Genomic DNA, 87578 nt, shown 5'->3' with positions numbered 1-87578 from the left:
TTATTTCACATCGCTGTTTTGTCTGAGGTAGGATATACCCTAAAAAGTAATTGAGTTATGAATCTTACAAAGTAATGTTTGTTAGATTTTGATTTCAAAAGATAAAATAGGATTCAGGTTTTCATATCCTGATCGGAATGCCTTAAATGAATAAAAAAAGCCTCTCTGAGCGTGATATATGCTCTAAGTTTATTAATCCTGCACTAGAGGTAGCTGGTTGGGATTTGCAGTGGCAAGTGAGAGAGGAATTTCCCATTACAAACGGACGGATCATTGTTCGTGGGAAGTTGCATACCAGAGCAAAGAATAAACGTGCAGACTATGTTTTGTTTTATAAATCTAATATCCCTATAGCTGTGATCGAAGCAAAGGACAATAGTCATTCTGTTGGCGATGGAATGCAACAAGCCCTTCAGTATGCAGATTTGTTACAAGTTCCATTTGTTTTTAGTTCTAATGGAGATTCTTTTTTATTTCATAACAAACTTGTGAGTGAGGGAAACATTGAAACAGAATTGGGTTTGGATCAATTTCCAAATCCAGAATCACTTTGGAAAATGTGGAAAGAGGCGCAAGGACTTGACTCAACGCAGGAAGAGCTTGTCACTCAAGATTATCATAGTGATGGATCAAATAAATCACCCAGATACTATCAAATTTTAGCAATTAACAAAACGATCGAAGCCATTGCTAAAGGGCAAAAGCGTCTGCTACTTGTTATGGCGACTGGGACTGGAAAAACATACACAGCATTCCAAATCATTTGGAGGTTATGGAAATCCAAGACAAAAAAACGAATCTTGTTTTTGGCTGATCGAAATATTTTGGTAGATCAAACAATGACAAACGATTTTAAGCCGTTTGGATCTGCAATGACCAAAATTCAAAAGAGACAAGCGAACAAATCGTACGAAATTTATCTTTCTTTGTATCAAGCAGTCACTGGCACGGAAGAAGAACAAAATATCTATAAACAATTTTCGCCAGATTTTTTTGATTTGATCGTAGTGGATGAATGTCATAGGGGAAGTGCAGCCGAAGATTCTAATTGGCGTGCTATACTTGAATACTTTTCTTCTGCGACTCAAATTGGACTAACCGCAACACCCAAAGAAACAAAGGATGTTTCTAATATCCATTATTTTGGGGAACCAGTGTATACATATTCGCTAAGACAAGGGATTGAAGACGGGTTTCTTGCGCCTTACAAAGTGATTCGGATTGACTTAGATAAGGATTTATCTGGCTGGCGACCTGAAAAGGGAATGCGAGATAAGTATGGAAATGAAATTGAAGATAAAGTTTATAAACAAAGTGATTTTGATAAAAAAGTTATCTTAGACAAACGAACGGAACTTGTTGCTTCGAAAGTCAGTGAATTTTTGAAGCAGAACGATCGTTTTCATAAGACCATTGTATTCTGTGAAAATATAGATCATGCGGAAAGAATGAGGCAAGCACTGGTCAATGAAAACAGCGATTTGGCTAGTCAAAATAGTAAGTATGTGATGAGGATTACAGGGGATAGTGAAGAAGGTAAAGAAGAGCTGGATAATTTTATCTTCCCTGAATCCAAATACCCAGTGATTGCAACGACATCCAAACTCATGACAACAGGTGTGGATGCGCAAACATGCAAACTGATAGTCCTCGACCAACAAATCCAATCGATGACGGAATTCAAACAAATCATTGGTCGCGGAACACGCATTAACGAAGATTTTGATAAGTACTATTTCACCATTATGGATTTTAAACGGGCAACGGAGTTGTTTGCGGATCCTGATTTTGATGGAGACCCCGTGCAGATTTATGAACCAAAGGAAGGAGAGTCAGTAACACCTCCGGAATCTTTGGATGAGGAAATGGATGGAGATGTTGGTTCATCCAACGGTGTCACTGGATTCGGCGAAAATGAATCTGAATTTGATCCCTCCTTACGCTTCGATGGAAGAGAATTTCAGGAAGGGGATTTGCCTCGAAATCGTGTATTGAAATACTATGTGGATAGTGTGGAAGTTCGTGTAGCTTCGGAGCGAGTGCAATACTTTGATGCCAATGGAAAACTGGTGACTGAGTCTTTGAAAGACTACACCAGAAAAACTGTGACCAAAGAATTTTCCACACTTGATGAGTTCCGAAAGCATTGGAATGCTACAGAAAGAAAACAAGCGATCTTAGAAGAACTAGCAAACCAAGGAGTCTTTTTAGAAGCTCTTGCGGAAGATGTGGGAAAGGATGTGGATCCCTTTGATTTGATCTGCCACGTAGTCTGGGACAAACGTCCTTTGACAAGACGGGAACGGGCCGACAGAGTCAAAAAAACGAATTACTTTGAGAAGTATGGGGAAGCAGCACGAAAGGTTTTGGATGCGCTTCTTGAAAAATACGCAGACTCAGGTGTGGTTCAAATTGAAGAAACACAAATCCTTACTATCAATCCATTTCCTGAATTTGGAACACCGATGGAGATCATCCAAGAATTTGGTGGGATTGAAAAATACAACGAAGCCATTACTGGTTTGGAAAATGCACTGTACCGTGAGATAGCTTAAGCTAAGGTTGAACAAAACAATATGGCAATTGGAACACTAATCAAGTCGATTCAAGATATTATGCGGAAAGACGTGGGTGTTGATGGAGATGCCCAACGAATCAGCCAGATGGTATGGCTTCTCTTTTTGAAAATCTTTGATGATAAAGAACAAGAGTGGAAACTCACACTCAAAGATTATAAATCCCCGCTTGCCTCTCGGTTTCAGTGGAGTAGCTGGGCGTCCAATTCGGAAGGGATGACTGGTGAAGAGTTGATTGATTTTGTGAATAATGATCTTTTCCCTGCGTTGAAGAAACTCGCAACCCAAGCTGGTGTGAGTGCCCAAGGTAGAGTCGTTGGTAGTGTTTTTGAAGATGCTTACAACTATATGAAATCTGGCACCTTACTTCGCCAGGTGATCAACACGATCGAAGAAGATTTGGATTTCAATAGTTCTGCCGACAGACATTTGTTTAATGATATTTATGAGAAGATCCTGGCTGATTTACAATCGGCAGGGAATGCAGGGGAATACTATACACCTCGTGCAGTAACTCAGTTTATGGTGGACATCATTGATCCGAAACTGGGAGAAAGCATTTTGGATCCCGCTTGTGGAACTGGTGGGTTTCTCACCACATCCATAGAACATCTGAAGAAGCAGATCAAAACTGCAAAAGACAAACAGATTTTGCAAACAACCATCCATGGTGTGGAGAAAAAACCTCTTCCTCATATGCTTGCTCTCACCAATATGATGTTACATGGAATCGATGTTCCGACCAATATCCGCCATGACAATACCCTTAGTCGTCCGCTGAAGGATTATGGTCCCAAAGATCGAGTGGATATTATCATCACAAATCCTCCATTTGGTGGAATGGAAGAAGATGGAATCGAAAACAATTTTCCCAAAAAATACCAAACGAGGGAAACTGCCGATCTCTTTATGGCCCTCATCATGCACCTTTTGAAACATGATACGGGTCGGGCGGCTGTGGTGCTTCCCGATGGATTTTTATTTGGAGAGGGAACTAAAACAAATCTCAAACGAGAGTTACTCGAAGAATTCAATTTACATACAATTGTTCGTCTTCCCAAAGGTGTGTTTAGCCCGTATACGGGTATCAATACCAACATTCTCTTTTTGGAAAAGGGAGGACCTACCAAACAAGTTTGGTTTTTTGAACATCCCTATCCACCAGGTTATAAATCCTATTCCCGTTCCAAACCTTTGACCATTGGAGAGTTTGATCTCGAAAAAAAATGGTGGAACAAACGGAAGGAAACCGAATTTGCCTGGAAGGTAAGTGTCAAAGACATTGCCTCTCGCAATTACAATTTGGATTTTAAAAATCCACATGTTGTGGATGTGGTGCACCGAGATCCAGAGGAGCTTGCCCGCGAATACGAAGACGTTTCGAAAGAGCTAAACCAAGTAAGAGACAAACTCAAACAAGAACTGATGAAAGCTTTGACTCGTTAGGAATAGATAGAAAATAAAGAAGCCCAGCTAAGCACTCAGAAGGATACCCTTCGACGACATGGAGTCGGAGTTCATGCAAAGACAGGCTCTACTCTAATGAGCCATGATACTTAAAAATGAGTCAATTGATTTTTAAGTAAGTTGTTTTCTTAGACCGTAGAAGGAGAAATTAAAGTAAATGTATTTTATGTATATAGATGAATCTGGGGATCCTGGAAAAGAAATTGCAGAAGTAGGGGAAGCAAGAAAAGGTTCACCGCATTACATCGTATCTGGCATCATAATTCCAATGACTGAGTGGCGGACCTATCTTAATACATTTGTTAATCTACGTCGAGCAATCAAACAGCAGTATGAAATTCCTGTTCGCTTGGAAGTGAAAGGTTCCGAGTTTATCAATCCTAGAGATAATTTTTTTTAAAGAAATTGAATCGGAGCAAACGAATTCAAATCTATCAATCTATTTTGACAGATATTACATCGCAAATGAATCAGGCAAAAATTTTGAATGTTGCATATCGAAAGGAAAATCGATCATTTGGTCTGGATGAGGATATTCAAGAAGATTGTTGGAAATTCTTAATCACTCGCTTTAATACATTTTTAGAGAAAAAAGGAAATGAGTATGGGATTCTTTTTTCTGATGAAACGAATGAGCCAAAATTAAGAGGACTTGTTCGAAAGATGCGAATCTATAATCCTGTTCCAAGTTTGTATTCTAGCAAACCCCGAATGGCTAACATAAATCAAATTCTGGAAGATCCTGTGATTCGGAAATCAGAACACTCGTATTTTGTGCAGATTGCCGACTTGATTGCACATGCATTGTATCGTAATTTATATCCGAAGGGAAGTTACAAGAAATATAACGTGGATCGTCTTTTTGATATTTTGGATCCAATTCTATTAAAGGAAGCTAGTAAAAAAGATGCCCGAGGCATTGTATATGTATGATTTCAAAAATTGCACCCGCTACAAGCGGGCGACTTTGTTGCGGCCAGAACATCCTTTTGGAAGGAGCCCGGTCGCATCCATCAGTCTACTTATCGTCTACCTATCCGTCAACCTGAAACTTCTATGCCAAACTCCCTAAATCCACTCCTCCAAACCCATTTTGACACCGCCCTCGAACACCCGAATGGAATCAAAAAACTCAGAGAACTGATCCTAACCCTTGCCATGCAGGGAAAACTGGTTTCCCAAGATCCAAACGACCAGCTAGCGAGTGAACTCCTAAAAGAGATCCAAGTGGAGAAGGCGCGTCTCTTGGCAGAAGGAAAGATCAAAAAGAGTGAAGCACTGCCTGCAGTAAAGGAAGAGGAGAAGCCGTTTGTGATTCCGAAAGGATGGGAGTGGGTAAGACTTGGGGAGGTTGGAGAGATGCAAACAGGAACTACTCCCGAAACTAAAGACCAATCGAATTATGGAAAATTTATACCTTTTATTGGGCCTGGAGATATTAAAAATTATAAAATTGAATATAATGAAAATGGTTTATCGGAAAAAGGATTAGAAAAAGCAAGATTAATCAAAGCGAATTCAATAATGATAGTGTGTATTGGTGGTAGTATAGGCAAAGTAGCATTAAATGATAGAGATGTGAGTTGCAATCAACAGATCAATACTGTGACTCCATATAATTCAATCTTTTATCATTATATTTTTTATTCAGTAGATTCTCCTTATTTCCAGAAAACAATCTTACAAAATGCAGGCGGATCGGCTACTCCTATTATCAATAAATTAAAACTATCAAAGATCCCTATCCCCCTTCCTCCTCCCGCAGAACAAAAACGGATCGTAGAAAAGATCGATGAGCTTATGGCGTTATGCGATGAACTCGAACGACTCAAAAAATCAAAAGAGACCAAACGAAAAGACCTGCACCAATCTATCATCACACAGATGTTAGAAGCTGATTCGCAGGAAAGTTTCCAAAAATACTTTCAATTTCTCACAACTCATTTTCACGAACTCTACTCTGTCAAAGAGAATGTCAAAGAACTGAGAAAGGCAATTTTGCAACTCGCGGTGATGGGGAAACTCGTAGAACAGGATCCAAGCGACCAGCCTGCGAGTGAATTACTCAAAGAGATCCAAGCGGAGAAGGCGCGATTGGTGGAAGAGGGGAAGGTAAAGAAGAGTGAGGCTTTGCAACCTATCAAAGAGGAGGAGAAGCCGTTTGTGATTCCTAAGGGATGGGAGTGGGTGCGGTTAGGGGAGGTTCTCCAGAAGTTTGGTGCTGGAAGTACTCCTTTAGGTGGAAAATCTGTTTATACCACTGATGGTATAATGTTTTTAAGATCTCAAAATGTTTGGAATGATGGTTTATATTTGGATGACGTTGCACGGATTTCAAAATCAATTCATGAAAAAATGAAAGGAACCAAAGTAATCGGAAATGATATTCTTTTGAATATTACTGGAGCATCAATTGGACGTTCGACAATTTTTCCTTTGAATTTTGAGGAGGCAAATGTTTCACAGCACGTAGCAATATTAAGAACATTTACTCCTAGTATAGTCACATATTTGCATAAATTGATAATATCAGACTTTTTTCAAAATTTAGTTTTTAAAGAGCAGGTTGGTGTATCCCGTGAAGGATTAAGTATGACAAAGCTGTCAAAATTTCCTCTCCCCCTTCCTCCTCTTGCCGAACAAAAACGGATTGTGGAAAAGGTGGACGAGTTTTTGGCGTTATGCGATGAGCTGGAAGAAAGGATCGGGAAGGCGGAGGAGAAAAGAGGAGAGATTTTGAAGGGGATGGTGAATGATACGTATTCAAGGAATTGCATTTGATAGAATGAAAAATTTCTGCACTTTTTGCAAACAAGCTGAGTCGCAATCACGAGACCACTGTCCATCCAAAATACTATTAGACGAGCCATTCCCAACGGATCTATCAGTAGTTCCCTCCTGCATAAAATGTAATGGTAGTTTCTCTAAAGATGAGGAATATGTTGCCTGTGCAGTTGAATTTTTAAAATCTTTTCACTATGATTACGATTGGATTATGAACGAAAGAGTAACCAACATTCTTTCAATGAAATCTGATTTGAAGAATCAATTGGAGAGGACATATGGAAACAATAGTAGAATATTTAAAGAGCTATTTATAGATGATCGTTTCGAAAATGTATTGATCAAGAATGCTCTTGGCCATATAAGATTCGAACTTGGTCTTTATGTGGAGCAAATTCCCAAAGAATTGAAAATGAACTTCCTCCCAAGAATGGATGACACTTTTAAAAACCAATTCGAATCTTTTGTGGGCGAACCTGACTTATTTCCAGAGGTTGGGAGTAGATTACTGATTAGGCTATTTGAAAGGCAAAATTTGGATGAAAGAGGATGGATAGTTGTCCAAAATGGAGTTTATCGATTCCAATTACAACAATCTGTCGATAGTATAAAAGTTAAGATCGTAATGAAAGAATTTCTTGCCGCAGAAATTCATTTTGACTGCGAATTATAGCAAGATATGCAGCAGAGGATTTGAGGAATTAATGGAAAAAATCAGTTTTAGAACGAAGGCCCGAGTCGTTGATCTTCTTGGTCGCGAGCAAATTGCTGATGCATCTTCAGCAATCACTGAAATATTCAAAAATTCAGTAGATGCACAGGCAAGCAATATCGTTGCACATTATCATACTAAAGAAAGTATTCTCGAATTCTCAGACAATGGCTTAGGAATGCGAGCTTCGGATCTTAGAGATAAATGGCTAGTTCTTGCAACTGATTCTCGGCATAGTAAACCGGATAGTGAGTACCTTAAATATGCCTCAAACGAGCAAAGGAAGAATATCGACAAATTTTCTCCGTTTGGAGAAAAAGGGATCGGTCGTTTGGCGGTCGCATCACTGGGCTCAGCAGTTTTAGTTTGGACACGTTGGGGAAAAGGAAAAGATCTTCAAAGAACCATGGCATTGGTGTTTTGGGATCTATTTAAATTTTCACAATTCAATCTAGATGAAATATACATTCCTTTTATAACGTTAGGTGCTAATGATAAGCCGTATGATGCGGCATTACTTTTAAATGAATTCTTTATTGATTGGTTAGATGAAAATAAAAAGCAGATTAATAAAAATTCAAAATCCTATAATTCCATTAGTGAAATTGAAAAATTATCAAAAATTGTTTTTAACTCTAGCTTGAAATCTGTTAATTTCCCAATTGATTCGATGGGAACTAGTTTCTATATTTTCGATACTAAGGATGAGGTTGCTGAAATTTTCAGAGAAAGAAGAGAAATTAAAGGCGAAGAGTCGAGTGCATCGGAAGGAATGAAAACTTTCTTTGGCTTCAACAATCATTTTTCGGGAGAAAAACCTCGAATCGAAATAAAACCATATATTGATAACAAGGAAGCATTTAATGCTGCTGATGCATTCTGGATAGAGGAAGATTTCAAAGAAGCTGATTACGAAATAGATTTGACAATTGACAAGAATGGTTTTGCGAAAGGGACTTTTAGAAGGTTTAATGAAATTTATAAATATGAATATCAAACAAAAGATCTACCCGCCAGAAGCGATTACCCTGGCACTTTAGATTTAAAAGTTGGGTATGTTTTAGGAAAAGTTGATGAAACATCACTTTCGAGTGATAGACATAAATACTTTAGCGATAAATTGGCGGAAATAGGCGCGTTATACGTTTACCGCGATGGAATTCGAGTAATGCCTTATGGTAGAGATGACCAAGATTTCTTAGAGTTTGAGTATCGTAGAAACTTAAGAAGTGGAACGTATGTATTTTCTCATAGACGTATGTTTGGTTATGTTGGAATTACATCCAATAATAATCCTGGCTTAAAAGATAAAGCTGGAAGGGAAGGCTTTATAAAAGATAAATATTATAGAGGATTTAAGCATATCTTAACTGAAATTTTTAAAGATATTGCACTAACTTATCTTGCTACTAAACCCAAGGAGGAATATGCGGCAGAACAAAAAAAGAAAGATAGACCATTCGACTTAGAAGCCAAAGAAATAACGAAAGAGTTCTTACAAAGGTATAAAGAATCAAAGAAAAATTTAGAAAAAATAAAGAAGAAATTTACACTTGAAATAGAATCTTTGAAAGTCAATCTTTCTGATTTAAAATCTGGGAATATTGAAAAGATTTCTGAGTATATGGAAAAATTAACTCGGATTCGGGAGCGGTTTGAATCAGATTCAGAGGAATTGATAGAAGACATTCCTAATTTAGCACAACCCAATGGAAAGAATCTCGCTTCTTGGGATAGCTATCTGTCTGATAAACAACTTTTCGAAACTAAGACAAATAAGCAACTCGTTGAATTCAGTAAACAACTTGACTCTGCTTTGAAAAAGTTTTCTGACAAGTATTTATACTTACAAAAGTTAGATTCTAGGCTGAAAAAACAGGAGGAGCGATTATTTCTCAACCTAGAAGTCAAGAAATCCGAATTGTTAAGTTGTTTAGATGAAATTCAATCGAAAAGAATACCAAGTTGGCTTAAAAAGCATAAATCAGACATTGAACGTATCGTTCGCAATCCACTTGGAGATAACCCTGCTTTAACAGTTGTAAATGGTGAAGTGGAAGATCTTGAAAAATTTGAGAGAGCACTATCTGACCAAACGAAACTTGCCAAAGTCACAATCGAACCTTACTGGGATAGTATTCTTCGTGACATTAAAAGAATGTCTGCGGCAAAGAGTATGGAGTCTGCCATCGGTGATCTTCATCGAGAGCTAGAAGGTTTACAAGAGCGCGAATTAATCTATGTAGAACTCGCACAATTGGGTCTGATTGTGGAAGGAATTGATCATGAATATAGGGTTTTATTTAAGCAGGCAAAGGAAGATTTCAAAACTCTAAACAAGAGTTTTAATCAGAATACTTTTAAAGATTTAGAGTCCGTTTTTGAATCAATAAATGAAAAGATCGAATCCTTATCGCCATTGTATAGAGCAGGAAAAAGAAGGTATGAGACTGTAACAGGATCTGAAATTTTTTTATTTTTAAAAGAGAGATTTAAAGATGAATTTGAAGTCGGTTTGATTCAAGTTTCTAAATCCGTGTTAAACCTTGTGTGGAAAAATACAAACAGATCGGTACTTTATGCTTCACTCATAAATATTATAAATAATGCGAAATATTGGATCGATAAGTCACCATCTAATCCAGAAATCCGGTTTACAATTGATCCCAAGGGATTGGTTGTATCTGACTCAGGTCCTGGCATTGCAGAAAGAGATAAGGAAAGAATCTTTGAAGCATATTTTTCACGTAAACCAACTGGAAGAGGACTTGGGCTTTACCTTTCAAGAACTGCTTTAAAGTTCCATGGAATGGACTTAGTCTTATCTGAAATTAAAATGAAGAACGCCCTAGACGGGGCTAATTTTCTAATAATGATGCCTAAACAAGATGAGGAAGGTTAATGAAAATGACTGGATTAGGAACAATTGAAGAAATTAAGCAAGGAATTGCCAAAGAGTATTTTAAGAATGTCGTTGTGATTGATGATGATTGTTACGATGAATCTTCTTGGAAGAACGGAGAGATTAAGATAAATAAATTATATGCAAATTTTTATAAGGAATGCATCGAGTCTGATATCAACTGTCATTTGCAGTATTTCCCAAAAGAAAAAGCCAAAGAAGGAAAATCGATTAAGGAGGATGAGAAAGAAAAATATACACAGCTTGCAGTGAATCATGCATTGAATGGCGAAGTAATCATTCTTGATTGGCATTTAGGGTTAGAGGAAAAATATGAAATATCTATTGAAATTTTACGAAAAATTTCTGAGGATAAAAAGTTAAAATTTATTTTATTTTATTCTCAATTTACTCCAGAATTACTAGGAATTTTAGAATCAGAATTAGAATTTAAATCATTAGATTCGGAAGTTGAAAATCAGCTATCCGAAGAAGATAAATTTGAATCTGTAGTCGAAGTTAGTGAAAGCAATAGTAAACATTTTAAAAAAATATTTCGAAAAGAAAATATTTTTTTATGTGTAGTTCAAAAAGAAGACACTATTGTAGAAAATGGAAAAGCTTTGTTTGATATTGCTTATAACTTAATGTCCGAATCCTTTCCTGACTTACTCCATTGGGCAGGATTTGAATTATCAAATTATATAACAAAAAATATATCTAATTTAGTATCTAAAATACCAAATGGGACAGATTCAGCAATCATTCTACAATCATTTTTTACTGCAATGCCTAATGAGATGAGTGATTGGGTTTCTAAAATTTATTTAGATCATTTTAATATGCATTTAGAATCGTCCCCCTTGAAAATAGTTTCAGATGAGATACTGACACCATTAATTCCAAAAGCGTTAACTAAATTAGAAGGTGAAAAAGATAATAAGTATGAAGATAAATTAAAAAAAATATTTAAAGAAAACTCGCAAGATTTAAAATTAGAATCAGAAGGTGAATTCAATTTAGATTCACAAAATAATTTTTCTTATCTTCAGGAATGCTATCTCAAGACAGAGAATTTAATCGATTATTTGAGAAGAGGGACAGTCTTACTTGATAATAAAGAGAATCAATTCCTTTTATGTATTGTTCAAGATTGTGATCTTTATAGAATAAACAAAGATGATAAGTTATATTTTATTTGCGGAAATAAAGTTGAAAAAATAAAAAAAACAAACAAGGGTTATTATGTTCAAACTTTTGTTGATAAAAATATAATAGTTGAGTGGTCTACATTAACTATTCGCGAAATCCAAATATCCAATGACTTAAGTGGATTTCCAAGTCTTGATATAGAACAAATTAAGGATTTCACTTATGTTGGTCGACTGAAAGAAGTTTTTGTGGATAGAATCCTCCAAAGAACGTGGGCTAAACAAAATAGAGTGGGAGTAAATATACCCGAATATACAAGACGTCTAAGAGATGAGAAATGAAAGATAAATCATTCAAGGCAATAGATTTCTTTTGTGGTGCTGGAGGAATGACATCAGGTTTTCGTAAGGCTGGAGTTGAAGTACTAGCCGGTATAGATATTGATCATCAATGCAAAGAGACTTATGAGTTCAATCATCCTAATTCTAAATTTATTGAAGCAGATATTAAAAAACTGAAATATTCTGAATTGGAGAAATTCGTTTCCATTCGAAAAATGGATGACCAAATGATCTTTATCGGTTGCAGTCCATGTCAGTACTTCTCTACTATCAAAACCAACAAATCAAAATCAATTGAATCCAAAAATTTATTGAACGATTTTCAAAGATTTGTTAAACACTACCTTCCTGGATTTGTAGTTATAGAAAATGTTCCAGGAATTGTTACATCTCCTGAAAGCCCATTAAAAGATTTTGTAAATTTTTTAAAAAAGAAAAATTATAAAGTTTCAATGGATATTCTTCGTCTAGAAAAGTTCGGTATTCCTCAGACTAGAAGACGTTTTTTGTTGGTTGCTTCTCGAGTTGATTACAATATATCTTTACCTACAGAAAATGTTAATACTATTAATACAGTCAGAGAATTTATTCATCCAAAAAAGGGATTCCCGATTCTAAAAGCAGGGTATAGAGATGAGTCACCAAATTTGCATACAGTGGCTGGATTATCGGAAGTAAACCTGAAAAGATTGTCTAAAACTATCAAAAACGGAGGAGATCGAATGTCATATGTCAACGACGTAAAACTTGCTGTCCCATGTCAGTATAAAAAGCCTAAAACATTCCATGACACTTACGGAAGAATGCGTTGGGATTCTCCTGCTCCTACAATAACTACAAAATTCTTTAGCATATCAAACGGAAGGTTCGCTCATCCCACTCAAAATAGAGCTTTATCCTTACGTGAAGGTGCCAGATTGCAAACTTTTGATTTATCTTATAGATTTATAGGGAGTAGTATTGGATGCATTGCAAGGCAGATTGGCAATGCTGTCCCGCCTTTATTTGCGATGCAAATTGCAAAACAAATAATGAATAAAGATTAAATTTCATTATACGCTTCTATACGAAAAGCTTTTCAAGTTTCAAATATTTAAATCCTCCGCGTTAGGGATCGACCGAGCGCCTCGTCGAGGGAGAGCCCGACCCTAATTCAATACTATTCAACAATTCAATTAAATTGGGAACGCCCAAGTCATTAAAATCAATTCAAAGGACTGGGTTGGTCGAACCATTCGCAGCGACCCATAGGGAGCGAGAATGCGAGTTTGGCGGAGCGTTAGCCTAGCCAAAACTCGTCTGGCCCGAAGGGACACTGTGCATCTGTTGTCACACCAGTGGCATGGCAGAGTAGCTACGTTCGGTCGGGATAACCGCTGAAAGCATATAAGTGGGAAGCCCACCTGAAGATAAGATCTCCCTGAAGAGTCCAGGCAGACGACCTGGTTGATAGGTCACAGGTGTAAGTTCAGTAATGGATTCAGCCAAGTGATACTAATCGCTCGATCGGCTTGACCATATTACAATATACACGATTGCGATCGTGTATGTCATTGAAAGTGTTGTTTGTTTTACTTTGTTCTGTTTGGCGGTCTGTGCCGAACGACTTGATTGCTAGAGCTCGAAGCTCACGCAATCGGTCGGGTGCTCGCAGTCGCGGCAGTGCCGCTTGGTGCTCCGCAGGCTTTCCCTCTTGGGAAAAACAAAACCTTTGTCGTATACAAATGTTGGGGAAAGCTCTGAATGAAAGTTCAGGGCTTTTTTTATGCCCGGGGAGTGATACCGATATTCCAGAGCTTAACCAAGTCAGAATGCATTTCTGACGGTGGCGGAGCAAGGATTGCGGAGCTCGCGAATCGTGACATGGATGTCACGTGAGCAGGAGTCGGGAAGGCATTCTGCATTAATCTTTGTAGATAAATAGAAAGTAATTACACTGAAACTAAGAATGCAATTGGTTCTTAGTTTCTTATTTTTGCTTTTGGAATTTATTTATTTCTAATATTCATTCGATATGGACTCACACTTGAACTTGGCCTAACTGCCGAACATCGCTATTCATTTGAATTCACTAGACCAGATCCAAAGGCGAATAAGTAGCCCATCCCTTTTAATTATTAATTTGTGAATTCGTTTGATTGGGAGCGCCAATTGGTACAACATGAACGCTCATGAGAAACACAGCGGACATATAAAGAATTGGATTTGGGTTGGACATCATAAGTATTGTTAAACGTTGTTGTGAAGTTAACATACCATACTCTTGTGATTCCAGGTGCATTGGTAGTAGATGTCTAATAGTATCCTCCAGTAAATGAGACTGTATTTGGGAAGTTTGTTTGGTCTATTTTTGGCCCAACGGCTTTCGTGTAATCATGTAAGCTGATCAGTTCATTTCGATTGGATAGTCTCCATATTTTTACGGCTAAAGATAATCCACTATAATAAGATATAGCCCCAACTCAATTGATGTTAGTGGCAGTAGCTATACAACTCGCATCATTGTTTTGCCCATAGGAACATTTTTGCCAAGTAAGACCTGTTGTATTATGGATAGTGACGGAAGTTTTGCTCGCATCGTTGGTACTCAGGAGCTCTCGCATTGTTGGAAACCGCCATGAAGTATAACCAGAATATCCTTTTCCCGAATTAGCAGAGTTATGTGATAAACAAGAAGTAGTTGAAGTTGATAAACCTCCCGTTGTCACACCTGGACTATTGATTGTACAAGTTGGCCCCGATAATCCTTCGGAACATGTTTTCTATATAATACCTGTACTTTGGTCAAACGTTGTGTAATCATTCGGGAAGTTTTGATCTACTTTTGGTTCTGAATAATTGATAGTGAGACCTGAACCAATAGATGCATCATCACCAACATTGAATTTTCATTTTGGAGATAAAATTTGAATTTTTCATGAATTTGGTCTCCCGTATAAAAATCGTTTCAATCAATTTTTTCAGTATTCCTTTTTATTGCTAAAACGGAAAACTTCCGATCATTTGCGATACAGGAATATTATTTCAGGCTTTCAAAAAACAATAAATTATTGACTTAAATTGGAGAAAGGTGGTGAAGTTAGCTATGTTTTCAATGTAAGGATTGTGAATCCCTTTGATAAACTTTCCGCCAGAAAATAGAAATATTCCGCAAACAATCGTTAATGTAGAATTTGAGTCAGTTAATTTTGGAATCTCCTCCAATGGAACCGTGAACTTAGTCCTAATTTTCAGTGAAGTTTCTTGCTTTTCTTGGGAGTTCTACAATTTCATTTGGATCTATGTTTTGCTTGAAGTAGAATAGGGATCTTCTTTGAATTGAAGAGAATAGACGTAACAGTTTGTTTCAGGTCATTTTTTTGGATTTCCTTCCAATGACAAATATGAATGTAAGGGATTTGTTTAATTGATATGAAGTTAAGTAATGAAGTTTTTAAATTTTTATCGGAACTTAAAAACAATAATCAGAGAGATTGGTTTTTAGAGAATAAGCCAAGATTTGACGAAATTCAAAAAGAATTATTGTCCTTCACTGGTGCCTTGTTATCAGGGATTGAAAAATTTGATAGTTCTGTGAAAGGTATAGATCCAAAGTCTTGTATCTTTCGAATCTATAAAGATGTTCGATTTTCCAAGGATAAAAGTCCATATAAAACACACTTTGGGATTTTTATGAAAGGCGGGAATCGAAAAATTGATGGAACTGGGTATTACCTTCATATAGAGCCAGATGGTTCTTTGTTAGGTGGAGGTTGTTACCAACCAGATGCACAATCATTATATAAAATCCGGGATCAAATTGCTAATGATTCTAAAAGTTTTCTAAAAATTATAAATGATCCAAAATTTTATGATACTTTTGGAAAAGAATTTTATGCAGAGAAAGTGAAAACGGTTCCAAGAGGGTTTGCCAAAGACCATCCTATGATCGAAATCCTCAAGTATAAGGGGTTTGCAGTGGCAAAACACTTAAAGAACGGAGATTTAACTTCTAAATTGAGTAGTGAGGACCTTTTAAAATTGTTTCGCTTCGTTTATCCACTGAATCAATTTTTGGACCAAGCGATGAATCGAAAATAAGGGATCAATGTGCTCATTTTTAATTGTGAGGCACAATGATCCATGGATCTTTTGCAAAGAATTTCCGTGAGTGAAATGATTGATTACTTTGATGGTTTACAAGCTAAATACAATACAAAGATAATCACCAATAAAGAGTCAAAAACCAACGCAGGACTTGATTTTGCTAAATAAGCTTGTCCATAAACTAAATTTAAGAGTATAAAGATACTTTTGCTAATCGAAGCAACAACTAGAACTAAATTACGATTTGGTTCATGATAAGCTCCATAGACTAACATTCCACCTACGATCACAATGAGTGCTCCCCAATTGCGTACGATGATGTTTGCTAAGTTTCCATCCATTGTTTCTCCGAAAGTCAAGGTTAGACCCAGATTCGGATGTAATGCAGATAAAATCATTGAACATGTGATGAGTCCAGAGACTAACATGATCCATTTTATATTTGAAGAAATTATTTTCATTAGAAATACCCCGAGCCAAAGAGAGCATATTCATTTTTTTTAGCGAGAATATTTTTTGTGAATCCTAAGAAGATTTTTCTTTAAAATGAACTTTGGAATTTTTCGTTCTCGAATGGATAAAAAAAAGGTAATGATCTTAATTCCGCCAACATAAAGTTAGATTGATCTGCGAATTCACATTGATTGAATTGCTCGCTTTGATTGTCTTTTATCGGCTTGATTTTTTGTAATTTTTTAGATATTGAACAATTTCATTGGTATTGGGATCATCATAGTACTGATTGATAAAATCGAAAATTGATTGTCCTTCTTTATCTTTGGAATGAATGTCTGCGCCTTTTTTTAATAGGAGCTTGACTAAGGCTAAATTTTGAGATCTTTTTTCGATGAGTAAACGAAGGATGGATCTACCAGAACTGTCCTTGGCATTGACATCCGCTTTTTTGCTAATCATATAAGAAACAATTTCTAGATTTGGATTTTCGATCATTGTTAAATACATGAGAGCTGAGTAGTGGTTTTTATCCAACGCATTGATGTTGACACCTTGCTCTACAAAAAGTCGGACGCATTTAAAATTGTTGGGGTTAACATTTGCAGTGAGAGTTAGGGTTGTAGGCCCACTTCCATCAAAATTTGGGTTTAATCCATAATCTAACATAAGTTTGATCAAATCATATTGATTGTTTTTGATGGCAGGATGGACTATATGACGTCCATGAAGATTGAAAACATTCACATTCGCTTTCTTCTGAATTAAAAATCTGGCGATATTTATACGGTTTTTATCGAGAGCATAGAATAACGCAGTTTCCCCATTTTTGTCTTTTGTCTCTAAGTTTGCACCGGAAGAAACAATTCTTTTAACCTGATCTAGATCAGATTGTATGACTGCTTTGTGTAATTCAGGTAAACTTTGGAATTCACGGAAATTGTCGATTTGGTTCTCAAAACTATGGTAACCTTTCTTAACTGCATCAATCACGAGAATAGGGGAGAGGATGATATAATGATACCATTCTAATTTGACCATATCTTTGCTTTGGCTAAATATTGAATTGGGAATGATACAGAAGAGTAGTATTCCAATTCGAATTTTTTTAAATGGAAACAGTTTTGAAACCAACCGAATTTTAGAACTGATCCAAATGCGCTTGTGGATTAAATAAATTCACTATTGATGTTTTTATTCTCGAAAGAATTTTTCCCAAGAAAGTTCCAACTAAAAACAACCCTATGCTGAAGAATACATTTCTCAATGGCTCATACCACAATTCATAAAAGGAATTGATAATCGCATAATCAGGTTGGTTTTCAGAAAGATAGAGAGGAACTCTTTGTCCGATCTGGTAGTGATTGCCGACCTCACCTAGAATTTGTCCATGAATTTCATAAGTTTCTCCATTTACTTGGTATTTGATGATTGGTCTTAGGATGTAGTGAGTTGTCCCATAACGTTTGTTACCAGTTTGCGTGGAGTAATCGGTTTCCTTATAAGATGATACAACTTTACCAGAAATTTTGGTTCCAGATTGAATGGTGATGATTTTACCTAAACTCGCATAAACCGAAGTAAAGAAGAGGTAGAGAGCTAATAACTGTAATATGCGCGACAGGATTTTAATTTTCATACAGGAGACTCATCAAAATGGAAACAATTGCCACTTTCAATCAAAAAAACAAGTTTGATCGCACAAAAATACTTGAGACAATTTGCGAAAGATTATAGGATTTCGAATGTGCCCATAGTCATTTTATTTTTCTTTATTTTTTCTTGTTCTGAACCTTTGCCGGAAAATCGGTATCTACCTGAATCCTTACCTTCTGAAGAATCGATCAAAGAAACACTTTCATCTGAGATTCATTTGAATCAATTAAATGAGAGATCAAAATCACTTGGAATTACCTTACAAGAATGGAAGGAAAATGAGAAAAAACTTGTTTCCGAGATGGACATCAATCATTACTGGGGAACAGAGAAAAAACAATTACGAAGTTCGATACAGGATACAGATGCAATTGATCGAATGCGAGAAATGATTCGCATTCGAATTGTTTGGAGTCGTATTTTTCAAAAATCGAATATAAGCATAAAACAAAAACCATTTGACCAATCAAAGGCGAGTTTACTTGCAAAAATAAATAGTAAGTTCTCACCTCAATTTGGCCAACCCAATTCGAAATGGGTGATCATCGAATGGAGCGATTATTTATGTGGCTTTTGTAAGGAAACCTTTCCCCATACAAAAAAACTTTTATCGAAATACAAAAATCAAATTCATTATATCCATAAAGATTTCCCACTGGACGGTGATTCAAACCAAAGTTTAGCACCACTCATTGTGTCACGTTGTTTGTGGGAAAGAGATCCAGCTCATTTTACAGATCATATGCAAAACCTATATGCCCATGCGAAAACAATGATCAAATCAGAAGATCCCATACTTAACCAATCGAGTGTTTGGTCTGAATGTGATTCCCAAAGAGAAACTCAAAAATACCTAGACCTAGTCAAAAAGGACTGGGAAGAAGCAAAAAAACTTGGAGTCACTTCAATCCCTACATTTTGGGTCAATGGGAAATGGATTGTTGGTGCATTAAAACAAGATACTTGGGAAAGAGTATTAAAAGATACGAGTCCATAAAAAATTTCTTGCCTTTTTTCCGTACAATGGGTTCTTTTAAATCCACATTTTCAAAGGACCAATAATGAAACTCAAATCCAGTCTATTTTTTGTTTTGATTTTAATGGTAACATTCGCTGCCAATTGTGGGAAAAAACTCCATTTTTCAATGGTTACGTCTACATCGATGGAGAATGGCCTCCCCTTCTTGGTGTTAGACGGCAAGGAATGGAAGGCTGAGCCTGGAGCAGAATTTGTTAAATTACATTTTTATGCAGACAACGCATTCCCATTAACTAAAGTATCCATCGAGTCTTGTAATGGTCAATTTAAAGACCGAGTCGCTGCTTATGTAAACTTTGATGAAGTATATGCAAGTACGGATATCGAAAAATCAAACTCAGAAGTTATTTTTGATCCAGTTGTGCAAGCGAGATCGGTAACTTTGAATTTTCAAAGAAATCAAAATATTTGTTTAAAAGCTGTCAAATTTTACGATGATGCCAAAAAAGCATATCGAACTTATACACCAGAGATTGTATCTGGAACAGTAACTGCATCTGAGACTGCATCACCTGAGCCAACTTATTCTGTTATGAATCTTTTTGATTCTAAATATGAGAATGGGTATGCATCTGTTAAAGGCGGCGTTGGAGTATCATTTAACTTTGATTTTGCGGATACAAAAAAGATTTCTGTCATTAAAATTTGGAATGGTTACCAAAGGTCTGATGTTCACTGTATTAAAAATGGAAGAGTTAAAGCATTTTTATTAACTGGTGATGATGGTTATTCTGCTAAAATCAATGTAGAAGATACAATGGGTAGCCAAGAAATCCAACTTCCTTCAACCTTTAAGGGTAAAAAACTAACAATGAAGGTGGAAGAGATTTATCCTGGATTAACAGAGAAAGGGATTGTGTTATCAGAACTTCGATTTGGTCATGATGGCGATTGGTTTGCCATGGATACTCTTCCAAAATCCAAAGACACTGCTGCAAAGAATTTTGATTCATTTTCAAAATCATCACTTCGTATGGTCTTAAATCGAGGTTTAACAGGTAGAGAAGTATATGCTATTTCAGGTGATGAAGCGGTCGTAGACCAACCTGAAGGAGCAGAAAATCAAGTGGCTATGGAAGAGAACATGGATCCTCCTACTTCCTCTGATTGGACAATTCGATTGCGTTCGGATGGGACATTCTTTTTAGAAGGTTCAACAGCGAGGACTAATTACGATGCTGGAGAAGAAAGTTCAAATCGGTTTTATGGATTAGGAAATTATGAAGTAAAAGAGATGAATCCTGGAAAAATCCAACTTCGTATCTTTGGATTTCTAAGAAAACAAACGTTTACAAACTTTTTGGATTATGGTGGTGGCGATTGTAATGGATGTGGAAGGGATTGTAACTTAGTGAAAAATCCAGATCCAAATAATACGGAGAAAATTTTTCAAGAATTTGTTACCTTACAAGTGAAAGGAAAACAGTTTTATCTGATCAATTCTAAAAAAACTGATAATCTAGATTTCTCAACCTTGGAATTAAATTTAGAATAGTAAGGGATTCTGTTTTATCGGTATGAAACAACAAATTATCTTTTGTATTGTATTCAGTGTGGTGCTTTTGTTCAACTCCTGTGAAGAAAAAGTAGTTCCAACGAATCACGAACACAATCAAGTTGTTGTTACAAATCCTACCCCATCTAACAAAGTAAAAATTGATGTTAGGTGGGTATACACTTCATTACCTTTAGAAATGGAAATTAGAGAACCGGGAGGAGCACAAACTTTAGCGCTTTGGACAACAGGTACTATCCAAGATGGAAAACGTGCTCCTTTTGGAGACTTGATACCGAATGGGCAATTAGTCTTAAAACCTGGTTCTAAAAAACAATTTTTATTGGTGATGAAAAATCCTACAGATAAACCAGCCTATTTTTTCGCAGCACCCCATTCCGCGATGCCCGTCGAACATAGTTTTGGTTTTAAATTCAAATGTTTATGTGTGAACCATGCTTTTTCTGTACTACCTAAAGAAACTTGGTATCGTGTTGTTGAAATTCGACTTGCTCCTGACTTTTTAGGAGATACATTAGTGTTGACTCATAACTTGATTGGTATCACGAAAGAAAGAATGTTACAATTTGAGAAAGGTGCAAGTAAATCTCTTCCTAGTGAGATGGATTGATTTTTAAAACAAACTTGGTTGGTTCGGCAAATTTTTACGATCCCATATTTTATCACATTTTTTCCAATAAGTAAAAAAGGAAGGATAGTATCCAGAAACTTCAGGAAAAATCCAGTCTCTTTCTTCTTCTTTGCCAATATATTCTTTGTTAGTTGGGTGTTCTTTCCAGTAAATTTCAGGTCGAGCTGAATTTAATTGGTGTAATAGGTCTTCCCATTCACCCCAAAAAAATTGGATTTTTGGTATATTCTTTGCGAGAGCGAATATAAAGTCCATAGTTTTGGGGGACGATGGATACTTTCTAAAAAAATGAGGGCGTAAAATAAATATCCGATTTGCCTGAATGTTTTTTTTCCAATTTGGATCTATATTATAAAAATCATATAATAACACTGGTAAGGAAAGGTCCAGATCTAAAGAAAAATTGGGATTGGAGTTAGAATAGATTCGATCATCTGGATTTGCATTCGAAATTTTTGATTCAATCCATTTTTCAGTTCCTTGGTAAACATTCGTTAAATCCCAGTCAAACAAATCCTCTAATTCCTTTGGAAGAAAATTAAATTCTAAAATTTTTTCATAACTTCGATCTAAAAATGTGCCATGATCATTCGTTTTTAGGTATTTGTTAATGTTTTCTTGGTTGGCAATATATTTTTTAGAACTAAAGGAACCAGATACCCACTGCCAGCTACAAGTGTTACTTGCTGCATCAGCATCTAACAAATGATAATACATCCATTCCGAAGGTTTTTTCCAGTAGGCACCACCAATATTACAAACTAGGGAAGCAATGTACATTCTTACATGATTGTGAAGATAACCAGTTTCGTAAAAATCGAGTAACTCTCGGTTTATCCCTGAGATCCCTGTTTGGACATGACCATTCAAAATTGATTTTGGAATTTTGTAATGTCTGATTCCAGGTTGCGGTTGTTTCAAATCTTGGAATAAAAGTTCGCCCTTATTTCGCCAAACTTGCTGAAAATAATCACGCCAGGTTAATTCTTGAACAAATTTTGTAATTTGGTAAGGTTTATATCCTCGGGAAGACACATGTTCGAAGATCTGTTTGGTGGAAATATAACCTCTCGCAATATAAGGTGATAATAATGAAACTGCTCCATCAATATAGTTTCTTGAACTAACATACTTGATTGGATCAATAGATTGGATTCTTTTTTGGATGGAGATTGGATCTGTTGGAAACGAAACTTTCAATTGGATTATGGATTCCCAAATTTCTATTAGAGATATGAATGTTGATTAGACAGAACTAACAAATTACCTTACTTAATTTATTGACAAAAAAGAAAAAAAATCCAAGATCAACTTTTGCAAGTTCTGTTTCCTTTGCAAAAAAACATCGGAATACAAAAGGGAATCAAATGAAAACGATGAAGATAATTAGCATTGTAATTGGAATACTTGTCTTTATAGGTATTTCCATTTATGCATACATGGGTGGATTTAAAACGATTGAAGTGAAACACCAATCCTTCGGGCCAGTAGAGGTGTTCATTTACACTCATAAAGGTCCCTACCAAAACCTAAATCAGAGTTGGGAAAAATTCCAAAAGGAATGGGAATCAATTGGTATTACTGAATGTAATAGTTTGGCAATTTATTTGGATCCTCCAGACACTCCACCTGAAAACTTAAGATCAATTTTGGGATGCCGTATGTTGGGTCTTGCGGAAAACCAAATCAAATCAATTCAATCTAAATTTGTTACCTTCCAAATTCCACAGTCTGATTGTCTAACATCTACATTTCCGTTTAAGAATGTATTCTCTTACTTCCTTGCACCTACAAAAGTATATCCGAAGTTTCAAGAGATACTGGCAAATGAATCTGGGAAAACATCAGTCGCAATTGAAGTGTATGGTGGTTCTGCAAAATTTGTAGATCATATAGAGTTTTATATGCCTTTAGGTATCAGTCGTGATGTATTTTTACCATTGGAAAAACTTTTCGAATCAAAATAATAGAAGATTCTAAAACCTTAAGTCACCATTTGATTTGTAACTAAAGGTTTTGATACAACATAGGACTGTTTATCTATTCTCCTTGTCCTAAGGAATATCCAGGTACTCCATCAAATTCATACAGATTTTCTGTTTTGATATAATCATATCCCTTTGATTCGAGTAAGGTTAGTACGGCTGTAATATCTTTGTGTTGGATTTTCCCACCGTTAGGTGAGATAAATCGGCATCGGAAATGATCTGTTAAAAACGTTTCCTTTTGTCCTTTTGGATATACTTTTACTCCTCTGTTTGTAATCATTTTTAAGTGTAAGAAGTTTTCGGTGATAACCTCAATATTTTTACCTAAAACATTTGGATCACGATCATTCGGTATATCTAAAAAAATATCAACGCCAACTAATTCTTTTTTTTCATTCTGAGTTGGTAAACTGAGCGTAAAAGATTTAGGTTTAACAAGTTCACTTGCCGAAAGTACCTCCGGGTTTTTTCCAAGTCGATCAATGATTGCGTCTGTATACTCTTTAGTTCCAACAAGTGTTGTATTCTTTTGATTTTGAAATACATCAGCAGTTCGATAACCATCCTCAATGGTTTTTAAAACAGCATTCCTAATGAGTTTTGCTTTTTCTGTTTTGCCTAGATGTGTTAACATCATCACAGTTGCTTTAATCACGGCTGTTGGATTAGCAATGTTTTTACCAGCGATATCGGGAGCACTTCCATGGACAGCTTCGAACATTGAAACAAAGTCACCGATGTTTGCAGATCCGCACATACCAACAGAACCTGTGACCTCTGCCGCTATATCAGAAAGGATATCACCGTACAAATTTGGAGCAAGGATCACGTCAAATTTTTGAGGTCGATTGGCGAGTAATGCTGCACCAATATCAATGATCATACTTTCCGCTTCAATTTCAGGGTATTCTTTCGCAATTGTTTGGAAGATATTGGCAAACAATCCATCTGTAATTTTCATGATGTTGTCTTTTACCATACAAGTGATCTTTTTTCTTCCATTAGATCTTGCGAATTCAAATGCATAACGCACAATTTTCTCAGTCCCTGGAACAGTAATTAGTTTCAAACATTGAGTAACCTCACGTGTTTGGCGGTGTTCAATTCCTGCATACGTATCTTCTTCATTTTCTCGAATGATGACGATATCGGTATTGGGATGATTCGTTGCAATGAAAGGATCATATGTTTTTGCAGGTCTAACATTCGCATATAACCCCAATGTTTTACGAATGGTAACATTTAAACTTTTGTATCCTTTCCCTCTGGGAGTGGTGATCGGACCTTTTAATATGGTTGGGTATTTTCGAATTGTATCCCAAGCATTTTCAGCAATCCCAGAGAGGATACCAGATAAATAAACTGAAGAGCCAGCATCTACCTTTTCAAACTGTAATCCAGATTTAGCTTCATTTAAAATGCGGATCGTTTGTTGGATGATCTCAGGTCCTATTCCATCTCCTTCTATCAGAGTGACAATAGCTTCCTCGTTCTCTTCTGATAGGTTTGAATTTGATTGTTTAATGGTTGTAGGCATATTTCGCTCCCGATATGCAATATAATACGTGAATTGCATTTCGTATATTAGACAACAGTAGAATCGAAAGTTGCTAAAAAATATTTTTTTTTGGAAAATTAATTTAGGAACAAAAAGTTACATAATCCATTTTGAATGTGACTTAGCAAGGATAGCGGTGAGGCTAAGTGGTAACTTTTTCCAGAAGATTCTCGCTTGATGTCCTTTCGCATAGAATTAATATAATCCTGTTGTCTCGTCGATTTTTGAAGTCCAACGGAAATGATTGAATCATTTTGGAAAATCGATTGCGAGCATAACCTAGGTGGTCTTTATGCCAAAGATTGTAGATCATAATTTGTATCGAATAGAGTTACTTTCTAAATCCCTACCAATCTTTGTCTCCAAAGGGGTAGCCTCTGTTTCGATGAGAGAACTTGCTAAAGAACTAGGAGTTTCAACTGGTACCTTATATCATTATTTCCCAACAAAAGAAGCTTTGTTTTCTTCAATGGTAAAACATCTAGTGATGACAGATGCAGAAGCAATCCAAAAGTTATCAGAAGAAACAACGAGTATCATTGACATCATGAATTTTGTTTCAGGAAAAGAAGGACATTTTTTGAATTTGATGTTACTCGCAGTTGATATCAAAAGACAACATTCAGAATCTAAAGAACTGGTACAATTATTAGAAGATTCTTTTGTTGCTTATGAAAGTGCACTCAATCGATTTTTTCCAAAAGAAACAGAAGGGAAGGGTGGTAAAGCCTTCTTTGCTTTTTTTGTTGGAGTTCTATTCTTAAAATCCAAGGGAGATGAACACACTCCTTGGATTGATTTGTTTGAAGGATTAAGGTATGTAGGTGATTTACTCACTTGGGATTCCAAACAATCGTAAATCATTTTAATGTTTTTTTCTAAATTATCCTTTTGATTGCAAGGGTGATTGATTGCGATTGGAGTTTACAAACTCTGAGATTCCACTTGTACGATTGGCGATTTTTACAAGTTCCAATTCTTCTTGGCTTGCAAACTTTTGGTCCCATTCCTTAACTTTTGGAATCATCAGATAATGCCATAAAGGTGGTATGAGTGCAATCACAATTGTTGTCAAATACCCACTGATCATCATAGGTGCATTAGGATATGGTTTTAAATCTTGGTAAGGAACTTCTCCTTGCGCGTGGTGGTGAGAATGTCGCGTTAGATTAAACATCGTCCAGGAACTAATTCGTTTGTTTGTATTCCAAGAGTGCCTTGGTTGTACTGGTTCTTCTGGCAATCGAACCATTCCATAATGTTCCATGTAATTTACAATTTCCAGAAGACTTTTTCCAAATAATCCAGAAACGATATAAAAGAACATTCCTGGCATTCCGCCAAGAGAATACGCTAACACAACCAAACTAACGCTCATCAGATGTCCTCTTAGGAAAGCATTATGGTAGGATAACGTTGGTACATTTTTACGTTTCAAACGTTTTAATTCAATATTCCAAGCACTGAGATTACCTTTGATGGTCGAAACAAGGATATGGTAATACACATTCCTTCCGCGAGGAGCTGTGGCTGGATCTTCTGTCGTGGAAACATAACGATGGTGCCCATAGACATGTTCAATTGAAAAGATAGTATCAAAACTAAAAGCCAATAACCAACGACCAATGAACATAGAAATGGGATCCCATGTGCGATGGGTTAATTCATGTGCTGTAATGGTTCCTACGAGTCCAATCATCAATCCAGTGAAAATGATCGCATACACATGGACGAGGGGAGATGTATTCAATTTAGCAAAATTAAAATCGTATCCAATTATTTGTGTTAACCAAGATCCAAAACCAAAAGTATCAATGGGACTCACGGTCCAAATGGAACAAAAAAAGATAAGGCATAAAATTGGTAATGCCATCCAAAGTTGAAACGTAAGAATTTGAGGATTTGTATAATTTGGAGTATGTTTGTCATCTCCTGAAATTGCATCTCCAAAAATGTAAAATAAGAGTAAGGAAAAAAATCCAATCGTAGTATAGTATCCTCCCATAAGGATACTCACGACAGATGAGAGTCCTACAATATGAAACAAAAAGAATTTTAGATAATCAAACAATCCAGCTTTGCGTTTAGAATTTTTGTCATCTATGTTCAAACTAAGACTATGATCAATGGTTGTAAATCGATCGGCAAAGATTGACTCTTTTTGAATTCCCAATTTGAATAATTCACTTGTTGCAGAATCAACCATTGGTGGGGGTCCACATAAATAAACTTCAGTCGTTTTTGTTAGGTGGTCTTTGATTTTTGATGTGACAAGACCTCTTTCCCCTTTCCAAGAATTACCTTTTGGTTCTTCAGAAAGGATTGGAACAAAGGTAAATTTCCCTTTCCAAACTTTTTGAATTTTTTTGATTTCTCTTATCTTGTATAAATCTTCTTTTTTGCGTGCACCGAAAAGTAAGGTGAGTGGCCTTTTTGTGCCTTTCAAAATCCCTTCCTCTAACATAGCAAGTATTGGTGCAAGTCCACTACCTCCAACAACCATAAGTATTGGTTTTTTGGAATCTCTTAGATAAAAATTGCCAAATGGACCTTTGAGTTTTGCTTTTTTCCCCAATAAATTCTCATTCCATATATAATTTGATAATTTTCCATTGGGAACTTTACGTACTATGAACTTAACAATTCGTTTCTGATTTGGTGCATTTGCGATGGAGTAATTTCTTTCGACGTCCATCCCTTCGATTGATAGCGAAACATATTGGCCTGCTTGGAAAATCAGTTTTGTATCCAATTGGATGGAGATTTCGCAGATATCCTCAGTTAAAACATTTTGTTGGATAACTGTTCCTGAATAAGTGGTTTTGTTTTCAACTTGGATACTAACATCAGTTTGTGGAATGCTTTGGCAAGCAAGGACGTAACCTTTATTCAATTCTTCATCAGTCAATAAATACCCAGTTTCGGTAAGTTCCTTTACCTTCCCATCCACAAGTTGACACTTACAAGTTGCACAGCCTCCAACACGACAACTATGTGGGAAATCAATCCCTTGCCGTAGTGCCGCACTGAGAATATTTTCATTCCGAAAAGCTTCAATTGTAGTTCCATTGATTGTTACGTGTTTGGTACCAGAGGAGGATCCATGGATCTCCTTATTTTTTTGTTTGCCCATTTGATTTAAGAGAAACATACCCAACTCCTTTCTCTGTGGTGTAGGCCAAATCCCCATTATGACAGTTGGGGGAAGAGCACATTTTATATCGCACGTTCGTTATAAATAAAATAAGACATTTGTGTCAAACATTTAATTCCAGATTTTTACAGAGAATCCTGATCGTTTTTCAATTGGGATTCCCTGACACATTGTTTTGCGGGGAATCTTGTTTGAACCAATGGAGGCTTTCTTGACCACCTCCCATGAACTATCGAATCATCGCATGGCAATTAAATCTGTTTGCCATCAACTTTTCAGTGGGCAGTCCAAAACTGTTCGAACCAGTAGAGTGGGGGCAAAAAACTTTTGTTAAATGAAAAAAAGTTAAATAGGGTTGCTATTAATTTCAACTAGAATTAACTTGGTAACAGATTCAAAATATTATCGTTTTTTTAACCACTAAGTAGTCCTCACTTTTTTGCATTCTGATCTCTTTCATTAGTTTTCCCCTGCATTTTCGTTGTGTTTTTACCTAATTTCCTTTCAGGAAAGTTGTTTCTAATCCATTAAAATTTCAGAGTCAAATAAAACTTAATAAGGACATCACATGTCAACAAATATCTATGTAGGTAACCTCTCTTACGAAATGACGGAATCAAAACTTAACGAACTTTTTTCAGTTCATGGTTCTGTTTCTTCTGCTAAAATCATCACTGACCAGTACACTGGCGGATCAAAAGGTTTTGGTTTTATCGAAATGAAGGATCGTAATGAAGCTGACAAAGCTATCAGCGATTTAAACGGAAAAAATATTCTCAATCGTGAAATGAAAGTGAATATTGCAAAACCAAAAACTAACAACTGGAACTAATTCTAGTTTAACGGAAGGGAACAAGTTTATAGTTGATATTCTATTATATAGAAAAATTTTTATAGATTTGTTCCTTTTAGATTTCTCCTGATTCCCAGTTTCTAAATCCTCCACCATATCGTGTAACACTAAGTTCGCGAGCTTGCAAAAAATTCAACGCATTCACAGACAATAAACACAAAGGTCCTCGGCAGTATACAATCAGCTCTTTGTTTTTGGGAAATTTATATGTTTCCAATTCATTGTAAGGAATGTTTACAGCTTCTGGTATATGTCCTTTTTTATACTCTTCTTTAGAGCGGACATCAATCAGGAGGATTCCTCCTTTTTTCATTTTCTTTTGCAATTCAGAGGTTGATAACTCAGTGTTTCTGCCTTTTGATTTTAGATTTGAATGGTCATCTTGGGCAGTGCTGTAGATTGCAAATTTTTCCAATGCTAAGAATAGTTCCTTCATTGGACCTGATTCCCAACGATACAGTATCCTTTTTCCATCCCGTCTTGTGATGACTAGATTTGCTTTTTTTAGCGCTTGTAGGTGTTGGGACGTGTTTGCAACCGGGATACCGGATTCTTCAGAAAGAATTTCTACCGATTTTTCCCCTTCTGCCAGAAGCTGAAGCAAAATTAATCGTGATTCATTCCCGAGCATACTCGCGATTTCGCTCATACGGGGAATGGTTTCCAAACTTCTCATACCAATCTTAAAAAATCAATCAATCCCATTCTGGCAAGAGTTTTTAGAATATCTTAAAAAACTATAGACGTTCTATCATTCAATAAATACATTGAATGATAGAACGATTTATTGATAGGAGGTTGTCATGGATCACCTGATAGGAATAACAATTCAGACAATTTTGATTGGGGTTGGTGCTACGATGGCGATGGATCTATGGAGGTTTTTTTTACAAAAGACATTTCAGGTAAACTCATTGGATCTTGGACTTTTGGGTAGATGGGTAGGACATTGTGTAAAAGGTAAATTCTTTCATTCACCAATTGTGAAATCTGCGGTAATTCCGGGAGAGATAATCATTGGTTGGTTTTCACATTATGCGATAGGAATTTTTTTTGCTAGTTTGTTGCCCATCATCTGGGGAGTGAATTGGTTAGAAAATCCTTCCTTGAAAGAACCAGTTCTTTTGGGTCTCTTGACCATTCTTGCACCTTGGTTTTTGATGCAACCTGCTATGGGTATTGGCATCGCGGCATCAAAAACGCCAAAACCATTTCAAGTTAGAATTCGAAATATTGCCATCCATACTGTTTATGGACTTGGTTTATACGGAACAGCACTTCTAACACATGTTTATTTGCGTTAAAAAATTTAAGGAATGTATATGAAATATATTATTATCATCGCGTCCATAGTTCTCTTTGGTTTTTTCTCTGTAGGAATTCCAATTGCAACACTTCCAGGATTTATCAGAAATACATTAGGATATAGTGATGTTTGGCTTGGAATTATACTTGGAACTCAATCAATAGTGACATTACTGTTTCGTCACCATTCAGGTTCCATCTCGGATTTAAAAGGGCCCAAAGTCGCAGTCACAAGGGGATTGTTCTTTGCAGTAATCTCAGGTATTGTAAGTTTAGGTCCTCTTTTGATACCTGGTGATATGGGACTCATAACACTTTTTATTGGTAGAATCATCTTAGGTTACTCAGAAAGTTTATTAATCACTGGTGCTCTTTCTTGGGGAGTCGGTTTGGTTGGTCCAGCTAACGCAGGTCGTGTGATGGCTTGGAGTGGTATGGCGATGTATGGTGCGATTGCAATTTCTGCTCCTATGGGATATCTAATGGTACAACAATTAGGTTTCCAGGGTGGAGTTATGTTAGCGATTCTTTTTCCTATAATTGCTGGACTCATTTCCATTTCTGTGCCTGCCATCCCTCCCGCAAGTAAGGTACGAATTCCATTTTACCAAGTAATTCCTAAAGTATGGAAACATGGTTTTGGATTACTTTTTTCTGCCGTATCTTTTGCTGGGATTGCTGGATTTAGTACCTTACTCTTCAAAGAAAGAGGATGGGAAAACGCACAATGGGTGATGGCGATATTTGGAACTGCTTATGTTCTATCTCGTATTTTTTTTGCTGGAACTGTGGATAAATATGGTGGGAAAAAAATCGCTCTCATCTTTTCATTTGTCGCAATGATAGGACAAATATTATTATGGCAGGCGAATCACTCTTATATAGCGTTTATAGGTGCTGTCTTGACAGGATTTGGTTACTCACTTGTTTTCCCTGCATTCGGTGTTGAAGCAGTTAAAAATATGGAACCACAATTTCGGGGAGTCGCATTAGGTGCTTATGTTGCATTTTTCGATCTTGCCTTAGGAGTGACTGGGCCACTTGCAGGATTTGTTGCCGATCATTTTGGTTATGCGGCAGTGTTTGCATTTGGTATGATTGCTTGTATTTTTTCTTTTTCCATTGCCTTGAGTTTGAAGGAAACAAAGAATTAGTCATTCGCAATTGTCTATCTTAGCTGAAATGATAGTTTCAATTTTAAAATTGTTTCGGCTAAGGTTTGTATTTTTTACGATACTCCGAAGGAGTGAGTTGAGTTAGTTCCTTAAACACTCGTATAAATGAATTTTTAGAATTAAAACCGACAGCAAATCCAATTCTTAAAATCGTATCATCTGAATTTTTTAAAGCATCTTTTGCATGTTCAATTCTTTTTTCTTGGATGATTTCGATCAAACTTTTACCAAAGTATCTGTTGCATACTTGAGATGTAGAATGAGTAGAGATTCCAAGGTTACTGGCAATAAGGGTAAGATTTAAATCACCATCGAACAAAAACTCTTTGTCTTCAAGTATGTTCTCTAATTGTTTCCCAAGTTCCATCATTTGAATTTCTGGTAGATATGACTTTTGGTATTTGACTTCTTCAGATTGGTGATTTGGAAGATCATGAGATTCTTTTTTATCTAAGTATACTCTATGCCAAGCAAACCCAAGGATCCAAATGGAAAACCCTAGATTCGAAATCGATTCAGAAGTTTTGCCTGGTAAAATGATGCAAAACAAAATACAGAAACAAAGCCATATGAGTAACAGTAGAAGGTAATTTTCAAATATTTTGCCTTCCCAATAGAGATCTTTTGCAAATTGTCCCATTTCGAGTCTAAACCGAATGTATGTTCTTAAGAAAACGACGAATGAAAAAAATAATATAAATATCTGAAACAAATTGGTCTCACTGAATATTTCATTCGATTGCATCTTGGTAAGAGATAAAAATTTGTCTTCTCCGCTTAATAAGAAAAAAGGAGCTTCATATACTAAAAATAGTAAAGGAACGACTAAAGTGAATCCTTCCCAGTAAATACTTTCCTTTGGAATCACAAAATACCTAGTTATGATAAATGAAAAAAGTGGAGCGATACAAAATCCGAAAAAATAACCCAATTTGATCAAATGAGGAAATTCATTTAGATTTCCTGAAAAATAAATCAGGTTGCAGGCCATGGTGAGAGAAAGAAAAAAAAAGAAAAAAGATAAATACAAACTGTATTGTCTTTTATGTTTCCCTTGGAAAAAAAAATACAATCCCAAAAACAATGACTGGATGAACCCTGCACTTAATAAAATAGATCCGATCATTGATTGCTTGATTCTATCATAATACGTTACATTTGGATAGACGGATTTTTTTAAAAAATAGGAGTTCCACCCAATGGGGTGAGACGACAAAGTCTCCACATTCGCTTACAATCAAAGAGAAATGTTTCGAATCTTCAAAATAGAACTTTTGGTTTCACAAAGTTTGTTTATTCTTTTCACTGATACTATCTTAGGGAATGCAAAGTTCTCCAATGAAAAATTTTCTATACATTTTTTTCGCGCTCCTTCCATCGGTGGAGAATATAGAAAAGGCGAATATTCTGTTCATTTCGGTTATTATGAAACCAATTTTGATCCAGGAATCACAACTGTGTTTTGTAAAATAGGGATTGGTTACTGGTTTTTACCAATGCATCTTGGGTCTGATCGTAATTGCTGCAGAAGGTTCTGCAACAGAGCTCAACCCAACACCAGGCATTAGTTTTTCAGAATTTTTTTTTGAGGTAAACAATGAAAAATGAAACAATAAAATGGAATCCGTATATTGGACTGGTATTAATCATGATACCCATTCTGATTCAAATTCCTTACACACTTTTAATTATGAATTTTCAATATCCTGATATATTGAGACAACCAACTGACTCTATTTTGTCAGAATTCCATAAAGGTAGTTCTTCCTTGGTATGGACATGGTGGTTTTTTGGAATTTCAGGGCTCCCACTTTTTTTTGCGTATTTACATTTGTATCAGAATACAAAAGTATATAGCCCATTGTTATCTTTAACGGCCGTTATTTTTGGTGTCGCTTCGTTGTTTTTCCAATTGATTGGTCTTTTACGTTGGGTATTTGTTGTACCAATCCTATCAAATTTATATTTTGACCCAAACTCTTCAGAAATTATGAAAGAAGTCGTTCTCATCAATTTCCAAACAATCCACCATCTATTTGGGGTTTTAATTGGTGAGCACTTAGGCCAACTGTTTATAATTTTATGGATGTTGCTTCTATCAATTGTTCTTCGTAAAAACCAAATATTCCCCAAATGGATCTCCAATTTCGGGATGGTATCTGCCTTTATATATTTACTTGCTCAATTTGAATTATTTTCACTTGTCATCTCAGATGTGAAGGAAATCCCCTTCGCAGGGTTAGTCGGAAGTTTGTGTTGGTTGGTTTGGATGATGGCACTAGGAATACAAATATTGAAGCAAAAACCAAACGTTGTTGCTTAAGCTGAATTGTTGATTGATAGCACCAAATGTGGGTTAACCTATTTGGTGTTTCAATGACATCGATGGCCAACTTTCACTCTGTATTTCCCTGATAAATAACACTCAACGAGTTCTCTGTCGCTTGTGGAAAGTGTCTGGTTGAAATAAATAATATCGCCTATATGACCATTAAGATAATCCCCATTGAACGGATAAATTCCCGAATTCCATAAGAACCTACCGATACTTAAGTCATAAACTCCACACGTAAATCCCGCACTTGGTATAGATAAGGAGGCAACGGGAGTCCCAAATTTATAAATACTACCCGTAGTTCCATTAAAATCTAAGGACATAAGGATATTTTCTGAAGGTATGTTATATGCACCCGTTGATATTAATTTTGGATTATTGAGTTGGAGATCGAAAAAACTTAAGAGATTGTTAGTTGTAATGTCCGGTAAATAGAGTAGTTTTTCACCATTGTGGAAAATTCCATCACTACCTATCATTCCATTATCGTTGTACATCGCAAAGATTGTATTGGAAGTGGATAATAGATCAGGAACGCAGGATGTAGACAAAAAATTGGCAGAAGCATCATTAAAACGAATGGCAGGTACTCCATTCATTCCTGTCGCATTGTACACTGGCTGTGCAGGGGCTGAGCCTTGGTAGACGTGGAAATTGTTTCCACTTCGATCATTCCATGCGGAAACACAATTGACACTGCCAAGGCAACCACCTGGACCAATACTAGCACTTTCAGGTAATAAGAAAAATTTTAAACTACTACTAGCAACCGTTTGGTTCCAGGAACTAACTTGTGTTGGATAAGGTCCTGAAATTGCACGGATTTCTGCAACAGATAAGGTCCTATCATAAATTCGAATATCATCAAGATCCCCTGAAAAAAACCCAGTTGTAGTGATTAATTTTCCTATTTCTAAATTTGCGCTCGTACCTGTAGACCAACCACTTTGTGTTTCAGAATGTCTTAAGGTACCGTTTTCATATAGAGAAACGTTTTTTGTTCCACCATCAAAAACGCCACAAAGATGTATCCATTGGTTAACAAAATCTTCGTGTAATATTTTTGCATCCGCAGACCATCCAAACATTCCCACTTCAGGAGGATCAATGACAAGACCATTTCCTGTATTTGGAACTGGTGTTCCATAACTGATGATATATTGTCCAATACCAGAAGAAGTATTAAACCAAGCGCAGATGGTACGACTTACAATACCTGTGGGTAATCCATTTGGATTTGGTTTTTGGAAGTAGGAGGCTCCATTAAAATAATACGCTGAATTGGGTATGCCAAAACGATCTGAAGTCAATGCAGCCCCATAATTGTTAAGGTCATTTTTGAAGTTTCCGTAATCTTTTCCATTTCCATTCAATGGAAAATAGGAAATCAAACCTGATGGAACTTGTACTGCTAAAGTTTGTATGGAATCATCGTCTAACGCGCCATTGAAAAAATTGACATTAGAAATTTTTCCTCTAAAAAAATTACCAGTCCCAGCATCTCCAATTTTAAACGTAGCCGTCGCAGTAGGTTGGATCGGGTTTGTTGAAAAGACAATCCCTGCGGATATTCCATTGATGTAAATTTGCCAATTATTTGATAACCGACGTACTGCGACATGTGCCCATCGATTGAGTGGCAATTTCATTGCAGTGGGTGGCCCTAAAGTGCCAGATAAATCGATTCTCAAACTTCCCGTAATATCCAACATGAGACCGTACCCATTGCTGAGGCCGAGTCCATTGTACAGAATGAATTGATTTACATCATTTGCGGAAGAATGTACCCAAGCGGAGAAAGTGATATTATCTGTGTTTTGGGTCAATGGTCCTGATGATACAATGTAATCAGATGTTCCATTCAACTCATATGCACCATTGGAAAGTCCATTTTCATCTGAAGTGAAAGTAGGAGAACCAATCAATGAACCGTGATTAGTTCCGATCGAATCGTTAGCATTCCCATCGAATGAATATTGTATTAATTCAGCAGGTTCTAAAAAACGAATGGCGTGGTTGCCTTGGTCGGCTATGTAAACTTTTTGACCGTCAGTTGCAATGTATCCAGGAAAATTAAGTAGGCCATTCCCAGTCGCATTATCAGAATAACCTGAGCTACTTCCTACCAGTGTTGTTACTTTACTGTTACTCAAGTTTATATGACGAATTCTATGTCCGAGCCATTCAGATAAAAACAAATTAGTTCCGTCAGTTGTGATTCCATGTGGGTCGTTAAATTGAGCGGAAGTCCCAAATCCATCGGTGGATGCTTGTACTCCATCACCCGCTAATGTATCTACTGCATTCGTACCAGTGAGAGCGATCCTTCTAATTTTATAACCACCGCCCACTCCAACATCAGTTACGTAAAGATAACTTCCTAAACCTACAATGGCAATTGGGGATACAAACCTTGCATTTGTACCAACTGGATTGTTCGCAAAATTACAAGAACCTGCACCTCCAGCAATTGTTCCCACAGAAGATGACACAGGGTCTACGGTACGAATTGTACAGTTTCCTCTGTCTACTATATAAAAAATTCCATTATGTAAAGTAATCCAGGTTGGATTGGCAAAAGAAGCTAATATTCCAGAGGTATTGTCTGATGCCCCCGTTACACCGGAACCTGCAAAAGTTGAAACATTCGATGTTGCCAAGTTCACAATTCGTATGCGATTTCCATTCAATTCTAAAACGAATAAATTATTTCCATTCGTTGTGATCCCAACAATTCCATTAAATTGAGCTGCAGTTCCGATTCCGTCTAAACAATTCGTTGTAACCGTGCCTGGACAAGTTGTCCCTCCGCCAGTATTTCCTCCTGCAAGAATGGTGGTAACACCTGAGGATTTATCAATTTTCCGAATCACTCCATTACCTGTGTCGGCAACATAAATGAAACTGGCATCACTTGTTAACATACTTGGATTCGTGAATCTAGCAGTCGTTGGAGTTGCGGTAGCTACCGCCACACCAGAAGCAGCACCCGAACCTCCATTGTTAGTGGGGAATGATCCAACAAACGTTCTGATGTAGGTCTTTCTGTTGATTAAATTTGTTCCAAGGTCAATGCCTGTAGAAGAAAACAAATTTCCACCAACAATGTAACCATTCACACAAGTGATAAAAATTGTTACGTTTGCTGCAGCAATGGAACCAAAAGTTAATAATGGATTATCAAACGTACAAACCGTTCCCGCAGGTTGTGAAGTAATGGTGACCGCGTAGTTAGACCCAGTTGGTTGTAAAGTAGTAAATTTAGTAAGACCATTGGAGGATATTGTAAGTGATTCCGCTGCATTGTTTTGAATAGAAATGGAACCACTGATCCCTGAAACGTTGACTCCAACTTCGTAAAAACCAACACCAATTCCACAAGTAACGCTAACATTTGTTATTGGAGAATTTTGGGCAACCCCTTGCGCATTTGTTATGGAACATGTGATCCCAACTCCGTTTGTCGTTAAACCTACATCATAACTTTGTCCAGAGTTTAATCGAGTAGGGAATGTAAAATTTCCATCCGCGGAAATAGTGATAGAATCGTTTCCATTGGTGAGAGTAACTGAAGTTCCAGACCTTAATCCTGAAACGGCTCCTCCTAAACTTTGACCTGAACCAGTGAAAATACGGAGGAAAGCCAAGTAGTCCAATGGGCTTCTTGACAACTCTGGAAATGAACAGGTCACTAGAGAAAAAAGAAACGGTAATACAATAATACGTCTCAATTGGTTTCTCATGATCTTTAAAAGTATCCCTTGCCTTCTGAAATAATCAAGAAATTATCAGATTTTATTTTGTTTTGGAAATTCAAGTATAAAGAGACTCCCTTGCTTCAGTCCTGATTCTACTCTTATATTTCCATTTTGTAACCTCATTAATTCATTACAGAGCTTTAAGCCGATCCCAAATCCCTTTTCTCCTAAAGTCCCTGGAGAGGACATAGGATCAGTGAAGATTCGTGATTTTTGTTCAGTAGAAATACCTATGCCATAATCTCGGAAAGTTATTGTAGATAGATCTGATGTCTCCGAAAAACTAACTTCAATTTTTCCATTTGGATGACTGAATTTGATCGCGTTTGCAATCAGATTCCGAATAATTTCATTTAGAATTGATTTGTCCGCATATACTTTTGCCGAATCGGAAACAGTAATTTCAAGTTGTATGGATTTTTTCTGAAGATCCAAAGCAAATGTTTCTATAACTTGGTTTATTGATTTTAGAACATTATTTTCAGTTAAATCCAAATTGATTTTTCCCTTGTCTATTTGAAATCTATTTAAGTTTAATAAATGTTCTACGGTAGACATAGCGTTTTCCAAGATGACAAATATTTGCTTTGATATATGATCTTTTTCTTCCTTTGGCGTGTCTTCATCGTAAGTAAATGTAAGAGCTGAGTAAACAGTGCTCAAAGGTGATCGTAAATCATGTGCCACAAGTGAAATAAATTTATCTTTCCATTGGTTTGCTTCTTCAGCAATCTGTTTTGCCTCTCTATATTCTTTTGTTCGTGCCACAACCTCTTGTTCTAGGGATTCATTTAATTTTGTAAGTTCATTTTTTAAAGTTTCATTTTTGATGAATGTTTTTGTGAAATAAGAAGCAAGGATAAGTGATTGGAATAAAACAGTAGATAAGTAAGAATATTTTAAAATCAATGTATATTGGAAAAATCCATATAAATTTAAAGTATCATTAATCGCACTAAACAATAAAAATACTTGGATGATTAATAAACTGAGAGCTAATTCTTCTTTTTTAATAGTAGATTTGATTAAACAAAGTATGGAGTAAAGTAATCCTGCGATTGTAAAAAAGATTCCAAATAGTGTAGTTTGAGAGCCAAGTTCCGTTGGTAAAAGAATCACTGCAATGTACAATCCAAAACAAATGGAAGAAAAAATCTGAATAAACTTTTTGTTAAATTGATTTGGGTATAATTGCGCTAAAAAAGAAAGGTAAAATGGCATCGCCAAATAAAAGATAAGTGATAAGGAAAAGGCAATTCGATAAGGAACATTGGGAATCAAATGATACAGGATGTCTCCATTTAATGAAATGGAATGAAGGGCAGTGATGAAGCTGAATAACCCAAAAAATAAAATCAACGACCGATTCCTTCTGAAAAAGAATAAAAGGAAATGATAAAATGCCATAAAAAACAAGGCACCTGTTAATAAGGAATCGTATGTAATCTCTTTGATGTATTCATTTTGTATGTCGCGATATTTCCCTATTTTTGGTGGATACCAAAACGATCCATCGTCATGATAAAAATTGGAAATGTGGACAGTTAAATTTATAATTTTTTTTCCATAAGGAAGAACAATGATACCTGAACTTCTGGTCGGTATCATTGCCTCTTTAGTTTTTCCCACTTTTCCTGATGAAAGTGATAGATTCTCATTAACAAATACTTCAATCGCAGCTCCACCAGTTTGCAAAAAACGAATCGCAAATGGTTCTTCATTTGAAGTATCGGGTAAAAATATTTTAACTTGGTAGGTGGCAAATCCTGTCCCTGAATGGATTTCTTTCCATCGTTTACCAATCTTCAAAAATATTGGGTTAAGCTCAGTAATATTGTCTTGGATTGGAAAAACCGAAGGATTTTCGTTAATGGATACAGTTGGTGTGATTAATTCTCCCCAAAAAAAATCCCAATCCCCAGATAATGGTAAACTAGTGTGATTACTGAAGTTAACGTTAGTTAAATCAATTATGCCCTTTTCAACTTCAGGTAAATCAATTTGTCTTTCACTTTCATGACATGAAATCAAAAAAGAAAAACATAAAAGTAAAATTCCAATTTTCAAATGCATTTTGGTCTAGAAAAGATTTCTCTAGACCATTTTTGCTTTAGTTCTTTCCTTTCAAAGGAATATTTATATCTACTTTTATGGAAGTTGGACTAATCCTTTTTTGTTTTTCCATAACATATACTTTTCTAAGATAATTTTCCCAATATTGTAAAACATATTTGGTACCATCAATTCAAATTGTCTGGGTTTAAATAAGTGGTTTGTTAGAATCCAAACTTCTTTTTTCCCAGCATCCATGATACAAATACCAGGGATTTTACCGAAAGGCATAGATTTAAATTTTCCATTTCCGAGGATATCATTCTTAATGTTCTCTGAGACAATTTTTCCCATTACATCAGATGGGAAACCTGTCTTTGGTACACCGAATGGTGCTGCACATTTTTTAAATGGTGCAATTACTTCAACAGCAAGGCCAGCTGCATAAACATTTTTAAATTTGATATGTTGGTAACCTTCATTTGTGACTACGAATCCTTTTTCATCAACTAGTTCAGGAGAATTTTTCATAACATCTGCTCCTAAAAATGGAGGTATCATCATTGACATTTTGTATGGTAACTCCGTTGAATCACCTAACGTAATTTTTTCTTTTTCAATTTTTTGAATCGTAGCATTGGTAACCCATTTGATTCCATATAATTTCATAAATATTTCTAACATTTTTTGACCACCGACAATACCACCAATGCCAAAATGTCCTAAAAATGGTTCAGGTGTTACCCAAGTGATTTCAACTTGATTGCGAACTCCTCTTTTCCTAAGGTATTTATCTAAATTGAATAAATATTCATATGCAGCTCCCATACAACTGGCCCCTTGGGTGGCAGCGACAACTACAGGACCTGGATTCTTTACAATTTCTTCGAACGCATGTGCTGATTTTTCTGCAAGTTCAGGAGTGACGATACATTGTATCATATTTTCTTTTGGATTTAAATTTGGCAAAATATCGAAGTTAAGTGATGCACCCGTTGCTACAACTAAATAGTCATATGTGATTTCACCATGATTTTCGGTGAGAACCACATTTCGATCGGGGATCACTTTTGTGCCGCGATCATTAATAAATTTTACACCCTTCTTTGCTAACATAGGTTCAACAGGAAACGTAATGTCTTTTACCTTTCGGATTCCGAATGGAACCCAAATGAGAGAAGGCACATATAAAAAATTGATTGCGGGTGAAATGACAATCACTTCGACAGAGTCGCCGAGTTTTCTTTTTGTTGAGATAGCTGCAGTTACACCTGCAAAATTACTTCCTAAAACTACGATCTTTTTCATATCCAATCCTCTTGCATATAGAATACAGGGTACGCTATATGACTCAAAATTCGAATGAAATATAAGATTTAATTTTATTTTTAACTTATTTTGTTTTTATATACTAATAATTAGACTCATTATAATTTTGGCAAACTGATGCGGTGGTATCCGCTAAATGGCTCGTAACCTCGATCTGTTATATTCCCACCAATGAATAAATAATTTCCATATTGTTTTTGATGAAATGTAACACCTGTTTGTGATATACTCCAAGGAGTCACTAGGTTCGTATTTAAATTGATAAATGCTGTTCCTTGCGCTGTTGTTGTATTGATAGAGGAAAACCCTCCATGTAAAACCATTAATCCATCTATTGTGATAAACATATTGTAAAAGGCACCTCCATTTAATTGGAAACGGTTGGTCTCAAAAATCCCAGTGTCTTTTTGAAAACTTGCTAAATTTTGATTGGATGACCCACCAACAGTCGTAAAAGTACCACCAACATATATTTTTCCATTATAAGAAGCAAATCCTGAGACATCGGCATTTGGGAACGTCGTTGGAATATTGATTGCCGTCCCATCAATTTTATTTACGGCTCGAATATAAGTTGAGCTAGAACCACCTGCATTCGTAAAAAGACCACCTAACAAAATAGAGTCATTTAAATCAAACAAGGCACTTACTTGGTTATTTGCGTTTGGATTCCAACTAGTAAGCGTAAAACTATCAAGCGAAAATGCAGCAACATTATTTCTTGTTGATCCATTTACATTCGTAAAAGTACCACCAAAATAAAAATTAGACTCATCCGAAATTAAATTTGTGACACTACCTGAGTTTACATTTGGATTAAAGGATAATAGCTCATAGGTAGGTAATCTAAATGCAGCTAATCGTGGTCTACTTTGTCCGCTAATAGATGTAAACGATCCACCTAAAAAGAGAAGATTCCGTTTGATATGGAGGACACTCACTTCGTTGTCGATAGAGGGAGCCCAATTAGAAGGTAAACCAGTATCTAAATATACAGAAGCGATATTCGATCGGTTTACATAATTCACTGTACTTACAGCTCCAGGAATCATGATCTTGCTCCCATCTAACGAAAATGCAGCGGCCGCTGAAGGATAAGCGAATTGGTTGAAGAAATTTGGATTCCACTCTCGCATTATGTTTGTAGTTGAATCAATACTTGCAGCATAATTTCTAGTTTCACCCAGAACTGAGGTGAAGGAACCAAACAAATAAATTTGACCATTGTTTTCGATCACTTGGTTTACATTTCCATTCACTCCATAATTAAGTCCTAGTTCCGTTCCAGTATTGGAATCGACAACAGCGAAGTTACTCCTTGCTGTACTTCCATTTACAGTTGTAAAAGATCCTCCTACATATATTTTGGAACCAGAAGTAGCAATGCTATCAACAATCCCGTTAAAATTTGGATTCCATGCTAACAATGTTCCGTTTAAATCTAATGCGAATGCAGAGTTTCTAGGAGATGTAAACGCTCCTCCAACAATGAGTGCCGGGGCACCTGAAATCGTACCAATTGCTAATGCACGTATTGTACTATTTTGAGTTGTAGAAGCTACCCAAGAATCTAAAGTAGAGGTGAGTAAATCGATTCTTGCTATACGGTCTCGTGCAAAACCATTCACTGTTGAAAATTGGCCTGCTAGGTAAAGTTTCTGATTGTATACCAAGAGTTTTTCTAAAGCAAAATCAACATCGATCGCCATTGGATCAAGAGCACCAGTAAATCGATTGAGGGCGACTAAATTGTTACGAAAATTGCCATCCCACGATGAAATGACTCCTCCTATATACAGTTTGTCACCAAAAATTGCCATTGAATATATATTAGGTTGTGTAACTGGATTTGGACGAAAATTGAAATCCAATTTACAGTTTGGTAACATGTGTACGACGTTTTGAAATTGAACACCTCTGGCATATGTGAAATTTCCAGCAATATAATACCCTCCGCTTCCGTCAGATACAACTGCCTTCGCAACATCATTCAATTTTAAGAAAGGACATTCAACATTCGAAATGATTTTTCCCGTGTTTGTATCCAAATAGTATGCGGATCCTACATTGGGTCCAAGAGCAGTGAACGATCCACCTAGTATGAGTTCATTGCCGTAAATTTCCATGGAATTGACAGTGGCACTCCCACCAAAAACCCCCCAATAATCAACATCATATGGTAAAAATGCAGGCAAACAAGAAGGAGATGTGTCGGAAGTAACGAAGCGAATGATGCTCCCTAACAAAAAGGATTTTGATTTAGGATCACATCCATTTGAAAGTTCAGCAGGTTTACAAAAAAAGAATATAGTCAAAGTCAAAATTAAAAATTGAATACGCATGAGACAAATTTTGAGAATCAGTCAATTTATTTCTACTTTAAATTCAATTTTTGAAAATCTGTAAGGAAACTTCATGAGGGATTTTTCTAATCTTGTATAAAAATTAAAATATACCAACAAAGTTTGTGTTAAAATGGTTTTCAATAGGTTTGAGATATGGGAAGTTTCCCCTATGATGAACCTTTTCAAAAAAGCGAATTTCAAAATCCTTGTATTTTCTATCGTTATATGCTCGGTTTTTATGTCTTGTGCTTGGCACGGAATTCCTCTCGAAAAACGAAAACACATTCCAATTTCTCCACCAAATGGGTGTGATAGTAATACAGAAATTAGAACCTATCGCGTGTTATTTTTGTTGCCTATTTTTGAACACAATCTAAACAAAGAAAATGAAATTAATCCTTCCGAAATTTTTGTAGTTGAATCTAATTCTTTTGCCAAACCTTGGGATATTGTTTTTACTACTTTGGGATTTTTGGTTTCATTCAATTCCTCAACCGATAGACTAGTGGTTTGCCCCAAAAAGGCAGTTTTAGAGGCAATGCAATCTCAGGGTAACAATCCTGATACTCCGTCCAAATTATCATTTTGGCATTCAAGTGGAAGTCCCAATCCAATCCACTCCATTCAATTCCCACCTGACGACCATACGTTAAGTGAAGAATCCAAAGAAATTTTAATTTCATTTACGAGAGAAGTTCTTAAATCGGAACTCAGTTTTAAAATAGTTTTGGTTGGAAAATCACATACATCTGGAGATATCGCTTACCAAACGAGGTTAGTAAAACGTAGATTTGATGAAATCCGACAGATATTAATCAAAGAATCGATTGATGAAAATAGAATTCAATCGGTGATGGCTGATGGAAACATTAGAAATCCGAGTATGGAAAAACAAGCGGAAACTCAATCAACAATTTCAATTTATTTGGTAAAGGATTGATTTTGAATTTATATATTGATTATATGATACGATGCATTTAGATGTTGAGTATCATTATTCCAATTGATATAGATTCGAATATTTATTATAAGGAGTCTATACAAAACTTTCTAAAACGAAATGATGTAGAGATTATTCTTGTTAAACAGGAAGAGGCATATACCAGAGCGGAGCGTTTGAATTTAGGGTTCCATCGTTCTCATGGGCATATGATTTTGTTCCATCATCCAAGAAGTTTGTTAACAAATGATGCCATTGAATTTTTGATTCAAGAAAGTGAAAAAAAAGAGAAATCCATTGTATGGGGTGGTTTCACACACCAATTTGATCGACGTCATATTTTGTTACAGTGGATTTCATGGTATTCCAATGTAATACGCATTCGATGGAAAGGGATCGTATATTTGGATCATTGTATTTTTTTCTCTCGTGAACTTTGGACATCTGATCTTCCAGTCCAATATTTATTCGAAGATACAGAATTAAGTATAAAATTTAAGCAAATCAGAAAACCAATTTTACTTCCGTATGTCAGTTTAACCTCTTCCCATCGATTTTTAAAGCATGGAATTGTCAGGCAGATGGTGATTAATTTTCTTTTGAAAATTGGTTATAAATTACGACTACCTTCCTCCTTATTGTTTGCCATATACCAGAAGTAGTCGCAATCTTTATTTCAATCCAATGTTAATGCTTTCATTATAGGTGAAAGTGTCCATTTGCTTCAGGTTGGTATTTTACATCCGTAATTTGGAATTGTTGAATACCGTGAGGAACATTCCATTGGATGATATCTCCGACTTTATATCCTAAACACGCAGTCGCAAGTGGTGCCAAAATTGAAATTTTCCTTTCGGCAGAATTAGATTCTTCAGGAAAAACCAATTGGAATTCATCAAAATCTAATTCATTTACGTTTCTAATTTCGATAATTGAATTCATAGTAACAACATTCGCTGGAATTTTTGTTGAATCTACTTTTTGTGCTCTTTCAATTTCTCCTAACAAATCTTCCAAATTCGCATTTGTTTTGTTACGTTTTGAATATTCGGAAATCATATTCTTTAACCGAATATAATCAAAATTTGTGATCGAAAGTTTCTTTTGGGTTTTCATAACCATTCTCCTCGTTTTGTGCAAAAAAACTTTCAGTTTAAATAACGATTCCTTTCTGTCAATAGGTTCCCTGAGTTAAAATGCATTCAATTAAACAAATCGAAAAACAATTCAAATCAGAAAGATTTGTTGTCAGTAAATAGAATTAATTTTTTTTGCAAAGAAACCGTCTACGAACCTCATTTAGACTAAAAAATTTGCTAGACATGATTTCTGTATTTCATAATGTTGCTATAGCAACAAATGGAAAATGAATTCGAATTAGAGAACTCATATGCTTACCTAATTTATCGCACTGTCCGTGCTTTAAGAAAACAGTTTATGAGGCTTGCAATGGAGCAGGGACTTGAATTATTCCCTGAACAGTGGTTTGTTTTAGTCAAAATCATCAAACAACCTGGATGTAGCCAATCTGATTTGGGTAGGGATTTTGATGATCGACCATCTATGGCAAGAGCGCTTCGAAACATGGAAAAAAAAGCTTGGATCAAAATTGTCCCAGATCCTGACGACAAAAGGAAACATAAAGTGTTTCCAACTAAAAAAGGGATCGAACTTTATACTCGCTTGGTCCCCGAAATTGAAAAGGAAAGAAGCAGAATGTTCAAAAAATTGACAAAACAAGACTTTCATAACTTCAAACGAATCATTGATGAAATTTATGATCAATCAGCGAGTTAAATTTTTTTTGGTATAAATGTTGCTATAGCAACATAATTGGCAATCGAAGGATACGGATTTTTATTTCAGGGGGATATATGAATACAAATCAAAATGAGAAAACAAAAGAAAGTCTGGAGAAGGTGTTTAAAACTTTCATCAGTAATATCGATGCAAGGGATGTTTCTTCCTTAGAAAATACATTTCATGACCAATTTACTGACCATGTAAGTGTGAGTGGGATGGAGGATCTTTTAGTATCTAACAAGGAAAAATACCTTCAATCTTTAAAAGATGGGAAGATGGGTGGTTTAGAAAGGAAGGTTCAAATCAATTCGATTGACCTTGTGGATAATTTTGGTGTTGTGAAAGCGAATTTGCAAAGTACGGTGATGAACTTTCGCACCCAATATTCATTTCTTTGGAACCAAGGGGATTGGAAAGTCATTCATGCTTTAGTATCTGCTGAAAAAATTTAAGACTTTTTTCCTTTAGTGTTAAAAATTGAAATTAACGAATCAAACTTTAAATCTTTATGACTAATAATTTTGGTTCGTTAATTCAATTCATTAATGAAATTGAGAATTGTTTTATCTCTTTCTTTAATTTCATCAAATAGAATGCCATAATGATTGGAATTAATTTCAATTCCTTTTGCGTTAGGGATCCTTCTTATCATTTCATCAAATGATTCTTTTGGTAACAAATCATCATTAGGAAATAAATTCATCTTGGTAGCTCTCATGATGAGAGTAGGTGTGTGAATGCTTTCGAAATCCAATCTTTTATTGAGTATCATTCTTTTGCCCATTTCAATTGGATGCGATAAAAATTGTAAAATTACATTTTTTAAATCAATGGCACCTCCCATCTCTTTTAGTTCTTCTAACATGACATATTTTGGCATATGACAAAGATAACCATTTTGAATTGGGTGTAATTCCTTCCCAAAGTAATCTTCGATTTTTTGAGTCCACTTTGGTACTAAAGGAGAATTTTTTAACAAATTAAAATATTCGCTTTGACTTCGATAAACAACATCCAGGCGATCAAAGGATTGTTTTAGCACCTTTAAGATTTGGATTCTTTTTTTGACTGTTAAAAGTCCACCACCATCTATGAGTATCATACCACTTATTTTTTCAGGGAATAGGAGTGCATAACGAAGTGCGATCATACATCCAAAAGAATGCCCTAATAGGATAAATTCTTTCAAATTGTAATGTTGGACCAATTGATTTAAGTCTTCAATATGATTCATAAAACCATACCCTATTTTTGGTTTACCCGAATGACCTCTACCTTTTAAATCATAGGAGATAACTTTATGTCCTGCTTTTGACAGTAAGTTTGCGAAGGATTCCATGGAATGTAGATTTCCAGACAAACCATGCAAACAAATGACAGTTCGTTTTTTCCCTGGCCAAACTCCGACATGGATGGAAGAATCATTCACGAGGAAATCTTCTTCCCGAATTCTCTTGTGTTTTTTGGGACTAACCTTTTGGTTTGTATTTTTTTTTGTCATATTCAATTTGGATAAAATCTGATTCTGTTTAATAGAATTTCGTGAGTCAAATTTCATTTCAATGTTTTAATTCTCCTAATTTTGATTCCAAATTTATAGAATGGAAGATTTGTCATCAATTTGTAACAGTTGTCGTAATATTCGAATTTTAGAAATGGAGACCTTGTAAAAAGGTGAATTAGCGATACAAAATAGATTTGGTTTTCCAATTCATTTGATTTGATTCGAGGCAAAAAATTAATGTTACGTGGTATAAAAAGATTAAATCGTTATGAAAACAGAATCCTAAAGATTGCAAAGTTAGGTGGTAAACTTGTTAGATTAAAACAATATGGCTTTTCTTCTAAAACGGAAGAAGGATTTAGATTCCCCATTTATGTATTAGAAATAGGAAAATCGAAAGCTATTAAAAGTAATGTTTCAGGCCTTATTGCAGGTGTTCATGGATTAGAAACAATTGGGATTCGTGTTTTATTAGATTTTTTAGATGATCTTTTTGCCCGCAAAAATTCTGTTTTGTATCAGGAAATCAAAAATGGTGAAGTTGGCATTGTCTGCATTCCGGTACTAAATCCGGGTGGAGTTGCTTTAAAAAGACGTTCGAATCCAAAGGGCGTAGATTTGATGCGAAACTCTGGGGTAGAAGCGGTAAAAGCGCCATTTTTTTTTGGAGGGCATAAGTATTCAAATTTTTTTCCGTATTATCGCGGTAAGGTGTTGCAAGTAGAGTCAAGAGTTTTAGATCGATATTTTAAAGAATATTTCCTTCATGCTGAAAATCAATTAATCCCAGTTGTAGATATTCATTCTGGATTCGGCACTGTGGATCATGTTTGGTGGCCATATGCAAGTACACATGAGCCATGTGCTGATGAAGATTTATTTCAGAAAATTGGTTCAAATTTTACAAATCATTTAAATCATTTCCTATATCGATTTGGACCACAAAGTGAAACTTACACAACCCATGGTGATCTTTGGGATAGATTGTATGATAAATTCCAATCAAATATAAAAGAGACACAACCTCCCATTTCTAAGCATTTTCTCCCCCTAACATTGGAAATTGGGACATGGTCGGATATTAATTTAGATCCATTGAAAATTTTCCGAAAAAGAGGAATCTTTAATCCTTCACGCGAATTGAAACAGAAATCAATCGTTAGCCATCGAAAATTTTTATCCGATGTTATACGACTTGCAAAAATGAATCCTTCGGACATATACTAGATAAAATTATGTTTCGATTTTTGTAATTATTCACTTTACCTTTTTTGATTTTCTGGTAAATTTACCCATCTAAGGAAATTAATTTCTTAAATTAAATCTAATGTACCAACTAAGTGAAGTTCTAAATCTGATTTTCGATAGCATTGGTATTTTAATTATTGCAAGACTTTTGTTCCTTCAGCTGATTCCAAAATATAATTTTTTATTCACAGCATTTCTTTTGATATGGTTTAGTAATGTTTTTACAGTTCTCGAAGGATATTATTTTCACGATTTTTTTAATATTTTAGAACATTCATTTTATTTTTTATCATCCGTTTGTTTTATCTTAAGCTTAAAACGAGAAATATTGGTTAACCAACATTGAAATGAATCTAATTGTTTTGTTAAATATTTTATCGCTATTATTTTGTTTGGTGGCATTTTTCTTAATTGTAATTCATATCATTAAAAGACCTTCCTTCCGAGGAGAAGGGTCTTTTTTGATGTTACTTGCTTTGATTCCTTGTTATGTAAACATTTCTAATATTTTTGAACATGGTTTGTTTATTGATTATTTTGATGAATACGAAGGTTTTTTTAAAGATTTGTATGCAATGATTCTTTTGATTTTTCTATATGTTAGTTCCATCAAAAAAGAACAAAAAACTAGAGTCGCACAGGAACACCAGATTAAGTCTGACCTAAAATTAAAATCAAAACTTCTAACCGAAATACACCATAGAGTGAATAATAATCTACAAATTATATCTGGGCTTATGGCCTTACAAATAGAATCTGAAAAAGATGAAAAGTTGACGGCATCTCTTAATTTGATTCAAAATCGAATTCAGGCTATTGCATCAGTTCATAAGATTATTTATGGCTCACCAAATTTGCTTTTTGTGAATTTGAATCAAATATTTTCTTTAATCATAAGTAACTTAAAAATTACCTATTTGAAAGTTGATGTAAATATAGAATTACGAGAACTAGTGGAAGAAGGATTAGAGATGGATCTAGATCGTGCAATTCCGATTGGGTTAATCTTAAATGAATTGGTTTCTAATTGTTTTCGTCATGCTTTTAAAAAGGAACAGAAAGGAATCATTGAAGTTAGTTTAGGAATACTAGGAGAAGAGTTTGTTTTAGTCATTCGAGATAATGGAATAGGAATGAATATTGAATCCGAGGATAAAGGAATAGGGTTGATGTTAGTCAGAAATTTAGTAAAACAATTACAAGGAACTATTTTGATTGGAACAGAAAATGGATTAACATTTGAAATTAGATTTCCTAAGACAAATTTGAATCCCGTAAAAATCTAAGTAAATTTATAGATATAAGATTTCTTCTAATTTCGTCACTTTGTAATTTGCTTCCTTTTGGAAAGGAAACAATCCAGTCGGATCAATGTAGATAGTTTCAACATTTGCTCTTTTTCCAGCTTCCAAATCAAATACATAATCACCGATCATTATCGTTTCTTCTGGTTTTGCATTCCATTGTTTCATCAAATACAAAATTCCATCTGGATTTGGTTTGGGAATTGCACGGTCTCTGCAAATAATATTCTGTTCTGTGAAAAAACTCAATATCCCTGCTGCACTTAATGTTTCTAAAGAATTTACAAAACTATTACGCGTTAATATGCCTAATGTTTTTGTTTGTGAGTGAATTGTTTTTAAAAAATTAAAACAACCATGTGATGCCTTTGCCAATTTCGCAATTTTGAATTCAATTTCATCTAATTCTATACGTTTTTGCTTTTTTATGTTAGGTGGAAGCATCGAAAGGGATGTCAATATGTCAATATCTGCTGGGATACCAAGTTCTTGTTTGATTGCTAAAAAATCATGTTGGGCAATGGTTAATGTGCCGTCCATATCAAAAATCCAAAACTGTTTCTTCTGGTGAAGTTTCATCTATGATACAATTCAAAGTCTTTTTTTGTGTTAATATTTTGCATAAAAATTTCTTCTTCTAAGGGTAAATTAATAAAGACTGAAGTTTTTTCTAAAGCTAATATTTTTTTTTGTAAAGAAAATTCAATCTTTGGATTATGATAGTATGATTGAATCCATTCCTCTAAAGTTGATTCGTTATAAATTGCACATAATGGTTCAATTCCATTTTTCGTTTGATAAAATATACCTGATGAATTTGGGTTTTCATGAAATTGATCTATCACTCGTTTGATTGATTTTAATTTGATGGAAGGAGAGTCCACTGCAAGTGTGAAAAGTGCTTTATATTGAATGTGATTCGATTTTAGAAAATGATGTGCAGAAATTAACCCACATAATGGGCCTCGTATGTTTTCAAATTGGTCAATAACAAAAGAGTTATTGGGAAGCCATGATTCATAGAGAGAGAGTTGCTCTTTTCGAAGTGACAAAAAGAATTTGAATTTGAAAATTGAAATTTTTTTAATGAGAACTTTTATGAAGCTTGAATTTTTTCCAAATGGTAAAAATGCTTTATCTTCACCCATCCTGGAACTTTTCCCACCAACCAAGAGTAAAAAAATGATATCACTCGTGGTTTGAGTCATGAAGACATCCCTTTGACCATTCGGAACTACCATCTTCATAATATTCTTTTTTCCAAATTGGTACTTCATGTTTCACTCGATCAATAATGTATCGGTTTGCTAAATAAGCTTCATCTCGATGGACTGAACCAGTGGAAACGATTACAGCAATTTCGCCTACGTTCAGCTTCCCTAGTCTGTGAATACAATTTGCATATTGTAGATCCCATTTCTGTTTAGAATCCTGTAATATGGAATTGATCATTTGATTTGCCAATTCTGAATATGCCTCATAATCTAAATGGGTTACGATTTTTCCCTCATTGATATCACGTACAATTCCAGTGAACATTACATACCCACCCATACTTGGTAGAGATGGTATGATATTTGTTAGTTCAATTTTGTTATCTGTTATATGTTCCATTGATTGATCTGCTATCCTCCACTTGATGGAGGTAAAATTGCGATGATCGCATTTTCAGGAATCACTTCAAAATCATTTGCAATTCTCTGATTGATGGAAACCCTACTAACATTTATAATTTTCGATGCATTTGGATTTTGTTTGCTCAACAATTCTTTTAATTGAGTAACGGTAATATGTTCGCCAATTTCTGTGATTTGTTTCGCTGTAAAAAAATCTTTTAAAGCTGCAAAAAACAATATTTCTGTCTTCATCTAACCTCCAATATATTTCATTGATAATTCTGAACCAATGAATTTAGCTTTTTTCGTTAACATAGCTTGGTTTAAAACATAGTGGACTTCATTACTAGAATGTGGCACTTCGAAGGAAGTTTCATCACTTAGACAACCATAAATTCTACCTTGACTGTCCATTCGCAATCGATTACAACCTTCACAAAAAGGTTCTGTATGATTGGCAATCATTCCGAAAATATACCCCTCTTCTGTGATAAAATATTGTGCGGTAGAGTCTGGTGCCGTTGGATAATCTTTAATTTGGTATCTAGTTTTAATCTGGTTTCGAATTTCTTCTGCAGAATAAAAATACAATGGGTGTTCTTTGTGGAGAGGTCCCATTTTCATAAATTCTAAAAATCGAATGGGTATCGATCGTTTGCCTGCCCATTCCAATAAATCCAAAATTTCCGACTCATTGAATCCACGTAAGATCGTGGAATTAATTTTGATTTCGAATCCTATTTTTTTAGCTGTTTCAATTTGCTCTAAAATTTGGAGTACAGGATTTTTTCGATCACTTAAAGTTTCAAAACCTTTCTGTGAAATGCTATCCAATGAAAAATTGATTCTCGTAAGGCCAGCGGATTTCATTTTTTCTATGAGTCCTTTGTCAAAATTTCCATTTGAAGTGAGAGCAATTTGTTCTATCGAATGTTCTTTTATAATTTGGATTAACTGGATGAGATCTTTGTGGAGGGTGGGTTCTCCTCCAGTTAAGTGTACTTCTTTAATTTTGATATGTGGAAGTAACCTTTTGAGATTTGTGTTTAGGAGCTCTGGACTTAGGTATTGGTTGTATGATTTTTTTGGATTGTGTTTTTCTTTTTCCTTGGGTGCACAATATACACATGCGAAATTACAATGGGATAAGATACTAATTCTCAAAACTTCAAATTTTCTAGTATCCAAGGACATCGTTATAAACGAATTTATACAGGAATTATCAGTTGGAAACTAAAATTGATTTTTTTCCTTAAATTCAAAACAAATTTTATTAAAAATATATTTCTAAAGTATCCTCGCGTTATTGTTCAAAAAATTTATGACTAATGATCAATCAAAATTTTTCCAGCGTCAATCCTTAGTCTCAGAAATTGGACTGGAGGGCCAAAAGAAGTGGAATGATTCTTCAGTCCTTATCATCGGAGTGGGCGGTTTAGGATGTCCTTCTGCTTTGCAACTTGCTTTGTCTGGGATCGGTAGAATTGGTCTAATGGATTTTGATGTTGTTGATGTCTCAAATCTGCATCGGCAAACATTGTTTACATGGAAAGATATTGGTCGAAAAAAAGTAGAGGTTGCAGCGGAAGTATTAAAAAATCATGTTCCATGGTTACAGATAGAAAATTTTTCGGAATATTTGAATCGAAACTCTAACATTGATTTTAAGAATACATGGGATGTGGTTTTAGACTGCACAGATACCATCCAATCAAAGTATACAATCAATGAAATTTGTTTATCAAATAAGATTCCTCTTGTAACCGCTTCCGTTTTTAAGACAAGTGCTCAATTTGCTATATTTTCAGGAGATGGGAAACCATGTTATCGTTGTTTGTTTCCTGAGTTAAATGAAGGTGATACATTGAGTTGTAATGAGGGAGGTGTATTGGGAATTCAGGCAACATTGGCTGGAACCTACCAAGCTTCTTTGGCATTGCAATATTTGTTAAATCCGAATCAAATTGATTTCAATTCTGTATATTTTTTAGAATGGAATCCACTTTCTTTTTACCAATCAAAATTGGAAAAAAATCCTGAATGTAAGGCTTGTAGTGCACATCATAAACAGATTTTAAACAAGAGTAAAACCCATGAGATAAATGTGGAAGGTTTTTTGAAACTGAAGTTAAATACTCCTGTTACACTGCTTGATGTAAGAGAGAATGAAGAGATCCTTCAGTTTCCCATACCCGATACAATTTGGTTTCCCCTTTCTGCATTAGAAAAAGGGAAATTACCAAACCTGAACGATGACCAAATCATAGTATGTGTGTGCGAATCAGGAGTCCGTTCCAACAAAGCTCTTTCGTATCTTTCAAAATTTAAAAGTAAATATTCTTTGATCGGAGGTCGCAAAGTATTGTCCCAGTATTTGAATGATAACAATCCATACTAACTTGAAATTTTCAAAATTTTTACCTGGATCCCACTAAACGCAGCATTTCCAGAAAACTCATCAATCGATTGGTCGTCTGTTAAGTCATTGATGCTAACGCCAGAATATTGAGTTGCAACTTTTTGATTTGTGCCACTTCGATTGTGTCCAAAACCATGAGGGATACTAACGACTCCTTTCATCAATTCATCTGTAATTTCGACAGGTATGCGTAATTTTCCGACTTTCGATTCAACAATTACTTCTTCATGATTCGAGATTCCCAAAAAACTTGCATCATCTGGATGAACCATCATCGTACACCTTGGTTTACCTGTCATAAGTTTTGGTAAATTATGCATCCAAGAATTATTATTTCGCAAATGCCTTCTTCCTATTAATAGAAATGGAAATTTGGAATGACCAACATTTAAGTGTTCATTGAATTTTGTTTTTAATCTAGGAATATCGTTCTGTAATAAAGGAGGATAGAGTTGGATTTTTTTATCTTCTGTGTAAAGTCTTTCTGGAAATGATTTTTTAAGTGGTCCTAAATCGATTCCATGTGGGCTATTTTTTAGTAGTTCCAAACTCATTTGAATTTCAGCATTATTTTTTATTCCGTAAGGACCAGATTTTAATGCATGATCAATGATGCTAGCGGGTGTTAGTTTTGTCCTTATCAATTCACTTGGTAATTCCTTCCCAGAACGTAATAGTTCGATTCGTTTTGTCAAATCGGCAAAAATTTCCCAATCATGTAACATTCCTTCTTCGGGTTGGAATAGCGGTTGGTTATAACGCGATGTATTTCTAACAGCAAATACATTGAATATTAAATCGTAATGATCATGTTCTAAAGTTGACGTTGGAGGCAAAATATAATGAGCATGTTTTGTGGTTTCATTTAGATAAAAATCAAAACTAATCATTAGATCTAGTTGAGACAATGCTTTTTCAAGTTTGGATCCGTTAGGTGTGGATAAAACAGGATTCCCAGCTGATGTTGCTAAAGCTCGAATTTGACCTTCTCCTTCCGTTAAGATTTCTTCCGCTAATGCTGAGACAGGTAATTCATCGTTGAATTCCGGAAGTTTTCTCACTCGTGATTGATAAGAATTAAAACTTCCAGGTGAAGATCTCATTGTCGATCCTTCTCCTACTAAATCAACGGCAGGTAATGTGAACATGGCACCACCTTCTTTGTCTAAATTTCCAGTGACAATATTGATGACATTGATCAGCCATTGGCACAAAGCTCCAAATTCTTGTGTGGAAACACCAACTCTCCCATAACAAACTGCAGACGAAGCATTCACAAACTCCAACGCAATTTTTTCGATTGTATCGATCGGTATCCCGGTGATTTTCGAAACAACACTCGGATGGAATTCTTTCACTAAATTGATTATTGAATCCAAATCTTTCTCTTTAATTAGTGAGTTTGGTTTGTTTCGTTTTTTATCAAATATTACGTTTAAAAGTGAAAGTAAGAAAAAAACATCCGTTCCTGGTTTGATAAAAATATGTTCGTTTGCATGTTCCGCAGTTTCTGTTTTCCTTGGGTCTATTACTACATATTTTCCACCTCTATCTTGAATCGCTTTTAATCTTTTTTTAACATCTGGAACTGTCATCAAGCTACCGTTAGATGCAAATGGATTCCCACCTAATATAAGAAAATATGCAGTGCGATCAATGTCTGGGATTGGTACAAGCAATTGGTGACCGAACATCAAATAGGAAAGAAGTTGGTGGGGTAGTTGGTCTACCGAAGTTGCAGAGAAATTGTTTTTTGTTTTGATCCGACTTGCAAATCGTTGTCCATATAACATTGAACCATAATTATGAACATTTGGATTTCCATTGTAGATGGCAACAACGTCATTCCCATACTTCGATTGTAAGTCTACAATTTGTTTTGCGATATCGGAGAGTGCTTCGACCCAAGAAACTTTTTCCCAACCTGAGTTTGTTCTTTTGATAGGAAATTTGATTCGATCTGGATCTTCGTATAAACTTTTTAGTTCTGGACCTTTTGGGCAAATATGCCCTCTGCTGAACTGATCAAGAGAGTCACCTTTGAAATTTTGGATGGTCCCGTTTTTGATTTCGATTTGGAGCCCACACATGGCCTCACATAAATTACAGGAACGATAATGTGTTTGGTCCATATTTCTCTCCTAAGACAAAAAGTTTAGAAAAGAAATTTTAGAGAGACAAGTTTAAATTTGTCTCTCAATCAAAAATTGGATTCACTTTTGCGGTTAGTTTGCTGTCGCCAATTCCGCTTTTTTCTCTCCCTGCGGTACGATTTGGTTCATTTCTTCGCCAACTTCCTTTTCTTCTTCCATTGTGAATCGAACTAATAAGGCAAAAAAGGAAGAGACGGTTACGATCACACCTATGATTAAGAGTGCATTTTGGTAACTGACTTCTCCTCGGAACAAAAATCCGGCTGATACTGCCCCTACGTTGCCACCAGCTCCAACAATACCTGATACAGCACCGATTGCTTTTTTGTTAACAAAGGGAACTACTGAAAATGTTGCACCTTCAGACATTTGCACAAACAAACTGAAAACAATCATTGAAGAGATAGCAAGGATAAGTGATGACATTTGAGAAAACAAGATCAAACAAATTCCTTCACCAGCAAGAGCCGCAGATAACCAGATCACTCGCCCACGTAATCCCCATTTGATACCAAATTTATCTCCAAAAACTCCACCTAACGTTCTTGCAAAGAGATTCATTAAACCGAAAAGTCCTGCGATAAGTCCTGCAGTAGCAGGAGTTAACTTGAACTGGTCTACGTAATACAAAGCAGCAATGTTGTTAATTGTAAGTTCAATTCCGAAACAAGCTCCATATGCTAAAAATAATAACCAAACCCTAGAGTCTTTTATCACCAAAAGAAAGTTAGATAGTGTATTTTTTTTACCACCTTGGAATGTAGGATACGTTTCTTTGATGTCTTTAAAATTTCCACCAGGTGTATCTTGGGTACCGAAGTAATATATAATTCCCATTAAAAATAATGCTATTCCTGGAACTACCATGGCAAGTCTCCATGAAACTCCAGTCGTAAATCCAAATGCGACAAAGAATCCAAATATAATTGGCATTACCATTTGTGTCACACCACCACCCAGATTCCCCCAACCAGCGGTTGTAGCATTAGCTGTACCAATGATGTTCGGTGCAAACATAACCGATGTATGGTACTGAGTGATCACAAACGATGCTCCTATAGCACCGATTGCCAAACGTAAAAGTAGAAATGATAAATAACTGTCAGCAAGTCCTATGGACATAACGGGAATTGATCCAAAAATCAACAAAAAAGTGTATGCGATTCTTGGTCCAATTTTATCACACAACCAACCAATTAATAGTCGCATAAATATTGTTATCGCAACAGAGGCAATAATGATATTTCCAATTTGTGCTTTAGTGAGAGAAAGTTCTTCTCTGACATAAACCATAAGTGGTGCAATTCCAAACCATCCAAAAAAACATAGAAAAAATGCAATCCAAGTGAGGTGGAATGTCCTCATTTGGGGAGTATTGAAACTGAATAAATCGATCTTAGTTGCTTTCGCATGAGGTGTAATCGTCACAGGAATGATTCTCCTTATTTAAGATTACTTTGCAAAAAGCGTACCAAATGTCCAATTTGGAACGGCTCGTAAAAGGCCTAAAACGGCTGTTTACTAACCATATGGAGTGAAAGAAAAACGGATTCGCATAAGAAAATAAGAATTGTATAAAATACGAAATATCTGTGTACGTAACGTACAAATTGATGAGAATTAAATTACCAAGGTAAAAACTCGATCACTTGTTCGGAATGCAATTGTTTTGAGTCACTTGGAAAGATACCAAGTCCATCTGAGTTTCTACCGGCTTTGATATCTCCACTTCCATTAAAAGGAATAGAAGCCAAATATGTTTTTTCTTTTGTTACCAATTGAACGGGAAAGAATTCTGTTAGGTTATGTTTTTTCTTTTTTGAGTCGAGGATTGGAAACTTCAAACTTGATTCTCGTTGTAGAGAAAATGAGGCTCTCAAATACGGATCGATAAAAATACGAAAACATGTTTGTACACTAAAGGGATTACCGGGAAGCCCAAAAACAATCGTGTTATCTTTTTTGCCAAACCAAATTGGTTTTCCTGGTTTAATAGCAGTTTTGTGAAAGATATTCTTCACTCCTAACTTTGTTAGTAAATTAGGGACTAAATCTTTTTCTCCCATTGAAACACCACCGGATAAAATTAATACGTCGGAGTCTAATCCTTGTTTTATGGTATTTTCCATTTCGGTTTGATCATCGGGCACATGTGTTATTTGATCGGGGGTGATTCCAAATTTTAACAATGAGGTAAAAATCGTTATAGAATTTGAATCACGGATTTGATGGGGAAGTGGATTTTCATGGATTGGAACAACTTCATTCCCTGTTGATATGATGCGTACTTTGGGGAACGAAAACACTGCAACATTCGCTTTACCGACACTAGCGAGCAAAGAAATTTCAGAAAGACGTAGTTGTGTTCCAATCGATAAGAGTGAATCTCCTTTTTTTGCATCTTCACCTTGTTTTGCGATATTTTGCCATTGTAATACCTGCTCCATTGGGAAGGAGACAGTTCGAATTCCGTTTGTTTCTGAAAGGACTGAATCTTCAATTTTGATCACAACATCGAAACCTTCTGGTACTGGCGCTCCTGTCATGATGCGAATCACCGACTCATTCGGAAGTTTTGAAAGGGTGAAACCTGCATGTAGTTCTCTATGATACTGAAATTGTTTCCCTTGCAAATAATCATTGTAAGAAATTGCGAACCCATCCATCGCTGAACGATGGAAAGGTGGATAATCGCGATCTGCAAAAATATCTTCAGCCAAAACTCTTCCTAAAGCATTACTTAGTGGGATGAGTTCTGTACCATAAGATCTAGATTCTTTGAGTATCGAATCAATTGCTTCCGTATAGGAGATCAATGACCTTCACCTCTCATCATTTTTTTTGCATGGAAAACAGCTGGTAAAATCGCAGTTAAACTCTCACGTGCTCCATTGCTACTCCCTGGCACTGCGATAATAACCGTTTTTCCAATACTACCAGCAACTGACCTTGATAACATGGCAAAAGGAGTTCTATCTTGTCCGAAGGATCTCATAACTTCTGCAATACCTGGAATTTCTTTATCGAACATTGGTTTGATGGTATCGGTTGTGTTATCTCTTGGACCAAGACCTGTTCCACCAGTTGTTATAATTAGATCTATCTTTTCTTTTGTCCAAGTAGATATAGTTTGTTCAATTTCTTTTGGTTCATCGGGAACAATTTTGATCTCTAAAACTTGGACACCTTCGTTATTTAGCAGTTCGGCGATGATTTTCCCAGATCCATCTTCTTTATTTCCAGAAAAACATGAGTCCGAACACACTAATATCTTTGCATTTGAACCTTCCACAAACTTTGTTATTTGTTTGTCTGTTTTCCCACCTTTTTTCTCTAAAAGCCGAACATTTGAAATTTCCAAGGATTTATCAATAGGTTTTAATAGATCATAAATTACAAGTGTTGCCACAGTCACACCTGTTAATGCTTCCATTTCGATTCCTGTTTTTCCTATGGATTTCGCTTGGGTTGTGATACGAATTGCATTTTTATCTTCAATGATTTCAAATTGGATCGAAAAAAAATCAATGGGAACAGGATGGCAATGTGGAATGATGTCTGATGTTTTTTTGGCGCCTAACAGAGCCGCTGCTTTTGCAACTTCAAACAAATCGCCTTTTGGCAAAGTATTTGATTTGATCCTTTCTATGGTTTCTTTTTGGCAGTAGACAAAACCTTCCGCTTCTGCATACCGGAGTGTGGTTCTTTTTCCAGTGATATCGTTCATTCCTATCCCTTATATTGGAGATAGAATTGAAGCACAGTCATTTTTTAATGTTTTTATTTCTTCATAAAATCGAACAATCTCTCCAACGACGATGATCGCAGGTGACTTCACATTGTTTTCCTCTACTATGGATTCCATTGTTTCCAGATTCCCTGTAAAAACTCGTTCCGATTCTAAGGTGGCATTTTGAATCACAGCCATTTTTGTTTCTTTTGAATTTCCCGAATTGATAAGTTCGGAAACAATCGTTCCAAGTGAATTTAAACCCATATAAATGATAATGGTTTTCCCGATACAGTTTACGTTTTGAAAGGAATCAGAATTGACTCCTTCTTTTTTGTGACCTGATAAAAATAGAATTTCCCTTGCATAATCTCTATGTGTTAAAGGGAAACCAAGTGAAGATGCAACACCAGACGCAGTTGTGATTCCTGCCACAATTTCACATTGGATTCCTTCTTGGAGGATTGATGCAACCTCTTCACCGACCCTACCGAAAATTGAAGGATCTCCACCTTTTAATCTAACAATAGTATGATGATCATGTGTTGCTTGGATGAGTTTTTGATTGATATCCTCTTGTAGACAACTATGAATTCCCGATCGTTTCCCTACATAAACCATCTGAATCCTTTTCCTACACACTCCAAGGATCCGAGGTGAAACTAAATCATCATAAAAAACAATATCTGCTTTTCTCAGAATTTTTAATGCTTTGATGGTGAGTAACTCTGGATCTCCAGGTCCTGCTCCCACAAGGAATACTTTTCCTCGTTTTTCAGTTGGTATGGCGGCATTCATGGTGAGACACCAAGTTGGCGAGAGAGAGTTGATTCCATTTCCAAAAAGACAGAACCATTTTCTACTATGACAGTGTATAAATTGATTTTTAAGTTTTCGTCATTCAAACACTCACCTGATTGAAGAGAAAAGTTTCGTTTGTGAAGTGGGCAAACAACTTTTGCTTCCCCGTTGGTATCTCCAAGTAAACCTCTAGATAAAACCATATCACCTGTGTGAGGGCATGCATTATCACAAGCATACCATTCATTTCTCGACTCAAAGTAAAAAATCGCAACTTGTTTGTTCCCGATTTTTGCACTGACTCCACCTTCTTTTTCAAAGTCTGAAACTGGACCAATGAATACTTTTTCTTTTGTATTTTGATTTGCTAACATGAGTACGTCTCCTTTATGATTTTACGAGGTCTTTTTCAATCCAATCTATTGGTCTAATTTGTCCACGTTCTTCTGTGAATTGTATGTTTGGATCTGTTTCGCTACTATTGACAAAGTGTTTGAATTTTTTTTGTTTTTCAGGATCTTCAACAACATCTTTCCATTCACAATGATAAGTATTGACTAGATGTTTCATTTCTTCATCTAACTGGGAGTTGATTCCAAGACGATCGTTGATCACAACGTCTTTTAAATACTCAATTCCACCTTCTAACTGCTCTAACCATGTAGAAGTTCTCATTAATTTATCAGCTGTTCTGATATAAAACATCATATAACGATCAATGTACTTGATGCATGTATCTTCATCCAAATCTTCTGCAAAGAGAATTGCATGTTTTGGATTGACTCCACCATTGCCACCGATGTATAAATTCCATCCTCTTTCGGTTGCGATGATTCCAAAATCCTTGCCACGAGCTTCTGCACATTCACGAATACAGCCAGATACCCCACATTTTAATTTATGGGGAGCTCGTATTCCTTTGTAACGTTCTTCTAATTTGATCGCAAACGAGGTACTGTCTTGTACACCAAATCGACACCAAGTAGAACCAACACAACTTTTAACTGTACGCATTGATTTCCCATAGGCATGTCCACTTTCAAATCCATGTTCCACCAAATCTTTCCAGATAGAAGGAAGTTGGTCAATCCTGGCACCTAACAAATCAATTCGTTGTCCACCCGTAATTTTACAGTACAAATTGTACTTTTTTGCAACATCGCCAATGACAATGAGTTTATCCGGAGTGATTTCGCCACCTGGGATCCTTGGTACTACTGAATATGTACCTCCTCTTTGGATGTTGGCTAAATACTTATCGTTTGTGTCTTGGATTTCTCTGTGTTTTAAAATCGGTTCATTCCATATACTAGCAATGATGGAAGCAACTGCCGGTTTACAAATTTCACAACCATTCCCTTTCCCTATCTCTTTGATCGCATCTGGAAACGACTTTAATGATCTTACTTTGATGACTTGGTAAAGTTCTTTCCTTGAAAATTTAAAGTGTTCGCAAAGGTGTTCCGTTACTACTTTTCCTTGTGTTTTTAATTCTGCTTTGAGTATAGAATTCACTTGGGGCAAACAGCCACCACAACCACTGCCAGCTTTGGAACAATTTTTAAGACTTGTGATATCGAAACATTCCTTCTCTCGGATTGCCGTTAAGATATCTCCTTTGGATACATTATTGCAGGAACAAATTTTTGCTTCATCAGGAAGGGTATCAGCTCCAAAAAGATTTTCAGAAGAGACAGATCCAACAATTAATGTTTCTGGTTCTTCTGGTAATTCCATTTTGTTGAGATAAAAAGATAATAAATTGCCATAAGCCTTTGCATCCCCAACAAGGATTCCACCGAGTAAATACTTTCCATCAGGAGATATAACAAGTTTTTTATAGACTCCACTCCTTGGATTTTTAAACACGATTGGTAAATGTTCATTTTGTCCTAGTGCATCTCCAAATGAAGCCACTTCGACACCAATTAACTTTAGTTTAGTGGAAAGATCGGATCCAGAATATACTTTTGGCTTATTCCCTGGGCTGCAAAGATTAAATGCTAGTGTTTCAGCCATCTCATAACCAGGAGCCACAAGACCGTAGATAAAGTTTCTGTGGAGTGCAACTTCACCGATTGCATAAATTCCATAGACATTGGTTCCCATTCCATCATCGACAATGATACCGCCGCGTTCACCAACTGAGATACCTGCTTCTTTTGCCAATTCATCTCTTGGACGAATCCCCGCAGAGACTATTAATAAATCGAAATCTAAAGTTCCTCCATCTTTAAAGGCAAAACCTTCAATTTTTTTGTCTCCCAAAACTTTTTCTGTTTGTTTGTTTAAATGGATTTCAACACCAATTTCTTCAATTTTTGATTTTAAGATGGAAGCTCCTCCTTCGTCCAATTGGCGTGGCATAAGTCTCGGAGCAAATTCGATGACATGAGTTTCTTTCCCTAAATCAACAAGTGCCTTCGCTGCTTCTAAACCCAGCAAACCTCCACCGAGTACTGCAGCTTTTTTTATTTTTTTACTATATTCTAATGTTTCTTCTAAATCTTCTATGGTTCGGTAAACAAAAACACCTTCTTTGTTTAAACCTTCAAGAGGTGGAATAAAAGGAGATGAACCAGTTGCAAAAATCAATTCATCAAAATCTAATTCCGTACCTAAACTTGTGACTAGTTTTCTCCGAACGGTATCTAAGGATACAGCTGGTTCTGATAATAATAATTTGATTCCGTTACTTCGATACCAATCAGGGGCAGAAAGATACAATGTATCGGCAGAACGGTTGGCAAAGTATTCTGAAAGATGGACACGGTCATAAGCGCGTCTTGGTTCTTCACCGAGCACTGTAATTTCAAATTTGTCAGTCCCGCCATATTCCACGAGTTTTTCACAGAATCTGTGACCCACCATACCATTTCCAATAACAACTAACTTCCGCTTGATCATGACTGTACCTAACCCAGGAATCGAAACTAAAGTTACCAATCACGATAACTTTCTATCCATTCATGCACGAAGTGTACCTAAGAAAGGCATCTAGTTTAAAAAAAGGTCTTAATGAGAGAAGATTCGTAAGATATTTATACAAAATGTCCATAATTTGTTAGAATATTCGAAATCCATTATAAACAAATGAAAAACTATCTTCTTTTTTGGCCGAATGATTCGATAGTTTCGGATTTGGAGTTCGATTGTTTCATGAATCTAGCAGCAAAATGTGTACAATACGTACGAAATGATCGTTTGTCTCTGTATGGATTGTTACAATTGGTTGGGTTTTATTGAGATTTTAAGAATATTCTTCTTTGTGTAAGCAATTTTATGAAATTTTCAGCATTTGGCATAAATATTGCTGACTTTCTTTTGTGCAGACTACAGAAACCTATCCTTCTACTTGTTCTTATTGTGGTGTTGGTTGTGGTGTCCTTGTCGAAAAATTAGAAAAAAATGAAATTCGAATCGAAGGGGACAAAGAACACCCGGCCAATTTGGGTTTACTTTGTTCAAAAGGGAGAAACCTACACTATACTGTGATGGATCGAAGTGATCGGATTTTGGTTCCGATGCAAAGGGCAAACAGAACTTCGGATCTCTCTAGAATTTCGTGGGATGAAGCATTGGATGGAATCAGTGATAAGTTCAAACAAATCATCAAAGCACATGGTCCAGATTCAGTTGGGTTTTATGTATCAGGTCAATTATTAACAGAAGAATATTATATTATCAATAAATTAATCAAAGGGTTTATTGGAAGTAATAACATCGATACCAATTCTCGACTCTGTATGAGTTCTGCCGTTGTGGGATACAAGATGGCGTTAGGTGAAGATAGTGTACCTGTTTCGTACGAAGACATTGAACTTGCCGATTGTTTCCTCATTGCGGGTGCAAACCCAGCTTGGTGCCATCCAATTTTATTTAGAAGGATAGAAGCACAAAAAAAGAATTTTCCCAATACAAAACTTATCGTAGTAGACCCAAGAAAAACTGATACTTGCGAGGATGCTGATTTACATTTACAAATCCATCCTGGGACTGATATTTATCTCTTCCACGCAATTGCCAAAATATTAATCGATAACAATTGGATCGAAAACGAGTTTATCGAATCTCACACCGAAGGTTTTGATGGATTAAATGTTTTTCTAAGATCGTTTGATTTACAAGATGCTGCCAATACTTGTGGCATTCCTTTGTTCGAGATTGAGTTAGCAGCCAAGTACATCCATGAAGCAAAAGGATTTTTGTCATTATGGGCAATGGGATTGAATCAGAGTGTGATCGGGGTGAATAAAAATTTAGCTCTGCTCAATTTATCTCTGATCACAGGCAAAATTGGAAAACCAGGATCAGGGCCTTTTTCTTTGACTGGCCAACCAAATGCAATGGGTGGTAGAGAAGTAGGAGGCCTTTGTAATTTATTACCTGCACACCGTGACCTAAGTAATCCTCTTCATCGGAAGGAAGTAGAAAGATTCTGGAACATCGCTGAAGATACAATCCAAAGTAAACCAGGTTATACTGCGGTTGAAATGTTCGAAAATCTAAAATCAGGTAAAATGAAAGCAGTTTGGATCATATGCACAAATCCGACTACGAGTTTGCCAGATGCTAGGATGGTAGAACAAGGGTTACGTGAGGCAGAACTTGTGATTGTACAGGATATTTCGATGAGTTCTGCAGCCATCCCATATGCTGACTATGTTTTACCAGCAGCAGGATGGGCTGAAAAACAAGGTACGATGACAAATTCAGATCGTAGGGTGACTTACTTATCCAAAATTATAGAACCTCCTGGCGAAGCGATGGCTGATACTTGGATCATCCAAAAATTTGCAACCAAGATGGGTTTTGGTTCTTTTTTCTCATACAAAACAGAAGAAGATGTATTTTTGGAACATTGTGCTTTAACGGAAGGTACAAGTATCGATATTAGTGGATTAGATTATTCGATATTAAATAAAAAGAGATCGGTGCAATGGCCTTTTCCTAAAAATAGTTTGGATGGAACTCCTCGATTATTTACAGATCACATATTTTATCGTCCTAATGGCAAAGCTAAGATTTTTGATGTCACACCAGAAGATACTTCAGAAAAAACATCTGAGGCATATCCTTTGATCCTTACTACAGGTAGAATCCGAGACCAATGGCACACGATGACGAGGACTGGCAAAGTTCGAAAACTAATGGAACACAAATCGGAGCCTTACCTTGAAATCCATCCAAAAGATGCGAATGAACTTGGGGTTATTGATGGTAGTATTGTTGAAGTTCTGAATGAAAGAGGACGTGTTCGTGTGAAAGCGAAACTCACAGATTCTATCAAAATGGGAACTGTATTTTTACCGATGCATTGGGGGAAAAAAAATAAGAATGATGCCTTTAGAGCCAATAATTTAACAAACAAAGAGTTTGACCCTTTTTCGAAACAACCTGGATTCAAGATATCAGCTGTAAAGGTCATTCCGTATAAAAAAGAAAAAGAAAAAATCCTTATCATCGGTGGTGGCAATAGCACTTCTGCATTTATCAAACATTACAAAGAACTTTGTCCAGAAGATGAAATCACTGTTTTATGTAAGGAAGAAAATCCATTATACAATCGAATTTTATTACCTGACTTTATCAGTGGAGAAAAAGAATTCATTGAGTTAGCTAGTGTCAGTGTAGAAGAAGTTGTGAATTGGGAGATTGAGTTACATACTTCAACCTGCGTAACAGAAATTTTACCTGAAGCAAAAATTGTTAAGGATTCGATGGGAAATGTTTATTCCTATCAAAAATTAATCATAGCAACAGGGAGTAGTCCTCAAATTCCAAAATCAATTTCTCCATCCATGGTAGGTATATTTAGTTTAAGAGCAAAAACAGATGCTGATAAAATCAAAGGTTTTTTTGTCCCTGATTCTTATGCTTTAATTGTTGGCGGTGGATTACTTGGATTGGAACTTGCTTCAGCACTTAAGTCTCTGGGTGTCAAAGTGACTGTACTTGTTCGCACAAATCGATTGATGTCCAAACAATTGGATGTTGTTGCTTGTGAAATTTTGAAAGAAGAAATTGAAAGCCGTGGAATTGAAGTGTTATTCAATTCTGAAATTAAAAAAGTACATGGATACGATCGAGTCACTTATGTTGAATTAAAGGACGGAAAAAAACTTTATCCTGATGGAATCGTTTATGCGATGGGGACTAATCCTAATTTGGTTTTAGCAAAAGAGATTGGTATCGAAATTGGCGAAGGCATAAAAGTGAATGAATTTTTACAAACATCAGATCCTGATATATATGCAATTGGTGAAGTCGCAGAACATACATCAGGTGTTTATGGAACGGTACTTGCCGCTGAAGAACAAGCAAAAGTAGCAGCGAACCATATTTATGGTTACCAGTTCCAAACATATTCGGGGTCTTTACATTCGAATCTTTTGAAAATTCCAGGTTTAGAACTTGTTTCTCTTCGTTTACCAGGCATTCAATTTGAGAATTTAACAGATGAATATGAAGAAATCGTTTTCCTCGATCGGAAAAGACGTAAATACAAAAAATGTATCGTAAAAGGTGACAAACTGGTCGGTGCTATTCTTGTTGGTGATAAATCGGAATTTGTAGAATATAAAAATCTGATCGCTTCAGGATTAGAGTTAGGAGAGAAACGAAACCAACTTTTATCTAGCATTTCAACCGCCAAACCGCCAAAAGGTGCCTTGGTTTGTTCCTGTAATGGCGTTGGGAAAGGGAATATCGAAGATGAAATTCTTTGCGGCGCTAAAAATTTAGCAGAAGTAATGGAAAAAACGGGAGCTGGGACTGGTTGCGGAAGTTGCAGGCCAGAAGTGAGTCAGATCATTAAAAATATGGTTTCCAATTCATCATCTTAGAAGATTCATTATTTTATCTTTTTGAATGGATTTTAATTTCTGTTTTTATCTCCAATGGAAGTGAAAGTTTTAAATCCAATAGATGTATAGTGGATACTCGTTCCAACAACCATCGCAATTAGAAATCCATAGGGTAATCCACTGGCAAGTAAACCTGTCATAATCACAATGATAAACTCTTTGCTGTTTTGAAATGAGTCTTTGATTAATAAAATAAGTGATAATGATTCAAAAAAAAGTAATGTACCTAAAATAGGTAAAGGAAATGCCTTTATCAATATTTCGATTCCATTCCCCAGAAACATTCCAGATAATAGATAAAACAAACCATACAGTAAAACAGAAACTCCTGTCCTACCTCCAAATGTATAGTGACCTACCATCCCACCGGCACCATGACAACAAGGTATCCCGCTAAAAAATGGTGAAATCAAATTCATAATAGAATAAGAAAAACCAATCTTTTTAATTGTAATTGGTTTTTTGTTTGGGAATAAATCATCTGATATTTGTTTTGTGGCAAGGATTGAATTCCCAATGGATAAAGGAATTTGAGGTAGTGTTAATAATATAAATCCCTTTAAGATCATTTCAAAATTTGGTACGTGTATAATTGGTAGATTGATTTCAAATTTTGAAAATTTTGTATATGTATCGAAATGAAAGAATAACGAATAAAAAAATCCAAAAAGGATGACAACTAATGAAGCAGGAATCTTTCGGTTATCGATCAGTAGAATGATAAACAGAAATGATATTCCAGCCAAAATATAACCTTTGGTACTTTCAGATGGGATATATTCTTTGAAGGCAAGCATACTCAAACTAATTCCTAAACCAAGTTGTAAACCTCTGATTACAGACTTAGGAACAAGTTTAGCAATTTTTTCAAGTATTCCCGTTGCTGAAAAAAACAACATTAGGATTCCAATGCTTAAACCTCCACCTAACACGATGGGGCCTGCAATTTTTCCCGTAATTACAATGGTTGCCATTGCTTTCAGTGGTTGGACAGGCATTGGTCTTTTATAGATAATGCCTGTTAGTATTTGCATACAACCAAATACAATGAAAACACTGGGAGCATGAAGTCCTGCTGCCAAAATCATTGCAATGAGAATTGGAAAATCAGTTCCAATATCGCCGAAAGCACCTGCTATCTCATTCCGATTGAAGGCAAAATCCTTTTGTTTCCACATAGTTATGTGTAAGTTGCCCGGTTCCTAACAGAGCAGAAAGTGTATTTTAACGATGAGTAAAAAAAGTAAAATCAGAAAGAATCCTATGTAAGAAGTTAATTGATAATGAGACCTAATCTCAATATTATGGAAAAATCAGTGCATAGGAAAAACCATTGAAAGCAAAACGTTTTTACCAACTCCATTTGGTTCTCGGAATGATTGGATCTAGTTTTTTACTCGTGATTGGGATCACAGGATCCTTACTTGTTTATGGGAAAGAAATCCAATCGTTGTTTACTCCCATTCAAATTCCCTTACAAGTGCATAGACTTTCATTTGATGGTCTTTACCAACAACTTGTTCCGCAATTGCCTGAGGGGAGTATCTCAGGATGGTTGGTTTCCGATCTATTAGACCAACCAGACCAAATATGGTTTCATGACACAAACATTCCAAGTAAGGAAGTTGTGTATTTACTTGATCCTTACAATGGAAAGATCGTTGGTGCGTTAAAAGAAGATCGTAGTGATAGTTTTTATGGATTTGTCTTAGTATTACATTATAGTTTATTTTTGGGGAAACTTGGATATTTTATAGTAGGTTGTATTGCAATTGTATATTTTTTACTCGTGATAACGGGAATCAAATTATACAAACGATTTTGGTTTAGTTTATTTCGGTTTCGATGGAAAGAAAGTTTTCAGATCTTGTTTTCCGATTTACACAAGTTTGTCGGTATCAATTTTATATGGTTTCATTTTATTTTGGCAGTCACCGGTGCTTGGTGGAGCATTCGCGATACATTCATTAGGAGTGAGCCTAAGGAAATCATTATCCATCAACTTTGGAGCCATAGAAATTCCATTGATGAATTGATTACTGAATCAAAGAGACAAATTCCAAACTTTCATTTAGGATACATATCCTTCCCACATCATAACCTTAATGAACCCATTGGTTTCTATGGAAATCGATATGATTCGTCTGGATGGGAAAGTCGGTATGGATCTTACCTTCAGTTTGATAGAAGGACTAAAAAAATAAATCGTATTGTCGACATTACGAAAGAAAGTTACCTAAATCAAATTCTAGATTCCTTTCGGCCATTCCATTTTGGAACCTTTGCAAACCATTATAGTAAAATTTTATGGACTCTTGGAGGATTAACACCTGCAATTTTATCTCTAAGTGGTCTTGTTATTTTTTATCGGAAGAGAGTGAACAGAAAAAAAATCATTAAATAGAGAACCCAAGAAATGGATTCTCTATCTTTATGAATATGGAATTTTATTGCCAACACTTCGTTGGATCATAACAAACATAAGTTCCGTTATACCCTTCACATGCCTCTTTTGCATTTTTTAGATTGTTGATACCATAATAAATGTAAGCAGGGATCAGATATTTGTGTTCACCTTCTGTGGAGTAAGCATAAGGGATCAAATCATTGATACCATCCACTCCATCATAATGGCATGCACTTATTTTATTGTTGATAGCACAGGGTCCATTGATCCTTTCTACTACTATATCAATTCCAATCGCATTTCCAATAGTGGCGTAAGTTTGTTCAATATTTAATTCCCATTCGGCTTGTTTTTCTAAGTATGCAGTTGAGTATTCCCGACAAAATAAATGTGGACCGTTTTTAATACTAAACCGATGGCTATACGCTATCGTTAGACCTAATTTTTGGCCTTCACTCATGCTATTTGCATTTAACTGTTGCAATGTTACAATTTCCACCAATTCATTGTTTGTTATTTTTGATTTAGGGTCAAAAAGGTTGCATTGGAGAGTATTCACTCCAATGAAAAAGGATAAAGATAGAATTTTAATTTTTGTTTTCATATTGTTCTCCGAAAAATTAGATTTTATAGGTTAATATAAATCCGTATGTTTTTGGTGCCCCTGGAACTGCTTGGAATGTTCCATCTATGTATGAGGTGAAATAGTATCGATCATTGAGATTGTTTATATAGAAGTAGGCAGATAGATTTTCTTTTTCGTAACCAACTCTTGCGTTTAATACATAGTAAGGGTCGCTATAAACAGTGTTATCTGCCGCGAAGTACATTTGACCAACAGCTTGGAATTCTCCTCTTAAAAAAATCCCAAATTCGTTTCTGTATTGAAGGTAGCTGAGTATATCGTATTTTGGTATAAAGTGTACCCACTTACCGTTAAAATTTCGATTGAGAACTGTATCTTGGAACCGATTGAATATCCCTTCTGTGTAACCAGCAGATAATCCTAGTTTGGTATCTTTTTGTGGTTTTACATACGTCTCAAGTTCATAACCTCTAATGGTAACTAACTCTGCATTTAGATTTACGTATTGTGAGAGATTGATCGCTCGGATTACATGGAAGTCCTGAGTTTCTGTATAAAACTGTGTATACTTCAGGCCAAATTTGTTTTTAAAAAATTCTGATTTGATGCCAGCTTCAATTGTGTCGTTGATTTCGGGTTTAAAACTTGCTTTGGTAGGAATATTTACAACTGTGCTATACCCGGCGTTTTTGTATCCTCTGCTTACTCCAATAAAAAACATAAGATTTTCTATCGGTTTATAATCAAAAATGATTCTAGATACATTGTAGTTGTATCGATTTTGAATTGAATACGGATCGGATAAAAGAAGTGTATCACCGATAGGATTCGAACTTGAAGGTCCGACTGCGAGTTCTGAATGAGATAATCGACTGTCTTGTTTTTCGAGCCTTGCTCCTAATGTAATCGTAAATCTTTCAAAGAAAGTGTAACTATTGTGTGTGTAAAAACTTATGTTTTTGTCGGTTAACTTAGATAGGTTTTTTTCTTGGGTGGGTGCATTGAAACCAGGGAAATCATTGATCACATAGAGTTGTACTCGATGTTCTTTCGCTTGGTCAATGTTCGTAACTTTATTGGAAGCATAGATGCCTATTTTGTACTGAAGAGGATTTTGTTTATCTTTTGATTCTAAGTAAATATCATTGAGAAACGTTGTTGATTTTTCAATGTAGATCGATCGGTTTTGATCGACTTTTGTAAAATCAGAATCGGCAGTGATTGGATCAATATCCATTTTACGCAATGCAGATGCTGTTTTTAAGTTTGAGTGTGGTAATTTGGTAGTTGTTGATAGTGAATATGTATTCCCGGTAACATTACTTTTTCCTTCGTAATCCCAATATACTTTTCTATCTCCATTCACCCGATTTACATAAGTTCCGTATAACTTCGAACAATTGGTTGGTGCCGCTACGCATCCTTGTAACAGGGCTTTTTCTCTCTCTGATTTTGCACCTAGATAATTGACAAGGTTAAGTGAACCATCATCAAAACTTTCTGCACTAATTTGTAAGTCGGCTTCAAATGTTTGGTTCGGGGTAAAATACAATCGAAATCTACCTGCCTGACCTTTTCTTCCGTCGGGATGTGTTTTGTAGATTTCGACAGGGAGCTCATAGGGTCGATTATTGGGATAATAGAATCCAGTTACGTTGGATAAGTATCCCTCTCTTTCAGTTGTTTTACCTGCGACACCGAAATATAATTTGTCATATATAATTGGAGCATTATAATATACTGATGTTTCTTGTTTTTTATAGTTCCCGATATCGAATGTGATTTTTCCTTCAGATAAATTGTTTGGTTTTTTGGTTTTGATTTCAACCACACCACCTTGGAAATTTTTACCAAATAAGGTAGCTTGGCTTCCTCTATAGACTTCAATACTTTCAAGACCGTATAATTCGGTATTAAGAGCTACATTATCATTTAAGGGAATTCCATCTAAAATCAGTCCGACCGCAGGTTCGCTAAATGCAATACTTCTCATACCTCGTATATTAAAGTATGTGAAGTTACGAGATCCTGAATCAATGATGGAAAAATTGGGAACTTGTTTGTCAATATCGCCCGTTCTGTTGATCCCTGCATCCTGGATTTCTTGTTCATTCAATCGACTGATGCTGTTAGGTGTTCGTAATATTTCTCGATCTCTTTGGTCTTTTTTCCCTGTAACATGGATCCCGTTTTCTTGTTTTGGTTTAGGTTCATCTGTTTCAGCTGATACAATAAAAACCGGATGTGGCGTCAAACAGAGGCCGGCGAAGTATATGAGAACCAGGTCAGAACGATCAAACGATTGCCATCTTTTGGAGGTTTTTAATTTGGATTCTAAATGAGAATAGATCTCAAATAAAAAGGACATACCGGCATGGTTTATGGAGGTCCTATTTTGTCAAATTTAAATGAGAGTGAGACGCAAATTCAAGTAAGAGTGCTTAGAGACCTCCGGGAACGTGAATCCTTTAGGACAAGAAATCATGTGTTTTTCGTGGTTTTGAGGGACAGAGGAGGGATTTAAAAATACTTTTTGTATTCTATGATGAGGCAACGGTTGGAAACAACTTTGATCCCTGCGTTTTCTGCTCTTTTTTCTGCTTCTGGATGAGAAATTCCCAATTGTAACCACAAAACTTCCGTTCCACCTAATGTTAGAATTTCATCAACAACTTCAGGAATGCTGTCAGAACTTCTAAAGACATCGATGAACTTCCGCTTTTCGTTTGGGATGTCTTGTAAACTTTTGTAGATTTGAAAACCACCTATCGTATGTTCTTTGGGATAGGTTCCGATGACATTCCAACCTTTATCACGAATGAAAACAGGGACGTAATGACTCGGTTTTAAAGGATCCTGGCTTAAACCATACACTGCGATTGTTGGATACGATTGGAGTAAGGATTTAATTTCAGAATCTGGAACATTCATAAAATGATTATATCCTGTTTTGGAAAAATGACAAGTCATGTCGTCAGAAAAAAGATACCTTCATCAAGATTTACATCACCAAAAGGGAGTCATTTGACATTCTCCCATCCAATTCTGTTTCAAGAAAAGGAAACGAAGCTCTAAAAAAACATTCTGAAACAAAGAAAACAAATACAATCTGTTCCTCTTTAAGATTCTAAAAAATCTGATCTTCTTTGGATATATATTTCCTAAAAATGGAGGATTGCAAAAACAGGTATAAGTTATTTATATATGAAAGACAAAAAGCTTGAAACGAGATTTCACGAGATGCGTGCTAAAAAGAACAACTCTGTTGAAGATTCATTTGCACTCTATGATGCATTGGATGTAGTTCCACTGAATGAAATGATGGGGCGTTGGCATGGATCAGGATTTCATACAGGGCATACTATGGATGGAGCCCTAGAGACATTTAATTGGTATGGAAAGGAATTTGTTGATTCTGAAAATGTTCATCCTTTGGTTTTTAAATCTTTTGGAAAAACACTGTTTAAGGTAAATCCTTCGTTAATGCCAGTTAGGTTAGCTACACTTCTTCCATCTACAAAACTGTGGCCATTACGTTATCTTTTTCTAATGGTTCGATTTTTGTTCCAAACGAAACATTCCAAAGCTCGTGTAAGACAAATTGAGTTTAGAGGAAAGGTTTCCTCTGCAATGATCTACGATAATCTTCCAATCCATGATGTTTTTCGAAAGGTAAATGAAAACACTTTGTTTGGATGTATGGATTATAAAGGAATGAAACAACCTTTCTTTTTCGTATTAGAACGTGATTGATAAAAAGTCAATTTAATATTCCGTTTTTACTTACTCGAATTTTTTGTAGAAAACCAATGAAAGACTGACAAAAAATATTCACCAATCAATTGGTTCGACCAAGATTTGGCAGAGAAACCTTCATAAAATGCAATATGGCTACCTCTTTTGGTGTGCACATGGATCGTATTTTTGAGGTTTTCGAGCCAATGTAAGTTTTCTAACACATTCAAATTTACGCATATAGGATCATCTGCAGCGTTTAAAACTAAGAGAGGAGTTTTGATTTGATCCGCAACAAGTATAGGATTTGAATTTTGATAATAAGAGTCTTTATCTTTAAAACCAGAAATGGAATGGAGTTTATCCTGAAATTCGCCAAGTGTTTTAACATTCAATAAATCTTCGGTCCCTCTAACATTGGCAAAACTTTTGTAATGTCGTTTCAGAAAGTAGTTAATCATTCTTTGACCCATGATCTTGCTATACACAGGATGGACACGGTGGAATGCTTTTTCAATGTCATATGCAGGAGATACTGCGACAGCTGCTTGGAATAAACTTTTTGGTCCAGATTCCCCAAGATAACGTGCTAAAAGTCCTGAACCAGCTGAAATGCCAATACCAAACAAAAGTTTACTTGGGAATTGTTTTCGAATATGATTTAATTGTTCTTTTAAATCGGAAGTTGATCCCATTGTATTGATGATTGGTTTTGTCAGTGGAAGACTACCGTGTCCTCTTCGGACACAAACTACCACAATCCAATTTAATGTTTTCCTAATATGCGAAACAGTAGATTTAATGTCTTGTTCATCTCCGCTAATTGTATGAAAAACAACAACAATGGGAGTTTTGTCTTTGTGATTGACAAATTGGATTCCTGACCAAGCAAGTCCGGTTGTGCCACCATCTTTCATTTCTAAATGTTCTATTTTGTCATAAACAAAATCTTTTGTTTTTGATTCGCGAAACATTAGTAGAAACAACATAAGATGGGGATTATAACACCAAATAGTTGGAAAGTACCGTTTTAGTAACTTTGGGGTTTCAGAAATAATTTTCGATGAAAATTCAGTATCAATGAACCGAAGTGTTGGAGCTTCAACAACATTGATGCAATAGTTAACTAAAAAAACACAGACAAGAATCAAACTGATTGTGATATAAATATTTCCAAATATCATTCTTGTTTAATTGTACTTTAGTTTTGAATTCAATTCTTGCATGAATGGAATGTCAAATTTAACAACCTTTCTGTCGTAGGTAACAATACCATTAATTTCTTCTTCCACATCACTCACTTGAGTGTAAATTGAGGCACTAAGTCCTTTCGGAATTAATGGTATTAGTTCATTTTCAATCAATTTTTTGTATTCATAGTGTAAGGTTTCTTTATTGGGAAGGATTTTGTATCCAAATAATTTTTTGTCATCATAAACATGACCTTCTGTTTTTAAGGAATATCCACCAAACTCAGATAATACGATGACTCTATCTTCTTTTTTTGGAACTTTTAACTTTTGGTAGTATAGGTGTAAACTTTTTAGCTCACTGCTATTTTTTCCTTGGTCATACCAACCGCTTACACTATCAATGGTTCGAGTGGAATCCAGATTTTTTAGTTTTTTTGTGAGATTTACACTATCAAACTGTCCCCATCCTTCATTGAATAAAACCCAAACAGATAAGGAAACAGTATTGTACAAAAGGTTTACTGTTTTGTCCATTTCTACTAAAAATTCTTTTTTCCCTTTTTCATCCGTACGATTTAAGAAGCGATGTTTTGTATCATCGGTTTTCCATCCAATAAACGGTAGATAGGCGACTTCCCAGGTTTCATAAGGTCCCCCTCCACAAACAAAGTCTTGCCAAACCAACATCCCCAATCGATCACAATGATAGTACCACCGTAATGGTTCAATTTTGATATGTTTTCTTAATGTGTTAAAACCCATTTCCTTCATTAAACGAATTTCATTGATCATTGATTCGTCGTCAGGTGGAGTCAAAAGTCCTTCTGACCAATAACCTTGGTCAAGAAGTCCATTATGAAAATATGGTTTGTTGTTCAGGTACAATCTCTTAAATTTTCCATCATATCCAATGGAAAATTTACGCATGCCAAAATAAGATGTCACCTCATCGTTTTTGGTTTTGATCCTGATATCATATAATTTCGGGTTTTCAGGAGACCATAAAATCATATTCGGGATTGGTAAAGTGCAGGTTTTTTTGGAACTTTCTGCAATCACTTCATTCCCATCTAGAATTTGAATTGTGATGCCATCAGTATCAGAATTGACTTCCAGTTCTACTGACTTGGTTTCTATGTTAGGTGTTATTTTTATGTTTTGAATATAATCTTCTGAGACACTTTCCAACCAAACAGTTTGCCAGATTCCTGATTGAGGTGTGTACCAAATGCCACCTCTTTTTAGTTTTTGTTTGCCTCTAGATTGAGTGCCTGTATCCGTTGGGTCTGTAACAGTGAGTCTTATCTCGTTTTTCCCATTTTTTATCGCTTTTGTAACATTAAAAAAGAAAGGTAAAAAACCTCCCTGATGATAACCAACTTCAACTCCATTGATATAACAAATGCAGGAGTAATCTACAGCACCAAAATGTAAAAATGTGATATCTTTTATAAAATCAGGACTGATTTCAAATTCTCTTTTGTAAAACAAAACTTCATTTGGTTTGAGAATCAAATTACCGAGTCCACTCGCTTTTGACTCTGGCGAAAATGGAACAATGATTTTGTGTTGGTATTCAAGACTTTCACCTTGTTTTACATGCCCTAAAAACCATTCTCCATTTAAATTTAGATAACTGTCCCTTTGCAGTTGTGGCCTTGGGTATTCTGTATGAGGTATTTTCATGTTAGTTTTGATTTCCTCGTCTAATTAGCATTAATGGATAAAAGATAAACAGACAAAAGATGGCTCCTGTAATGAATATCTCTGGAGATGGAACATGCGCTAGGCTACCATTGGCTGGATCTACATAGGTTAAATTCGTAGATTCGTTGATTTTTTGTCCAATCATTGGTCCTATGAACATTGGAATTAAGACAAAGAAGATCATACGGATTCCTTGTAATTTTCCAGTATTTTCAATTGGAGTATAATCTCTGATTTGAGCTCCAAGAAGTGCTAAAACTTGAACAAATCCAGTGATTAAAACCAAACTAGTAAAACCAACAGATATCATTAAGATTGTAGAATTATATCCTTTTAATGTTTTTGCAACTATATACAAAGATGCCATACCAATGATATAAATTGAAGAGAATTGAACGAGAAGTTTGTCTTTATCTTTCCCATCAAATTGTTTTCCAAGGAGTATGGTAATGACACTTGCACCTAAGATCACACAAGCAAGAACGATAGAATATTGGATGGCATTAAAACTGAGATACTCTTGCATAAATATGATCAAATATGGCATGTAAATCTGACTAGCAATTCCATAAATTCCCATTGCAATAAAATACAAATACAATCGTTTATGATTTAGAATCACGGAAGTTCTGAAACCATATAAAAGATCTGAAATAAAATCTGATTTCTGTGCTTTCAGATTGGGATGATCTTTAATGAACCAGATACCAATCAAACCAGATAACGACATCAAGGTTCCAACAGCTATAAAAAGTCCAGGGTATCCAAGTGCAATGACGATCATACCAAAACCTCCTGCAACGATTAACATTGCAAGCAGTGGCATTGCTGATAAAACACCTTCTGCCAAACTTCTAGCATTGCCCGTATTATCTGTAACATATGCATTAAAGGCAGCATCATTTGCTGTTGATCCAAATGCTGTCATAATACAGTCAAGAGTGATGACAATGGCGATTGTGAGTTGGATGATTTGTGTTTCATCTGTGATCCCAATCCAAAGGCTTGTGTTTTCTTTGGAAACGAAGGCAAAAGATAAGGTAAGAAATCCCCAAAACAAATAACCAAGAGAGATAAAATGCTTTCGATTGCCAAGTCGATCAGATAAAATTCCAGCGAACAAAGTGACAAACGTCGCAACAATTCCGCTCAGTTGCACCATGAGAGTGACGGATGATGTACTTTTAGAAATTGTATTGTAGATAAATAAATTGAAGTAAATGTTTTCTACAGACCAAGCGATTTGGCCAACAAGACCGAATAAAATGAGAACAAACCAAAGGCGCCCACTCAAACTGTGATTTTTCATGATCGCCCAGTTTTCCTAAAAGTCAGTCTGTTTGGCGACTCTTATTTTTGAATTTGGTTCAAAACTTTAGGCTGATTCAAATACCGATTTGTTCCTTAAAAGACCTTTCCGAGTTGGAAACCAATCCATTGGTGTTGTTGGGGTAATCCTTTTGCTGCTTGGAAATCAATGGTTTGGTAATTGTAATGAAGGCCAAATAAAAATCCTGCATTCGAAACCGAAACAAATCCCGCTCGGATAAAACCAACAGCACGTTTTAAGTCTGCAACATAGGTTTTGTTATCTCGATATTCAATTTCTTCACGTAACAACTGTAATAACGTTTCTCTTTGTTTCGGGTCCAATATGAATTGAGAGAGAACTTCATAGGAATAGTATCGAACAATGGGAGGGAGTTTTCCTCCTTCCGGTCTAAAGATCGAATAAACAGCCAACGCTCTTGCATTTGTTGGAATTTGGTCCCACTGTGCTGCTAAATTCGATAATAAAAACAATCGAGTGGTACGCTCAATTTCCTCAGCGCCATTAAAGATATTATTAAAAATTAAATAATTTAATCCAATATTATAAGGATTTGTTGTGCCATTGACCAAAAATTCATTAAACAAGATATAACGTTGTAATGTGTTTTTTCCGTTATCTTCTGATAATAATCTATATTGTAATTCCTTTTCCCCCACATCAGGAGTTGGATTGTTTAAGAAACTATCCCAATTACTAAACGCCGAACTTCTGTTTTGTGATTTATATCCTTTATCCGAACCCATTTGCCCTTGGATCGTTGCATTATATACTTGTAAGGTGCCACCTGGATTCACATAAAAATACCAATACCCTTTTCCATCTTCATGGAGAATTGGAGATCCTGGTTGGAGTGCTGAACTTCCAGGTCCAGGTGTTTTATCCACATTACCAAAGCGAAAAATAAGTCCAAAAGAAACATCTGTTTGGATATTTCCTAAATTTACATTGTATTGGGTTCCAAAAAATCGATGATAATATTTTCGAATATCTGTCTTTAACGCAACAGAGTAGGAATCCGGTATTTGTGTGTCCCAACCTTGTGGAGTAGGGGAACCTATGAAGTTATGGAAATTAGTTTGTGCTGTTTTCCCACCAACGGATGGTCCTATCATACCCAACTCAAGTTCTGTGGTTATACTCGTATCTTCAGTAAAGGTTGTTAGTGAATTTGTAAAATAACCTCGACTTGAATATGGCCTATCTCCATAGGATACATCCGCCTTTTTGATGTTTGTGGGTGTATAAAATTCCTGTCCCACTGCAAAACCTTGAAGGTATCTTGTTTTTTCGTTTGGAGTGATAAATAAATCATTCCAATAACTGAAAACTCTTCTAGTAGGATTCGATTCCCCCGCACTCATATGAAATTCTAATCTCGATCCATTTGTGTAATATCGATCTGAAAAACCACCAAAGGCATCATTTTCCATAATCAAACGAATTTGGTATTGGTCAGGATTGTTTGGTGTGGCCCTTTCTATTTCGATAGGTGGTTCAACAACTGGTTTGATCAGAGTTTGTTTTTTATTTTGTTTTGACTGCGCATATGACAAATCAACTAACAAAATATATATGAAGATTATAAGGAGAATCTTGATTGTTTTCATATTTCAGTTTGGATGGGTTTAGTCATTATCTGGTTTTAAGTATAAATATTTTTCAGCCCAAAAAGTTCCAAATGGAATCACAGATGCAAGTGCTGCGAGAAATGTTTTTTTCATTTTCCAATTCAGTTCTACTTTCACTTGGAATAATTCAACTAAGTATAAAAGAAACAAGAGACCATGTACAAGTCCCACAACTTTATTTGGTTCTGGGTTGTGGTAGATATACTTAAGTGGCATCGTTACAAATAGAATTGATAAGAAGGAAACGCCTTCCAAAAATGCCAAGATTCGGAATCTACCTAATTTGGTTTTGAATAGAGTGATCATAAAACTCCTCAATTTTTACTATCACCAGCAAACGCTGTGACCTGGAATTCGTCCGTACATTCTTTGTGACCAAATGTTTCGAATGGTTCTCTGAAAACCAAATCTTCTGCGATTTGTTCCTTTTTGAACGAAAAAACTTCTCCTCCTAGAATTTCATTCGGATCTGATTAGTCGACAATTGTTCGGGATTGACATTTTCTTGGAACCACATAAAACAAGAAGGATGAAAATTCGGAACTACCTTTCCTTCTTTCTTTTTTTTACCCTGCCTCTATTGGCTAATGAATCGGGGTCGTTTTTTGCTGGTATGGCCAAAAAAGACATCACAGGCCCTCCGGTTGGCGTTATGTTTTGGGGTTATGCCCGCGAGGACCAAACAGGCATGGGAATCCAAACCAGACAATACGCACGTGCATTGGTAATAGAAGACAAAACGACCCAAAAACCATTTGCCTATGTCACAGCAGAAGTAGGAGGGATTCCATTTGAAATCCAAAGAGAAGTTGTATCTAAATTACAAAGGGAAGTGGATCCAAATTTTCATTTGGGGAATGTATTATTAAATGCATCTCATACTCATAGTGGACCTGCAGGGCATTTTCATTATTCGGAAATTTCCTTTTATTCCACACAATTTTATGGTGACTCCTATACTGTGTTACGCGATGGAATTTTCGAAGCCATCAAAGAAGCCTATCAAAAAAGAAAACCTGCTGAATTAAAAATTGGTAAAACTTATGTGAAAGATGCAGGAGTGAATCGAAGTTTGTCTGCTTATATGGCAAATCCAGAATCAGAAAGGAAATTATACCCAGACAATATAGACAAAGAGATGGTACAACTCAATATTTTTGTAGAAGGAAAACCAATTGGGTTTGTGAATTGGTATGGAGTACATCCGACTAACATAACATTCGATAATCGATTGATATCTTCAGACAATAAAGGGATCGCATCATTACTTGCAGAAAAAGAAGCATTCAAAAATGGAAATCCATCTTTTGTTGCCATTTTTGCACAAGCTAATGAAGGAGATGTATCTCCAAATTTAAACTTAGACAATACGGGACCAGGGAAAGATATTTATGATAGTAGTTTTATCATTGGGAAACGACAGTTTTTAGCAAGCCAGGAGTTTTTAAAATCGAATGGAAAAACCTTAAATGGTGGACTTCAATTTTCTCATACTTTCATCGATATGAGCAAACACCCAGTTACAAGTGAATTCTCAGGGACAGGAAAAACAGAATATACTTGTCCTTCTGCATACGGATATGCTTTTGCTGCAGGGTCAACAGAAGAAGGTGGTGGTCATTGGTTATTCCATGAAGGTATGACAGAGAAAAATCGAAAATTCTATATCGATTGGATCGCTAAATTTATGTTACAGTCACCTTCCGAAGAATTAAGAGAGTGTCAAAAACCAAAAGCTGTTTTATTCCCTATGGGTGAAACAAAACCACTTCCAAGTCTACCTCAAATATTACCGTATGGAATTGTGTTAGTTGGTGATTTGTCTATACTAGTTTTACCCCATGAAGTCACAACAATGTCCAGTCGTAGATTAAAAAAAGAAGTAAAAGTTGTTATGAAAGATAAAATTTCTGAAATTGTTTTATCTGGATTAACAAATGATTTTTCTGGGTACATTACAACTCCAGAAGAATATTCGACACAAAATTATGAAGGTGGCCACACCTTACATGGATCACAAAGTTTAAATGCACTGCGCCAAGAATTTTCTAAAATGGCATCAGATCTTGTAAAAGGAATCGAATTTTCAAAAACTTCAATTTCAAATCCAATGCCTCTCGATTTAACTGATCGTATCCACCCCTTAAATCTTCCGGATTCAGAAGTTGTTTCCGAGATACCGAAACAGGTGTTAAAACCAAGTCTAGGTGATTACAAAAAAGGAGACAAAGTGGTTTGTCAAGTGAATGCAGTTAGTCCCAATATTGGATACCCGAAAGTCACTTCTTACTTATGGCTTGAAAAAAAAGAAGGAACAACTTGGATTCGTGTGAAATCAGATGCTGATTTTGATACAAAATTTGTGTTTCACAAACCAGGATTTTTTGACAAGGGCATTGGAAAATTAGATCTTATTTGGGAATCTAGTGATACGGATTCAGAAGGAGAATACCGTTTGGTACATGAAGGAATCTACTTATCAAGTGATTTGAAAAAAAATCCTTACCGAGTGGAGTGCCCTTCTTTCCAACTACGATAAACACATATCAAAAGGATGTGTCTGTTCTTTATTCAAAGAAGAGACCATCCAATTCCTATCACTTCCAACCTTGGTGATACAATCTTTTCACTCTTAGAAAAACAAGTTGTGAAAAATACCTAACGTATAAAATTTTCTCAGAATTATTTTTTCGGATTAAGGGGAATCTATGAGCGAATTTTACCGAGATGAATGGGTTTGGATCACAGGTGCTTCTTCTGGGATTGGGAAAGAATTGGTGAAACAGGCTTCTGCACAAAATGCAAAACTCTTACTCGCATCCCGAAAAACAAAAGATTTGGAACAAATTGCCAAAGAACTTGGACTCGAAAAAGGGAGATACGCGATTGAAAAATTGGATCTTGAAAACTATAAACAAGTTTCAATTTTTACCAAACGATGTCTTAAAAAATATGGAACACCGAAGGTAGTCATCCATAACGGTGGGATTAGCCAAAGGTCCTATACAAGGGAAACCAATTTAACTACGATCGAAAAGATCATGAATACTAACTTTTACGGTGCTGTTGAATTAACGCGCGCTATACTACCAGAAATTAAGAAACCAATCCATTTTGCAGTGATTTCAAGTGTTGCAGGAAAAATGGGAAGTCCTTTACGTTCTGCCTATTCTGCATCAAAATTTGCTCTTGTGGGTTTTTTCCATTCGTTACGAGCGGAAGAGGAAAAATCGGGAGTATTTGTAACAATGGTTTATCCAGGTTTTATTCAAACCAATATTTCAAAAAATGCATTACAAGGTGATGGATCTTCCACTGGAAAGATGGATTCTGTGATTGAATCTGGATTACCTGTCCAATTATGTGCACATCGAATCCTTCATGCAGTCGCCAATAACCAACGTGAAGTTGTGATTGCCGGGATCAAAGAAAAGTTTGGTTTGTTTTTACAAACATTAATTCCTTCATTGTTTTTTAAAATGATACAGAATGTAAAAGTAAGATAGGAGATTTGTGTTTTGAAACAAAAAGTTTTTTACCTATTCATGTTTGTTTTCCTAAGTGTGAATCTATTTTCTCAGAATGTTGTTTTGGATTACAAAACTAAGTCAAAAAGTAATGAAATAGAGAGAACCTATTTGCTTGATTTATTACGAGCTAGAATGTCCAACAAATTCAAACAGGAATTTATCTTTGTAGTCGAACATTTCAAAGTTTCTGGAGATTATGCTTGGTTTCGTGGAATTGCAAAAAGAAAAGATGGAAGAGAAATCGAACTTGCTGAAGATTTAGCTTATGATTGTTGCCATGTAGAAGCATTGTACAAAAAAAATAATGGGAAATGGCAAATATCAGAATCAGCAGCTTTTAGTACAGATGTTTGGTGGGAAGGAATCCAACAACGTTATCCAAAAGCACCAAAGGAAATTTTCCAAGAATAAACCATTGTCAGTAAAATTGCACTTTACAGTGTAATTTTACTTTTTTTGGCATCAAAACTTTGAAAGGAAAAAATGAATAGAAATTTGTTCCTTTAAGGCCTAAATAGATCCATGTTACTGGAATACTTAAATGTTGATTCCATTCAAATTTTGAATGATTCAAAAACTTGGGATGATGTTCACACCGCATTATTAAGTAAAATTAGAGAGTTGGAAATCCAAGAAGAAATCCAATTCCATTTTCATTCGATTCCGAACCAAACGTTTGAATCCATTGGACAAAGTATTCTTATCCCACATTTTCGTTCAAAAAAAATCAAAACTCCCGAATTGTTTTTATTTGTAATCCCCAAAGGAATCTCTGTAGGGGAACAGAATATCAGGTTGGTATTATTCCAAATGATACCAGAAAACTTACCTTCTCTTCATCTGCGATTGTTACATGGACTTTCTTCTCTTTTGCCTCAAATTTTTGACGAACTAATGGTCTGCAAAAAAGAAGCAGAGGTTCTGGATGTAGTGCAACGCGGCGAAGTGAACATGAAACCAAGTTATAAAAACTTGAACCAAGCACAAATTGCATTTGAATTACAAACTGACATAGAATTGGGCTTAACTGAAAAAGAAGCAAAAGTTCGACTACAAACATTTGGTAAAAACGTAATCGAAAAAGAAAAGTCAGTTCCCATGATTTGGAAATTCATCAAAAGTTTTTTTAATCTTTTTGCTGTTTTATTATGGGTAGCAACTGGGCTTTGTTTTGTTCCAGGAGTCGACATGCCAGAGTTAGGTGTCGCAATTTTTATAGTCGTACTCATCAATGGTATTTTTTCATTTTTTCAAGAATCAAAATCTGACCATGCAGTTGAAGCCTTACGTAAGTTACTGGCAAATGAATGTCCAGTGATCCGTGACGGTAAGATTGTTACGATTCCTGCTGATGAAATTGTACCTGGTGATTTGATTGTATTAGCAGAAGGTGATATTGTACCTGCTGATTGTCGGATCATTGAATCTGAAGATGTAGAAGTAGACAATTCTTCCCTAACAGGAGAATCCACCTCTGCAAGGAGGTATAAATCGGAAGGAGAAATCGTTTTAGAAGGAAAGTTTTTATGGTTAGAGATGCCAAACATTCTTTTTGCTGGGAGTTCACTGATCAAAGGCAAAACAAAAGCTGTCGTCTTTGGAACAGGCCAATCAACAGAGATCGGTCAAATTGCGGGACTCACTTCTAAAATTAAAAGAGTCGAAAGTCCACTTCAAATCCAATTAAGACAAACTGTCATTTCGATTTCATTATTTGCATTTAGCATTGGAGTGATCTTTTTAATCCTTGGGTATTGGGTTGCTGGACTTAGTTTTGTCCAAGCATTTTTATTTTTTATTGGGATCTTCGTTGCAAACGTCCCTGAAGGATTACTGCCTACTGTGACTTTGTCTCTTGCATTGGGTGTCTCACGAATGGCAAAACGAAATGCGATTCTAAAAGATTTGTCGAGTGTGGAAACCTTGGGTTGTACAACAGTGATTTGTTCCGACAAAACCGGTACACTCACTCAGAATCAAATGCGTGTTGTTGAAGTTTATTTTGATTCGAAGAATGTTTCTCCTGATGACTTAACAAAACTAGAAGGAAGTCAATTATTAATCGAATGTGGTTATTATTGTAATAATGCTTCGCTTGAACCAAATCCTTTAGGTGATCCAACTGAGTTAGCTTTGTTGTATTTGGCATCAGGAAGAATTGTAAATACATCTGGAAAAAGAATATTAACCAATGGATTTGATTCTGTTCGCAAACGAATGAGTGTGATCCTAACAAAAGAAAATTTTACAACAGCATTTGCAAAAGGAGGACCTGGAGAAATTCTCTCAATTTGTTCTCATGTTTATGAAAATGGAAGTGTTGTTCCTTTGGATGATGAGAAAAGGAAAAAATTACAAACTGCTTCCGATGCTTCGGCAAGACTAGGAAATAGAATCTTAGCGTTCTCTTATAAACTGTACACAAATAACATTGATTCGTTGGATTCATTAACTGAATCGGATGTTGAATCCAATATGGTGTATTTAGGCCATTGTAGTTTGGCAGATCCAATCCGGCCTAAGGTACCTGAAGCCATAAAAAAATGCCATACAGCAGGGATTCGGATTCTCATGATCACGGGAGATCATCCTTTGACTGCGGAATCGGTTGGTCACTCCATAGGAATTGGGGGAGATAAACCTGTTGTAATAACAGGTGTCCAGTTGGATCAAATGTCTGATACAAGTTTGAGGGAGTGGGTGAGAAAAGGAGAACCAATTTTTGCACGTGTCTCTCCGTCTCAAAAATTAAGAATTGTGACCATATTGCAAGAGTTAGGTGAAATTGTCGCGGTCACTGGAGATGGAGTCAACGATGGACCCGCTTTGAAAAAAGCAGATATTGGAATTGCAATGGGGAAAAGAGGAACGGAAGTTGCGAAAGAAGCAGCAAGGATGATCATTGTGGATGATGATTTTGCAACCATTGTATCCGCAATTGAAGAAGGTAGAGGTGTATTCGATAATATACGAAAATTCTCTGCTTATGTTTTAAATTCTAACCCACAAGAATTAATTCCATTTTTACTTTGGGCCATGTTCCCAGGGTTTCCTTTATTAATGACAGTGATGGGAGTCCTTGCTGTGGATGTGGGGACCGACTTAATCCCAGCTATGGGACTTGGATCAGAACCTCCAGAAAAAGGAATTATGAACCGGGCTCCGCGAAATCGAAATGAAAAATTAATTTCTCTAGGATTTATACTCAGATCATATTTGAAAGAAGGAATGATCTTATTCGGTGCTTGTATTAGTACTTATTTTTACTTCGTGTATACAGAGTGTGGTGGTGTGATGCCAACTTCACCAGAAGGATTGAATATGACAAAAGCAAGTCCTGAATATTTACAATCATTAACAGCATTCTTTTTTCCTACAATTACAGTACAAATTGCTAATGTTTTAAGTAAAAGATCTAAAACTGAGTCTGTGTTTCAAATGAATTTATTTTCAAATCAAATCATATGGTTTGGAATTGGATTTTCTTTTCTATTATGTTATTTATTTTTTTATACTTCCTTAAGTTCGATTTATTATTTTGCTCCTTTACCGTTTCATGTTTACTTATTTTCCTTTCACGGAACAGTGGTTTTGTTACTGTATTCAGAAATTTTAAAATACTTAAGAAGAAAAAAACTAATGTATACTTAGAATCATTCTTAAGCATTACACTAGTTAATGTACGAGCTTTTCGTTTTCATTGATAAAATGCTGGTCCAGATAACTTTCATAGACTCATAACCGATTCATTGGATCGAGTTGGAGAAAGGATCCATTTTGGAAGGGAAACGTATATTAGTTGCAGAAGATGATGCAGTTTTAGGTTATTATTTAAAAAAGCAACTTACTGAACTTGGTTACCAAGTAGTTCATGCAAAAGATGGCAAACTTGCTTTGCAGTATTTTCA

69 protein-coding genes and 1 other annotated feature (1 of these 70 running past the window's edge) are annotated in these 87578 nt (G+C 35.7%); of the genes, 34 read left to right on the top strand and 35 right to left on the bottom strand.

The window, feature by feature from the left end:
- Positions 1-146 precede the first annotated feature (146 nt).
- The 10 genes from hsdR (at position 147) to ND812_RS16560 (ending at position 16014) form a co-directional block, all read left to right on the top strand.
- Positions 147-2555 (top strand): EcoAI/FtnUII family type I restriction enzme subunit R, encoded by a 2409-nt coding sequence (hsdR, locus tag ND812_RS16605; RefSeq protein ID WP_265376469.1) that lies wholly within the window; start codon positions 147-149, stop codon positions 2553-2555.
- A gap of 21 nt (positions 2556-2576) precedes the next feature.
- Positions 2577-4022 carry a type I restriction-modification system subunit M gene (locus ND812_RS16600; protein ID WP_265376468.1) on the top strand — a complete coding sequence of 482 codons (1446 nt, stop codon included), beginning with the start codon at positions 2577-2579 and terminating at the stop codon, positions 4020-4022.
- Positions 4023-4200: 178 nt separating this feature from the next.
- A complete protein-coding gene (locus tag ND812_RS16595; RefSeq protein ID WP_265376467.1) occupies positions 4201-4443 on the top strand; it encodes a DUF3800 domain-containing protein in 243 nt (80 codons plus the stop codon).
- 65 nt (positions 4444-4508) lie between these two features.
- The gene (locus ND812_RS16590; protein ID WP_265376466.1) at positions 4509-4976 is read left to right on the top strand and encodes a DUF3800 domain-containing protein; all 468 of its coding nucleotides are present in this window, start codon (positions 4509-4511) and stop codon (positions 4974-4976) included.
- 123 nt (positions 4977-5099) lie between these two features.
- Positions 5100-6824 carry a restriction endonuclease subunit S gene (locus tag ND812_RS16585; RefSeq protein ID WP_265376465.1) on the top strand — a complete coding sequence of 575 codons (1725 nt, stop codon included), beginning with the start codon at positions 5100-5102 and terminating at the stop codon, positions 6822-6824.
- Positions 6796-7500, top strand: a complete 705-nt coding sequence (locus ND812_RS16580) for a hypothetical protein (RefSeq protein WP_265376464.1) — start codon at positions 6796-6798, stop codon at positions 7498-7500. Before ND812_RS16585 ends, ND812_RS16580 begins: the two co-directional genes overlap by 29 nt.
- Before the next feature lie 31 nt (positions 7501-7531).
- The gene (locus ND812_RS16575; protein WP_265376463.1) at positions 7532-10441 is read left to right on the top strand and encodes an ATP-binding protein; all 2910 of its coding nucleotides are present in this window, start codon (positions 7532-7534) and stop codon (positions 10439-10441) included.
- A 5-nt stretch (positions 10442-10446) separates the two neighbouring features.
- Positions 10447-11934, top strand: a complete 1488-nt coding sequence (locus ND812_RS16570; RefSeq protein ID WP_265376462.1) for a response regulator receiver domain — start codon at positions 10447-10449, stop codon at positions 11932-11934.
- Complete coding sequence (locus ND812_RS16565) at positions 11931-12980, top strand: DNA cytosine methyltransferase (RefSeq protein ID WP_265376461.1); 1050 nt, start codon at positions 11931-11933, stop codon at positions 12978-12980. Before ND812_RS16570 ends, ND812_RS16565 begins: the two co-directional genes overlap by 4 nt.
- 215 nt (positions 12981-13195) lie before the next feature.
- Positions 13196-13440 (top strand) — a sequence feature (23S ribosomal RNA rRNA prediction is too short).
- A gap of 1905 nt (positions 13441-15345) precedes the next feature.
- On the top strand, positions 15346-16014 hold the full coding sequence (locus tag ND812_RS16560) for a DUF2461 domain-containing protein (protein WP_265376460.1): 669 nt from the start codon (positions 15346-15348) through the stop codon (positions 16012-16014).
- A gap of 83 nt (positions 16015-16097) precedes the next feature.
- Here ND812_RS16560 and ND812_RS16555 read toward each other — a convergent pair whose 3' ends face one another.
- The 3 genes from ND812_RS16555 to ND812_RS16545 form a co-directional block, all read right to left on the bottom strand.
- The gene (locus ND812_RS16555) at positions 16098-16481 is read right to left on the bottom strand and encodes a hypothetical protein (protein ID WP_265376459.1); all 384 of its coding nucleotides are present in this window, start codon (positions 16479-16481) and stop codon (positions 16098-16100) included.
- 208 nt (positions 16482-16689) lie between these two features.
- Positions 16690-17514: an ankyrin repeat domain-containing protein gene (locus tag ND812_RS16550; protein ID WP_265376458.1), complete on the bottom strand. Its 825-nt coding sequence runs from the start codon at positions 17512-17514 to the stop codon at positions 16690-16692.
- A 100-nt stretch (positions 17515-17614) separates the two neighbouring features.
- Positions 17615-18112: a DUF3592 domain-containing protein gene (locus ND812_RS16545; RefSeq protein WP_265376457.1), complete on the bottom strand. Its 498-nt coding sequence runs from the start codon at positions 18110-18112 to the stop codon at positions 17615-17617.
- Between the two features lie 27 nt (positions 18113-18139).
- Here ND812_RS16545 and ND812_RS16540 point away from each other — a divergent pair, with 27 nt between their 5' ends.
- The 3 genes from ND812_RS16540 (at position 18140) to lsa20 (ending at position 21294) form a co-directional block, all read left to right on the top strand.
- Positions 18140-19126: a thioredoxin domain-containing protein gene (locus ND812_RS16540; RefSeq protein WP_265376456.1), complete on the top strand. Its 987-nt coding sequence runs from the start codon at positions 18140-18142 to the stop codon at positions 19124-19126.
- Positions 19127-19190: 64 nt separating this feature from the next.
- Positions 19191-20663 (top strand): NADase-type glycan-binding domain-containing protein, encoded by a 1473-nt coding sequence (locus tag ND812_RS16535; RefSeq protein ID WP_265376455.1) that lies wholly within the window; start codon positions 19191-19193, stop codon positions 20661-20663.
- A 22-nt stretch (positions 20664-20685) separates the two neighbouring features.
- Positions 20686-21294: an LIC11469 family lipoprotein adhesin Lsa20 gene (gene lsa20, locus ND812_RS16530; protein WP_265376454.1), complete on the top strand. Its 609-nt coding sequence runs from the start codon at positions 20686-20688 to the stop codon at positions 21292-21294.
- A 3-nt stretch (positions 21295-21297) separates the two neighbouring features.
- Here lsa20 and ND812_RS16525 read toward each other — a convergent pair whose 3' ends face one another.
- On the bottom strand, positions 21298-22515 hold the full coding sequence (locus ND812_RS16525) for an FAD-binding domain-containing protein (protein WP_265376453.1): 1218 nt from the start codon (positions 22513-22515) through the stop codon (positions 21298-21300).
- Positions 22516-22682: 167 nt separating this feature from the next.
- On the opposite strand from ND812_RS16525, the gene ND812_RS16520 reads away from it, so the two are divergent.
- Positions 22683-23282, top strand: coding sequence for a hypothetical protein (locus ND812_RS16520; protein ID WP_265376452.1), 600 nt, complete (start codon positions 22683-22685; stop codon positions 23280-23282).
- Between the two features lie 73 nt (positions 23283-23355).
- Here the strand turns inward: ND812_RS16520 and ND812_RS16515 are convergent, their stop codons facing one another.
- Entirely contained in the window at positions 23356-24840 is a 1485-nt protein-coding gene (locus tag ND812_RS16515) for an NADP-dependent isocitrate dehydrogenase (RefSeq protein ID WP_265376451.1), read from the bottom strand.
- Positions 24841-25153: 313 nt separating this feature from the next.
- Between ND812_RS16515 and ND812_RS16510 the strand changes: the two genes are divergently transcribed.
- Positions 25154-25720, top strand: a complete 567-nt coding sequence (locus tag ND812_RS16510; protein ID WP_265376450.1) for a TetR/AcrR family transcriptional regulator — start codon at positions 25154-25156, stop codon at positions 25718-25720.
- A 24-nt stretch (positions 25721-25744) separates the two neighbouring features.
- Here the strand turns inward: ND812_RS16510 and ND812_RS16505 are convergent, their stop codons facing one another.
- Positions 25745-28012, bottom strand: coding sequence for a fatty acid desaturase (locus ND812_RS16505; protein WP_265376449.1), 2268 nt, complete (start codon positions 28010-28012; stop codon positions 25745-25747).
- 571 nt (positions 28013-28583) lie between these two features.
- Here ND812_RS16505 and ND812_RS16500 point away from each other — a divergent pair.
- Positions 28584-28847 carry an RNA recognition motif domain-containing protein gene (locus ND812_RS16500; RefSeq protein ID WP_100716636.1) on the top strand — a complete coding sequence of 88 codons (264 nt, stop codon included), beginning with the start codon at positions 28584-28586 and terminating at the stop codon, positions 28845-28847.
- Positions 28848-28923: 76 nt separating this feature from the next.
- Here the strand turns inward: ND812_RS16500 and ND812_RS16495 are convergent, their stop codons facing one another.
- Positions 28924-29517 carry an ArsR/SmtB family transcription factor gene (locus ND812_RS16495; RefSeq protein ID WP_265376448.1) on the bottom strand — a complete coding sequence of 198 codons (594 nt, stop codon included), beginning with the start codon at positions 29515-29517 and terminating at the stop codon, positions 28924-28926.
- A gap of 154 nt (positions 29518-29671) precedes the next feature.
- Here ND812_RS16495 and ND812_RS16490 point away from each other — a divergent pair, with 154 nt between their 5' ends.
- Both ND812_RS16490 and ND812_RS16485 read left to right on the top strand, forming a co-directional pair.
- A complete protein-coding gene (locus ND812_RS16490; RefSeq protein WP_265376447.1) occupies positions 29672-30172 on the top strand; it encodes a DUF2938 domain-containing protein in 501 nt (166 codons plus the stop codon).
- An 18-nt stretch (positions 30173-30190) separates the two neighbouring features.
- A complete protein-coding gene (locus ND812_RS16485) occupies positions 30191-31327 on the top strand; it encodes an MFS transporter (RefSeq protein WP_265376446.1) in 1137 nt (378 codons plus the stop codon).
- Between the two features lie 58 nt (positions 31328-31385).
- Here ND812_RS16485 and ND812_RS16480 read toward each other — a convergent pair whose 3' ends face one another.
- Positions 31386-32474, bottom strand: a complete 1089-nt coding sequence (locus ND812_RS16480) for a helix-turn-helix domain-containing protein (RefSeq protein WP_265376445.1) — start codon at positions 32472-32474, stop codon at positions 31386-31388.
- A gap of 471 nt (positions 32475-32945) precedes the next feature.
- On the opposite strand from ND812_RS16480, the gene ND812_RS16475 reads away from it, so the two are divergent.
- Entirely contained in the window at positions 32946-33671 is a 726-nt protein-coding gene (locus tag ND812_RS16475) for a DUF4386 domain-containing protein (RefSeq protein WP_265376444.1), read from the top strand.
- A gap of 50 nt (positions 33672-33721) precedes the next feature.
- Here the strand turns inward: ND812_RS16475 and ND812_RS16470 are convergent, their stop codons facing one another.
- The 4 genes from ND812_RS16470 to ND812_RS16455 form a co-directional block, all read right to left on the bottom strand.
- Positions 33722-37339 carry a LamG-like jellyroll fold domain-containing protein gene (locus tag ND812_RS16470; RefSeq protein WP_322113706.1) on the bottom strand — a complete coding sequence of 1206 codons (3618 nt, stop codon included), beginning with the start codon at positions 37337-37339 and terminating at the stop codon, positions 33722-33724.
- A 132-nt stretch (positions 37340-37471) separates the two neighbouring features.
- Positions 37472-39514: a sensor histidine kinase gene (locus ND812_RS16465; protein WP_265376442.1), complete on the bottom strand. Its 2043-nt coding sequence runs from the start codon at positions 39512-39514 to the stop codon at positions 37472-37474.
- A gap of 75 nt (positions 39515-39589) precedes the next feature.
- A complete protein-coding gene (locus ND812_RS16460) occupies positions 39590-40801 on the bottom strand; it encodes an NAD(P)/FAD-dependent oxidoreductase (protein WP_265376441.1) in 1212 nt (403 codons plus the stop codon).
- Positions 40802-40920: 119 nt separating this feature from the next.
- Positions 40921-43164, bottom strand: coding sequence for a hypothetical protein (locus ND812_RS16455; protein ID WP_265376440.1), 2244 nt, complete (start codon positions 43162-43164; stop codon positions 40921-40923).
- 172 nt (positions 43165-43336) lie between these two features.
- Between ND812_RS16455 and ND812_RS16450 the strand changes: the two genes are divergently transcribed.
- A complete protein-coding gene (locus ND812_RS16450) occupies positions 43337-44107 on the top strand; it encodes an OmpA family protein (protein ID WP_407658583.1) in 771 nt (256 codons plus the stop codon).
- Between the two features lie 41 nt (positions 44108-44148).
- On the top strand, positions 44149-44769 hold the full coding sequence (locus ND812_RS16445; protein WP_265376438.1) for a glycosyltransferase family protein: 621 nt from the start codon (positions 44149-44151) through the stop codon (positions 44767-44769).
- Between the two features lie 37 nt (positions 44770-44806).
- On the opposite strand, the gene ND812_RS16440 is transcribed toward ND812_RS16445, so the two are convergent.
- Positions 44807-45223, bottom strand: a complete 417-nt coding sequence (locus tag ND812_RS16440; RefSeq protein ID WP_265376437.1) for a GreA/GreB family elongation factor — start codon at positions 45221-45223, stop codon at positions 44807-44809.
- Between the two features lie 243 nt (positions 45224-45466).
- On the opposite strand from ND812_RS16440, the gene ND812_RS16435 reads away from it, so the two are divergent.
- Both ND812_RS16435 and ND812_RS16430 read left to right on the top strand, forming a co-directional pair.
- Positions 45467-45904: a MarR family winged helix-turn-helix transcriptional regulator gene (locus ND812_RS16435; RefSeq protein ID WP_265376436.1), complete on the top strand. Its 438-nt coding sequence runs from the start codon at positions 45467-45469 to the stop codon at positions 45902-45904.
- A 77-nt stretch (positions 45905-45981) separates the two neighbouring features.
- On the top strand, positions 45982-46362 hold the full coding sequence (locus ND812_RS16430; RefSeq protein ID WP_265376435.1) for a nuclear transport factor 2 family protein: 381 nt from the start codon (positions 45982-45984) through the stop codon (positions 46360-46362).
- A gap of 77 nt (positions 46363-46439) precedes the next feature.
- Here the strand turns inward: ND812_RS16430 and ND812_RS16425 are convergent, their stop codons facing one another.
- On the bottom strand, positions 46440-47468 hold the full coding sequence (locus tag ND812_RS16425) for an alpha/beta hydrolase (RefSeq protein WP_265376434.1): 1029 nt from the start codon (positions 47466-47468) through the stop codon (positions 46440-46442).
- Positions 47469-47651: 183 nt separating this feature from the next.
- Between ND812_RS16425 and ND812_RS16420 the strand changes: the two genes are divergently transcribed.
- Positions 47652-48641, top strand: a complete 990-nt coding sequence (locus ND812_RS16420) for a DUF2817 domain-containing protein (protein WP_265376433.1) — start codon at positions 47652-47654, stop codon at positions 48639-48641.
- 368 nt (positions 48642-49009) lie between these two features.
- Complete coding sequence (locus ND812_RS16415; protein ID WP_265376432.1) at positions 49010-49948, top strand: sensor histidine kinase; 939 nt, start codon at positions 49010-49012, stop codon at positions 49946-49948.
- A 6-nt stretch (positions 49949-49954) separates the two neighbouring features.
- Here the strand turns inward: ND812_RS16415 and ND812_RS16410 are convergent, their stop codons facing one another.
- The 5 genes from ND812_RS16410 to ND812_RS16390 are packed head-to-tail and all read right to left on the bottom strand — an operon-like array spanning position 49955 to position 52776.
- Complete coding sequence (locus tag ND812_RS16410) at positions 49955-50506, bottom strand: HAD family hydrolase (protein WP_322113705.1); 552 nt, start codon at positions 50504-50506, stop codon at positions 49955-49957.
- Positions 50507-50541: 35 nt separating this feature from the next.
- Entirely contained in the window at positions 50542-51174 is a 633-nt protein-coding gene (gene mobA / locus ND812_RS16405) for a molybdenum cofactor guanylyltransferase (RefSeq protein WP_265376430.1), read from the bottom strand.
- Complete coding sequence (locus ND812_RS16400) at positions 51155-51580, bottom strand: molybdenum cofactor biosynthesis protein MoaE (protein ID WP_265376429.1); 426 nt, start codon at positions 51578-51580, stop codon at positions 51155-51157. The genes mobA and ND812_RS16400 overlap by 20 nt, the downstream gene beginning before the upstream one ends.
- A gap of 11 nt (positions 51581-51591) precedes the next feature.
- Entirely contained in the window at positions 51592-51834 is a 243-nt protein-coding gene (locus ND812_RS16395) for a MoaD/ThiS family protein (RefSeq protein WP_265376428.1), read from the bottom strand.
- Positions 51835-52776, bottom strand: coding sequence for a GTP 3',8-cyclase MoaA (locus tag ND812_RS16390; protein ID WP_265376427.1), 942 nt, complete (start codon positions 52774-52776; stop codon positions 51835-51837).
- A gap of 127 nt (positions 52777-52903) precedes the next feature.
- Here ND812_RS16390 and ND812_RS16385 point away from each other — a divergent pair, with 127 nt between their 5' ends.
- The gene (locus ND812_RS16385) at positions 52904-53980 is read left to right on the top strand and encodes a HesA/MoeB/ThiF family protein (RefSeq protein ID WP_265376426.1); all 1077 of its coding nucleotides are present in this window, start codon (positions 52904-52906) and stop codon (positions 53978-53980) included.
- Here ND812_RS16385 and ND812_RS16380 read toward each other — a convergent pair.
- From ND812_RS16380 to nirB, 7 genes are all read right to left on the bottom strand, one after another.
- Complete coding sequence (locus tag ND812_RS16380; RefSeq protein WP_265376425.1) at positions 53977-56133, bottom strand: molybdopterin-dependent oxidoreductase; 2157 nt, start codon at positions 56131-56133, stop codon at positions 53977-53979. The two genes, ND812_RS16385 and ND812_RS16380, sit on opposite strands and share 4 nt — an antisense overlap.
- A 93-nt stretch (positions 56134-56226) precedes the next feature.
- Positions 56227-57582, bottom strand: a complete 1356-nt coding sequence (locus ND812_RS16375) for an MFS transporter (protein WP_265376424.1) — start codon at positions 57580-57582, stop codon at positions 56227-56229.
- A gap of 197 nt (positions 57583-57779) precedes the next feature.
- Positions 57780-58970: a molybdopterin molybdotransferase MoeA gene (locus ND812_RS16370; protein WP_265376423.1), complete on the bottom strand. Its 1191-nt coding sequence runs from the start codon at positions 58968-58970 to the stop codon at positions 57780-57782.
- A complete protein-coding gene (gene moaCB, locus ND812_RS16365) occupies positions 58967-59881 on the bottom strand; it encodes a bifunctional molybdenum cofactor biosynthesis protein MoaC/MoaB (protein ID WP_265376422.1) in 915 nt (304 codons plus the stop codon). The genes ND812_RS16370 and moaCB overlap by 4 nt, the downstream gene beginning before the upstream one ends.
- A 9-nt stretch (positions 59882-59890) precedes the next feature.
- A complete protein-coding gene (gene cobA, locus ND812_RS16360; RefSeq protein ID WP_265376421.1) occupies positions 59891-60682 on the bottom strand; it encodes a uroporphyrinogen-III C-methyltransferase in 792 nt (263 codons plus the stop codon).
- Positions 60679-61059, bottom strand: coding sequence for a nitrite reductase small subunit NirD (gene nirD, locus ND812_RS16355; RefSeq protein WP_265376420.1), 381 nt, complete (start codon positions 61057-61059; stop codon positions 60679-60681). The genes cobA and nirD overlap by 4 nt, the downstream gene beginning before the upstream one ends.
- Positions 61060-61072: 13 nt before the next feature.
- Positions 61073-63592, bottom strand: coding sequence for a nitrite reductase large subunit NirB (nirB, locus tag ND812_RS16350; protein WP_265376419.1), 2520 nt, complete (start codon positions 63590-63592; stop codon positions 61073-61075).
- Positions 63593-64011: 419 nt separating this feature from the next.
- On the opposite strand from nirB, the gene ND812_RS16345 reads away from it, so the two are divergent.
- Entirely contained in the window at positions 64012-67530 is a 3519-nt protein-coding gene (locus ND812_RS16345) for a nitrate reductase (protein ID WP_265376418.1), read from the top strand.
- A 32-nt stretch (positions 67531-67562) separates the two neighbouring features.
- Here ND812_RS16345 and ND812_RS16340 read toward each other — a convergent pair whose 3' ends face one another.
- The gene (locus tag ND812_RS16340) at positions 67563-68729 is read right to left on the bottom strand and encodes a putative sulfate/molybdate transporter (RefSeq protein ID WP_265376417.1); all 1167 of its coding nucleotides are present in this window, start codon (positions 68727-68729) and stop codon (positions 67563-67565) included.
- Positions 68730-68884: 155 nt separating this feature from the next.
- Between ND812_RS16340 and ND812_RS16335 the strand changes: the two genes are divergently transcribed.
- Positions 68885-69955, top strand: a complete 1071-nt coding sequence (locus ND812_RS16335; RefSeq protein ID WP_265376416.1) for a PepSY-associated TM helix domain-containing protein — start codon at positions 68885-68887, stop codon at positions 69953-69955.
- A 43-nt stretch (positions 69956-69998) separates the two neighbouring features.
- Here ND812_RS16335 and ND812_RS16330 read toward each other — a convergent pair whose 3' ends face one another.
- The 3 genes from ND812_RS16330 to ND812_RS16320 form a co-directional block, all read right to left on the bottom strand.
- On the bottom strand, positions 69999-70562 hold the full coding sequence (locus ND812_RS16330; RefSeq protein ID WP_265376415.1) for an LIC_11695 family lipoprotein: 564 nt from the start codon (positions 70560-70562) through the stop codon (positions 69999-70001).
- A 16-nt stretch (positions 70563-70578) separates the two neighbouring features.
- A complete protein-coding gene (locus ND812_RS16325; protein WP_265376414.1) occupies positions 70579-72912 on the bottom strand; it encodes a TonB-dependent receptor in 2334 nt (777 codons plus the stop codon).
- A 152-nt stretch (positions 72913-73064) separates the two neighbouring features.
- Positions 73065-73475, bottom strand: a complete 411-nt coding sequence (locus ND812_RS16320) for a CoA-binding protein (RefSeq protein ID WP_265376413.1) — start codon at positions 73473-73475, stop codon at positions 73065-73067.
- 273 nt (positions 73476-73748) lie between these two features.
- Between ND812_RS16320 and ND812_RS16315 the strand changes: the two genes are divergently transcribed.
- A complete protein-coding gene (locus ND812_RS16315) occupies positions 73749-74297 on the top strand; it encodes a DUF4334 domain-containing protein (RefSeq protein WP_265376412.1) in 549 nt (182 codons plus the stop codon).
- A gap of 26 nt (positions 74298-74323) precedes the next feature.
- Here the strand turns inward: ND812_RS16315 and ND812_RS16310 are convergent, their stop codons facing one another.
- The 5 genes from ND812_RS16310 to ND812_RS16290 all read right to left on the bottom strand — a co-directional run bounded on the left by ND812_RS16310 (position 74324) and on the right by ND812_RS16290 (position 80446).
- Positions 74324-75463 (bottom strand): YheT family hydrolase, encoded by a 1140-nt coding sequence (locus tag ND812_RS16310; RefSeq protein WP_265376411.1) that lies wholly within the window; start codon positions 75461-75463, stop codon positions 74324-74326.
- A 6-nt stretch (positions 75464-75469) separates the two neighbouring features.
- On the bottom strand, positions 75470-77158 hold the full coding sequence (locus ND812_RS16305) for a glycoside hydrolase family 2 protein (RefSeq protein ID WP_265376410.1): 1689 nt from the start codon (positions 77156-77158) through the stop codon (positions 75470-75472).
- Position 77159: 1 nt separating this feature from the next.
- Positions 77160-78488 (bottom strand): MFS transporter, encoded by a 1329-nt coding sequence (locus ND812_RS16300; protein WP_265376409.1) that lies wholly within the window; start codon positions 78486-78488, stop codon positions 77160-77162.
- 95 nt (positions 78489-78583) lie between these two features.
- The gene (locus tag ND812_RS16295) at positions 78584-80119 is read right to left on the bottom strand and encodes a lipid A deacylase LpxR family protein (RefSeq protein ID WP_265376408.1); all 1536 of its coding nucleotides are present in this window, start codon (positions 80117-80119) and stop codon (positions 78584-78586) included.
- An 18-nt stretch (positions 80120-80137) separates the two neighbouring features.
- Positions 80138-80446, bottom strand: coding sequence for a DUF3817 domain-containing protein (locus ND812_RS16290; RefSeq protein WP_265376407.1), 309 nt, complete (start codon positions 80444-80446; stop codon positions 80138-80140).
- Between the two features lie 223 nt (positions 80447-80669).
- Between ND812_RS16290 and ND812_RS16285 the strand changes: the two genes are divergently transcribed.
- The 5 genes from ND812_RS16285 to ND812_RS16265 all read left to right on the top strand — a co-directional run.
- Complete coding sequence (locus tag ND812_RS16285; protein WP_407658590.1) at positions 80670-82679, top strand: neutral/alkaline non-lysosomal ceramidase N-terminal domain-containing protein; 2010 nt, start codon at positions 80670-80672, stop codon at positions 82677-82679.
- A gap of 169 nt (positions 82680-82848) precedes the next feature.
- On the top strand, positions 82849-83646 hold the full coding sequence (locus ND812_RS16280) for an SDR family NAD(P)-dependent oxidoreductase (protein ID WP_265376405.1): 798 nt from the start codon (positions 82849-82851) through the stop codon (positions 83644-83646).
- A gap of 39 nt (positions 83647-83685) precedes the next feature.
- Positions 83686-84081 carry a hypothetical protein gene (locus ND812_RS16275; RefSeq protein ID WP_407658589.1) on the top strand — a complete coding sequence of 132 codons (396 nt, stop codon included), beginning with the start codon at positions 83686-83688 and terminating at the stop codon, positions 84079-84081.
- Positions 84082-84192: 111 nt separating this feature from the next.
- The gene (locus ND812_RS16270; protein WP_265376403.1) at positions 84193-87321 is read left to right on the top strand and encodes an HAD-IC family P-type ATPase; all 3129 of its coding nucleotides are present in this window, start codon (positions 84193-84195) and stop codon (positions 87319-87321) included.
- A 108-nt stretch (positions 87322-87429) separates the two neighbouring features.
- Positions 87430-87578 carry the beginning of a hybrid sensor histidine kinase/response regulator gene (locus tag ND812_RS16265; RefSeq protein WP_265376402.1) on the top strand. Its footprint extends 1117 nt past the window's final position, so only the first 149 of its 1266 coding nucleotides appear in the window; the start codon lies at positions 87430-87432; the stop codon falls past the right edge of the window.

The organism is Leptospira limi (assembly GCF_026151395.1).
Taxonomy (GTDB): domain Bacteria; phylum Spirochaetota; class Leptospiria; order Leptospirales; family Leptospiraceae; genus Leptospira_A; species Leptospira_A limi.
The sequence above is the reverse complement of the archived record's forward strand: the minus strand, read 5'-3'. Positions and strand labels throughout refer to the sequence as shown.

Bases quoted from the DNA above. Each gene is read 5' to 3' on its own strand.
- hsdR (WP_265376469.1), top strand. From the start codon at position 147: ATGAATAAAAAAAGCCTCTCTGAGCGTGATATATGCTCTAAGTTTATT.
- ND812_RS16600 (WP_265376468.1), top strand. From the start codon at position 2,577: ATGGCAATTGGAACACTAATCAAGTCGATTCAAGATATTATGCGGAAA.
- ND812_RS16595 (WP_265376467.1), top strand. From the start codon at position 4,201: ATGTATTTTATGTATATAGATGAATCTGGGGATCCTGGAAAAGAAATT.
- ND812_RS16590 (WP_265376466.1), top strand. From the start codon at position 4,509: ATGAATCAGGCAAAAATTTTGAATGTTGCATATCGAAAGGAAAATCGA.
- ND812_RS16585 (WP_265376465.1), top strand. From the start codon at position 5,100: ATGCCAAACTCCCTAAATCCACTCCTCCAAACCCATTTTGACACCGCC.
- ND812_RS16580 (WP_265376464.1), top strand. From the start codon at position 6,796: ATGATACGTATTCAAGGAATTGCATTTGATAGAATGAAAAATTTCTGC.
- ND812_RS16575 (WP_265376463.1), top strand. From the start codon at position 7,532: ATGGAAAAAATCAGTTTTAGAACGAAGGCCCGAGTCGTTGATCTTCTT.
- ND812_RS16570 (WP_265376462.1), top strand. From the start codon at position 10,447: ATGACTGGATTAGGAACAATTGAAGAAATTAAGCAAGGAATTGCCAAA.
- ND812_RS16565 (WP_265376461.1), top strand. From the start codon at position 11,931: ATGAAAGATAAATCATTCAAGGCAATAGATTTCTTTTGTGGTGCTGGA.
- ND812_RS16560 (WP_265376460.1), top strand. From the start codon at position 15,346: ATGAAGTTAAGTAATGAAGTTTTTAAATTTTTATCGGAACTTAAAAAC.
- ND812_RS16555 (WP_265376459.1), bottom strand. From the start codon at position 16,481: ATGAAAATAATTTCTTCAAATATAAAATGGATCATGTTAGTCTCTGGA.
- ND812_RS16550 (WP_265376458.1), bottom strand. From the start codon at position 17,514: ATGGTCAAATTAGAATGGTATCATTATATCATCCTCTCCCCTATTCTC.
- ND812_RS16545 (WP_265376457.1), bottom strand. From the start codon at position 18,112: ATGAAAATTAAAATCCTGTCGCGCATATTACAGTTATTAGCTCTCTAC.
- ND812_RS16535 (WP_265376455.1), top strand. From the start codon at position 19,191: ATGAAACTCAAATCCAGTCTATTTTTTGTTTTGATTTTAATGGTAACA.
- lsa20 (WP_265376454.1), top strand. From the start codon at position 20,686: ATGAAACAACAAATTATCTTTTGTATTGTATTCAGTGTGGTGCTTTTG.
- ND812_RS16520 (WP_265376452.1), top strand. From the start codon at position 22,683: ATGAAAACGATGAAGATAATTAGCATTGTAATTGGAATACTTGTCTTT.
- ND812_RS16515 (WP_265376451.1), bottom strand. From the start codon at position 24,840: ATGCCTACAACCATTAAACAATCAAATTCAAACCTATCAGAAGAGAAC.
- ND812_RS16510 (WP_265376450.1), top strand. From the start codon at position 25,154: ATGCCAAAGATTGTAGATCATAATTTGTATCGAATAGAGTTACTTTCT.
- ND812_RS16505 (WP_265376449.1), bottom strand. From the start codon at position 28,012: ATGTTTCTCTTAAATCAAATGGGCAAACAAAAAAATAAGGAGATCCAT.
- ND812_RS16500 (WP_100716636.1), top strand. From the start codon at position 28,584: ATGTCAACAAATATCTATGTAGGTAACCTCTCTTACGAAATGACGGAA.
- ND812_RS16495 (WP_265376448.1), bottom strand. From the start codon at position 29,517: ATGAGCGAAATCGCGAGTATGCTCGGGAATGAATCACGATTAATTTTG.
- ND812_RS16490 (WP_265376447.1), top strand. From the start codon at position 29,672: ATGGATCACCTGATAGGAATAACAATTCAGACAATTTTGATTGGGGTT.
- ND812_RS16485 (WP_265376446.1), top strand. From the start codon at position 30,191: ATGAAATATATTATTATCATCGCGTCCATAGTTCTCTTTGGTTTTTTC.
- ND812_RS16480 (WP_265376445.1), bottom strand. From the start codon at position 32,474: ATGATCGGATCTATTTTATTAAGTGCAGGGTTCATCCAGTCATTGTTT.
- ND812_RS16475 (WP_265376444.1), top strand. From the start codon at position 32,946: ATGAAAAATGAAACAATAAAATGGAATCCGTATATTGGACTGGTATTA.
- ND812_RS16465 (WP_265376442.1), bottom strand. From the start codon at position 39,514: ATGCATTTGAAAATTGGAATTTTACTTTTATGTTTTTCTTTTTTGATT.
- ND812_RS16460 (WP_265376441.1), bottom strand. From the start codon at position 40,801: ATGAAAAAGATCGTAGTTTTAGGAAGTAATTTTGCAGGTGTAACTGCA.
- ND812_RS16455 (WP_265376440.1), bottom strand. From the start codon at position 43,164: ATGCGTATTCAATTTTTAATTTTGACTTTGACTATATTCTTTTTTTGT.
- ND812_RS16450 (WP_407658583.1), top strand. From the start codon at position 43,337: ATGATGAACCTTTTCAAAAAAGCGAATTTCAAAATCCTTGTATTTTCT.
- ND812_RS16445 (WP_265376438.1), top strand. From the start codon at position 44,149: ATGTTGAGTATCATTATTCCAATTGATATAGATTCGAATATTTATTAT.
- ND812_RS16440 (WP_265376437.1), bottom strand. From the start codon at position 45,223: ATGAAAACCCAAAAGAAACTTTCGATCACAAATTTTGATTATATTCGG.
- ND812_RS16435 (WP_265376436.1), top strand. From the start codon at position 45,467: ATGGAAAATGAATTCGAATTAGAGAACTCATATGCTTACCTAATTTAT.
- ND812_RS16430 (WP_265376435.1), top strand. From the start codon at position 45,982: ATGAATACAAATCAAAATGAGAAAACAAAAGAAAGTCTGGAGAAGGTG.
- ND812_RS16425 (WP_265376434.1), bottom strand. From the start codon at position 47,468: ATGAAATTTGACTCACGAAATTCTATTAAACAGAATCAGATTTTATCC.
- ND812_RS16420 (WP_265376433.1), top strand. From the start codon at position 47,652: ATGTTACGTGGTATAAAAAGATTAAATCGTTATGAAAACAGAATCCTA.
- ND812_RS16415 (WP_265376432.1), top strand. From the start codon at position 49,010: ATGAATCTAATTGTTTTGTTAAATATTTTATCGCTATTATTTTGTTTG.
- ND812_RS16410 (WP_322113705.1), bottom strand. From the start codon at position 50,506: ATGGACGGCACATTAACCATTGCCCAACATGATTTTTTAGCAATCAAA.
- mobA (WP_265376430.1), bottom strand. From the start codon at position 51,174: ATGACTCAAACCACGAGTGATATCATTTTTTTACTCTTGGTTGGTGGG.
- ND812_RS16400 (WP_265376429.1), bottom strand. From the start codon at position 51,580: ATGGAACATATAACAGATAACAAAATTGAACTAACAAATATCATACCA.
- ND812_RS16395 (WP_265376428.1), bottom strand. From the start codon at position 51,834: ATGAAGACAGAAATATTGTTTTTTGCAGCTTTAAAAGATTTTTTTACA.
- ND812_RS16390 (WP_265376427.1), bottom strand. From the start codon at position 52,776: ATGTCCTTGGATACTAGAAAATTTGAAGTTTTGAGAATTAGTATCTTA.
- ND812_RS16385 (WP_265376426.1), top strand. From the start codon at position 52,904: ATGACTAATGATCAATCAAAATTTTTCCAGCGTCAATCCTTAGTCTCA.
- ND812_RS16380 (WP_265376425.1), bottom strand. From the start codon at position 56,133: ATGGACCAAACACATTATCGTTCCTGTAATTTATGTGAGGCCATGTGT.
- moaCB (WP_265376422.1), bottom strand. From the start codon at position 59,881: ATGAACGATATCACTGGAAAAAGAACCACACTCCGGTATGCAGAAGCG.
- cobA (WP_265376421.1), bottom strand. From the start codon at position 60,682: ATGAATGCCGCCATACCAACTGAAAAACGAGGAAAAGTATTCCTTGTG.
- nirD (WP_265376420.1), bottom strand. From the start codon at position 61,059: ATGTTAGCAAATCAAAATACAAAAGAAAAAGTATTCATTGGTCCAGTT.
- nirB (WP_265376419.1), bottom strand. From the start codon at position 63,592: ATGATCAAGCGGAAGTTAGTTGTTATTGGAAATGGTATGGTGGGTCAC.
- ND812_RS16340 (WP_265376417.1), bottom strand. From the start codon at position 68,729: ATGTGGAAACAAAAGGATTTTGCCTTCAATCGGAATGAGATAGCAGGT.
- ND812_RS16330 (WP_265376415.1), bottom strand. From the start codon at position 70,562: ATGAAAACAAAAATTAAAATTCTATCTTTATCCTTTTTCATTGGAGTG.
- ND812_RS16325 (WP_265376414.1), bottom strand. From the start codon at position 72,912: ATGTCCTTTTTATTTGAGATCTATTCTCATTTAGAATCCAAATTAAAA.
- ND812_RS16320 (WP_265376413.1), bottom strand. From the start codon at position 73,475: ATGAATGTTCCAGATTCTGAAATTAAATCCTTACTCCAATCGTATCCA.
- ND812_RS16315 (WP_265376412.1), top strand. From the start codon at position 73,749: ATGAAAGACAAAAAGCTTGAAACGAGATTTCACGAGATGCGTGCTAAA.
- ND812_RS16310 (WP_265376411.1), bottom strand. From the start codon at position 75,463: ATGATATTTGGAAATATTTATATCACAATCAGTTTGATTCTTGTCTGT.
- ND812_RS16305 (WP_265376410.1), bottom strand. From the start codon at position 77,158: ATGAAAATACCTCATACAGAATACCCAAGGCCACAACTGCAAAGGGAC.
- ND812_RS16300 (WP_265376409.1), bottom strand. From the start codon at position 78,488: ATGAAAAATCACAGTTTGAGTGGGCGCCTTTGGTTTGTTCTCATTTTA.
- ND812_RS16295 (WP_265376408.1), bottom strand. From the start codon at position 80,119: ATGAAAACAATCAAGATTCTCCTTATAATCTTCATATATATTTTGTTA.
- ND812_RS16290 (WP_265376407.1), bottom strand. From the start codon at position 80,446: ATGATCACTCTATTCAAAACCAAATTAGGTAGATTCCGAATCTTGGCA.
- ND812_RS16285 (WP_407658590.1), top strand. From the start codon at position 80,670: ATGAAAATTCGGAACTACCTTTCCTTCTTTCTTTTTTTTACCCTGCCT.
- ND812_RS16280 (WP_265376405.1), top strand. From the start codon at position 82,849: ATGAGCGAATTTTACCGAGATGAATGGGTTTGGATCACAGGTGCTTCT.
- ND812_RS16275 (WP_407658589.1), top strand. From the start codon at position 83,686: ATGTTTGTTTTCCTAAGTGTGAATCTATTTTCTCAGAATGTTGTTTTG.
- ND812_RS16270 (WP_265376403.1), top strand. From the start codon at position 84,193: ATGTTACTGGAATACTTAAATGTTGATTCCATTCAAATTTTGAATGAT.